Origin of the sequence: Candidatus Litorirhabdus singularis (genome assembly GCF_026262625.1) — a bacterium.
GTDB lineage: Bacteria > Pseudomonadota > Gammaproteobacteria > Pseudomonadales > Halieaceae > Litorirhabdus > Litorirhabdus singularis.
Window position 1 is genome coordinate 805,873 of sequence record NZ_SHNN01000002.1, and the last position, 115,343, is coordinate 921,215.

104 protein-coding genes and 3 tRNA genes (2 of these 107 only partly in view) are annotated in these 115,343 nt (G+C 54.7%); 39 read left to right on the top strand and 68 right to left on the bottom strand.

Annotated features, from left to right (window positions below):
• The 5 genes from EYC98_RS12080 to EYC98_RS12100 all read right to left on the bottom strand — a co-directional run.
• Positions 1 to 854 carry the 5' portion of an AEC family transporter gene (locus EYC98_RS12080; RefSeq protein WP_279245597.1) on the bottom strand. The gene continues 100 nt to the left of window position 1, outside the view, so only the first 854 of its 954 coding nucleotides appear in the window; the start codon lies at positions 852 to 854; its stop codon lies off the left edge, out of view.
• A gap of 169 nt (positions 855 to 1,023) precedes the next feature.
• Entirely contained in the window at positions 1,024 to 4,125 is a 3,102-nt protein-coding gene (locus EYC98_RS12085; RefSeq protein WP_279245598.1) for an efflux RND transporter permease subunit, read from the bottom strand.
• On the bottom strand, positions 4,125 to 5,180 hold the full coding sequence (locus EYC98_RS12090) for an efflux RND transporter periplasmic adaptor subunit (RefSeq protein ID WP_279245599.1): 1,056 nt from the start codon (positions 5,178 to 5,180) through the stop codon (positions 4,125 to 4,127). Before EYC98_RS12090 ends, EYC98_RS12085 begins: the two co-directional genes overlap by 1 nt.
• Positions 5,167 to 6,195 (bottom strand): nuclear transport factor 2 family protein, encoded by a 1,029-nt coding sequence (locus EYC98_RS12095; protein WP_279245600.1) that lies wholly within the window; start codon positions 6,193 to 6,195, stop codon positions 5,167 to 5,169. The genes EYC98_RS12090 and EYC98_RS12095 overlap by 14 nt, the downstream gene beginning before the upstream one ends.
• 23 nt (positions 6,196 to 6,218) lie before the next feature.
• A complete protein-coding gene (locus tag EYC98_RS12100; protein ID WP_279245601.1) occupies positions 6,219 to 6,794 on the bottom strand; it encodes a 3-keto-disaccharide hydrolase in 576 nt (191 codons plus the stop codon).
• Positions 6,795 to 6,937: 143 nt separating this feature from the next.
• Here EYC98_RS12100 and EYC98_RS12105 point away from each other — a divergent pair, with 143 nt between their 5' ends.
• Positions 6,938 to 8,017, top strand: a complete 1,080-nt coding sequence (locus EYC98_RS12105) for a 3-deoxy-7-phosphoheptulonate synthase (RefSeq protein WP_279245602.1) — start codon at positions 6,938 to 6,940, stop codon at positions 8,015 to 8,017.
• Between the two features lie 56 nt (positions 8,018 to 8,073).
• Positions 8,074 to 9,345: a serine hydrolase domain-containing protein gene (locus tag EYC98_RS12110; protein WP_279245603.1), complete on the top strand. Its 1,272-nt coding sequence runs from the start codon at positions 8,074 to 8,076 to the stop codon at positions 9,343 to 9,345.
• An 18-nt stretch (positions 9,346 to 9,363) separates the two neighbouring features.
• Here the strand turns inward: EYC98_RS12110 and EYC98_RS12115 are convergent, their stop codons facing one another.
• The 3 genes from EYC98_RS12115 to EYC98_RS12125 form a co-directional block, all read right to left on the bottom strand.
• On the bottom strand, positions 9,364 to 10,452 hold the full coding sequence (locus EYC98_RS12115) for a 3-ketosteroid-9-alpha-monooxygenase, oxygenase component (RefSeq protein WP_279245604.1): 1,089 nt from the start codon (positions 10,450 to 10,452) through the stop codon (positions 9,364 to 9,366).
• A 161-nt stretch (positions 10,453 to 10,613) separates the two neighbouring features.
• The gene (locus EYC98_RS12120) at positions 10,614 to 11,840 is read right to left on the bottom strand and encodes an acyl-CoA dehydrogenase family protein (protein ID WP_279245605.1); all 1,227 of its coding nucleotides are present in this window, start codon (positions 11,838 to 11,840) and stop codon (positions 10,614 to 10,616) included.
• Between the two features lie 3 nt (positions 11,841 to 11,843).
• On the bottom strand, positions 11,844 to 12,965 hold the full coding sequence (locus EYC98_RS12125) for an acyl-CoA dehydrogenase family protein (protein ID WP_279245606.1): 1,122 nt from the start codon (positions 12,963 to 12,965) through the stop codon (positions 11,844 to 11,846).
• A 152-nt stretch (positions 12,966 to 13,117) separates the two neighbouring features.
• Between EYC98_RS12125 and EYC98_RS12130 the strand changes: the two genes are divergently transcribed.
• From EYC98_RS12130 to EYC98_RS12155, 6 genes are read left to right on the top strand one after another with little or no spacing between them, the layout of a single operon-like run.
• Entirely contained in the window at positions 13,118 to 13,972 is an 855-nt protein-coding gene (locus EYC98_RS12130; RefSeq protein WP_279245607.1) for a hypothetical protein, read from the top strand.
• On the top strand, positions 13,972 to 14,955 hold the full coding sequence (locus tag EYC98_RS12135; protein WP_279245608.1) for a hypothetical protein: 984 nt from the start codon (positions 13,972 to 13,974) through the stop codon (positions 14,953 to 14,955). Before EYC98_RS12130 ends, EYC98_RS12135 begins: the two co-directional genes overlap by 1 nt.
• A 1-nt stretch (position 14,956) precedes the next feature.
• Complete coding sequence (locus EYC98_RS12140; RefSeq protein ID WP_279245609.1) at positions 14,957 to 15,397, top strand: DUF6152 family protein; 441 nt, start codon at positions 14,957 to 14,959, stop codon at positions 15,395 to 15,397.
• A gap of 3 nt (positions 15,398 to 15,400) precedes the next feature.
• The gene (locus EYC98_RS12145; RefSeq protein ID WP_279245610.1) at positions 15,401 to 15,973 is read left to right on the top strand and encodes a DUF6644 family protein; all 573 of its coding nucleotides are present in this window, start codon (positions 15,401 to 15,403) and stop codon (positions 15,971 to 15,973) included.
• A 1-nt stretch (position 15,974) separates the two neighbouring features.
• The gene (locus EYC98_RS12150; protein WP_279245611.1) at positions 15,975 to 16,553 is read left to right on the top strand and encodes a DUF6644 family protein; all 579 of its coding nucleotides are present in this window, start codon (positions 15,975 to 15,977) and stop codon (positions 16,551 to 16,553) included.
• A gap of 11 nt (positions 16,554 to 16,564) precedes the next feature.
• A complete protein-coding gene (locus tag EYC98_RS12155) occupies positions 16,565 to 16,726 on the top strand; it encodes a hypothetical protein (protein WP_279245612.1) in 162 nt (53 codons plus the stop codon).
• 23 nt (positions 16,727 to 16,749) lie between these two features.
• On the opposite strand, the gene EYC98_RS12160 is transcribed toward EYC98_RS12155, so the two are convergent.
• Genes EYC98_RS12160 through EYC98_RS12180 form a run of 5 tightly spaced genes read right to left on the bottom strand, consistent with a single transcriptional unit; the run spans position 16,750 to position 19,404 of the window.
• Positions 16,750 to 17,295: a hypothetical protein gene (locus tag EYC98_RS12160; RefSeq protein ID WP_279245613.1), complete on the bottom strand. Its 546-nt coding sequence runs from the start codon at positions 17,293 to 17,295 to the stop codon at positions 16,750 to 16,752.
• Complete coding sequence (locus EYC98_RS12165) at positions 17,292 to 17,978, bottom strand: HupE/UreJ family protein (protein WP_320415554.1); 687 nt, start codon at positions 17,976 to 17,978, stop codon at positions 17,292 to 17,294. The genes EYC98_RS12160 and EYC98_RS12165 overlap by 4 nt, the downstream gene beginning before the upstream one ends.
• Positions 17,975 to 18,439, bottom strand: coding sequence for a hypothetical protein (locus EYC98_RS12170; RefSeq protein WP_279245614.1), 465 nt, complete (start codon positions 18,437 to 18,439; stop codon positions 17,975 to 17,977). The genes EYC98_RS12165 and EYC98_RS12170 overlap by 4 nt, the downstream gene beginning before the upstream one ends.
• Positions 18,440 to 18,459: 20 nt before the next feature.
• Complete coding sequence (locus EYC98_RS12175; protein WP_279245615.1) at positions 18,460 to 19,098, bottom strand: redoxin domain-containing protein; 639 nt, start codon at positions 19,096 to 19,098, stop codon at positions 18,460 to 18,462.
• Between the two features lie 27 nt (positions 19,099 to 19,125).
• A complete protein-coding gene (locus EYC98_RS12180) occupies positions 19,126 to 19,404 on the bottom strand; it encodes a YkoF family thiamine/hydroxymethylpyrimidine-binding protein (protein WP_279245616.1) in 279 nt (92 codons plus the stop codon).
• 147 nt (positions 19,405 to 19,551) lie between these two features.
• On the opposite strand from EYC98_RS12180, the gene EYC98_RS12185 reads away from it, so the two are divergent.
• Both EYC98_RS12185 and EYC98_RS12190 read left to right on the top strand, forming a co-directional pair.
• Positions 19,552 to 20,328 (top strand): SDR family oxidoreductase, encoded by a 777-nt coding sequence (locus EYC98_RS12185; RefSeq protein WP_279245617.1) that lies wholly within the window; start codon positions 19,552 to 19,554, stop codon positions 20,326 to 20,328.
• Between the two features lie 12 nt (positions 20,329 to 20,340).
• Positions 20,341 to 21,120 carry an SDR family NAD(P)-dependent oxidoreductase gene (locus EYC98_RS12190; RefSeq protein WP_279245618.1) on the top strand — a complete coding sequence of 260 codons (780 nt, stop codon included), beginning with the start codon at positions 20,341 to 20,343 and terminating at the stop codon, positions 21,118 to 21,120.
• A 19-nt stretch (positions 21,121 to 21,139) separates the two neighbouring features.
• On the opposite strand, the gene EYC98_RS12195 is transcribed toward EYC98_RS12190, so the two are convergent.
• The 7 genes from EYC98_RS12195 to EYC98_RS12225 all read right to left on the bottom strand — a co-directional run bounded on the left by EYC98_RS12195 (position 21,140) and on the right by EYC98_RS12225 (position 28,651).
• The gene (locus tag EYC98_RS12195; RefSeq protein ID WP_279245619.1) at positions 21,140 to 21,559 is read right to left on the bottom strand and encodes a MaoC/PaaZ C-terminal domain-containing protein; all 420 of its coding nucleotides are present in this window, start codon (positions 21,557 to 21,559) and stop codon (positions 21,140 to 21,142) included.
• A gap of 11 nt (positions 21,560 to 21,570) precedes the next feature.
• Positions 21,571 to 22,086: an FAS1-like dehydratase domain-containing protein gene (locus EYC98_RS12200; protein WP_279245620.1), complete on the bottom strand. Its 516-nt coding sequence runs from the start codon at positions 22,084 to 22,086 to the stop codon at positions 21,571 to 21,573.
• Between the two features lie 79 nt (positions 22,087 to 22,165).
• Positions 22,166 to 22,900, bottom strand: coding sequence for an NUDIX hydrolase (locus tag EYC98_RS12205; RefSeq protein WP_279245621.1), 735 nt, complete (start codon positions 22,898 to 22,900; stop codon positions 22,166 to 22,168).
• A gap of 13 nt (positions 22,901 to 22,913) precedes the next feature.
• Entirely contained in the window at positions 22,914 to 23,957 is a 1,044-nt protein-coding gene (locus EYC98_RS12210) for a phosphotransferase family protein (RefSeq protein WP_279245622.1), read from the bottom strand.
• A 6-nt stretch (positions 23,958 to 23,963) separates the two neighbouring features.
• Entirely contained in the window at positions 23,964 to 25,211 is a 1,248-nt protein-coding gene (locus tag EYC98_RS12215) for an acyl-CoA dehydrogenase family protein (protein ID WP_279245623.1), read from the bottom strand.
• Positions 25,212 to 25,250: 39 nt separating this feature from the next.
• Positions 25,251 to 27,782, bottom strand: a complete 2,532-nt coding sequence (locus tag EYC98_RS12220; RefSeq protein ID WP_279245624.1) for an AMP-binding protein — start codon at positions 27,780 to 27,782, stop codon at positions 25,251 to 25,253.
• Positions 27,779 to 28,651: an alpha/beta fold hydrolase gene (locus EYC98_RS12225; RefSeq protein WP_279245625.1), complete on the bottom strand. Its 873-nt coding sequence runs from the start codon at positions 28,649 to 28,651 to the stop codon at positions 27,779 to 27,781. The genes EYC98_RS12220 and EYC98_RS12225 overlap by 4 nt, the downstream gene beginning before the upstream one ends.
• Positions 28,652 to 28,850: 199 nt before the next feature.
• Between EYC98_RS12225 and EYC98_RS12230 the strand changes: the two genes are divergently transcribed.
• Both EYC98_RS12230 and EYC98_RS12235 read left to right on the top strand, forming a co-directional pair.
• Complete coding sequence (locus tag EYC98_RS12230; RefSeq protein WP_279245626.1) at positions 28,851 to 30,035, top strand: acetyl-CoA C-acyltransferase; 1,185 nt, start codon at positions 28,851 to 28,853, stop codon at positions 30,033 to 30,035.
• Positions 30,036 to 30,385: 350 nt separating this feature from the next.
• Complete coding sequence (locus tag EYC98_RS12235; protein WP_279245627.1) at positions 30,386 to 31,678, top strand: spinster family MFS transporter; 1,293 nt, start codon at positions 30,386 to 30,388, stop codon at positions 31,676 to 31,678.
• Positions 31,679 to 31,704: 26 nt separating this feature from the next.
• On the opposite strand, the gene EYC98_RS12240 is transcribed toward EYC98_RS12235, so the two are convergent.
• The gene (locus EYC98_RS12240) at positions 31,705 to 32,676 is read right to left on the bottom strand and encodes an SDR family NAD(P)-dependent oxidoreductase (protein ID WP_279245628.1); all 972 of its coding nucleotides are present in this window, start codon (positions 32,674 to 32,676) and stop codon (positions 31,705 to 31,707) included.
• A 129-nt stretch (positions 32,677 to 32,805) separates the two neighbouring features.
• Between EYC98_RS12240 and EYC98_RS12245 the strand changes: the two genes are divergently transcribed.
• The 3 genes from EYC98_RS12245 (at position 32,806) to EYC98_RS12255 (ending at position 36,528) form a co-directional block, all read left to right on the top strand.
• Positions 32,806 to 33,651: a hypothetical protein gene (locus EYC98_RS12245; RefSeq protein WP_279245629.1), complete on the top strand. Its 846-nt coding sequence runs from the start codon at positions 32,806 to 32,808 to the stop codon at positions 33,649 to 33,651.
• Positions 33,652 to 33,821: 170 nt separating this feature from the next.
• Positions 33,822 to 35,033, top strand: coding sequence for a CaiB/BaiF CoA transferase family protein (locus tag EYC98_RS12250; RefSeq protein WP_279245630.1), 1,212 nt, complete (start codon positions 33,822 to 33,824; stop codon positions 35,031 to 35,033).
• A 175-nt stretch (positions 35,034 to 35,208) separates the two neighbouring features.
• Positions 35,209 to 36,528: an NTP/NDP exchange transporter gene (locus EYC98_RS12255; protein ID WP_279245631.1), complete on the top strand. Its 1,320-nt coding sequence runs from the start codon at positions 35,209 to 35,211 to the stop codon at positions 36,526 to 36,528.
• A 24-nt stretch (positions 36,529 to 36,552) separates the two neighbouring features.
• Here EYC98_RS12255 and EYC98_RS12260 read toward each other — a convergent pair whose 3' ends face one another.
• Positions 36,553 to 38,268, bottom strand: a complete 1,716-nt coding sequence (locus EYC98_RS12260; protein ID WP_279245632.1) for an FAD-dependent oxidoreductase — start codon at positions 38,266 to 38,268, stop codon at positions 36,553 to 36,555.
• Positions 38,269 to 38,482: 214 nt separating this feature from the next.
• Between EYC98_RS12260 and EYC98_RS12265 the strand changes: the two genes are divergently transcribed.
• On the top strand, positions 38,483 to 38,950 hold the full coding sequence (locus tag EYC98_RS12265; RefSeq protein ID WP_279245633.1) for a c-type cytochrome: 468 nt from the start codon (positions 38,483 to 38,485) through the stop codon (positions 38,948 to 38,950).
• 314 nt (positions 38,951 to 39,264) lie between these two features.
• Here EYC98_RS12265 and EYC98_RS12270 read toward each other — a convergent pair whose 3' ends face one another.
• The 4 genes from EYC98_RS12270 to EYC98_RS12285 all read right to left on the bottom strand — a co-directional run bounded on the left by EYC98_RS12270 (position 39,265) and on the right by EYC98_RS12285 (position 42,916).
• A complete protein-coding gene (locus EYC98_RS12270) occupies positions 39,265 to 39,879 on the bottom strand; it encodes a VPLPA-CTERM sorting domain-containing protein (RefSeq protein ID WP_279245634.1) in 615 nt (204 codons plus the stop codon).
• A 568-nt stretch (positions 39,880 to 40,447) separates the two neighbouring features.
• Positions 40,448 to 41,080 carry a VPLPA-CTERM sorting domain-containing protein gene (locus EYC98_RS12275; RefSeq protein ID WP_279245635.1) on the bottom strand — a complete coding sequence of 211 codons (633 nt, stop codon included), beginning with the start codon at positions 41,078 to 41,080 and terminating at the stop codon, positions 40,448 to 40,450.
• 606 nt (positions 41,081 to 41,686) lie between these two features.
• Positions 41,687 to 42,094, bottom strand: coding sequence for a GFA family protein (locus tag EYC98_RS12280; protein ID WP_279245636.1), 408 nt, complete (start codon positions 42,092 to 42,094; stop codon positions 41,687 to 41,689).
• A gap of 177 nt (positions 42,095 to 42,271) precedes the next feature.
• Positions 42,272 to 42,916 (bottom strand): cytochrome b/b6 domain-containing protein, encoded by a 645-nt coding sequence (locus EYC98_RS12285; RefSeq protein ID WP_279245637.1) that lies wholly within the window; start codon positions 42,914 to 42,916, stop codon positions 42,272 to 42,274.
• Positions 42,917 to 43,122: 206 nt separating this feature from the next.
• Here EYC98_RS12285 and ppk1 point away from each other — a divergent pair, with 206 nt between their 5' ends.
• Together ppk1 and EYC98_RS12295 are read left to right on the top strand one after the other, a co-directional pair.
• The gene (gene ppk1, locus EYC98_RS12290) at positions 43,123 to 45,279 is read left to right on the top strand and encodes a polyphosphate kinase 1 (protein WP_279245638.1); all 2,157 of its coding nucleotides are present in this window, start codon (positions 43,123 to 43,125) and stop codon (positions 45,277 to 45,279) included.
• A 55-nt stretch (positions 45,280 to 45,334) separates the two neighbouring features.
• Positions 45,335 to 47,284: an NAD(P)-binding domain-containing protein gene (locus EYC98_RS12295; protein ID WP_279245639.1), complete on the top strand. Its 1,950-nt coding sequence runs from the start codon at positions 45,335 to 45,337 to the stop codon at positions 47,282 to 47,284.
• A gap of 51 nt (positions 47,285 to 47,335) precedes the next feature.
• On the opposite strand, the gene EYC98_RS12300 is transcribed toward EYC98_RS12295, so the two are convergent.
• A complete protein-coding gene (locus EYC98_RS12300; protein WP_279245640.1) occupies positions 47,336 to 48,055 on the bottom strand; it encodes an NUDIX hydrolase in 720 nt (239 codons plus the stop codon).
• The gene (locus EYC98_RS12305) at positions 48,052 to 49,155 is read right to left on the bottom strand and encodes a phosphoribosylaminoimidazolesuccinocarboxamide synthase (protein ID WP_279245641.1); all 1,104 of its coding nucleotides are present in this window, start codon (positions 49,153 to 49,155) and stop codon (positions 48,052 to 48,054) included. The genes EYC98_RS12300 and EYC98_RS12305 overlap by 4 nt, the downstream gene beginning before the upstream one ends.
• A 190-nt stretch (positions 49,156 to 49,345) precedes the next feature.
• On the opposite strand from EYC98_RS12305, the gene EYC98_RS12310 reads away from it, so the two are divergent.
• From EYC98_RS12310 to EYC98_RS12320, 3 genes are all read left to right on the top strand, one after another.
• Positions 49,346 to 49,642, top strand: a complete 297-nt coding sequence (locus EYC98_RS12310) for a hypothetical protein (RefSeq protein WP_279245642.1) — start codon at positions 49,346 to 49,348, stop codon at positions 49,640 to 49,642.
• A 129-nt stretch (positions 49,643 to 49,771) separates the two neighbouring features.
• The gene (locus EYC98_RS12315) at positions 49,772 to 50,443 is read left to right on the top strand and encodes a hypothetical protein (RefSeq protein WP_279245643.1); all 672 of its coding nucleotides are present in this window, start codon (positions 49,772 to 49,774) and stop codon (positions 50,441 to 50,443) included.
• Positions 50,443 to 51,510 (top strand): hypothetical protein, encoded by a 1,068-nt coding sequence (locus tag EYC98_RS12320; RefSeq protein WP_279245644.1) that lies wholly within the window; start codon positions 50,443 to 50,445, stop codon positions 51,508 to 51,510. The genes EYC98_RS12315 and EYC98_RS12320 overlap by 1 nt, the downstream gene beginning before the upstream one ends.
• Before the next feature lie 18 nt (positions 51,511 to 51,528).
• Here EYC98_RS12320 and EYC98_RS12325 read toward each other — a convergent pair whose 3' ends face one another.
• On the bottom strand, positions 51,529 to 52,383 hold the full coding sequence (locus tag EYC98_RS12325; protein WP_279245645.1) for an alpha/beta fold hydrolase: 855 nt from the start codon (positions 52,381 to 52,383) through the stop codon (positions 51,529 to 51,531).
• Between the two features lie 174 nt (positions 52,384 to 52,557).
• On the opposite strand from EYC98_RS12325, the gene EYC98_RS12330 reads away from it, so the two are divergent.
• From EYC98_RS12330 to EYC98_RS12340, 3 genes are all read left to right on the top strand, one after another.
• Positions 52,558 to 52,908 (top strand): YchJ family protein, encoded by a 351-nt coding sequence (locus EYC98_RS12330; protein WP_279246079.1) that lies wholly within the window; start codon positions 52,558 to 52,560, stop codon positions 52,906 to 52,908.
• Positions 52,909 to 52,924: 16 nt separating this feature from the next.
• A complete protein-coding gene (locus tag EYC98_RS12335) occupies positions 52,925 to 53,785 on the top strand; it encodes a sulfotransferase domain-containing protein (protein WP_279245646.1) in 861 nt (286 codons plus the stop codon).
• A 63-nt stretch (positions 53,786 to 53,848) separates the two neighbouring features.
• Positions 53,849 to 55,021, top strand: coding sequence for a GGDEF domain-containing protein (locus EYC98_RS12340; RefSeq protein WP_279245647.1), 1,173 nt, complete (start codon positions 53,849 to 53,851; stop codon positions 55,019 to 55,021).
• 5 nt (positions 55,022 to 55,026) lie between these two features.
• On the opposite strand, the gene EYC98_RS12345 is transcribed toward EYC98_RS12340, so the two are convergent.
• Positions 55,027 to 55,800 carry an SDR family NAD(P)-dependent oxidoreductase gene (locus tag EYC98_RS12345; RefSeq protein WP_279245648.1) on the bottom strand — a complete coding sequence of 258 codons (774 nt, stop codon included), beginning with the start codon at positions 55,798 to 55,800 and terminating at the stop codon, positions 55,027 to 55,029.
• A gap of 108 nt (positions 55,801 to 55,908) precedes the next feature.
• Between EYC98_RS12345 and EYC98_RS12350 the strand changes: the two genes are divergently transcribed.
• Both EYC98_RS12350 and EYC98_RS12355 read left to right on the top strand, forming a co-directional pair.
• Positions 55,909 to 56,313, top strand: a complete 405-nt coding sequence (locus tag EYC98_RS12350) for a secondary thiamine-phosphate synthase enzyme YjbQ (protein ID WP_279245649.1) — start codon at positions 55,909 to 55,911, stop codon at positions 56,311 to 56,313.
• Positions 56,314 to 56,389: 76 nt separating this feature from the next.
• Complete coding sequence (locus EYC98_RS12355; RefSeq protein WP_279245650.1) at positions 56,390 to 56,950, top strand: NnrU family protein; 561 nt, start codon at positions 56,390 to 56,392, stop codon at positions 56,948 to 56,950.
• A 1-nt stretch (position 56,951) separates the two neighbouring features.
• Here the strand turns inward: EYC98_RS12355 and EYC98_RS12360 are convergent, their stop codons facing one another.
• The 6 genes from EYC98_RS12360 to EYC98_RS12385 all read right to left on the bottom strand — a co-directional run bounded on the left by EYC98_RS12360 (position 56,952) and on the right by EYC98_RS12385 (position 61,492).
• The gene (locus EYC98_RS12360; protein WP_279245651.1) at positions 56,952 to 57,737 is read right to left on the bottom strand and encodes an SDR family NAD(P)-dependent oxidoreductase; all 786 of its coding nucleotides are present in this window, start codon (positions 57,735 to 57,737) and stop codon (positions 56,952 to 56,954) included.
• Between the two features lie 85 nt (positions 57,738 to 57,822).
• On the bottom strand, positions 57,823 to 59,853 hold the full coding sequence (locus tag EYC98_RS12365; protein ID WP_279245652.1) for a hypothetical protein: 2,031 nt from the start codon (positions 59,851 to 59,853) through the stop codon (positions 57,823 to 57,825).
• 219 nt (positions 59,854 to 60,072) lie between these two features.
• Entirely contained in the window at positions 60,073 to 61,041 is a 969-nt protein-coding gene (locus EYC98_RS12370; protein ID WP_279245653.1) for an NAD(P)H-dependent flavin oxidoreductase, read from the bottom strand.
• Between the two features lie 115 nt (positions 61,042 to 61,156).
• Positions 61,157 to 61,233: transfer RNA gene (locus EYC98_RS12375), tRNA-Arg, on the bottom strand.
• Between the two features lie 96 nt (positions 61,234 to 61,329).
• A tRNA-His gene (locus EYC98_RS12380) sits at positions 61,330 to 61,405 on the bottom strand.
• 10 nt (positions 61,406 to 61,415) lie between these two features.
• Positions 61,416 to 61,492, bottom strand: a tRNA-Pro gene (locus tag EYC98_RS12385).
• A 176-nt stretch (positions 61,493 to 61,668) separates the two neighbouring features.
• Here EYC98_RS12385 and folD point away from each other — a divergent pair.
• Entirely contained in the window at positions 61,669 to 62,514 is an 846-nt protein-coding gene (gene folD / locus EYC98_RS12390) for a bifunctional methylenetetrahydrofolate dehydrogenase/methenyltetrahydrofolate cyclohydrolase FolD (protein WP_279245654.1), read from the top strand.
• A gap of 34 nt (positions 62,515 to 62,548) precedes the next feature.
• Here the strand turns inward: folD and cysS are convergent, their stop codons facing one another.
• Both cysS and EYC98_RS12400 read right to left on the bottom strand, forming a co-directional pair.
• Positions 62,549 to 63,925: a cysteine--tRNA ligase gene (gene cysS / locus EYC98_RS12395; RefSeq protein ID WP_279245655.1), complete on the bottom strand. Its 1,377-nt coding sequence runs from the start codon at positions 63,923 to 63,925 to the stop codon at positions 62,549 to 62,551.
• 4 nt (positions 63,926 to 63,929) lie between these two features.
• Positions 63,930 to 65,600 (bottom strand): glutamine--tRNA ligase/YqeY domain fusion protein, encoded by a 1,671-nt coding sequence (locus EYC98_RS12400; RefSeq protein ID WP_279245656.1) that lies wholly within the window; start codon positions 65,598 to 65,600, stop codon positions 63,930 to 63,932.
• Between the two features lie 125 nt (positions 65,601 to 65,725).
• On the opposite strand from EYC98_RS12400, the gene EYC98_RS12405 reads away from it, so the two are divergent.
• Complete coding sequence (locus EYC98_RS12405) at positions 65,726 to 66,223, top strand: peptidylprolyl isomerase (protein ID WP_279245657.1); 498 nt, start codon at positions 65,726 to 65,728, stop codon at positions 66,221 to 66,223.
• 76 nt (positions 66,224 to 66,299) lie between these two features.
• On the opposite strand, the gene EYC98_RS12410 is transcribed toward EYC98_RS12405, so the two are convergent.
• Together EYC98_RS12410 and EYC98_RS12415 are read right to left on the bottom strand one after the other, a co-directional pair.
• Positions 66,300 to 67,013 carry a MiaE family protein gene (locus EYC98_RS12410; protein WP_279245658.1) on the bottom strand — a complete coding sequence of 238 codons (714 nt, stop codon included), beginning with the start codon at positions 67,011 to 67,013 and terminating at the stop codon, positions 66,300 to 66,302.
• 8 nt (positions 67,014 to 67,021) lie between these two features.
• Positions 67,022 to 67,477, bottom strand: coding sequence for a DUF1289 domain-containing protein (locus EYC98_RS12415; RefSeq protein WP_279245659.1), 456 nt, complete (start codon positions 67,475 to 67,477; stop codon positions 67,022 to 67,024).
• A gap of 119 nt (positions 67,478 to 67,596) precedes the next feature.
• Between EYC98_RS12415 and acnB the strand changes: the two genes are divergently transcribed.
• The gene (acnB, locus tag EYC98_RS12420) at positions 67,597 to 70,212 is read left to right on the top strand and encodes a bifunctional aconitate hydratase 2/2-methylisocitrate dehydratase (protein WP_279245660.1); all 2,616 of its coding nucleotides are present in this window, start codon (positions 67,597 to 67,599) and stop codon (positions 70,210 to 70,212) included.
• Between the two features lie 88 nt (positions 70,213 to 70,300).
• Here the strand turns inward: acnB and EYC98_RS12425 are convergent, their stop codons facing one another.
• From EYC98_RS12425 to leuC, 18 genes are all read right to left on the bottom strand, one after another.
• Positions 70,301 to 72,304 carry a transglutaminase TgpA family protein gene (locus tag EYC98_RS12425; protein ID WP_279245661.1) on the bottom strand — a complete coding sequence of 668 codons (2,004 nt, stop codon included), beginning with the start codon at positions 72,302 to 72,304 and terminating at the stop codon, positions 70,301 to 70,303.
• Positions 72,294 to 73,286 (bottom strand): DUF58 domain-containing protein, encoded by a 993-nt coding sequence (locus EYC98_RS12430; protein WP_279245662.1) that lies wholly within the window; start codon positions 73,284 to 73,286, stop codon positions 72,294 to 72,296. Before EYC98_RS12430 ends, EYC98_RS12425 begins: the two co-directional genes overlap by 11 nt.
• A gap of 19 nt (positions 73,287 to 73,305) precedes the next feature.
• The gene (locus tag EYC98_RS12435) at positions 73,306 to 74,226 is read right to left on the bottom strand and encodes an AAA family ATPase (protein ID WP_279245663.1); all 921 of its coding nucleotides are present in this window, start codon (positions 74,224 to 74,226) and stop codon (positions 73,306 to 73,308) included.
• 11 nt (positions 74,227 to 74,237) lie between these two features.
• On the bottom strand, positions 74,238 to 75,437 hold the full coding sequence (locus EYC98_RS12440) for an O-succinylhomoserine sulfhydrylase (RefSeq protein WP_279245664.1): 1,200 nt from the start codon (positions 75,435 to 75,437) through the stop codon (positions 74,238 to 74,240).
• Positions 75,438 to 76,961: an amidophosphoribosyltransferase gene (purF, locus tag EYC98_RS12445; RefSeq protein ID WP_279245665.1), complete on the bottom strand. Its 1,524-nt coding sequence runs from the start codon at positions 76,959 to 76,961 to the stop codon at positions 75,438 to 75,440.
• Positions 76,962 to 76,987: 26 nt separating this feature from the next.
• A complete protein-coding gene (locus EYC98_RS12450) occupies positions 76,988 to 77,488 on the bottom strand; it encodes a CvpA family protein (RefSeq protein ID WP_279245666.1) in 501 nt (166 codons plus the stop codon).
• 1 nt (position 77,489) lies between these two features.
• Positions 77,490 to 78,095, bottom strand: a complete 606-nt coding sequence (locus tag EYC98_RS12455; protein ID WP_279245667.1) for an SPOR domain-containing protein — start codon at positions 78,093 to 78,095, stop codon at positions 77,490 to 77,492.
• The gene (locus EYC98_RS12460; RefSeq protein WP_279245668.1) at positions 78,092 to 79,309 is read right to left on the bottom strand and encodes a bifunctional folylpolyglutamate synthase/dihydrofolate synthase; all 1,218 of its coding nucleotides are present in this window, start codon (positions 79,307 to 79,309) and stop codon (positions 78,092 to 78,094) included. The genes EYC98_RS12455 and EYC98_RS12460 overlap by 4 nt, the downstream gene beginning before the upstream one ends.
• Before the next feature lie 5 nt (positions 79,310 to 79,314).
• Positions 79,315 to 80,262, bottom strand: coding sequence for an acetyl-CoA carboxylase, carboxyltransferase subunit beta (gene accD, locus EYC98_RS12465; RefSeq protein ID WP_279245669.1), 948 nt, complete (start codon positions 80,260 to 80,262; stop codon positions 79,315 to 79,317).
• A 24-nt stretch (positions 80,263 to 80,286) separates the two neighbouring features.
• Positions 80,287 to 81,111 carry a tryptophan synthase subunit alpha gene (gene trpA / locus EYC98_RS12470; RefSeq protein WP_279245670.1) on the bottom strand — a complete coding sequence of 275 codons (825 nt, stop codon included), beginning with the start codon at positions 81,109 to 81,111 and terminating at the stop codon, positions 80,287 to 80,289.
• Entirely contained in the window at positions 81,108 to 82,337 is a 1,230-nt protein-coding gene (trpB, locus tag EYC98_RS12475) for a tryptophan synthase subunit beta (protein ID WP_420887175.1), read from the bottom strand. Before trpB ends, trpA begins: the two co-directional genes overlap by 4 nt.
• Before the next feature lie 4 nt (positions 82,338 to 82,341).
• Positions 82,342 to 82,980 carry a phosphoribosylanthranilate isomerase gene (locus EYC98_RS12480; protein ID WP_279245671.1) on the bottom strand — a complete coding sequence of 213 codons (639 nt, stop codon included), beginning with the start codon at positions 82,978 to 82,980 and terminating at the stop codon, positions 82,342 to 82,344.
• Between the two features lie 75 nt (positions 82,981 to 83,055).
• Positions 83,056 to 83,931, bottom strand: a complete 876-nt coding sequence (gene truA, locus EYC98_RS12485; protein ID WP_279245672.1) for a tRNA pseudouridine(38-40) synthase TruA — start codon at positions 83,929 to 83,931, stop codon at positions 83,056 to 83,058.
• On the bottom strand, positions 83,924 to 86,515 hold the full coding sequence (locus EYC98_RS12490) for a motility hub landmark protein FimV (protein WP_279245673.1): 2,592 nt from the start codon (positions 86,513 to 86,515) through the stop codon (positions 83,924 to 83,926). The genes truA and EYC98_RS12490 overlap by 8 nt, the downstream gene beginning before the upstream one ends.
• Positions 86,516 to 86,650: 135 nt before the next feature.
• Complete coding sequence (locus EYC98_RS12495) at positions 86,651 to 87,673, bottom strand: aspartate-semialdehyde dehydrogenase (protein WP_279245674.1); 1,023 nt, start codon at positions 87,671 to 87,673, stop codon at positions 86,651 to 86,653.
• Positions 87,666 to 88,757, bottom strand: coding sequence for a 3-isopropylmalate dehydrogenase (gene leuB, locus EYC98_RS12500; protein ID WP_279245675.1), 1,092 nt, complete (start codon positions 88,755 to 88,757; stop codon positions 87,666 to 87,668). The genes EYC98_RS12495 and leuB overlap by 8 nt, the downstream gene beginning before the upstream one ends.
• Before the next feature lie 9 nt (positions 88,758 to 88,766).
• Positions 88,767 to 89,414 carry a 3-isopropylmalate dehydratase small subunit gene (gene leuD, locus EYC98_RS12505; protein WP_279245676.1) on the bottom strand — a complete coding sequence of 216 codons (648 nt, stop codon included), beginning with the start codon at positions 89,412 to 89,414 and terminating at the stop codon, positions 88,767 to 88,769.
• Entirely contained in the window at positions 89,411 to 90,838 is a 1,428-nt protein-coding gene (gene leuC, locus EYC98_RS12510; RefSeq protein WP_279245677.1) for a 3-isopropylmalate dehydratase large subunit, read from the bottom strand. Before leuC ends, leuD begins: the two co-directional genes overlap by 4 nt.
• Positions 90,839 to 90,993: 155 nt before the next feature.
• Between leuC and EYC98_RS12515 the strand changes: the two genes are divergently transcribed.
• Positions 90,994 to 91,854 carry a LysR family transcriptional regulator gene (locus tag EYC98_RS12515; protein ID WP_279245678.1) on the top strand — a complete coding sequence of 287 codons (861 nt, stop codon included), beginning with the start codon at positions 90,994 to 90,996 and terminating at the stop codon, positions 91,852 to 91,854.
• Positions 91,855 to 91,863: 9 nt separating this feature from the next.
• Here EYC98_RS12515 and EYC98_RS12520 read toward each other — a convergent pair whose 3' ends face one another.
• Together EYC98_RS12520 and EYC98_RS12525 are read right to left on the bottom strand one after the other, a co-directional pair.
• Positions 91,864 to 92,334: a PaaI family thioesterase gene (locus EYC98_RS12520; RefSeq protein WP_279245679.1), complete on the bottom strand. Its 471-nt coding sequence runs from the start codon at positions 92,332 to 92,334 to the stop codon at positions 91,864 to 91,866.
• A 14-nt stretch (positions 92,335 to 92,348) separates the two neighbouring features.
• Complete coding sequence (locus EYC98_RS12525; RefSeq protein ID WP_279245680.1) at positions 92,349 to 92,753, bottom strand: NAD(P)H-dependent oxidoreductase; 405 nt, start codon at positions 92,751 to 92,753, stop codon at positions 92,349 to 92,351.
• An 84-nt stretch (positions 92,754 to 92,837) separates the two neighbouring features.
• Between EYC98_RS12525 and EYC98_RS12530 the strand changes: the two genes are divergently transcribed.
• A complete protein-coding gene (locus EYC98_RS12530) occupies positions 92,838 to 93,863 on the top strand; it encodes an NADP-dependent oxidoreductase (RefSeq protein WP_279245681.1) in 1,026 nt (341 codons plus the stop codon).
• 326 nt (positions 93,864 to 94,189) lie between these two features.
• Here EYC98_RS12530 and rlmKL read toward each other — a convergent pair whose 3' ends face one another.
• Positions 94,190 to 96,382 carry a bifunctional 23S rRNA (guanine(2069)-N(7))-methyltransferase RlmK/23S rRNA (guanine(2445)-N(2))-methyltransferase RlmL gene (rlmKL, locus tag EYC98_RS12535; protein WP_279245682.1) on the bottom strand — a complete coding sequence of 731 codons (2,193 nt, stop codon included), beginning with the start codon at positions 96,380 to 96,382 and terminating at the stop codon, positions 94,190 to 94,192.
• A gap of 203 nt (positions 96,383 to 96,585) precedes the next feature.
• Between rlmKL and rmf the strand changes: the two genes are divergently transcribed.
• Positions 96,586 to 96,786 (top strand): ribosome modulation factor, encoded by a 201-nt coding sequence (gene rmf, locus EYC98_RS12540; RefSeq protein WP_279245683.1) that lies wholly within the window; start codon positions 96,586 to 96,588, stop codon positions 96,784 to 96,786.
• Between the two features lie 8 nt (positions 96,787 to 96,794).
• Here rmf and EYC98_RS12545 read toward each other — a convergent pair whose 3' ends face one another.
• A complete protein-coding gene (locus EYC98_RS12545; RefSeq protein WP_279245684.1) occupies positions 96,795 to 101,633 on the bottom strand; it encodes an NAD-glutamate dehydrogenase in 4,839 nt (1,612 codons plus the stop codon).
• Positions 101,634 to 101,740: 107 nt separating this feature from the next.
• Here EYC98_RS12545 and EYC98_RS12550 point away from each other — a divergent pair, with 107 nt between their 5' ends.
• Genes EYC98_RS12550 through EYC98_RS12575 form a run of 6 tightly spaced genes read left to right on the top strand, consistent with a single transcriptional unit; the run spans position 101,741 to position 108,670 of the window.
• Complete coding sequence (locus EYC98_RS12550) at positions 101,741 to 102,697, top strand: AAA family ATPase (RefSeq protein ID WP_279245685.1); 957 nt, start codon at positions 101,741 to 101,743, stop codon at positions 102,695 to 102,697.
• A complete protein-coding gene (locus tag EYC98_RS12555) occupies positions 102,694 to 103,638 on the top strand; it encodes a DUF58 domain-containing protein (RefSeq protein ID WP_279245686.1) in 945 nt (314 codons plus the stop codon). Before EYC98_RS12550 ends, EYC98_RS12555 begins: the two co-directional genes overlap by 4 nt.
• On the top strand, positions 103,635 to 104,126 hold the full coding sequence (locus EYC98_RS12560) for a DUF4381 domain-containing protein (RefSeq protein ID WP_279245687.1): 492 nt from the start codon (positions 103,635 to 103,637) through the stop codon (positions 104,124 to 104,126). The genes EYC98_RS12555 and EYC98_RS12560 overlap by 4 nt, the downstream gene beginning before the upstream one ends.
• Entirely contained in the window at positions 104,123 to 105,136 is a 1,014-nt protein-coding gene (locus tag EYC98_RS12565; protein WP_279245688.1) for a vWA domain-containing protein, read from the top strand. The genes EYC98_RS12560 and EYC98_RS12565 overlap by 4 nt, the downstream gene beginning before the upstream one ends.
• Complete coding sequence (locus EYC98_RS12570; protein ID WP_279245689.1) at positions 105,133 to 107,049, top strand: VWA domain-containing protein; 1,917 nt, start codon at positions 105,133 to 105,135, stop codon at positions 107,047 to 107,049. The genes EYC98_RS12565 and EYC98_RS12570 overlap by 4 nt, the downstream gene beginning before the upstream one ends.
• The gene (locus tag EYC98_RS12575) at positions 106,997 to 108,670 is read left to right on the top strand and encodes a BatD family protein (protein WP_279245690.1); all 1,674 of its coding nucleotides are present in this window, start codon (positions 106,997 to 106,999) and stop codon (positions 108,668 to 108,670) included. The genes EYC98_RS12570 and EYC98_RS12575 overlap by 53 nt, the downstream gene beginning before the upstream one ends.
• Before the next feature lie 21 nt (positions 108,671 to 108,691).
• Here the strand turns inward: EYC98_RS12575 and pepN are convergent, their stop codons facing one another.
• From pepN to EYC98_RS12600, 5 genes are all read right to left on the bottom strand, one after another.
• Positions 108,692 to 111,322: an aminopeptidase N gene (gene pepN, locus EYC98_RS12580; protein ID WP_279245691.1), complete on the bottom strand. Its 2,631-nt coding sequence runs from the start codon at positions 111,320 to 111,322 to the stop codon at positions 108,692 to 108,694.
• Between the two features lie 59 nt (positions 111,323 to 111,381).
• Positions 111,382 to 112,215, bottom strand: a complete 834-nt coding sequence (locus EYC98_RS12585) for a DUF2797 domain-containing protein (RefSeq protein WP_420887176.1) — start codon at positions 112,213 to 112,215, stop codon at positions 111,382 to 111,384.
• The gene (locus tag EYC98_RS12590; RefSeq protein ID WP_279245692.1) at positions 112,212 to 112,487 is read right to left on the bottom strand and encodes a YeaC family protein; all 276 of its coding nucleotides are present in this window, start codon (positions 112,485 to 112,487) and stop codon (positions 112,212 to 112,214) included. The genes EYC98_RS12585 and EYC98_RS12590 overlap by 4 nt, the downstream gene beginning before the upstream one ends.
• 40 nt (positions 112,488 to 112,527) lie before the next feature.
• Positions 112,528 to 113,094 carry a rhomboid family intramembrane serine protease gene (locus EYC98_RS12595; protein WP_279245693.1) on the bottom strand — a complete coding sequence of 189 codons (567 nt, stop codon included), beginning with the start codon at positions 113,092 to 113,094 and terminating at the stop codon, positions 112,528 to 112,530.
• A gap of 68 nt (positions 113,095 to 113,162) precedes the next feature.
• A complete protein-coding gene (locus EYC98_RS12600; RefSeq protein WP_279245694.1) occupies positions 113,163 to 114,047 on the bottom strand; it encodes an NAD(+) kinase in 885 nt (294 codons plus the stop codon).
• Between the two features lie 223 nt (positions 114,048 to 114,270).
• Between EYC98_RS12600 and EYC98_RS12605 the strand changes: the two genes are divergently transcribed.
• Positions 114,271 to 115,191 (top strand): DUF1853 family protein, encoded by a 921-nt coding sequence (locus EYC98_RS12605; RefSeq protein ID WP_279245695.1) that lies wholly within the window; start codon positions 114,271 to 114,273, stop codon positions 115,189 to 115,191.
• On the opposite strand, the gene EYC98_RS12610 is transcribed toward EYC98_RS12605, so the two are convergent.
• Positions 115,188 to 115,343, bottom strand: the 3' end of a protein-coding gene (locus EYC98_RS12610; protein WP_279245696.1) for a PilZ domain-containing protein. The gene runs 225 nt beyond the window's last position; 156 of the gene's 381 nt are visible here — the last part of the coding sequence; its start codon lies beyond the right edge, outside the window; its stop codon occupies positions 115,188 to 115,190. The two genes, EYC98_RS12605 and EYC98_RS12610, sit on opposite strands and share 4 nt — an antisense overlap.

Sequence of the window (115,343 nt, forward strand, 5' to 3'; positions counted from 1 at the left end):
TTGCCACCCACCGCCACCACCATCACAAAACTGGCAGTCGCAACCGGCCCTGCCAGCAGCAGAAACAGCACGCCCAACTCTTCACCGCGCACCCCCCAGGCCAAAGCAATCAATACGGTGATTAACGGCGCCACTACCAATCGCCAGACACTGGCATCCAGCGTTGCGCGGCCCGATTCCCGCAGCGACTTTAAACTCAGCGCGGCGCCGATAACCAGTACCGCTAATGGCAGCACCAGTAACGCATAAGCATTGCCCACCTGATAGGCCCACCCGGGCAGCGTCCAGCCGGCAATAGACACCAGCATACCCACGGCTATACCAACCACCAGTGGGTTGCGTGCTATACCCAACAGAACGCCCAGCGGCGACGCACTCCTGCCATGCGCTCGATTCAGCACGTAAACCGCGAGCACGTTATAAACTACCGTTAGCACCGCCACTGGCAATGCCGCCATCACCAGCCCACGTTCGCCGTAGGCACTGGCGCACAGCGCGATTCCAATAATCCCCAAATTAGAACGGAACACTGCCTGCAGAAATACGCCATGATCAGCTTGCGGAAACCGGCGCCAGCGGCCATAGCAGTGTCCCAGCAGCGTAATGACCAAGACACTGAAGATGCCAGCCTGCAGATAGGTCGAGCCAGTCACTTGCGAATAGTCAACGCGACTGGCACCCAGCCCAAGAATAATCGGCATACCATAGCGGAATACCCACAGCGAAAGGCGTTCCGCCAACACCGGACCGAGCCAACCCAAGCGCCGCGCGATAGCACCCAGCAACACCCAGAGAAAAATCGGCCCGGTGACCTTAATCGCCGCCACCAGCGCCATAATTCCAGCTGAAATCATATATTTTTCAATAGCTTATTTTAATGACTGAAAGCATAGTCTGCTGCGACTACAGGCCCAAAGCGCGCTAATGCTCAGGGCCTGCGCTAGCCTCCAGATTAACATCTATTGACGGTGACAGTTCAATCGCAGTTGTCGCGTTCAAGGTATAGGCGTGCCGAATACCTGACTACCGACCATCGCCTGCAAGCTCTTGCTCCAACTGATTAGCCACCTGTCGCGGCAGCGCCGTATTCCTCGCCAATAACGCATAGGCAACCGGAATCACCAGGAGCGTGATCAGTGTGGCCGTAACCACCCCGCACATAACGACGATACCTATGACCATCCGTGCCTCATGTCCCGGCCCGGCGGCCAGCGCCAGCGGGGCCGCGCCCATCACCGTGGTTATAGCAGTCATAATGATCGGACGCAGACGCAACGCAGCACCGCGCAGAACAGCCTGCTCGAACTCTACACCCTGGCCACGTAATTGGTTTATAAATTCAACAATGAGTATGCCGTTCTTGGTCGCCAGGCCTATCAACATAATTAGGCCCACCTGCGAATAAATATTCAGCGTTTGCTCAAAAAACAGCAGCCCCCCTAGCCCGCCCACCAATGCCAAAGGCACGGTCAACAGAATAACAAAGGGGTGTACGAAAGATTCAAACTGAGCGGCAATGACCATATAAACTACCAACAGCGCCAGCATAAAGACAAACAGCACGGCGCGGTCGGTAGTCTTGTACTCCAGCGATTCGCCCTTGTAGTCAAAGCTCGCTTCCGCCGGCAATTCTTCCTGCACCAGCTGCTCCAGATAAGCCAGCGCCTCTCCCAGAGAATAGTCACCGACGGTATCCGCCGTAATTGTCAGCGCGCGCACGCGGTTATAGCGGTTCAAGGTTCCAGCATCCGCCTGTTCGGTCAGGGTTACCAGATTGGAAAGCGGTATTAACTCGTTGGTGCGGTCAGAACGCACGTAAATATCCTGCAAGTCATTGAGCGAAGATTGTTCGCTGCGCTCACCCTCCAAAATTACGTCATATTCTCGTCCACCCATAATAAACGTGGTCACATTACGCGAGCCCAGCAGTGTCTCCAGGGTGCTGCTGATATTCATCAGGCTGACGCCAAGGTCACCGGCACGATCGCGATCGACACTCACCCGTAGCTGAGGATTAGTCGGGAAAAAATCTGTATTCACTCCGGTCAAACCTGGGTTTTCACGTATCTTTTCGATGAGAATTTCCTGCCAATCCGCGAGGTCGTCGTAAGTATTACCCCCCACCACAAACTGCACGGGGTCGGCATTGCTGCCACCCATAGACCGCGGGCCGCGGGCATAGACAGCCGCCCCAGGGAAATTAGCAGTGCGCTGACGAATTTCAGCCAACACCTCTGCGGTTGGTTTACGCCCGCGCTCCCAATCTGGCAACACCGCCATCACAAAGGCTGAGCTGAAATTGCCGGCGGCACCGAAGGAAGGTGCCCGCACCAGCAGTCGCTTGACGTCACCCGCCTCTACCAATGGTAGCAAGCGTTCCTCCAGCAACAACGCCTGGCGCCGGGTGTACTCATAGGATGATCCTTGCGGCGTCTGTATCACCGACCAGATCATGCCGCGATCCTCCGGCGGCGCATATTCACCCGGCACCTCTTGGAACAAGATATAGGTGGCTGCCAAACTTGCCGCCAGAATGGCAAGCACCACTACAGGCATGCGCAGCAACTTGACCAGCAGGCGCTGATACGCGTCTTCCACGCGACGACTCAGTGCCTCGACAAAATCCGCCATGCCGTTGTGAATTTTGTCGGAGCGCAACAACTGACTGGCGATCACCGGCGCCAGCGTTAAGGCAACCACAGAGGAAAAAAACACGGCCACTGCCATGGTCACGGCAAACTCACTAAAAAGACGCCCGATATCTCCCTGCAGAAACAGGATCGGTACGAACACAGATATCAGCACCAGCGTGGTAGCAACCACGGCGAAGCCGACTTGTCGTGTTCCATTGAATGCTGCCAGCAACGGTGATTCGCCCGCCACCAGGCGCCGATGAATGTTCTCTAACACCACGATGCTATCATCGACCACCAGCCCTATCGACAGCACCAGCGCCAGCAGCGTCAAAAGGTTTATGCTATAGCCAAATACCGACAGCAAAGAGAATGTCGCCACCAGTGAGATCGGTACCGTTATTGCAGGAATCAACAGACTGCGTAGATCACCCAGAAACAAAAATATGACAAAAACTACCAGCAACGCCGCAATCAGCAGCGTTTTGTATACTTCCCGAATCGCTGCCTCAACAAAAATCGAATTGTCGAAGCTCTTCATCAGCCGAATTGTGGGCGGAAACTGCTCATTGAGTCGATCTATCTCCGCATTGATCAGGCGGCTCACCTGCACCGCATTCGCGGTGCTCTGTTTCACGATACCCAAACCCACAATGGGCTCACCATTACCGTTATAGAATGCGCGCGACTCGGCGCTGCCCAGTTCCACTCGCGCAATGTCACCGATCCGAACCAGATGACCATCAGCGCCCTTACGCAGCACCATGTTGCTGAAGTCCTCGGCGTTCAGGTAGGAGCGCTCGATGCGCACCACGAAATCGCGCTCCAAAGACTTCACAGTGCCCGCCGGCAGTTCTACGTTCTGGTTGCGAATCGTATTCTCGACATCGGCGACTGTTATTTGTCGGGCAGCCAGCGCCTGCCGGTCCAGCCAGATGCGCATAGCGTAAACCTGAGCCCCGGATATGCGCACTCGGGAAACTCCGCCCAGCGCAGCAAAGCGATCTTCGAGATAGCGACGCACATAGTCGGTGCGCTCCAGAATGTTCATGCCATCCGCCTCGAGATGGGTCCACACCAACACCTGCTCATCATTTTCGGACTTCATAACCTCTGGAGGATCCGCAGCCTCCGGCAACAACTGCAGCACCCGAGAGACACGATCACGGACGTCGTTGGTAGCAGCGTCTATGTCCCGATCCAGGTGAAACTCCAGACGAATCGTAGACTCGCCATCCCGACTGGTTGAGGTCATAGACTTAACACCGGCCAGGCCAGAAATGCGATCTTCAAGCACTTCGGTTATCCGGTTCTCGACCACCGCCGCAGCCGCACCTGAGTAACGGGTTTCAATGGTCACCACTGCCGGGTCTATGTCAGGGTATTCGCGCAACGGCAGACGCTCGAAAGACAGCAGACCAAAGGCTAGCAATAAACCGCTTAAAACGACTGCCAGTACCGGTCTGCGTACCGCCGTATCAGAAATCCACATCAGGGAGTAATCCGCTCTACCAGAGCCTGCTCACCACGCAAACGTGCCACGCCTTCGTGCACCACTTGCTCTCCAACCTCAAGGCCTGCCGTCACCTCTACCCAGCCGGGAATTCTGGAGCCCAGCTGCACCGCAACGCGGGTTGCTTGATCACCCTCCAATAGCCACACAAAGTGATCTTTGGCGCGCGATACCAGGGCCTGCTCCGGGATGACCAGCGCCTGACGCTCGGGACCCTGTAATATCAATGTCATCAACATACCCGGCCGCAAGCGCCCGTCGCCGTTATCAAACCTGGCTCGCGCCGTCAGTGACCGGTTATCCGGGTTCACCCGGCTGTCAATAGCACTGACTACGCCGCTAAAGGTATCACTATAAGCGGCTGTGTTAGCCATCACTGGCTGGCCAACAATGAGAAAAGCCAGCGAACGTGACGGTACGGTAAAATCGAGTCGCATGCGGGAAAGATCGTCCAGCGTCACAATACCCTCACCGGGACTAATCAGTGCGCCCGCACTGACCTGACGCAAACCAAGCACGCCGTCAAAGGGTGCTGTAATCGTTCGGTCGGCGATGCGTGCATTACTTTGCGCAATTTTACTGCGGGCAATAGCTGCCAGTGTTTTACGTTGATCAACCTCGGTCTCCGCAACCTGATTCCGCCGCGCGAGATCTTCCAGCCGCGCCACCTCCCGCTCCTGTTCTGCCAGCATTGCCTGCTGTTCACGCAAGGCGGCTGCCTCTTCGCTCTGCTGCAACCGCGCGAGTAAGGCACCCCGCAGCACTCGCTGCCCGTCTTCGAAATGCAGAGAATCAATGGTCTCGGTGACACTCGCGGTAATCACCACCGACTCCCAGGCCCGCAACGTACCCAAAGCTGCCACACGATCGCTAAACGGGCGCGTCTGTACTGTCCAGACCGTTACCGGCACCGGCGGTCGTTGCGCCTTGCCAGCAACCGCAGGATCCTGGTCTGCCAACAACAGCCACCCTGCCAGACACACGCCAGCAATCAGTAGCAGCCCCAGAATTCGCACCATACTATTCCATCTCATCCATAAGCGGCCTGGGAAACAGACCGTTCTTGTTGTTCGCGAAGCGTGGTACCGGCTGCACCACTTTCCACTGTTCCACTATCATACCGTTACGCACGCGAAACAGGTCAGCCGCAGCCAGCACGGGGATATCCGCCTCGCGAATTTCCTGCACCCGACTTAATATCCATACCAGATCATGCTGCGCCAGCACCAATTGCACCGTTATCGCGCCCGGACGCCGCTGCGCCCGCTCTAACATAGCCACAAGAGACTCACGCCCAGCGGGTATACCCGGCAGATGTAATTGAAACTCTGGTGCCAGATAACGCTCAACCAACTCCCGCACTGGCTCTGCATTCTGCTGCAAACCATCCAAGTAACTGCGCACCAGCTCACGGTTCAGATTGGTCTCGGCTGCTGTGGTGGTAAAACGAGCAGAATACTCTGTGCGACCCAACCATAGCGGCTGCGGTTGCCGCTCCTGGCTGGGAATCAGGTCCAGCTGGCGCGGCACGACGAAGCTGAACAGCAGATTATCAAGCCAGCCTGCCTCCAAAGGCTGCAGATAACTCAAGTACGCCTGCCACTTGCCGCTATCGGAAAACTGCAGCAAGTCAAAGTTATGTGAGCGCAACGGGCCCAGACGCCCGCCCCGGTGGATCACCAGCCAGGGCGGATCATAAAGCAGCAGCGCGGTGTCCTCCATAATATTGGGAGCCCCGCCACGCGGGTGACCCTCTACGCCAGCCAGTGCCAGTAATCCCTCGCGCCCGGGCGCCAGCATCGGATCATGTTGTTGAAAGTTGCGCGCCAGAACCTTATTCAGCAGCGGCTCATCCAGATTTGCAAAAGCCTGTGCAGTATTCAGCAGCGCTGCAGCAGCCATCTCGGAATGCGGCTCGACACTATGGTCTACCCAAGCCTTGAATTCAGGGTAGTCGTGAACCTCAACTCGATCCGCGGTATTGGAATCTTCAGCGCAGCCAGATACTAACAGCAGCAAGCCAATAAGCAGGGAACGTGCCCCGACCACGAACCATCTGTGCGGCGCAGGCTTCAGATGGGAAGGACCTGAATATTGCGAAAGCGCACGGTACCCTTCTCCCAGTGCTGCAGGGCTATAAAGCCGGGCGCTGTATCCGCTCGATCCATCAGAGCGGTAATTTGACTGTTCACACGCACCACTAATTTCTGCCCTTCGGCGGTAATATCCATAGTATTCCAGCGCCCTACCGTCACAATATTCTGCAGCGGAGGCATGACTTTGAGAACAATCGCACCGGTGCGGGCGTCCTGTTGCGGATGATTGTCCCATATATTCACCTCGAAACAGGTCTCCGGATGGATATTGGCGCGATCCTGACAACGCACAAAGACGCCGCTATTGGTAGTTTCGTCGATCCAGAACTCCAGATTAAGACGAAAGTCCTTGTAGCTCGAGCGGGTCATCAAGAAACCTTCGCCAGCACCGTCTGCTACCAGCTCCGCGTTTTCATAACGCCAGTTCGCCTCCCCCGCCGCTATCCACTGCTGTAACTCAGGGCCATCGATCAGCATGTTGCCGCGCGCACAGCCCATCAGCAGGACTGCAATCAAGCTCAGCACCAACCACTTACCGTTCAAACCCCTCATCCACATATTCTCCACTGATAAACATCGTCGCTAGACAGGAAGGGTAAACCAGATTTGCAAGTGGTAGCAATCCACACACTGCTGCTCTGCCAGCAAAGTGATGGCTGTGTATAATAACGCCGCCTTTTTGCTGGACCCTTACTATGAACACTGAACACACAAGCGCCAAAAATACCGATGATATTCGTATCAGCGCGACCAATGAGCTGAGGTCTCCTGACGATCTCATGGCCTCTATTCCGGTCAGCTCCGCTGCCGCGGCCACTGTTAATGCAGCACGCCAGGGTATTCACGAGGTGCTTGCCGGCAACGATGACCGCCTGGTAGCCGTTGTTGGTCCCTGTTCAATCCACGATCCGGCGGCAGCGCTGGATTATGCCCGTCGACTCAAGGCAGTAGCCGATGAGATATCCGATCAAGTGCTGGTCGTCATGCGCGTCTACTTCGAAAAGCCACGCACGACTGTCGGCTGGAAGGGATTAATCAATGACCCGGACCTGAACGATACCTTTCAAATCAACAAGGGGCTCGGTCTTGCGCGCCAGTTACTGCTGGATGTTGCTGAAATTGGCCTACCCAGCGGCACTGAGTATCTCGACCTGATTAGTCCGCAATACTATGCGGACATTATCGCCTGGGGTGCGATCGGCGCCCGCACCACAGAAAGCCAGACACATCGCGAGCTGGCTTCTGGGCTTTCTTGTCCGGTTGGCTTCAAAAATGCTACCGATGGCGACATTCAGGTGGCTATTGATGCGATCAAATCGGCATCTAATCCGCACCATTTCCTCTCGGTGACCAAGGCCGGTCACTCAGCCATTTTTCAAACTGCCGGTAATGGCGACTGCCATATCATTCTGCGTGGCGGCAAGCACCCCAATTACGATATGTTTTCGGTCGACGATGCCGGAGCTTTGCTCAATGCTGCAGGACTGCCACTGCGCATCATGATTGATGCCAGTCATTCCAACAGTCGCAAAGTACCTGCGCGCCAAATTGACGTTGCCAGAGACATAGCGGCGCAGGTGGCGCGTGGTAGTCAGAGTATTTTTGGCATCATGTTAGAGAGCCATTTGGTTGCAGGTCGTCAGGATGTCATCGACGGTCAGAGCCTGACCTACGGTCAGTCGATTACAGATGCCTGTATAAGTTGGGATGACACTGGCCCACTGCTGCATGAGCTTGCCGATGCAGTAGAAAAGCGCCGCCAAATACAGCGCTAGCCTGAGTGGGGGCCGCGCAGTATCCTTGTTGAAACTATAACGAAGAGCGCCGCCCTGTGAGAACTCTCGCCCTGCTTTGCCTGCTACCCGTGCTATGGGCCTGCAGCTCAGACTCCAAACCCCTACAAGTGCCTCCGGCAAACCCCAACTCCGTCGCTGGTGAAGGCTTGGGATGGCTCAGCCGGGTCGCCATTGACGGAGTCATGCGCGCGTCGGTAGCCAGCGGTTCTCGCTCTGGCTACGTCGCAGTCTTTGCTCGTGATGGCCAGCAAGTTTACGCCAATACAGCGGGCTGGGCCGACATCGAACAGCAGCGACCTATGCAGCTGGACACCCGCATGCGGTTCGCCTCAATGACCAAGCCCATGACCGCCGTGGCCGCCATGATATTGGTGGAACGAGGCCTGATTGGCCTTGATGAACCTGTGGCCACATATATACCCGCCTTTGCCGTCAGTCGCGTCGCTCGTCACCAGAGTGCCGATGGCGAGCATGATTTCGCCAGCGAGCCGCTCGCTACCGAACTCAAAATTCGTCACCTGCTGATGTTTGCGGCAGGCATTGGCCCGGGCCGCGAGCCAGAGCCCACCGACCTGTGGCGCTATTGGCAGAACAACGCGCCACGCCAGCATCCTGGAGGCAGTCTGGCCGCCGGAATCGATAATATTGCAGGACTGCCGCTGTTCGAACAACCCGGTGTGCGCTGGCGATATGGCTGGTCTGCAGACGTCATGGCACGGGTGGTCGAAGTAGCCAGCGGCATGCGTTTCGATGACTTCCTCAGTGCCAACCTGTGGCTGCCATTGGGTATGGAGAATACGCGTTTTCGCTTCGCGGATAAGGCCCCCGAAGAGCTGGCAACCGTTTACACCCAAGCTGAGAATGGCGACCTCGTCGCCGTGCCAACGCCGGACAGTGATACCCCCTGGCCCGAAGGTGGCAGCGGGACCGTATCGACCGCAGAAGATTACCTACGTTTTGCACTGATGCTCTATAACGAGGGTGAGTATCAAGGCGTGCGTATTCTAGAGCAGGAGACAGTGCGAGAGATGCGTCAATTGCATTTACCGTCCGGCGTTTTGGCATCTGAAGGACTGGAAGGCATTGGCTGGGGTCTGGGCATGGCTGTTGTTGCAGACGCCGATGCCACCCCGTTTGGCGACCGTGATGGCGACTTCTGGTGGAGCGGCTATTTTGGCACGACTTTTTTCGTCAGCCCAAGCACCGGACTAGTAGGCGTAGTGCTTTCCCAGAATGAGCCGGGACCCCACAGCGACCTACCAATAGCCCTGTATGCGATTCAGGGCTTGGCGTTTATGGGTCTATAGGCTGGAGTTTACAAATGCTTAGTGCGTCGGCCCTGCAACCGGTACCGGATTAAACGTAATCGGCTGACTCTTGTCATATTCCTTACGTTCCTGCATTGCCGCTGGCACCTCATCCACCGGCACCAGAAACTGGTTGTACCACTGGCGCAGCTTGGTTACCGGGCCGTCACCATCACATAAAATGGGGTTGTCGATAACCACCTTGTCTTTCCAGATCGCCAGGTCGGCGAACACGCCCTGATGGTTGTCTTCCATCAGCTGTCTTACGTAAGCTATCTGTGCCATCGGGTTACCCTGCATTCCCGGCGGTATCGGATACTTGAAACCCGCCAGAAATTCAAAACTCTCCATGCTGGTAGGCACATTCATTACCAATGACATGAACTTCGAGGTTTCACCCGTGACCAGATGGTGAGTCAACCGGTGCAACATATAACCCGGGCCATGATAGGTTGCCTCCGACTCCATATCGCCCATGGGTGAGCTGCCATTCATCAACTGGGTGTAACGATGGCCCTCACTGATATTTTGAAACAGGTTAATCGACTGACTGCCATGCACTGGACCAAAGTGCGCTTTGTCCGCCATGTTATCGATCAACTCGCGGCAATTGGATTCTACGACTACCCGCTGAATAACCCACGGTGTATAGGTATCTTCAAACACCTCTTCATCGCGCGGTATCTCCTGCTCGGGAAGCGGCGGGCCCCCATCCGGATCGTACCAAACGAAAACCAGCTGGTTCTGTTCGACCACCGGCCAGGATTTGATACGGGCGCGGGCGGGAATTTTGTTGGCATAGGGAATGTGGTTGCAAAAACCATCTGCGCCCCAACTCCAGTGATGAAACGGACAAATAACCGATTCACCCACCACCTGCGACCCTTCGCCGGCCAGATTGGCGCCCATGTGCGGACAATAGGCATCGAGAATATGCAGCTGACCCGTTTCCTGACCACGGTAGGCCACTAGCGAGGTACCAAAGTAATCAAGCTTGGTCGGTTGGGTGGTAAATTCGTAGTCGGCTCCGATACAAAACCATCCACGCGGATAGCGGTCGGGCAGGCTGCCTTTAATAACATAAGGATCTGGCACGGCAGTGTTCAAAGTAACCCCCTGAGAAGAATTGGAAACCTATTCACCTAAATATACCCCCGACGTGGCTTCAGTATAACCACTACCAGACAGACACAGGCTAATTAGATGTACCGTCGCCCTTAAAGTACCGCAATCAGCAGCGCAGCGACAATCGCTGCGCTGCGCAGTGGCTAGTTACCCTGCTCTACTTCATTGAAGGGAATACCCTTGTCGACACGGACGTCTTGGGGCAGCCCCAATACTCGCTCAGCAATAATGTTACGGAGAATTTCGTCGGTGCCGCCGGCAATACGCATACCCGGAGCGCCCAGGAAGGAGCCATGGAACAACTTACCGTCCAACTCTTCCTGACCTTCCCGGCCCAACATAACGCCGCCCATATCCATCAGATCAATGGCAAAACTACTGACATCCTGCAACTTGGAGGCGCTCACCACTTTGGTAATGGAGTTTTCTGGACCCGGGGTCTTACCCTGCGACAATGCGCTCATAACCCGATACTTGGTATTGCGCAGGCCCGCTTTCTCGCAGTGCCAGGTCGCAAGTTTTTCGCGCACTGCACGGCTCTTAATGGCAGGTTCCCCATCGATCATGATGCGCTGCGCAAGCTCCAGCAGATGGGGCGCATCCGCACCACCGGCGTCGCCTACCGCCAGACGTTCATTCATCAGTGTGGTCAGCGACACCTTCCAGCCATCACCTACCGCACCCAGACGCTGATGGTCAGGAATACGCACATCGGTAAAATAGACTTCGTTAAAATTGGAGTCCCCGGAGATCTGCTTAATCGGACGTATTTCGACCCCCGGAGATTTCATATCCAGAAAGAAGAATGTCAGCCCTTTGTGCTTGGCCGCGGTGGGATCACTACGCGTTACCAAAATGCCCCAATCGCAAAAATGGGCACCTGAGGTCCATATCTTCTGACCGTTGATGATCCAGTCATCACCGTCACGCTCACACCGTGTGCGCAGGTTGGCTAAATCAGAACCTGCACCCGGCTCACTGAACAGCTGACACCAGATATCGACACCTTCGACCATCCGCGGTATGCGCTCTTTCAGGTGTTCTTCACCGGCATAAGCGATCATGGTTGGGCCGCACATACCCAAGCCGATGGCATAAGGGCCTACCGGCACATCAAACTTGCCTTCTTCCTGCCCCCAGATGATGTTCTCCATGGACGTAGCACCGCGACCACCGTATTCACTGGGATAACTCAGGCAGGCCCAGCCGTGGTCCGCTTTAAGCTTCTGCCAGGCTTTGGCCCGCAGAATATACTCCGCTTCAGTTTCCTGATGCGGCGCAGTATCGGTTTTTGGTTGTGCATTGGCAGACAAGAACGCGCGAGCTTCAGCGCGAAAAGCGGCTTCTTGTGGGGTATCTTCAAAATTCATGATTCAGGCCTCCTTAGCGATACGGGATTCAAGTGCGTTAACCAGTCGATCTTCCCAACTGGAGAGGCTGCCGAGGTTGACACTCAGCGCCTTGGCACGGCGATAGTACATATGACAATCAAACTCCCAGGTGAAGCCCATACCACCGTGAGTCTGAATATTTTCTTTTGAGCATTCATGAAATGCCTTGGTTGCACTCACGCGCGCCGTTGCTGCAGCCAACGCCAGATCTGGGGCGTCCTCTGCCAGTGCCCAGGCACCGTAATAACAGTTAGAGCGGGCCAAAGTGGTGGCAATATACATATCCGCCAGCTTGTGTTTTATCGCTTGAAAAGAGGCGATAGAACGACCGAATGCATAGCGTCCCAGAGCGTACTCTTTGGCCATATCCAATGATGCCTGAGCACCACCGACCTGTTCAAAAGCAAACAAAACCGCGGCGCGGTTGAACAATTCCTGCAACTGCGCCCAACCCGAGCCGCCTGCGCCAAGCACTTCAGCACTGGCACCGGTCATCTCAACACAAGCCTGTGAGCGCGTGGGGTCAAGGTTTGCTACCACGCTGCGCGTTACACCATCGCCCTGTAGTTCCACCAGGCACAGCGAGATGCCAGCGCCATCCTTCGCTACCACAATCGCTATATCGGCGACATCGCCATCAGGCACAGGTAGTTTAGTGCCAGTGATCGTGCCATTTGCGTAAAACGCAGCAAGCGCATCTGCCTGAGGTGCGCCACGGCCTTCCGCAACCGCTACGGTGCCGACCACTTCTCCACTGGCCAGACCCGGCAACCACTTCTGCTTCTGAGCCTCGCTGCCAAACCGAATCAGCGCCTCAGTCGCCAGATAGACCGATGAGGCAAAGGGCGTTGGCGCCAGACTGCGTCCTAACTCTTCTGCCAGCACGCACAGTTCCAAATAACCCATCCCCAGACCACCGTAGGATTCCGGTACGGTCACTCCAGTCCAGCCAAGATCACAAATGGCTTGCCATAGAGCCTTGTCACAAGACACGTCAGCGTCATCCAGCACAGCGCGCACGGTACTGAGAGGGCTCTGTTCGCTCAAAAACCGCTGCGCCTGTTCGCGCAACAAATTTTGCTCATCAGAAAATTCAAAATTCATAGTGTTAAAGCTTCCTTATTAGTTAGGCGGGCGGAAAATCAGGTGCCATATCTTAGCGTGTGTCAGCCTTTGATCAACCTAAATGAGTTGACAGCGTAAACTCTACTGTAGTTTATTTCCTGTTGGCAAAACCAGTGAATAAGAGAAATAACATGCACTTGTCCAGAATATCTGCTGCACTGCGGCGCGTACTCACGATAATAGCCTCAGCCAGCGTCTTGTTGACGACATTGGCAAGCGCCGACGACGCACCGCGGACTGCAGCGGGAAAGCCGGATTTAAACGGCGTCTGGCAAGTCCTCAATCGTGCCAATTTCAATCTGGAACCACACGGGCCGAAAGCGGCGCTGGCCATGCGCGAAGGCCCGGTAGTGCCGGTTCCGGCCAAGGAGCTTGTGGCATTAGGCGCTGTGGGCGCTGTGCCAGCGGGGCTTGGTGTGGTAGATGGTGGAGCTATTCCCTATACCGACGCGGCACGCCAACAGCGTGACGAAAATGCCGCCAACTGGTTAACCCGAGACCCGGAAATTAAATGTTATCTGCCGGGCGTACCGCGCGCCACATACATGCCCTTCCCTTTCCAGATTTACCACAATCAGGATGTGCTGGTATTTTCCTATGAATACGCCGGCGCCGTGCGCAACATCGCCCTCAGTGACCCGGGGCCAGCGCCGATTGATTCCTGGATGGGGCAATCCTGGGCCGAGTGGGATGGGGACACTCTGGTTGTGCATACTGAGGGCCTTAACGGCCAGAGCTGGCTCGATCGTGCGGGAAATTTCGCCAGCGCTGGCGCGAAGATTACCGAGCGCTTCACCCGCACCAGTGCACATACCCTGCACTATGAAGTCACTATCGAAGATTCCAGTGTCTACCAACGCCCCTGGAAGATGAGCATGCCTCTTTATAAGCGCGTCGGTCGCGACGACCAACTGCTGCAGTTTAACTGCGTCGAGTTTGTCGAAGAGTTAATGTACGGGCACCTGCGCAAGGAGCCCTTGGACTGATGACACACGCCATGACTCAGTGGGTACTCTTTTTCATCGCCACATTAGTAGCTAATTCGGCTCATTCCCAACCGTGGCAATTACAGCATCTGCCCTGGGGTGACCCGGACTTTCAGGGCATCTGGACCACGGCTACCGTCACCACTCTGGAGCGGCCAGATGAATTGTCGGAGCTGGTATTAACACCGGAGCAGGCCTTGGCGGTTGAACAGGGCATGGAGGACTTACAGGAGGCCATTGACAACATTGCTGATGGCGACCTTGAAGCGGGTGGCGATGTAGGCGGCTATAACAGCTTCTGGATGGATCCCGGCACTCGAGCTCTGCGCGTTCGAGGAGAGCCCCGCAGCTCTATTATTGTCTACCCGCAAGAAGGAGAAATCCCCTACACACTGAAAAGCCAGCTGCGCTTCTATTGGAACGCCTACAAAATGCTGAGCCGGGAAAACAACCCGGAGGAACGCCCCGAAGGTGAACGCTGCACGGTTGGCTTTGGATCAACCGGCGGGCCACCGATGCTGCCAGTGCTCTACAACAATAACTACCAGTTTATGCAATCCCCCGGCCACGTTGGAATTCTGGTGGAGATGAACCACAACGTGCGTAATATCAGGCTTGGTGGCGAGCCTTTGCCGCCGCAGATAAAACCGTGGCTGGGCGATTCGCTGGGGCACTGGGACGGTGACACCCTCGTTGTGGAGACCACGCAGTTCCATCCGCAGCAATTCATGCGTCTGGCCATCAAACACCAGCTAATGATGGCAACTGATACCCGCGTTATCGAGCGCTTCACCCGCATCAGCGAGAACGAAATCGTCTACGAATTTACGGTTTCTGATCCAGAGCTGTACACTGAAGACTGGCGCGGCGAGCTAACCCTGCGTCGCAGCGCCGGTCCCATTTACGAGTACGCCTGCCATGAGGGCAACTACGCCTTGCCCAATATTCTCGACGGCGCGCGACAAAAAGAACAGGAAGACTGATATGCGTAAAACGACTGCCGTGATTGCTCTGGCGCTGCCGCTGGCACTCATCGTTTCCTGGCGGGCAGTAGCGCATCATGCGTTCTCCGCTGAGTTTGATAAGGAGGCACCGGTTACGCTGAAAGGCAAAGTCACCAAAATCGAGTGGATTAATCCACATGCCTGGATTCATCTCGCCGCTGAACAGCCGGATGGCACCACCGTGGCCTGGATGGTCGAGGGCGGTACGCCCAACACCCTGCTGCGCGCCGGTATCAACCGTAACTCTCTGCCCATCGGCAGTGAAATCAATGTGCGTGGTTATCAGGCCAAAAACAAAAGCTGCGAGCCAGCCTGCAAAGCCAATGGCCGAGATATCACACTGCCTGGCGGCGGCAAGGCCTTTATGGGTTCTTCCGGCACCGGAGCACCCAAGGATGGATCTGACCCCAGAGACCGCTAGAGCGTGCTCAATGAGCTGATTCACCAAGCCGCGCTGTGGCTGGACAACACGGCTGCCAGCACCTCGATGCATGAATCCTTTTATGTCTATAACTGGGTGGAAACCACACACGTTCTGACACTAACCTTGTCACTGGGACTACTGCTGGTGATAGACCTGCGTATGCTCGGCTTGGCGTTTACCAACCTGCCCGCAACCCGGCTGGCGCAACGCCTGCAAACGCCCATGTTCCTCGGCTTTGCCGTCATGTTTATCACGGGCATGGCGTTGTTTTATGCGATACCAGTACGCAGCTCGCAAAGCCTCTGGCTGCGCATCAAATTACTGTTGTTGCTGGCCGCCCTTATTAACGCCCTGGTATTTCACAGACACTTGCGCAACGCCGGCCCCGATTGGAACAACGCCGTTAAGGCGCCGCTAAGCCTCCGCCGTGGCGCGTGGATGTCGATCGGCTGCTGGGTCGGTGTGGTGATCTGCGGACGTTTGATCGCCTATGACTGGTTTGACTGCAGCAAGAATCCAGCGCCATTGATCAGCGCATTTGTTGGCTGCATCAATGGCCAGGAGCAGTTCTAACATGTCCCTCCTCACGGCTTATACTCGCACCCTGATGACTGTCGCAGTCATTGCTATCACCACCGTATTCGCCCTATCCGACTTGCGAATAGCGAGTTGGGAAGCACTGGAGGCAGTTTTTGCGTGGAGTGAAACCACAGTATTTGGCTACATTGGTAAAACCTGGGGCGCTGCCTTTGCTATTGTTGAAGCCCTGCATCTGGTCGGACTTGCCGTGCTCGGCGGCGCGGTCATTATTGGCGATGGCCGTCTTCTGGGGCTCTGGTTTACCGACTATTCCTGTGCAGAGATTCAGCGCGGCGCCCAGCGCGGCTTCTTCTGGGGGCTAATGCTACTGCTCGGCACAGGACTGTTCATGGCCTGCGGCGTTGCCATGAAAATCTATTACATGCCGGTATTCTGGTACAAGATGCTGGCGCTTGGCACTGGCATACTGTTTGCCTATTGCATTCGAAAGCCGCTGTTAACAACGCAGCCCGATCAGCTGAACGCGTGGACTTTGCGACTGACCGGCACTGCCTCACTGATGATCTGGTTCACGGTTGCCGCCGCCGGACGCTGGATCGGCTTTTCAGGCTAAGGAGACAGGGTATGACCACAAATGAAGCCTCTACTAATACGCTACCGCCTGCTAGCCGTGACCTGGAGTTAGCAGCGCTGGTTGCCAGCGCAGCAGTCATTGCTTTTTTTGTTGTCTACTGGCTCGGCGAAATAGCTGAAGTCAGGGCCATGTTGAAGCTGGCCTATGGCTAACACGCCGCAGGCTGCCCGATAGTTTAATCGGCCTCAAATTCGTAGCGGAAGCTATGTCCAGCATTCATCTCCAGCGCATAGTCAAAAAACCCATTCACTTGCAGTTCAATAGTTACCGGGGTCGCACCCCGGTTTTGCCAAAACCAGCCATGAATACCGGTAAACGGTGCGGTGAAGCCACCCTGATCAGAGCGCGCGCGGAAGCGTGCAAAACTTTCAGCGTAACCCTCAGACGCGCCGTCCGGTTGGCTGTGCATGTCTGCCACAACTTCTCCAGTTGCCTGCCAGCGATACAGCAGAGTAGCGCCCTGCTCCAGCCGATACTTGTACTCCACGCTCGCAAACGGCTGCAACTCAAAGCTGATGCTGTCCTCAAGCCACTCGAGCGACTGCGACTGCAGCGGATTGACATCGGTTTGGGCAAAGCCCATGAGCCCCAACCAACGACCGCTGCCCAGCGGATCCCAACCGTACTCGGCCGGCAGCACAACCGCCACCAGAATCAGACCGGCGAAGACCAGCGACGTCAACGAGGCAACTAGAATTTTTTGGGGTGCCACGTTAGTCATGCAAAATACAGCCCGGCAAACTGGTAGCCCGCCAATACCAGACCGGCGCACAGTAGGCCCGCGTTAACGGCAAAAGCCTGAGCCGGAAATCCTGCCCGACCACGCCAGAGTAATAACAGCGATAGCAATAAAGCCAGCGCCAGCATTTGCCCCAACTCCACCCCTAGATTAAAGCTCAACAAATTTACCCACAGCCCGTCGCCGTTACCTACGTAGTCTTGCAGCTTGGTGGCCAGACCCAGGCCGTGACAGAGCCCGAAGACCAATACCGCTACCCGGGGGTTGGGATCAAACCCCAGCAGCCACTTGAAGCCGCCCATATTTTCGAAAGCCTTATACACGATAGACAAGCCGATAATGGCGTCTACCAGATGACTGCTGACGCGCCACCCTGCGGCCACTCCCAGCAGCAAGGTTAGGCTATGCCCGAGAGTGAACAGGGTTACGTACAGCACGATATCGCGCGGACGATAGAGGTAGAACAACACGCCAGTCAAAAACAACAGATGATCGAAGCCAGTGAACATATGCTTGGCACCCAGGTACAAAAAGGGACCGGCAGCTGCGCCCTCAAGCGCCATCACATAGCGCGCATTATCTGCCGAGAGGTCATGTCCCACTGCCAGACACGCAGCCGGTAGTGAAACCAGCCCGACCCAGTACGCCGCTGACCTGGGCTTCATTCCGGAGCGCCTTTCCCCTCGATCCAGTACTGGTCGTGGCAGGCCTTGCACACCAGATAGATGCGTCCGCCAGCATCAAACAAGGCGTCTGAGTCCTGCTGTTGCGCGGCAGCTATCGCCAGTTGACCGGCGCCGATGAGACCCTCGGAATACTCGTTCCAGTCAGCGCCGGCACTGCGCCCCGGCAACATCAAAAGGTTGCCCGCTTCTGCCAATACGGCGGCGGCCTGCACCACTTCCTGCCAGCCCTCATCGGTGGTGGGCGCAAGTTCAGTGCGCCCCTCAGCGGTAATGATGGTGCCGGCTGAGTCCCAGATTTTGTCGGCGGCAGGGTCCAGTATCCACAGCATGGTCTCGTGTATATCGGTAACTGGCTGAAACTTCGCTACCGGCGGTGGCACAGCCGGCTGACCGCAGGCGCTCAAAAGCAACAGCGATAGCAGCGGAACAATTATCTTCATAGGGTTTCCTTCACTGTCGATCAGCGGCTGAGACCATCGCGGTTGGCAAAATTAATCAGGCATCCAGGGGCGTCCACATCCGCTACCGCCACCGTCTCACCCGCCAGCACCGCATCCAGAGCATCGGCTAGATAATGATGCTTGGCAGCGCCTTTCTGTACCTGATAGGTCAGGCGGTCATCGATAGGTCCGTGATACACCACCGTACGCGTAGCTACCTCAATCACATAAACTTCAGCAGTGCGACTCAGGCGTAACGCCTCACCGACACTCTGATCACCATCCACCAGTACTGGCATGGCGTAATCATACTCATCGACTTCAGCGGCAATGCTGGCCGAATTATCCTGCAGGTTAGCGTTAATCAGCAGAAAGGGAATATCAAAGCGCGCGTACTCGTCACGCAGTTGTTTCAGCGCGGGCATCGCGTTACGCACGATGGGACAGCCATTACCCTGGCTCATCAATACCACCGCCGGCCCCGCGTTAGCGGAATAGAGTTCGTGAAGTTTCCCGGTGTGATCCTGTAAGCGAAAATTGTCTACCTGCAGACCGACAATATCTTTATCTCCGGAGGCCACAGAGGTGCCAGAAAAGCCCATCAGCAGCACGGTGGCAGCTATCAACCAGTGCCAAAGCCCGTTCGATCGCTCTCTCATAATCTGTCTCCGCCTAAAAATGGGCTTTCAGCGCTGATTCAGCTCCGGTTTCCAGTGACCAATATCCAGGTCACCAACAATGAACTTGCATACCAGCACCTGCTTACCATGGGTTTCATAGCTGCGCTGCAGACCGGTCTGCACAATCTCAAACACTCGAGCATACTCACCGCACAGCTGAGTGCTCATGGCGTTGGTATAAATCTCAATATCCTCATGCGCACTGATATCAGAGATAAAGTCTTTGATAACCGGTATATACTCGGTATTAAGAGGATACAAGCTAATTTCTACAGTGAGTTTCATGACGCTTTCTCTCGTATCATTTGCAACCTACTTCCCGACCTAATGGCCCACTTAATTGCCGACAACAGGGCAACTTGTGCCAATATAGCGCATCTAACATCGGCAACAAACTAACCCATCCACATTACCGAGAGGCTTTTCAAAAACATGCTGGAACAATTATTTTCGCTGCAGGGCAAGACCTGCGTTATTACTGGCGGCTCTCGCGGGCTCGGCTATGCCATGGCAAAAGCTTTTCTGGCTGCAGGCGCACGACGTGTCTATATTACCGCGCGCAAGGCAGAAGCCTGCGAGCAGGCTGCTGCAGAGTTATCCGCTGACGGCGCCTGTGTCGCACTGCCGGGCGATATCAGCCAGATGGCGGAAATTGAACGGCTGGTAGCTGAACTCAGCGACCGTGAGGAATCGATTGACGTACTGGTGAATAACGCCGGTGTCGGCTGGCTAGCGCCGCTGGACCAGTTTCCTGAAAAAGGCTGGGATAAAGTCATGGACCTCAATGTGAAGACACCCTTCTTCCTGACCAAGGCTCTACTGCCCCTATTAAGTGCCGGCGGCAGCGTCGAGCATACCGCCAGTGTTATTAACATCGGCTCCATAGCCGGTATTAAAGGCGTTACCGATACGTTCAGCTATGCTCCCAGCAAAGCTGCGGTCCACCAGATGACACGTAACCTGGCCACCGAACTGGCAGAACGGAATATTCGAGTCAATGCAATAGCGCCTGGGCGTTTCCACACGGCCATGACTGACTATGCCAAAGCGGACACAGCCTCATATGAGGGAGAGCTCCGCGCTATCCCCCTGCACCGCTGGGGAGAAGACCCGGATATCATGGGCGCCGCCCTATTGCTGGCCAGTAACGCAGGCGCCTTTATTACCGGTCAGATTATCGCCATCGACGGCGGCACCACACTGACTTAGGGGGCAGCAGCCATGCAACAACCAACTACACCTAATTTCTCCATCGACCTCAGCGGTCGTGTGGCTATGGTGACGGGTACTACCTCTGGTCTGGGCGCCCGCTTTGCGCGGGTGCTAGCGGCATGCGGCGCCAGCGTGGCGATTACCGGGCGCAGGGTCGAAAGGCTTGAATTACTGGCACAAGAGATTCGCGAGGCCGGCGGCACCTGTGAGCCAATCCCCATGGATATGACGGATCGCGACTCTATTCGCGCCGGCGTAAGCGTCGCCGAAGCTGCTCTGGGGACCATCGACATTCTGATCAACAATGCGGGCATACCCGACGCCCAACGCGTTATCAAAATGTCCGATGAACTGGTGGACAATGTGTTTGGGACCAACCTGACCGGACCCTGGATTCTGTCGACAGAAATTGCGCGACGACTGATTGAGAAAAAAATGTCGGGCAACATGGTCAATGTGGCTTCTATTGCCGCCTTCGTAACTAGCCCGGACTCCGCCGCTGCGCTCTATTCCACCACCAAGGCGGGGCTGGTACGTATGACTGAAGCGCTGGCCATGGAGTGGGCGCGCTTCCACATCAACGTCAACTGCATCGCGCCCGGTGCATTTGCCACCGAGATGCTAGAGGGCATGATGGAACGCACCGGGGATTTCAGCGATATCTTCCCGCGCAAGCGCATCTGCCAGCCCGAGCAAATGGACAGCACACTGCTGTTCCTGGTCTCACCCTCCTCCGAGTGCGTGACCGGTACCTTTATCAAAATAGACGACGGCCAGAATACGCGCTAGCGATAGCGCTTGTCCCGTCTCAGTCAACCCGGGCTTGAGCGCTGCCCTTTAGCACCACCGCTCCGTCCTGGTTAGTGGTGGTGACTTCAAAGTTTGCCAGCTTGACGCCGTCATGCTCTTCAATTGATTGCAGCACGGCGGTCGCTTCCAGATCATCTCCCGGCCACACCTGATTAGTAAAACGTACGCCAAACTGAGTCAAGCGGCCATCACCCACATAGTCAGTGAGCATCTTTCCTGTCATAGCCATGGTCAGCATACCGTGGGCGAAGACACTGGGATAACCCGCCACTTCAGTGGCGAACACTTCATCAGTATGCAGAGGGTTGTAGTCACCGGAGGCACCGGCGTACTGCACAATTTGAGTACGTTTAAGATCGCTAACCAGGCTCGCATTGTGGCTGCTGCCCGGGGTCAAATTTTCTGCGCGTAAACTCATGGTCTATTCCCCTATTGATCGACGGCGCGTTCAGTAGTCACACCCACGCCGGTAGCAGTCACACACAATTCATTATTCTGATCGAAGTACTCGGTAATAGTTTCAGTGAAACGCAGCTTGCCTGAACGCTTACCCTCTTTCTCCCAGGTTTTGCCGGTACGCACTTTGGCGTGCAAGGTGTCACCGACCTGCGGATGACGGTGGTATTCAAAGCGCTGCTCAGCGTGCAGGATACCGCCACCACCTGACTTTTTATCGTCTGTGTCAGCATCATTACCCGGGATAGATGCCGTGCGCGTGGTGGCCTCTTTACCAGAGCCAAACCATGGTTTGCCCGGTTTAGGACGCAAAAAATAGTTGGGATCGAACTGTGCACTGGCCTGCATAAACGTAGGCGGTGCAATGATGGCTCCGGGCTCAGTGCCGGCGGCGTATTCGCTGTCATGATACAGGGGGTTTTCATCACCCATTGAACGCGCGAACATCATGATGTGGCTGGCTTCAACCGGAAACTTGTCTATCGCCATTAGCGTTAACTCCTATGGTTTTTTAACTGCTTATTTAACTGCTTGCTTAAACGGTTTCTCTGCTTACTGCTGGCATGGACTACACTTGATCCGTCACCGGCTTACCATGCTGAAAATAGACGAACGGACCGGCTGCATCATTGCTGTGCTGCTGATCAAGTCGGCGTTCAACTTCCGTCAGCACCATGCGCGTAATATTGGGTAGCTCCAGTGCCCGAGCATCTTCCAACGTCACCCAGTGAATACCTAATAGCTCACCGGAACCCTCAGGGGCCTCGTGTACATCACCCTGAATCAGATCGGCATCCGCCATAAAAAAACGCGCGTCAAAGCGTTTACTGCGATACGGAGGCGTGATCGCACGAGCGATATACTGCAGGCTATCCAGCCGCGGGTTGATATCAAAGCGCAAAAATTGTCGCCATGATTCGCTGCGACTGCGCAGGGTTGGTGTGTCTGGCTCACCCAATATCAGGCCGGTCTCCTCGTAAGTCTCCCGAATCGCAGCCATTGCCAGAGCACGGGCTCGAGTCGGCGAACAGCCGCGCGTCAAACGCGCCATCACAGCCGGATGCAGGTCATGTGGAGGACGCAGGCGACCATCGCCGACATCGACTTTACCGCCGGGAAAGACAAATTTATTGGGCATGAACTTGTGCCCGGCAGAACGCTTGCCCATCAAGATTCTAGGCTGCTCACCGTCGCGCCGTACTAAAATAAGCGTAGCCGCATCTTTAGGGCGCACAGCTCGCCCCCGCGAGCGAATTTCACTGCCAGCTATATAGCGCGGATCGTAAGGCGTTTTCTTGTTCATCACGGCAGCGTCTCTAAAGACGGCTAATAGCCTCCTCTGCTGCAGCCAGTGAAGCGTCTATGCGCTCGCGCAGTGCCACCAAATCGACCCCGTCAGTGCTCTTATTGCCGGCCATGTAGCGTGCGTAGACGCCGTGAATAATCGCGGCGGTTTTCCAGCAGTTAAATCCAATATAAAAATCCAGCATACCCAGATCACGGCCCGTGCGATCAGCATAGCGCTTCGCCAGCGCACTTTTTGCCGGAAATCCCGGCACGCAGGTTGCTGCATCCGGACTCGCGGCAATATCCGCGGCATCTTCAGGCCAGGGGTTGAGCGCATAGGCGAGGTCGGCCAGTGGGTCACCCAGGGTCGATATTTCCCAATCCACTACCGCGGCGATGGTTGAGTCAGCGCCAATCAATACATTGTGAAAACCGTAGTCACCGTGCACCACCCGCGCCGGCCCCTGCTCTGGCATATTTTCTAAAAAGAAAGTCTGCAGGCTGTGCGCGCGCGGATCATCATGCTGCGCTGCATCGATCGAGGAATTCCACGACCGATACCAGGTTTTGAGTTGTCGGCCGACATAATTTTCCTTTTTGCCCAGCTCGCTCAAACCAATCTCGTCGGGATCCAGTGCGTGCAGTTCAGCTAGCGTATCGATGAAGGAAAAAGCCAAAATCTCGCGGCGTTCTGGAGGCACCCAATCAGCAGTTTGCCGACTGTTGTAAAGCGGCCGGCCGTCGATCAGTCCCATTAGATAAAACCAGGCACCCGTAACCTCAGTATCTTCACAAAAGCCTAAAGCCGCAGGCACTGGAACCGGCGTTGGCCCCAGCGCTGAGATTAAGGCCCACTCACGACTCATATCATGCGCCTTGGGCAACAACTCGCCCTGCGGGGGCCGTCGTACCACAGCAAGTCGCCCTGCAGTATCCTCCAGCTGATAGGTCAGATTAGAGTGCCCGCCCTCTAACCTGGTCCACTTAAACGGCGCTGTTAGCCCGGTCACGTTGGCACTGACCCATGCTTCTACCGCCGGGATATCATAACCTTCAGCCTGCTGAGTGCTCATTAGCGGCTACCACAAGCCGTGCTTGCGCACTTCATTACGACCTACCACCATGTGATGCACTTCATCGGGTCCATCGGCAAAACGCAGGTGCCGTTGATTCGCGTACATGGCAGCCAATGGCGTCCACTGACTCATGCCCGTCGCGCCGTGCATCTGTATTGCCTGATCAATAATGGTACACACCTTCTCGGGGACCATGGCTTTCACCGCGCTGACGTAAACTCGCGCCTCTTTGTTACCCAACACATCCATCGCTTTGGCCGCCTGCAATACCATCAGCCGGCAGGCATCAATCTCAATGCGCGCCCGGGCTACTATTTCCAGGTTTTTGCCAAGTTTGACAATGGGTTTGCCAAAAGCAACGCGGGTACTGGCGCGCTTCACCATAAGGTCCAGGGCTTTCTCAGCTTGACCAATCGAGCGCATACAGTGATGGATGCGGCCAGGACCCAGTCGCAGCTGGGAAATCTCGAAACCACGGCCCTCCCCCCAAAGTACGTTGTCTTTGGGCACACGCACATTATCAAACTTGATGTGCATGTGACCGTGGGGAGCGTGGTCCTCACCAAAAACTTCCATCGCGCCCAGAATCTCAACCCCCGGGGTGTCCTTGGGTATCAGAATCATTGACTGCTGGCGGTAGGTCTCTGCGTCGGGACTGCTCTTGACCATGGTGATCAAGATTGTACAGCGTGGATCGCCCGCGCCAGATATATAGTACTTCTCGCCATTAATGACCCACTCATCACCGTCGAGAACTGCTGAAGTTTGAATATTGGTCGCGTCGGAAGACGCATGATCCGGCTCTGTCATCGCATAGGCAGAACGAATTTCTCCGGCCAGTAGCGGCTTTAGCCACTGTTCCTTTTGTGCTTCGGTACCGACCCGTTCCAGTACTTCCATGTTACCGGTATCGGGAGCGCTGCAATTGAGCGACTGCGACGCCAGCGGGTTCTTGCCCAGCTCTGCGGCAATGTAGGCATAGTCCAGATTTGTCAGTCCATCGCCCAGCTCAGAGTCCGGCAGAAAGAAATTCCAAAGACCGGCCTCGCGGGCCTTTTGCTTCGCCCCTTCGAGTAATTCGGTTTGGCGCGGATGAAAAGTCCAGCGATCTTCTTTGTCCTTATCCAAGGCGAAGTATTCTTCGACGATAGTGTCTACATTTTCTTCAATGTGTTTTTTCACCGCATGGAACAGCGGCTGCGCCTGTTCGGACATGGCAAGATTGAATAGTTCTTTATCGGGTTGAGACATCGGATTACTCCAGGTTAATGTTTAATTTATTAAAATATTTCAGGAAATCTTTTTCTCGCCCTGCCAGAAGGGCTCGCGTAATTCACGTTTGAGAACTTTACCAATCGTCGAGCGTGGCAGTTCCTCTATCAATACTACCTCGGATATGCGCTGCCCCTTGCCCAGCCTGGTATTGGCCCACTCCTGCAATTCCACAGGATCTGGCTGGCATCCCGGTGTTGGTTCAACGATCGCCAATGGCGTTTCCCCCCAGTCTGACGATGGCACCGCAATCACCGCCACGTCGTTAACCTCTTCATGACGCACCAGCACATCCTCAAGATCAGCGGCAAACACGTTAAAGCCACCCGAGATAATCATATCTTTCTTGCGGTCGAGCAACTCCAGAAAGCCGTCGGCGTCCAACCGCCCCATATCACCGCTACGCTGCCAGCGATGACCCGCCTCGTCATACCAGTAGGACTCTTCAGTTTTTGCCTGGGCCTTGAAGTAGCCGTCCATCATATTCCGTGAGCGGCCGTAGATCTCTCCAGCCTCGCCGACCGGCATAGCATTGCCGTCTTCACCGACGATCGTCAACTGATTGCCCGGAATCGCAAAACCGACGGTGTGCAGCTTATGCGGGAACATATGCGCCAGCAAAATGCAGCCGACGCCGCCCTCCGTCATACCGTAGAACTCGATCAGCCCGCCAGGCCACTCAGTTATGACTCTGCGCTTTAAATCTTCGCGCAGCGGTGCGCTGGTGGAGTATTTCATCAAGAAGCTGGACAAGTCGTAGTCGGCAAATTTTTCGAAATCAAACAGGCGCTGATACTGCACGGGCACTAACATCGCATGGGTAATTGCATGCTCTTCCGCTAGCTCCAGAAACCGCTGAGTATCAAATTTCGGCATCAATACCGCGCAGCCGGCGTTGCCCATGGTTGGCAGCAAAGACGCCATCGTCGTATTCGAATACAGCGGCGTGGAGACCAGTGTTCGCGCCCACGGCGAGTATCCGGTTGAGGCGCCCGCAGGAAACTCTCTGGAACGCATGCTACGCGCATGCAAAATGCCTTTGGGAACACCGGTAGTACCGGAGGAATAGATAATATTGAAGCCATGGCTTGGATCTATCTCAATGCCAGGATGATCGCTGGAGTGCCCCGCGATAAAATCGGCGTAGCTTTGCCAGCCATCGCCCTCGAAGTCAAAGCCGACAAAACCGTTATCACCGACACCTGTTAACTGCTCACGAACCGGATCGATCAGTTCCCGGTAACCGGCTTCCAGAAACAGCACCTTGGCATCGGAGTTGTCCATCATCGCCGCCAGCGCTTCGCTAGACGCCATACCTGACAGCGGCACGATGCAAGCTCCTGCGCGCAATGTGCCAAACATAACCACCATGTATTCCAAAGAATTACGCGCCAGCGCTGCGACTTTATCATTGGGCCGGATACCCTCAGCTATCAGGGCATTGGCCATTCGATTCAACTGCTCGTCAAACTGGGCCCAACTCAGCTGGTGTTCACCCTCAATAACCGCCAGATGATGCGGCCAACGTCTGGCGTTTTCCGCCATAGCGTCTGACAAATCAACGAATTCGGAGAAACGCTTCGCCGCTACCTGCTTATAGCTCTCACGCCTAATGAACTCCCCCATACGCCGCAGCGCCAGGTCCGCCTCCGGAACTTCTACATTCACAGAGGTCCAGGCGTGGTAGACGTGTGGCCAGCGCTCAAGTCTACTGATAACGCCTGCCGCGATAGCCTTCTCGTGAAAGCGCACGCTATCATCCCGCAATCGCTCGTTTTCGCCGACCATAATGAGCAGCGGCGGCAGCCCGCCCAAGTCATCCATCAGCGGCGATGCCAGCGACTGCGCTGGGTCGCCGTCACCCATATACAAGTTAATCCAGTCGCGATCAGCACCCGTCAGCGGTCCGCCAGGCTGCAGCGCCGGGTTGCCCAACATCACATCGCTGACGTTATTGGTAATCCAACTATCGCTTGAACAGGTCAGGTCCAGCGCCGCTGACATCAAGATGGCACCCTTTGCCATGCGGGCGCCCTCCTGACGCAGGCGCAGCAGCAAGCTGGCGGCAAGGTTACCCCCAGCGCTATCACCCATGACGTAAGCACTGCTAGCCTCTGAGGCGCCCTGGGGACCGTTATCAAGCAGATAGTCCCAAGCCGCCGCACAATCATCGAGCGCCCCTGGGAACGGTGTTTCGGGCGCCAGCCGGTAATCAATTGCCAGTACAGCGCAGTTGGCGTATTTAGACATCATAACCGAGGTATTACGATGTGAGTTTAGCCCACACATGATAAAGCCGCCGCCATGAATCATTAGCAGACGCGTGCTCTCATCCGCACCCGGCGCCACAATCCATTCGGCGGCACAGCCTGCCACTTGCAGGGGAATAACCCGCACACTCTCATCAACTAAAGGCTGTTCAGCATCGCTAGACTCGCGACGTTGCTGCAAACGCTGCTTGGGATCAATGTCGCCTGCAGCGCCCTGATCTTGGGGTGCTGATAAGACCGCTGTCACCGCTAGCAAACCCTTGGATGGACCTTTCTTCACAAGAATTCTCCCAGCAACCCCATAAATACTTCTAGCTGGTCGTGATGCACCCAATGTCCGGCATCAGCCACGTTTTTTACCTGCGCATTGCGGAAAACGCCAATACGGCCGTCTTCTTGCGGATTAGAAGCGTTACTCTCTGCGCCATAGACCAATAATGTGGGACAAGTAATATTGCCCAGAATGTTCTGAGTTTCTTCATGGCTCATGCCGACGGAGGGAAAGCCATGCGTGTAGTTGTCGAATTTCCAGCTGAAAGTGCCATCTTCATTCTGATTTACGCCATGGAGGGTAAGGTGCCAAGCCTGCTCACTGGAAAGATGCGGGTTGGCATCCTGCATTCGCGCTGCAGCCTCTTGCAACGACGGATAGCGACGTGTCTGGCGACCTGAAAGCTTGCGCATCTGGCCGATCCAGCCACGCATATTCTCCTCGACCTTACGCTTGCGTATTTCCTCAAGCATTTTGGGCGACGGGCCTAGCCCTTCTATAGCGACAATTTTTTCAACCTTGCCGGGGTAAATGCCGGTATAGCGCAGCGCGATATTGCCGCCCATGCTGTGCGCCACTATTTTAAGCGGTGCCAGACCCAGCTGATGCACCAACTGCGCAATATCGTAAACATAGTCAAGTGTTGTGTAGGTACCACCCGTTATCCACTGGCTATCGCCGTGACCGCGCAAGTCCGGTGCAATAACATGGTAATCACGGCGCAGTTCCCGCGCGACCCAGTCCCAATTACGACAGTGGTCACGACCCCCGTGTATCAGTAGCAGCGGCGGCGCCTCGTGATTGCCCCAGTCGACGTAATGCAAACGCAGGCGCTGGCTAAAATAGTTGTGTGAACTGGGACCTGGAACAGCATCCATAGCGGACTCCAATGTGGGTGCGGTGGCTGACACCAAAGCTCTAAACAGCCGCAAAGAATAAACGCTGCGGGCAGCCATTGCTATCCCCGCTGTCGCTGGGTCTGGTCAACAGCGCAGCTCGCGCTTACAATGTGCGCCCTGCGCCCGAGTCGTTACATTCAATCTGGCCTAGTTATTCTGTGGTTACCGAGGAAATAGCATGAGAGAAGCAGTCATAGTATCAACAGCACGCACCGGTTTGGCCAAATCATTCCGCGGCGGTTTCAACAACACCAACGGCGTCAGCATGTCTGCGCCCACGCTGAAGGCCGCCATGGAGCGCGCTGGCGTAGACCCCGCAGAAGTCGATGACGTGATATATGGTTGCGCCAACCCCGAGGGCGCTACCGGCATGAATGTCGCCCGCAACGTTGCGCTGATGGCCGGTTGCCCGGCCTCTACCTCTGGCACCACCGTAAACCGGTTTTGCTCTTCTGGCCTTCAGGCCGTCGCCATGGCTGCTGGCCGTATCATCGCTGAGGGCGTTGACGTGATGGCCGCTGGCGGCGTAGAGAGCATTTCCATGGTTGCGCCTTTCGCTAACAAAAAGCATGTCGTTGACGCCGAGCTGATGGCGACCTGGCCTGGCATTTACATGCCCATGATCGAAACCGCTGATACAGTAGCATCGCGCTACGACGTGGCTCGCGCGTATCAGGACGAATACTCGCTGCAAAGCCAGCAGCGCACAGCCGCTGCCCAAGAGGCTGGCAAGTTCGATGACGAGATTATTCCTGTCAGCACTATCATGAATGTTACCGATAAAGAGTCTGGCGAGGTTTCCCAGCATGAGACTGTTGTCGATCGCGATGATTGCAACCGTCCAGGCACTACTCTGGAAGGTCTTTCTGGCCTTGGCCCAGTGCGCGGTGAAGGGAACTTTATTACTGCCGGTAACGCTTCGCAGCTATCAGACGGCGCCTCCTCGCAAATTCTGATGGAGCGCAAACTGGCAGAACAGCGTGGACTCGACATACTCGGCACGTTCCGCGGTTTTGCGGTAGGCGGTTGTGAGCCTGATGAAATGGGTATCGGTCCTATCTATGCAGTACCTAAGCTGCTGAAGCAGGCCGGCCTCACGGTCGACGACATTGATCTGTGGGAGCTTAACGAAGCTTTTGCCTCACAGGTACTGTACTCACGCGATACTCTGGGCATATCCAATGACAAGCTCAACGTCAATGGTGGCTCTATTTCCATCGGCCACCCTTTTGGCATGTCGGGATCACGTATGCTCGGTCATCTGCTGATAGAAGGTCGCCGCCGCGGCGCACGCTACGGTGTTGTCACTATGTGCATCGGTGGTGGCATGGGTGCTGCTGGCTTGTTCGAGATAAACTCTTAAGCTGACAAACTAGTCGCGGTGGCCTTGAACGGCACCGCGACACGGACTGACTGAGGCGGGTTTCACTCTTTAGGGCTCAACAACGGCCCGAAGCCCGCTAAAGTTTTTCTGCAAGAAACGCGCCTTGCATGCGAGTGCGGCTGCTTTCACCAACTACTGGCCCTGTACTAGTATAAGCGAAGGCTAATCCCTAAACGCTTACCAGCCACACATAATCCCGTAACTTACACTCGATTTTTTCTGCCTGCATGCACCTGCTTAGAGCTGGGCATCACTCACGTTTTGGCTTGCGCTTAACAGCTTCATAGGACATATTGGGGCACATAAAAATAAGCGTTAAGGAATACCTGATGGCTGAAGAAAAGCCTGTCGAATCTGCTCAAGTCTCGAGAAAAACTGCTTACTACACGTTGGGTGTTCTCACCGTAGTCTACAGCTTCAACTTCATTGATCGTCAATTGCTGAGTATTCTGCAGGAGTCTATTAAGCTTGACCTCAGTCTCAGTGATAGCCAGCTCGGTTTGCTAACCGGCTTCGCCTTTGCCCTTTTTTACGTAACCGCTGGTATACCTATTGCGCGCTGGGCGGACCACTCGAATCGGCGCAACATCATTGCCGGAGCGGTTTTTATCTGGAGCTTTATGACGGCGCTTAGCGGCATGGTCCAGAGCTTCGCACAGTTGGTTTTGGCACGCATCGGTGTGGGTATCGGTGAAGCCGGCGGCAGCCCACCCTCACACTCGATAATCTCAGATATCTTCCCAGCGGAAAAGAGAGCCAGTGCTCTGGGCTTTTATTCCACAGGCGTCAACTTCGGCATTCTTTTCGGGTTTCTATTTGGCGGCTGGCTCAACGAGTTTTTTGGCTGGCGCGTGGCATTCATGGTCGTCGGACTGCCCGGTATTTTGCTCGCATTAATCGTCTGGACGACCGTCAAGGAACCGGTGCGCGGGCTCGCAGAAAAGCGCCAAGTCTCCGACGAGAAAGTTCCAGTGAAACGAATATTGGCGCTATTGGCCAGCCGAAAAAGCTTTATACACCTGTCATTGGGCGCGGCCCTAAACGCTTTCTGCGGCTACAGCATCAGTAGCTGGACCGCTTCTTTCATGATTCGAACGCACGAGATGACTACCGGTGAGCTAGGCACCTGGCTAGCGCTCATCATAGGCTTTTGTGGCGCGATTGGCGTGTTCTTCGGTGCTCTGCTCGCAGACAAGCTGGCACCGCGTGATAAACGCTGGTACACCTGGCTACCGGCAATTGCAGGCTTCATCTGCGTACCCTTCATGGCGCTGGTGTATATCGTTGATGACCCCTATGTGGCCTTGGCATGTATGGTCGTGCCGGGGCTGCTGCACAACGTTTACCTGGGTAATACCCTGGCAACCACGCACGGGCTGGTTGGTCTGAGAATGCGTGCCACTGCCTCAGCTATATTGTTCTTCATCCTGAATATCATCGGGCTCGGGGCAGGACCGTTTTTTATCGGCGTGCTCAGCGACGCGTTGCAGCCAAGTCTTGGCGGCGAGTCCCTGCGCTATGCCATGCTCTACGTTATACCAGTGGTAATGTTCTGGTCATCCTGTCACTTTGTACTGGCTGGCAGAAACGTGCGAGAGGACCTGGCTGCTGCGCCAGACTAACGGTCTGGCGCAGCAACAAAGCTCGCTTATAGGTTGGTACGATCAAACATACCCCCCGCCTGCATTCGGGCGAAGAACTCTAACTCGTAGGCGTTCTCAGGATCTTCGCGTACCATCTTGTCCATGCCGACGGCGTCATCACCCACCAGGATACGCCAGCGCTCTTCACGCACACCGTCCAATATTATGCTCGCGGCCTGGGCCGCTGAGGTGGGCGCATTGTCGCGAAAGTTCTCCGGTTGAGCGATCAGTTGCTCGCGTACTTGATCATCAGTCAGGTGCTGCGCCAACTCATTGATCTTGGTCCAACCGCTACGCACCGCATCGACTTCCTCTGCGGTCAGCTCCGCCGGATCACTACCGCCGTGATATTCCTGCGAATTAATCACTATGGAAGTACCAATATGGCCCGGCATAACCACCGATACCTTAACGTGAGGTGCATTCATACGACAGTCGATTCGCAACGCTTCTGAGAAGCCTTTAACGGCAAATTTTGCAGCGCTATATGCAGTGTGAGGAAAGTGTGGCCCCATGCACGCCCAAAAACCGTTGACGCTGCTGACATTAACCACATGACCGTCAGCGCTCGCCACCAGAAGAGGCACAAAAACCCGACAACAGTTGTAGACCCCGCCCCAGCAAACACCAAAGGTATTCTCCCAATGCTCACGATCGTCATTGATGAAACTACCACCACCACCGATACCGGCGTTATTGAACAACAAATTGATATGATCCACGGCGTGCTGTTGCAACACCTCGTCAGCAAAGCGCTTAACAGCAGTTTCGTCAGCAACATCACAGCTGTGCAACGATAACGCAATGTCAGACTCAGCGGCCGCTTCAGCAAGGCGGCGAGTCTCCTGCAAATTCGCAGCATTGATATCACAACTGGCTACGCGACAACCAGCTGCCAACAACTGCAGTACCAGCGCCCTTCCGATACCACTACCGCCGCCGGTCACAACCGCCAGCCGGTTTGCAAAATCTGTCATTATTTTCTTCCTCTATAAAGTCTTGGCTGACGGTAACATAGCTATGAACTGCTGGTCGATCAGTGTGGCGTTGCCGTGCAGCCCAACTTTGGGTATCGTGCATCGCTAAATGTTAGTGTCCTAGTGCTGATGAAAAAACTGTCTACACCCGTAATTTTAGGCGGCATTCTGTTGTTAAGCCCCCTCGCTTGGGGATCACAGCCTGGTGACCGCGATGAAGTGCATCCTTTACTGGAAGACAAATTTACCTTCCGCGCTGGCGCCCTGCGCAATAAGGCTGAAGCTACGTTTATTGCCAGCCGTCCCATTCTGCCCGAGACCGAGCTAACACTGAACACTTTGGGCATTAACCAGACCAAGACGACAGGCTGGCTGGCGTTCAGCTGGCGTTTCAGCGAGCGCTGGGCTCTGAATTTGAGCTACAACGCGTTCGCTGTTGAAGGTGGTCGAATCGTTGACAAAGACTTCAATTTCGACGGTGTGCAATTTGCAGCCGGGGCAGATATCGATACCAGCCTGCGTGCTGATGCCTGGGTCGCTGACGTCAGCTACTCTTTTTATAAGTCTCGGAATCTGGAAATTGGGGCTGGCCTTGGCCTTCATGCTTTTGACTTCAGGACTGATATCGACACCGTGCCCTTCATTAATGAGAACAGTGTTGAAAGAGGCACAAAAAGCAACTACGAAGTCATCGCACCGGTACCCAATCTGCGCCTATATGGTCGGTTGGCTTTAAGCAACCGCACCGCTATCGACATTGAGAGCGGGCTCCTCAGCCTCAGCTACGATGAATGGAGCGGCGAGTTTTTCTATATTTCAAGCAGACTGGAGTATCGCTTCAAGAACAGTATCGGCGTGGGCATTGGTTATCAGTTGACCGACATAGATCTTGAAGAAGCCAGAGATTTCGGTCGGCGCCACGTCTACGATGTGAAATTTAACGGCACGATGCTTTATATGACCTACAGCTACTAAGCGCCGGGAATAGGACGATCCTATCTGGGTGCCAACAGGCAAGGACAACCATCGCGAGATAACTGCACCCGAACATTCGCGCCATGCTTTAGATAATTGCAGCACGACTTGCCAAGGGCGGTCATAGCGGCCATGATTTGCGGCTCTAATAATAACTGCAGGAATTCACCATGGGCGGACCACTCTCGGGCTTTCGTATACTGGAACTCACCTCCACGGTCTCCGGGCCCATGGCTGGCATGGTACTGGCAGATCAGGGCGCAGACATTATCAAGATCGAACCACCAATGATTGGTGACCTTGGCCGCGTTATGGGATCCTCCCGCAACGGTATGGCCGCAATGTACTCGACGTTGAACCGTAACAAACGCTCGCTCGTGCTGGACCTCAAGCAACCAGACGACATGGAAATTTTTCTCAAGCTGGTCCCGGAAACGGATGTGCTGATTGAAAATTATCGCCCGGGCATCGTAGAAAAGCTCGGCATCGACTACGACAGCCTTAAATCCATTAATCCGGGTCTGGTCTACGTCTCTATCACTGGCTACGGAGAATCGGGCCCCTATAGCGATAGACGCGTCTATGATCCGTTGATACAGGCCACCACTGGCACCAGTGTCGAACAGGGTGGGACTGAGCCTAGTAATGTTCGCACCGTTATCTTTGACAAGGTCACCGGTTACACCGCCGCCCAGGCCGCCACTGCCGCGCTGCTGCAGCGCAGCAAAACCGGGCGTGGCCAGTATCTGCCTATTTCTATGCTTAAGTCAGCCCTGTACTACCAGTGGCCGGACTTCATGTGGTCGCGAACGCTGCAGGGGGATGACATCACTCACGCTGGGGAACTAGCAGACTACTTCAAGGTTTACCGTGCCCGTGATGGTCACGTTGCCATTATTCTCGTCGCTGACGACGCACTCAAAAGTCTGTGCGAGTTCACTGGCTCCGAGCTGCACCTGGATCCACGCTTCACGTCTTTCCCCGCACGTCTTATGCACGGCGATGCTCTGCATGCTGAGCTGGAGCAGGCACTGAGCGAATTTGATGTAGCTGATCTATGCGCCTTTCTTGATGAAAAAGGTGTGCCGGTCGCCCGGGCGAATAGTCCAGAGGAAATGTTCGATGATCCACAGATTATCGAACAACAGGCGATTCTTACCGTCGAACACCCCGTCGCTGGAACCATGCGCATTGCCGACACACCTTTTAAATTCGAGGGGCAAGCAGAGCTGCCAGCCATGCATGCCGCCACACTAGGACAGCATTCGACCGAGATACTCCGGGAACTGGGCGTGGATCAATCCCACATTGATCGTATTGAGCAGCGTGAAGCTACCAACCGTGAATTGATGGCAGGATTCTCCTTATCCCAAGCTAGATAATCTGCGTATGGCTGCATCAATACGCACTTGCGAATATCACTTGATGGAGCACGCCGCCGCCAATTCGCCAGTAATCTCATTTTGGCCGCCAGTACCGCGAAGACTTTTGTGAGCGAGGCTTGTGTTAGCAATACCCACACGTGATCATAGGCCACCCGTTCCAGGACAATTCTAAATGACCCAACCAACAAGCTCGAGCACCAGTACTTCTGCGTTAACAAGCCTATTAGGTAAAGCGGTCAAGATTGAACCTCATGAAGTGCGCGCCACGCTAACTTCTTTCGCTTTCGTGTTCGTGCTGATGGCCGCCTATTACATTTTACGGCCGGTGCGTGACGCTATGGCCAGTGATTGGACTGACGCTGAAGTTAGCTGGCTGTGGACTTTCACTTTTTTCTTCAGCGCTATTGCGGTCTCCCTTTACGGTGGCGCCGTCTCGAGGATTAGATTTCAGCGTCTGGTACCTTCGGTGTACGGTTTCTTTACCGCGTCTTTCCTGCTGTTTTATGCTGCGACCCAAATGACCAGCGATCGCGAGTTGATAGACAAGGCGTTCTACGTCTGGATTAGCGTTTTTAGCCTGTTCCACGTCTCGGTCTTCTGGAGCTTCATGGCTGACCTGTTCAGCAAGGCACAAGCGCCACGTCTGTTCGGTTTCATTGGCGCAGGCGCCAGTACTGGCGCACTGGCCGGGCCGGCTATACCCACCTTCTTTGCGGGCAGCATTGGCACCGACAATCTCACTTTAATAGCGAGCGGGCTACTAGTGCTAACCATTCCGCTAATCGGTTTGCTACAAAACCTGAAGCAAACAGATTTGCACAATGAATCCGTGCACGTAGGCACCGATGACCTGGAATTCATTGGCGGCAACCCTTTGTCGGGTTTCACTGACTTCATCAAGAACCCTTACCTACTGGGTATTGGGCTGTTTATCCTGCTCTACACCTCGATTGGCTCTTTCGTGTATTTCGAGTTGAAAAACCTGCTGGCAGATTACAGCCGGGAGGAACGCTCGCAGATCTGGGCGAGCATGGATCTGGTAGTTAATTCGCTAACGCTGCTAATAGCGTTTTTTGTCACCGGGCGAATGGCAACCAGGATGGGGCTGCCTTTCACGCTAGCATCGGTACCGGTATTGATTATGGGTGGGCTGGTTCTCGTGGCCACCATGCCGGTAGTGTCTGTGGTGGTAGCCTTACAAATCGTTCGCCGCGCAGGCAACTACGCAGTCACGCGCCCTGCCCGCGAAATGCTATTCACCGCGGTTGATCGTGAGACTCGCTTCAAAGCCAAACCGGTCATTGATATCGTTGTCTATCGCGGTGGTGACATGCTCAACGCCTGGGCCTTTACCGGACTGACCACTGGACTGGGGCTAGGCTTAGGTGCTGTAGCGTTGGTAGGCGCCGGAATCGCCGGTCTGTGGGCAGCTGTAGGTATTTATCTGGGACGCAGCTGGCGCGATGACATTCGCGATGAAAAAGCCGCATGAACCATTTATAACCAGCCTGACCGGCTATTCCTGCCAGCCGGTGATGTGCTTGGCGGCTTGATAGCCAAAGGTCATAGCTGGACCCAACGTTGAACCGGGCCCAGGGTAATTGGGAAGTACTGGGGCACTGCAATTACCGATAGCATAAAGCCCTGGTATTGTATCTCCTGATTCATGAACCACCTCGGCATTAGCCGTGACCACCATGCCGCCCTGGGTACCAAAATCGCCGGGGTCTACCTTCATGGCATAAAATGGCGCTTGCATAATAGGTGCTAGACAAGGGTTTGGCTCTACCCGCGGATCACCATAATAGCGGTCGTAGACCGTATCACCGCGTTGCAGGTCGAGGTCCTTACCAGTGGCCGCGTAGCCATTGAATTTCTCTATGGTCTTTTCCAGTCCAGCTGCATCCACATCAATTTTCTCAGCCAACTCGCTGATAGTTTCGGCCTTGGCAAAAAATCCTTCTTTTTCAAAACGTTTAGGCAAAGCCCAGTCAGGACGAAACTTGCTGTTATAGAGTGGCCCGACCATGTAGCTGGCGCGAAAACTAGCGTCAAATATTTGCCAGGACGGCACACAGGGGTATTCGTCGCTGTGCTTTTCAAAGGTCTCGATCTGGTAGGCCATGTAGTTCTGCGACTCATTACTAAACCGCTCGCCGGCCGTATTAACCACGATGGTACCGGGGTAGGATTTCTCCATAATACTCAGGCGCGGCGATGGCTCGCCAGGCACCGATATCGTCGTGCACCACCAGGCACTATCGAGCATGTGCATTTTCGCGCCCAAGCGAAGACCTTCGTTGATAGCGTCCCCGACGTTCTCCGGGGCCCCGCCGCTCCAGCGATGATCGGTGGGTTGGGGCAAATATTTCTCACGCATTTCCTGATTGTGTTCAAAGCCACCTGCCGCCAGGATGACCGCTTTGCGCGCCTGCACTCGCACCGTCTTGCCATCTCGCTCCACCACAGCACCCACCACCCGACCGTCTTCTGTAATCAAGGACTGCATCGGTGAGTTGAGCCACAGTGGCATATCGCGGTCGAGCATCGACAAACGCAACCGCGCTACGCCGGCGCAGCCCGTAGCCAAACGCCGAGCATACTTGTCACCAAACAGGCGCCAGGGTATGTCCAGTATATAACCAGCTATCAGTTTAAAGGCCAGCGAAAACCAACCTGGCATTTGCGCCATCAGCAATGCCGCTTCAACCTGGGTAAAGCCAATAAGGCCAAACAGATGCATCATGTGGTGGGTACGACGCAGCCGCTTGTGCTCTCCACGCAGTTCGCTGGCGTTGATTGTCTCTGGTTCCATCGAGCGATGGCCTGGCATAGAACCTTGCTGATCTGAATAGTAGTCAGGGTAATGTTCCAGGGTGACATAGCGCACCTGGGTACGTTCGTGCAGAAAATCGACCATTTTGGGCGCTTGCTCGATATAGGTATCGATCATGTGCTCGGGCACCCGGTCGGCCGGAATACAGTTCATCAGATAAGTCTTGGCGTTCTCCGGTGAGTCATCTGCACCAGCCGCCATCGCATAACGATTGCAAGGCACCCACACACCACCGCCAGAAATCGAACTGGTGCCACCATAAAGATCGGACTTCTCGATCAACAGCACATCCTCGCTGCCCATCTCGTAACAGCATAACGCCGCCGTCATACCGCCGTTGCCCGATCCTACGACCAGTACATCAACACTTTCATCCCAGTTTTCTTGAACAGCCATATGCAACCCACGGTGGTGCTAAAAGTCGTCGCTATAGTACTCGAAACTTGCATCAGACGCTGGCCCTGCCAATGTGGCGCTAGCAGTTTGTTTAACAGGTTCAATAACTTGTGCCCCGCCAGCCCAAAGATCCATAGTCGTCTATCGATTTACTTCAGTTTGGGCTTTGACAAAAACATAGGGTATGCTCTGCCTCAACTATAAGGAGATAACAATGAAAAAACTGTTAATAGCGCTCACTCTGGTTGCCGGCACGGCCGCTACCCCTATCGCTCTATCGCACCTGGATAGCACCGCGTTTCACCAATCATACCGGCAGTCTGTGTTCGCACTGATGGGTGCTAATTTTGGCCCGATGACCTCTATGATCAAGGGCGAGATACCCTGGAACGACGCCATGTTTCAGGGCTGGGCCAATGACCTGGCCAGCGTAACCAAACTGGATATTGGGCGCGGCTTTCCGGCAGGTAGCGAAGGCGGTCAGACTCGAGCGAAGCCAGGCATTTGGAAGAACTGGGACGATTTTGAATCTAAAACAGAAGACCTGCGTACCGAAGCCGAAGCTCTGGCAGTAGTCGCTGCCAGCGGTGACAAAAAGGCAATTCTTCAGCAATTTCAGAAAACCGGCGGCAGCTGCAAAAGCTGTCATGACGACTATAAGTCAAAGGACTACTTGAACTAGTAGAGACCTAGTGCCCTGGCGCCAGTCGCCGGGGCAGCTAACAGAGCTGTCGCTGTCACTAATATCAACACCCTTGGGTAAATTACTCTCAAGGCCCGCGATAGTAGGCTCGAACGCAGACTGCAGTGCGCCAGTAGAAACATAGACAGGATTGGTAGAATCAACACACTGCTATCAATCATGCTTGTTACACCTCAAAAACTCCCAGCTAGGCGCAGCGCTCGCTGCCTGTCAATTTAGCTCGCGCTAAATGCTCAATTTGTAGACAAAAAAAAGCCCGCCAAACGGCAGGCTTTTGAGCGACGCAGGTTAGCTTACTTTCTGCGTCTGGATACACCAGCCAAGCCAAGCAGTGCCGAACCAAACAACCAAGCCGCTGCAGGCAATGGTACTGCCGAAACGTTAGCCTCAAGTCGTGCCCAGTCATCATCATCACTGATTGGAACAGTGAAGTTCAAACCAGAAACCAGCTGCAGGGTGGCCATGTCCGCGAGGTCGAACGCGCCGACTTTAGACAAGGTTATTGACCCGCTCACAGTAGTACCTGCAGTGATGGGCGCAGTGTTGTCAGCAAAACGGAAGAACACATTGTCATTCCAACCTCTGATATCACTATTCTGGGCTGCAGTATCGGGCGCCAGGCCTCCGATCAAGATCGTGTTCGCAGTAATGGTTGGCAGCGAGCTAAACCATTCCGTGTGCACGCCATAGTTGTTAGACCAATCGTTCTTGACCGCCAGATACCCTGGGAAAATACCAATGGTATCTTCGTCAAAGGTGCCGCTGATTGATAATGAAACCTCATCAGTCGTATAGGTATCTATTGAAAGAACCAGGGCAGCATTGGCCGAAGCCCCTGCTACTGCCAGCATAATGCCGGCCAGAGCGCTGGTCAGCGCCGACTTACTCTTTATATTTAATCGTTTCACATTAATAACCTCTGTTCATAATAGTCGCAGTGAAAACTAATGCATAAGTCGTGCCAACACAGTAAATACGTGGCCTACAGAGAATTTGGATCTGGATATGAAACCAAAGTGTAAAAAAAACTGACAACTTAGCTGTACAAATATTGATCAATCTCTATCTTTCGAAGCTAACGCGGTCACGCAGCATGGCAAAGCACTTGCCGCCCTTACCGCCTCTCGTGAGCGGACATTTCTCCAAACAACCAGGGGAAATTGGCCCGACCAGCAGAGGTGGGCTATCCGCTCTCGAAACCTGAAAATTGCTGTACACATGTTTCTAGCATCGTAGCGCCTTTGAAACCCGGGGATGGAAGGCGAGAGCGATCATGACTACTGCTGGCTTGAACGAGCACCATCAATGCCTGTATGTGGCAGAGAAACCCGTCTGAACTAACGCCCCTGCGAAACTCACAGGCGAGACTTACTTGTTTTCGAGCTAGCCAAAATGGCGGCCGGCTGTAGCTTTAGACTGACCAAAATCGTCGGAAGCAGGACCGCTCAGCTGACGGCTCTTCGTCACCAAAAATCTCTACGCCTTTGGTCGCTTCAGCACGCCCAAACCGACAAGTGCTGAGCCGAACAGCCAGACGGCTGCGGGCAATGGGACTTGGCCAACCTCCGCATATGCCACTTGCGGTTGGTCGGGAAGCATAACGATCTTCCCTTGTGGATCACGCAGCTCCCATCTGTTGTCGTATATCTTGGTACGGCTGTTGCCCAGAGAATCTTTGTTGTTTATTTCGTAAAAATCCAAAGTGCCGATAGTCAAACCGGTGCCCGGCATCGCCGAATAGGTGCCACCGAAAGAATGCTCACCTGGCAATTCGGCGACACTCGACAATGTTGGGAAACCCGCAGATACGCTCCAACTTACGACATCTTCGTCACCCCATTGCTGCTCGATCTCGGTGGGCTCTGCAACGTTTAGCTCAATCAAGATTATCCCGCTAGTTTGCGCCTCACTGGATGAGAAACAGTAGCTGTCTCTGCAGTCCGACATCTCCAGAGGTATACGGAACTCGAATGAAAGATTGGCTGCGTAAGTAGTCCCAGACGACACAATTAAAAACGCGGCCCCGAAAAAGGCGAGTGTGCGCCTAAGCCCTGAAGCAAAAGACCCGCGTAGAAATTCCTCTGCATAGCGCAGTGAAAATGCTTTCATGAAATTCTCCAAGAATATAAGCGTGCTTTGATTAGTTTTACAGATCAAATCGTCTTGTGAAACGGACTGTAAGAAGGCTTAAAGCCCACGGACAATCAAAGCAACCAAGTATCGTTATAAGGGATTCTGCAATATGTGTGCCAGATAGCCAAAAACCCTTTGATAGCGCTGCTTCCGGCTATAACGGCAACTGGGCACACCAAGCGATTGTAAAGAATTCTGACAGCATAATGTCCCTGTTTCTCACGGGGTCTCTGTGTCGTTTTGGGCGGAGCCTTGAGTTCGGTAGCCGAAGTCTATGCCTGTTGCATTAAGCTGCAATATGCATTTTTGGAAGTCATTGAGTATCGCGATGCCGTAGAGTCAGAGCAGGTGTGATACTTGTTCTCACACGAAAAATAGGTTGCTACGGCGCCGACGCTTAAGCGCTTTACCAAAGGCAAATCTTCAAGCGAACGGTATAGTGGACTCGCGCATTTTTGACGAAATGCGCTGACTTTATTATCGGATCAGTCAAATTCCCTTATGTATTCTTTGCCATGACATGTACCCGCGTGGCCACTTCTCGCCAAAAGGCCACCCACTGCTCTGCAATTAAAATGAAGACTAGTCGGGAAATCGCTCAAAGGTAACCATACCTTCAGGCAGGTAATGAAATTTCTGCTTCTCGATGCAATAAAACGCCATCTCAGGTTCGCCAAATTCAGCCGGGTCATCCATGGTGCCGACCTTGATGATAACCATGTCAGCCATGCTAGGAGGAGCGCTGGTCAGCGACGTACCACAGTTTTCGCAGAACGCCCTTACCACACCATTTTCCAGGTCGCTGCGCTGGAAGGTCTTGGGTTCACCGCTGGTGTAGTGAAAGCCACTTTTAGGCATGGCAACAATCACATTAGCCGACCCGCCAGAGATATATTGGCATTCACGACAATGACATTGCCCACGCATAAGAGGTTCGCCCTCTGCTTCGTATCGAATCTGTCCGCAATAACATCCACCGGTAAATTTCATGCTCTTCTCCACAGAATTTTTCCACATCATAGCAGCTCATTCGACAAACACGCTTCTATCAGCGGTTCTATTTCCCATCCTGTCAGGCTTTATGTTTTCTCGGATGCTACTCTACCCCATCTGGAGACGAGTCCGCGGTCAAGAGGCCATTATAAAATCGCATGTAGTGCCACTAAACTACCAAAATACTTGCGGCTTTGGCGCGTATTGAATGGCCACATAGAGTCCAAATCCTATAACGATGGCCATCAACAGCGCCAGCCAAATCGGGCGCGGTGAACGAACGCCGTGACTGCCGCCATGCACCATCGGACCAATAAGATCCTCGCGCTTTACCCATTGATGAAATAACACTGCGACGATGTGTAAGCCAATAAAACCGCTCAAAACCCAAAATATCCACTCATGCATGGCGCCGAAACGATCCGTCCAGGAGCTGTCCAAGGCGTGATGAAAAGGTCCGTCAAACATCAAGTCATCGCTATTAAAAAGACCGGTAGTAGCCTGTAGCAGCAGCAATAGTAGCAACACTAATACCGACCAACCCCCCGCGGGGTTGTGCCCTACCTGTGATGCATTGTGTTTGCGACCACGCAAGTAATGGAATACAACGCGAGGAGAGGCTACGAAATCACTGAAGCGACTGTGAATGCTGCCAACAAAACCCCACAGTATGCGTGTGACGACCAGCACCAACACCAGATAGCCACTGTATTGGTGCACTTGCAGGTAATCTTCCTCGTAACTGATCCAGCACAACAATACCGCCAGAACCAAAAGCCAATGCGTTAACCGTGTCCAACTATCCCAGGTTACTGCCACAGCAGCGGTTCTCGCGGCGGCGACTGGCGGCCAAAATTTGGCTCAGGCGGGGTATTTCGAAACGGCCGTATACGGCTCATATAGCGCCTCCAACGGCAATAACTGTGACGCCCGTCAGATTACCACAGGCAGTCCTGCGCTTGTAATTACAGCATCACCCAGCTTTGCTACACTCAATGATTCCTGCACTATTCCGGATAATTCCAGTGATCGACCAAAATACCAGCGAGACCAGTTTCAGTGCAGAGGTAGCACCCGACAAGCTCGTCGAAGACCAGTCTTCATGGAGTCAACCTGAGAATTTACCCAGTCTCACTGCCCCGGAGCTCTACATCAACCACGCCCTCAGTCACTTGCAATTCAACCTGCGTGTATTGGCACAGTCGATGGATGAAGAAACACCGCTGATGGAGCGCTTGCGCTTCTTGCTGATTTTTAGCTCCAACATGGATGAGTTCTACGAAATTCGCGTTGCTGGACTGCGCAGGCAGGTAGAGATGGACCGGGAAATCCCGGGGCGCGATGGAATGCCTGCCCATGAGGTACTGCGCCAGATCAAACTACAGTCGCATGAGGCCTATGCTCGCCAGTACGCTATTCTCAATGACGTACTGCTGCCACAACTGGCCGCAGAGGATGTCAGGTTCCTGCAGCGCGAGGAATGGAGCGAGGAGCAAGCAGCCTGGGTCAGGCGCTACTTCCGCGGCGAAGTCATGCCACTAATCAGCCCGGTGGGGCTAGACCCAGCCCACCCGTTTCCACGTCTGGTCAATAAGAGCCTGAACTTTATCCTGTCACTGGATGGTAAGGATGCGTTCGGCCGCGAGAGCGGACTGGCCGTTATCCCTGCCCCACGCACCATAGCGCGAGTGGTACGGCTACCTGATCATTTATGTGATAAAGGCGATAATTTTGTACTGCTGTCAGAAATGATAGCGGCGCACGCGGGTCTTTTGTTTCAGGGTATGAGCGTCACCGAGTGCCATCAATTTCGGGTCATTCGAAATGCAGACGTTGAAGTCAACGCCGCCGACGTAGAAGATATTGCACTGGCACTGCGCGGCGAGCTGCACTCGCGACGCTTCGGGGCTGCGGTCAAACTGGAAATTTCCAAAGCCTGCCCGGAGCATCTGAGTGAATTTCTGCTAGAGCGTTTTTCTCTCACCGAAGCTGAGCTCTTTCGAGTTGATGGTCCGGTAAACCTGCAGCGCCTCAACAGCTTGTTCGATCTGATAGAACGTCCGGATCTTTGCTATCCCGCGTTTACGCCGGCAATACCTAAGGCACTCAAAGCTGAAACAGGCATCTTTGATGCCCTGCGTCAGGAAGACTACCTACTCTTACACCCCTATCAAAGCTTTGCACCGGTGGTAGATCTATTACGCCAGGCAGCCATGGATGCCAATGTCGTGGCGATCAAGCAGACCCTGTATCGAACCGGGGAATCTTCGGAACTGGTTGAGCTACTCGCTGAGGCCGCACGCAATGGCAAAGAGGTTGCGGTGGTTATCGAACTGCGTGCGCGTTTTGACGAAGAAGAGAACCTGAAACTGGCCAACATACTGCAAGAAGCCGGCGCTCTGGTTATGTATGGTGTGGTCGGTCATAAGACCCACGCCAAGGCAATGCTGATCATTCGCCGCGAGGGCCGCAGGCTGCGTCAATACGCCCACCTGAGCACAGGCAACTACCACCCGCGAAATGCCCGCGTTTATACCGACTACAGTCTGCTAACCGCGAATGAAGAAGTTTGCCAAGACGTTGCTCGCGTGTTTCAGCAGCTAACGGGAATGGGCAAGGCCATGCGACTGAAACAGTTATTGCACGCTCCCTTTACCCTTCATAAGCAGTTAATCACGCTGATTGACGCTGAGGCCGAGGCAGCTCGTGAGGGCAGGAAGGCCCATATCATTCTCAAGGCCAACGGGCTCACCGAAGTCAAAGTGATCAAGGCCTTGTACCGAGCCTCTCAGGCTGGAGTTAAGGTTGAACTGATTATCCGCGGCATGTGCTGTCTGCGCCCGGGAGTTAAAGGCGTCTCGGAAAACATCACTGTAATTTCGGTGGTCGGCCGATTCCTTGAACACTCCAGGGTGTTCTACTTTCAGAACGCCGAACCCGGCATATATTGCTCCAGTGCCGACCTCATGGATCGCAACCTGTTTAATCGCGTCGAAGTCTGCTTCCCCATCCTGGACGATAAGCTGGCCACGCGTCTGCGCCGTGAAATGGATGCCTATTTCACCGACAACTATCAGGCCTGGCGCTTACAGCCCAATGGGCATTACTCGATTAATAAGCCCCGCCAGGGTCAAGAGCGTCGCTCGGTACAATCTGCGCTATTGACCAAGCTCGCCGTCTAGTTTCCAATATCGACTCTTGACCGCAACCGGTGCGGTCGGCTTCTTGGAATCTGGCATGATGGCAGCAACTGATCAAACCCCTGGCAATATACCCAACGATGACGCCGAAATTGCGCACGCATTAGAGGATGCCAGCATTCCCTGTCTGATGATGTCCATGATCCATATGAGCGGCGACTGCAGCCTGATGGATGGACCCATTAGACCGCAGGGTGTGTTTATTAACGAATACCAGGGCTTTCTCGACGAGGACTCCAAGGCCACTATCAGGCGCCAGGCGCTGGAGGTCATCAAGCGTTTCCGCGACAACGGCTGCGTACTACCACCACCCCCTTCCACCGCTACCATCCATCGCATGATGGAGTTTCTGGTAGCTCAGGAGGTACCGGCAGCCTACGTACCCATGCTGCTGGAAGAAATGGAGTTGGATGGGGAGGACCTGCGTACTGATAATTGGAATGAGCAAATTTCCGCCAGCGCCCGCAAGGACTTCAAGGTCATTGTGATTGGTGGTGGTGTCTCTGGTGTACTAGCTGCAATTCGATTAGCAGAGGCCGGCATTCCCTATGTGGTGATTGAAAAGAATGCCAGCGTTGGCGGCACCTGGTTCGAAAATCGCTACCCAGGCGCGCGCGTTGACGTAGCTAACCACCTGTATTGCTATTCCTTTGAGCCCGCACACCATTGGAGCCAGTATTTTTCGCGACAGCCAGAGCTACAACGGTACTTCGAAGACTGCATCGATAAGTATGAGATTCGCGACAACTTTCGCTTTGAAACCGAAGTTGTCGGTGCCAGTTACGATGAGAACTGCGGTCAATGGCAAACCACTATTCGCAACAGCGACGGCAGCGAGGAGACACTCACCAGTAATGCGCTTATCAGCGCCGTGGGTCAGTTAAACCGCCCCAGCATTCCTGATATTAAAGGCGCAGAGTCGTTTTCAGGAGCGGCCTTTCATTCTGCACAGTGGGATAGCAGCGTGTCAGTTGCCGGTAAAAAGGTAGCCGTTATCGGTAGCGGCGCCAGCGCCTTTCAGTTGGTTCCGGAGCTCGCCGCAGAAGCGGCTGAACTTACTGTATTTCAACGCACCGCAAACTGGATGTTTGAAAACCCCATTTATCACGAACAGGTATCAGCCGGCAAAAAATGGTGCCTGCAGCATTTACCGTTCTATACACGCTGGTTCCGCTTTTTGATTTTCTGGCCGGCGATAGATGGTGCCTACGATGTCGCTGTTGTCGACCCCAACTGGCCACATCAAGATCGCTCCATCAATGAGGCCAATGAGTTTACCCGTGAAATGTTTACTGATTATATTCGCGGCCAACTGGGTGAAGATTCTGAACTACTGGACAAAGTAATCCCAGATTATCCGCCCATGGGAAAACGCACGCTACAAGATAACGGTACCTGGCTAAAGGCCTTGCAGCGCGACAATGTCGAGCTGATAAGTGAAGCGGTTATTGAGATTGGGGAACACACCGTGACCAGTGAATCTGGCACTACTTTCGATGCTGATATCATCATCTATGCCACTGGTTTTAAGGCCAACAAGTTCCTCTGGCCCATGAACATCCGCGGCTGCAACGACGTGGCACTGGCAGATCAATGGGGTAACGAACCGGCGGCTTACCTGGGTATTACTGTGCCCAACTTCCCCAACTTTTTCCTCTGCTACGGTCCCGGCACTAATCTGGCCTTCGGCGGCAGTATTATTTTTAATATCGAATGTCAGGTTCGCTATGTGATGGAGGGGATCAAGGCCCTGCTGGAGACTGGTCACACCTCGGTCGCATGCAAACCGGATGTTTTTGAGGACTATCATCGCCGTTTCCGAGCTCAACACGCCCAAATGATCTGGGAACACCCGTCTATCAAGCACAGCTTCTACACCAATGAAGAAGGTAAGTGCACCTTGTTATGGCCGTGGAAAATTCTACAGATGTGGGAGTGGACGCGGGAATTCGACCGGAATGACTATCACTTTACTGATAATGCTTAGTCAGCCCCGCTAAGCGCCCCCGGCTAGGCGCCCCCATCTAGGCGCCCCCGGCTAGGCGCCCCCATCTATACGTGGAACGCCGGGATCACCTTCGTATTGATAGCGCCAAACCCCGTTGTCCATCACCACTCGGTGACGCGGTCCTGGCGCAGCGGCATCACCACTGTCATAACCGGCATCGCCGGCGAACATAATCCCAAAACCCTCATCTGTCCGCGCAACCACCGGGAAGATCACCGGCGGCTGTTGGGCTGCCACCCCGATAACTGCATCTTCAGCGCTGAGGTAACCACGCAGCGCTCGCAGCGTCATAATGGTGGGCGGGAAAAAGCCCATGTCCCCGGCTTCATGCCGCGCTACCGCGGCATCAATACCAATCCATTCATGGTCATGAATTTCACTACCGTCAATCGTTACGTCTGTGGCCGCAGGCGCCAGGGCGACAAAAAACCAGGTGTAAAATCGCTTCTTTTCAGCTTCCGGCGTAGTCCAATGGCTAAGGTGAACCAGCGTATCGGGGTCCAGAGCCATATCGGCCTCTTCCAGCGCTTCGCGCGCAGCCGCTACGCGTGCCGCCTGTTCCTCGTCACCCTCGGCTGCATCCCAATCCTCCTGGTCCAATGAACCGCCGGGGAAAACCCACATGCCGCCGGCAAACTGCACCGCCTTATTCCGCTGCAGTAACAGTACCTCGGGTCCGCCGCCGCTATCGCGTAAAAGGATTACGGTCGCTGCCGTGCGCAGTTGCTTGTCGGCTGGTACTTCCCTCATACCACCACACCAAATTGTGAACTGAGAATATCAATAATCTCGGCGCGCGGATTATCCGACAGCTGCAAAGAAGCGCCGGTAATTTTTTCGGCGATAGACAAATAGGTCGCTGAAGTCTGCATCATAATCTCTACGGGAAGCGCATTGTCACTAGCCAGAGCGGGACGCTCGTTCATGCGATCTTTATTCGTCAGAATATCGGGATCAGGGAAGTAGTTGAGCAACAGCTTGCGAAACTCTTCCTTGGAATTCTCCACAACCTTACCGTCACGGTACGCAGGACCATCCCAAATTCGCGAAGAATCTGGAGTACCCACTTCATCCATATAAATCAGTTTTTCCTGACCTGACTGATCGGTGACGTAACCAAACTCAAACTTGGTATCAACAAATATCTGATCGAGCTTGGCCAGTTCTGCGCTAATAACTTCAAAGCCTTCACTCAAGAGGTTCTCATAACGGTCAATATCCGCCGTATTGGCAAAACTGAATGCCGCATAGTTGTTCTCAATATCGGCGCGGGTCACGTTAACGTCATCAACTTCAGGAACGCCTGGAATGCCCTTCAAAATACCCTTGCTCGAAGGCGTAATCAGCAACTCTGGCAGCTTACTGTCTTTTTCCAGGCCATCGGGTATCTGGATACCACAAAACTCCCGCTCGCCTTTGCCATAAGAGCGCCACATAGAACCGGTAATATACTGACGAGCTATCGCTTCTATCATCACCGGACGCGCTTTCTGTACGATCCATACCAACGGGTGCGGGGTTTCCAGAATGTGACTGTCAGCCAGACCGCGCTCACGAAACAGGCGAAACCAATGATTGGATATAGCATTCAACGCTGCGCCCTTGCCGGGAACACCGTTCATACCGCCCTCGCCATGCCAAATACACTCATAGGCTGATATCCGGTCCGAAATCACCATAATCGCCAGTGGTGCGTCTGCAGCCACATCATAGCCACGCTCACGTATCAAACGTGCACTGTCTGCGTCCGTTAACCAATACACCGAACGCACCTTGCCATTGTGCACCGGTGCATCAGTGCGGATCGGCAGGTCATTATTTACAGCAAGTACTTTGTCAGCCAGGCTCATCATCGGGCTCCCCAGAGAAAACCGAGGATTTTAGCAGATAGCCACGCGTCTGCCAGTGCTAATCGGCGTTTCAAGAGCACAAACACTGGCGGCAATGGTCAGGTGCATGGCGGCTTTGGCCATCCTGTAATCCACTAACCACCAGTAGACTTCACAACATACGATCAATGGAAAACAGGAGACATTAATCATGACCTATCTACTGCTACTGTCAGGATTGGCTGTGATCTGCTGGATAGCTATTCGGACTCGCGAATTGAATGAACATGTCAACGCTGGCCGCGACGTCTACTGGCAGGATATATTCGACCGCGCCGCTACGGGCACGGAGCGAGGAGTGTTGGCATATGACCTGTGTGAGAAAAATCCTGGCCTGGACGCCGACCGCGAACATTTTGCCGACCTTTGTTACCGCAGCCAAGTCACACCGGATATGGCTGCTACCGCGTGGGTCGAGCGGGCACTGGCACACGCACGTAAGGCCTGACGTCGCACCACAATTCTTTACAATGAGGCGCGAAATCAACGATCAAATTAGGGTAAACTTCCGGCAATGATTTTTGCCGTTTTTCCCCCAGTCTTCCGCCCGATAAATAGCTCCTCGCGAGCACTATGCTTGCTACTGTTGGCAGCATTCCTGAGCGCCTGTTCAAATTCACCGACGGTGGATTCCAAGGCGGCGCCCCGCGATACTTCCATCGATCTTACCGGCTCCTGGGAAATGGATTACGGCCGCAGCGACAACGTTGAGCAGCAGCTGCGCAGCATCTATAACGAACTGCGCCGCAATGCCGAGCGTCGAGCTCGCTCAGCCGGTGGCAGTAACGCCAGTAGCATCAACGCCGGCGCAGACCCTTCACGCACTATGTCACGGGTAATAGACCTGGCACGTATGGCAGACTACATCACCGGTTCCCAGGTCGTTACTATCGAGCAGGGGCCCGACGACATCATTGTTGAACGTGAAGATAATTTTGCGCTCAGCTGCACCTTCACTGATGACACGCCAGAACCCATTGTCGATGAACTAGGCTCAGAATTGTGTGGTTGGGATGCCCACCAACTATTATTTGCCATGCAGTTACCTGATGGTCTGCGCATCAATCACCGGCTGACCATATCCCCGGACCGCCAAAGCCTGCAAATTACCACCACACTCAATCAGAGTGGCAGTCCAGCAGGCTTTACGGTCAATCGGGTGTATTATCGCTTTAAGCCTCTACCGGATAACTACGAATGCGAGTACACACTGAGTCGCGGTAATGTCTGCAGCAGGGCGAAACTCTAATGCACCGCGCACACTGGTCCTGCTTGAGTCTATTCCTGCTGCTTTGCCTACCGGTAAGCATGCTCAGCGCAGCTGTGGATACCCGTGAATTGAACATTTCACTGGTGGTATTTGACCCCGGCATTCCTACCGACCCCACCCACAATAAAGAACTGGGCATATTCCCTAAAATACGTAGCGCAGAAGCCCGCTACTTGCCTTTTGTTCTGCGTCAGGTACTGGTCGACAGCAACAGCTGGGGCGCGACTCGCGTCATACCCGATCCCGACCCCGGCACAGAGTTATTGATCACCGGCAGATTATTGCAGTCAGACGGTATCCAGCTCAGTTTTGAGCTTAACGTCAGCGACAGCCGCGGCCAGACCTGGTTCGTCAAAACCTATTCCGGCATAGCACCGGAAAACGCCTATCAGACCGGCCGTCAAAATGGGCCACGGCCGTTTCAGGCAACCTACGATGAAGTTTTGGCAGATCTTTTCCGTTATGCGCAAACGCTAGAACCTAAAGCGCTGGAAGCTATCCGCAACCTGGCCTTTCTGCGCTATGCGGCAACGCTGTCTCCAGCTGCCTTTGGGCCCTACTTTGACCGCGACGAGACCGGCAACTATCAATTACTGCGCCTGCCCGCCTACGGTGACCCCATGGTCGCGCGCATAGAAAAGGTCAGGCAGCAGGAGTATGTATTCGTAGATACGGTCGACGAGCAGTATCGTAAGCTGTTTGCGGCTATGGCACCCACGTATAATCTATGGCGGCGCTATAATCGCGAGCAAGCGATCTATCAAGAGGCCTATGAAGAGCGCCTGGCTGATCGCAGCAAGCCAAAAAGTGGTAGCTACCAAGCCATGAAACGCAGTTACATCAATTTTCGATGGTCAAAGATCCAGCAGCAGGAATCTGCGAAACTGGCTACCGGGTTTAATAATGAGGTCGCCCCTACCGTGATGCAGCTGCAGGGTCGGGTGGTTGAGCTGGAAGGCAGCCTCGAGGAACAATATCGCGAGTGGCGCCGTATCTTGCAGTCCATTTACCAGCTGGAAGCTACCGAGCAGTCTCTGCCCCGGTAACTACTCATCTAGCCGCGGTTATCGTAGCAGAAAGTTCTTCACCAAATTCTCAAACTCGGCTTTACGCTCAATCATCGCCCAATGACCGCAGTTGGGAAAAATGTGCAGCTCCGCATTCGGTATAATGCGCATTGGCACCAACGCTATATCCATCGGACTGACGCGATCATCACGACCCCAGGTAATCAGCGTTGGCGCCTTGATGGAGGCCAAATGTGCTATCCGTTGCACGGTATGCTCACCTCTGAAAAACGCAGCTGTAGCACCGATACTGGCCTTGGAATATAGTTTGCGACTAGTGGCTAGCGTTACCGGCTCAATAGCCTGTTCGTAACGCGTCTCGATCATATCCTCTGTCACCAGTGCAGGATCGAACACCATAGAGTGCAACCACTGAATCAGGCGTTCACGGCTGGGGTTCTCGGTAAACTCGGTCAGCAGGTTCAAGCCCTCGCCAGGAAACGGAGAAAAAATATTCATACCGATGCCACCGATGGTCACAAAACTACCCACGCGGTCTGGGCTGGATGCGGCTATATGAGAGCCCACGATACCACCCAAAGAATTACCGATAAGATGGGCCTTATCGATGTTAAGCCCATCGAGCAATGCGAGACAGGCGACGACACAACCGCCGATCGGGTCGCCCTCAACCGCGTCACTTTTACCATAACCCGGTAAATCGATAATCAGGCAGCGGAAGTGCTCGGAGAAAACTTCCAGATTGCCCTGGAAATTGGCCCAACCGGTGACGCCTGGCCCAGAGCCATGAATCATCAATAAAACCGGCCCCTCTCCTGCCTCATGGTAGTGAATGCTGCCTTGGGCAGTGGCAAGTGTGTTGCTGGTCGCTTCGAAGCTGAATGCAGACATCGGCGTGATCTCCTGGGTGGTTGTAACAGGGGGCTGAACCAGCCGAAATTCATTACCGGCTCGCCAACGCAAGGGCAGACAGTTTAAACTGATCCATCGTCTCAATCACCCCGGAGTGAGGATTTGCCCGCCACGAGTACAGAAGCTCAACCGTGCCACTGTGGTAGCAGAACCTTGTGGGAGACCTGCTGCGCACCCATCATTCGCGGCGATAGGGCTGCCGCCACCGCGGCAGCCCTGATGCGTTCACGATATAGCGCCTATGTGGTGGAGGCGGAAAGCTATTTATTGGCGAGCTGGCATCCGCAAACACGGCCCTCCCGTGTTCGATTTACTAACGGACAGCGATGGCTAGGCCTACAAGTAAAAAATACCGCGTCGGGCGGTGTTGATGACAAGGCCGGCACGGTAGAATTCGTTGCCCGCTACAAAATAGACGGGCGCGGTCATCGCCTGCATGAAGTCAGTCGCTTTGAGCGACTGGAGGGACAGTGGTATTACCTGGATGGACAACACCTGAATTGAAACAGCCCGCACTTACATGAGCCTCATCACAAATACATCGATCAAGCTGGAGCGCTGGTTTCGCGGGCGGCGCGAATTTGCACAGCTGCAAGCCTGTGACAGCGCCGTCGTGTCCTATGGCAAAGCCGGACGCACGTGGCTGCGGGTAATGATTTCACGCTATTGCCAGCTTCAATACGGTATCGCAGATGATCAAATGCTGGAATTTGATAATTTCCACCGCCTGAATCCCGCTGCACCAAAAATATTTTTCAGTCATGACAACTACCTACGCAGCTATACCGGCAATTTGCAGAGCAAGCGTGACTACTATCGCAAGCCAACCCTGCTACTGGCACGACGACCGCAGGATGTAGCCGTATCGCAATACTTTCAGTGGCGCCATCGCATGCGGCCCCGTAAAAAAGTTATCAACGGCTATCCGCCACATGGTGCCGAGCTGTCGATACTGGAATTCGTGCTCCACCAGGGTCAGGGACTGCCCAACATCATCCGCTATATGAATTTGTGGGCACAGGATATCGACAACATGGACGCTTTTGCCATGGTCCGCTACGAGGACCTGCGTGCCTCACCAGAGCAACACATGGCGCGTGTGGTAGAGTTTCTGGGGCTGGAATTTAAACCCGAATGGATCAGCGAATGTGTGCAATTTGCCTCCCTGGAAAACCTGCGCGCGAAAGAGAAAACCAACCACTTCAAAAACAGCGGCAGTCGCATGCAGGCTGGTGACCCCGATAACCCCGACTCCTTCAAGGTCAGACGCGCCAAGGTGGGCGGCTACCGGGACTACTTCAGCGACGAGGAAGTAGCCACACTCGACCAAATGGTCGAAGAACAGCTCAAAAGCGTGTTTGGTTATCAAAACCAGCAATAAGCGTGTGACAAGCCACAAATGGCCGCCTAAAATACGTCAATTATTTATGCTCGGACAGGCACCGTGGCTGACTTTAGACCTGACCTTATACTACCACTAAACGCGTCAGCCGAGGCTGGAGAAGCGTCACCCGCCCGTCGCCTTGAGGGTCTGTTAACAAACCCCCATGACCTCCATATAGAATCACTGGAGCAACACCGCGACCGACTGCTGGTACAGGTGCTGTTCACCCTGCTGCTGAATGTCATAGCGCTACTGGCCATCTTTTACCTGATCATTCCGACCACCGGAGACGGTCGTCTCTTTGGCAGTTATCTCCTGAGCGGCGTGCTGGCCATGGTCGTCTCGGTGCGGCTTCTGTTTATGCTGACCGGGGCACGAGACCTGTGTGCCAATATATTGCTAGCTGCACTGGGCAGTCTTCTGTTCGGGTCCAGTTTCTATCTCGGCGGTGTCCTATCCCCTACTGTTATCTTCATGCTGGTGCTGCCCGTATTGGCTGCAACTTTAATGAAACGGCGCTGGGCCTATATATGGACTTGTCTCGTCATTCTAGCCTGGCTAACTCTGGTAACGCTGGAGTTTCGCGGCCATTCCATGACCGCACTCACCTTCGAAGCTAACATTGCCATCGTCCAGACGATCTCCTTGATGGGTACCCTACTGATCATCATCGGGGTGTTAATGTCCTACCTCGTATCTAACAAGCGCTTACATCGTAGTATGCAACTCAGCGCCCAACACCTGGATCATTTAGCGTCTCACGATGAGCTGACAACTATTCCCAATCGCCGTTCATTCTTTGAGGAGGCTGAGCGCGCCTTGGTGCGCGCACAGCGTCAGGATTCAGTATTCGGACTGCTTATTATTGACCTCAATAACTTCAAGCAGATTAACGATAACCATGGTCACGCCGTTGGCGACGAAATTCTGCGTAACATGGCCGGCCGCATGCGCGCCGGATTTCGTCAGAGTGACTTCATTGCCCGTCTGGGCGGCGACGAGTTCGCGGTAATACTCGGTGCGGTGGATCACCGCAGCGGCATGGAGCAAGCTATAGAGCGCTTTCTGCAAGTTCCCTGCGACGGCGTCAAATCCGGCGATGCAAATCTGGACTATGACTGTGCGATTGGCGGCGCACTTTACCCGGCTCAGGGCGATAGCATACTGGACCTGTATGAAGCGGCCGACGCCAATATGTACGCGGCCAAGAACACTCAGCCCGAAGATGGCTAAGAGTCCTAGAACATCCGCGGATGTTCGCTGACAGTACCTCCCTCCACGGGAAACTGGCCGCCGGTGCAATAACTGGCTTCGTCAGACGCCAAAAACAACGCCATTGCCGCCACCTCTGCCGCACTCCCCATCCGTTTCAGCGGTGACATACGCTCAAGGTTAGGCACAATCTCCGGGGCAGCATCCAGCGCAGGTTGCAATATAGCGGTAGGTGTCGCGCCCGGGTGTATGGAATTGCAGCGAACATTCAGTCCTTCAGTCGCGCAAAAAACCGCCACCGACTTGGTTAGCCCCACAACACCAGCCTTCGATGTCACATAGGCCACATCACCGGGTATCGCCAGATAAGAGGTTGAAGAGGCTGTATTGACTATACTGCCGCCAGCCGTTGGCTTGTTTTCCCCCATCAGCGCAATAGCGGTCTGACAGCCCAGCATCATGCCGGTCAAGTTAATAGCCAACAAGCGGTTCCAGGTCGCCACATCAACGTCGACAATTGACTGACTGCTAACGATACCGGCATTGTTCAGTAACGCATCCAAACGGCCATATTCGCTGCGCACATGCGCCGCCAGAGCCGCCCAGTCACTCTCGCTGGTAACATCCAGGTGATAAAATTCTGCGCCACAGCTGGCCGCTACATCGCGTCCACCGGCCTCGTTAATATCCGCCAGAATAACTCGCGCGCCTTCGGCACAAAACCTGCGTACCATGCCCTCGCCAATGCCCGAAGCACCGCCGGTAATCAAGGTCACTTTGTCCTGCATACGTCCGCTCATTGCTTACCCCTGCCAGTTTTATCATTAGACCGCCAATGTCCCATAAACACAGCAGTGCGGCAACGCTGGAAGTGGTTTAACCTTGACCTGAATAACGTGAGAATTTGCATGATCAAAACGATAGAAATAGCCGTTAGCGGCCAGGGCTTATATCCCATTACCCAAGCCGTACAGCAGGCGCTGCCCTCGAACGCCGCCGAAGGGCTGTGTACGCTGTTTATCCAGCACACCTCTGCCAGTCTGTTGATACAGGAAGACTACGATAGCAGCGCCCGCGTAGACCTGGAGAACTGGCTCAATCGCCTGGTGCCCGAGAATGATCCTTTGTATACCCACACTACGGAAGGTAGCGACGATATGCCGGCCCATATTAAAGCCGCGCTGACCGCTGTGTCGGTGGCGATACCGCTGCAAAACGGAGAACTGTTGCTAGGCACTTGGCAGGGTATATTTCTGTGGGAACATCGGCATGCGCGCGGCAATCGCAGTGTAGTGATTCATCTGAACACTTAGCACAGACATAAACGGCATTGGCTATAGTGCCCGCAAACTTCTAGACTGGACAAAAAAAGGGCCGGAGGGCCACATTATGAGTTTACTGATAGGCGGAATCTGTCTCTGGGCAGCCGTACACTTTATACCCACTCTATTTCCGTCGCTGAAAACCAGTGTGAAAGCAAAGCTCGGTGAAGGCGGTTATATGGGCCTGTTCTCACTGGGCGTACTGTCTGGCCTGGGCCTTATAGTCATGGGCTGGCGCAGCGCTCAGCCCAGTCTGGTCTACTTGCCGCCAGTGGGCCTGCAGATGCTGGCGCTGCCACTGATGTTAGTGGCTTTCCTGTTGTTTATATCTGCCAAACGCAACACTCGCCTGAAGCGGATATTGCCGCACCCACAGTTAAGCAGCCTGGTACTGTGGTCCGTGGCACATTTGCTGGCTAATGGTGATTCGCGCTCGCTGGCCCTGTTTGGCGGCCTGGGGTTGTGGGCTTTGCTAGAAATTGTTTTGATCAGCCGGCGGGATGGACCCGCCGCAAAGGTCGAGCCGCCCTCTTGGGGTAGCGAGATTTTAGGTCTGGTGATAGCGGTGGTCGTCACTGCCGTCGTTTACGTCCTCCACCCCTGGATTGCCGGAGTGCCAGTCGTTTAGCTTATAGCTCGGCGCAGATATGCCCGCCATCGACCACGATGGTGGAGCCGCTCATATACGCAGAAGCATCTGAGCACAGCAACAGCAACGCGCCCTCAAGGTCTTCGAATTCACCGAAACGGCGCATGGGTATGCCCTTCACAATGGACTCCGAGCGCTCACTTTCGAGCAGCACTCGACTCACGTCAGTGAGAATATAGCCGGGCGCGATGGCGTTACAACGCACCCCGTAACGGGCGCCTTCCAGGGCCATAATCTCGGTTGCCTTGATCAATCCGGCCTTGGACACCGCGTAGGGAAACTGACCTTTTATGGTGCGGTAGGCAGTAATCGAGGCAATGTTGACGATATTGCCCTTAGTCTCGCGACCACCGACCCGTTCCGTATACATCTTGCAGAGACGCCACGCGGCCTTCAGATTAGTATCCAGCACATAGTCCCAGTCATCTTCATCCATAGAAACATAGGTGCTGGCACCAGACTCCACACCGGCATTATTCACCAGGACATCCAGCGGTCCAAAGGCGGCTTCAGCTTCTTCCAGAAAACGCGCAGCGCTATCACGGTCGCGAACATCCAGCTCTAATCCCAGAGCCTCGCCGCCGCCGGCATTTATTTCTTCCACTCTTGCAGCGATTTTATCAATGCGTCGCGCACCCAAAACAACACGCGCACCAGCGGCGGCTAGAGCACCGGCAAAATGAGAACCAAAACCCGACGAAGCGCCGGTGATAGCGACAGTCTTGCCCGCCATCGAAAATATATCTACACCTGCTCCCAAACTCATACCCTACCCCTGATAATCCTCATCAGGCCGCCGAAGTTGGCCGCCATCGCTGATTGTTCTACTCTAAATCCGCAACTGCACAGGCTCAGGGAGCGACATATTCCCCCGGCGTACCATCGTAGCCATCACCGAAGCAAGCGCTGGCACCGCACACATTGAGCACCTCACCGGTACGCCAAAAGTGCCCTTTTTGCTGCCAGGCCGGCTCCTGACTAAACGGCATGCCATGGGTATTGTACCCCTCAGACTGCGGCGTGTTTGCCACTGGCTGTAATTGTGTACCATCATGTCCGGCTATCGGAAAAGGGCCCGAATCGAAGATTATCAGCGCGCTTCCCGCAAATGGATAGGCATCTATGCTGTCTATACCCACGTAAGGCTCCACAGCAATATGGCGACCCGCCACCACCGTTGGTACGTGTCTATGCAACTGCAAACTACGAGCCAGCACCTCAGCCGCGGTCTCAGTTACAGTAGCATCGCCTACAGCCGCCTGCACCAGCACTCGGCTTGCACTGGAGCCCGGCAATGGATTGCGGGTGATATGACCTGAATAACCGTTATTTTCACCGCGGTCCCAGAGCATCTGCAACAGCGCAAGGCCCATCGCCTTGTCTACTGGTTCTGGATAGGCTGGATCGAAGCCAATCGAAAACCCTGCCCAGGCATTGCTGCGCCGCATCAATAAACTGAAACGCAAGCCCGGCACCATCAATACCGAGCGCTCAAAATGCGGATTCAGGGCCGTCAGCGCACCACCCAGTATCCCGCCCTGACTCAAGCCATCGTAGTGCACCTCGCCGGCTTTGAACAACGGTGTACCGTTGGGGTGCTGAAAGGCTGGCTCACTCGCAAAACCGTCGCTTTTAACCAACGCTTCAGACAGTAATATTTTGTTAACAAATGCCTGTTGCAGTCGATCTACCAGGGTTGGAAACAAACTGATATTACTCAATACCCCGAAGGTCACACCCAAGTCCTGATTCGACATACCCCACCAATCCATGCCGCAGTAAATCAGATTCTGATCATTGGCAAGCGCAGCCAGGCCCAACACAGAGTCCCGATCACCGAACAGACCGTGCCCGGCAATCACCGCGCGCGTGTCAGTACTGAAATCGGCCGCGTCAGCAAATGCCGCCGGAGGAATGGCGCAAACAAAAGGCACTGCAACCGTGGCATTACCATTTAGCTGCACCGGCAGAGCATCGGGCGCTAGACTGTCGTAGTTGAGAACGGAGCCTGGATCTCCTGACGCTGAGGAAAGAAAATTGGAGACCTCGACCGTACCGCGCACAGTTCGCGCCAGATCAGCTCCGCCAGGATCTGTTGGTGCCAGCTCAATCACTTCAGTAATCACCACCGATGGTGCCGCGCCCGCAAGATTTGCCAATGCGGTATCGCGCATATGAACTGCCCTGCCAGTAATATTATCGCTGGAGGCCACGGTAAAGTCCCAGGTCAAAAACAGCGACTCGCGTTCGATTCCAAAGCCCGACAGCGCACTGAACAGGGATTCCATATGCTCGCGTCGAGATTCGAAAGCCTCAATATCGGATGGAATCTGTTCTTGGAATACTTTAAAGGCATCGCTGGGCTCCATTGTTGCACCGTCTGCGTCGCGCAAATTACGCAGCACTACAATATAACGCTCACCGGGAGTCAGATTCTTTGCCACCCTGATCATGAGTAGCCCTGATTCTGGCGGGGCATAGCTATCCAATTCCGTCCAGATCAACTGTGGCTCACCGGTGGTCGCATTTAGCACCTGAATCGGCGCGTCAGTTGCCAACGACAGACCAATATCGGTCAGCGGCGCGGCACCGGTCTCACTCAAACTCACTCCGGGAATCTGCGCCAGTATCAGTGGGCCTGGAGAAAAACCGTCATTGCGATTGTGCTCGGTAACGTCAAACGGATCCGCGTCCAGGTTAAGCGGCATAACAGCAGCGTCGAAGCTGACTCTGCGCCCCGTATTCGCGCTGACATCTTCAGTCGTAAAGAAATCATTGGGAAACGGAAACAGACAGTAGTCGGGCTGCGTGATATCGCAGCTAGCAGCTGTACTCACATCAATCGTCGCAGGATCAACCGAATACACTGGCTCGGGCAGCATCGATTGCGGCGCGCCTGAGTTATCCCCAGAGCAGGCAGAAAGGAAAAGAAAACTACAGAGTAACGAGGCGAAAATATATTTAGCAGACATAGAAACGGACAAAAACCTTATATAAGAAATCAAAACGCGGCAGATGCTAGCAATCTCGGGGAAGGCACGCAAGTTTGTGCCGCGGCGCCAGGTGACGCCGCGCTGATTCCAGCGTCTGCGCGTGGAAAATTAGTCCAGCATAGAGGTGAGCCGCTGACGGATAATTGCTTCAGCATCAGCCATGATATTTTTCACCAACTGATCGCAGCTGGGAATATCGTTGATCAGACCGCCACTCATACCGACCGTAACCATGCCGGCTTCGATATCCCCGGTGCTCCAGGCCTTTTCCTGATTCTGGCCAGACACCAGATGATGGACCTCGCCAAACTCGCCGCCTGCGGCTTCTATATCGGCGACGCTATCAGCAATCCCATTGCGGTAAACCCGCGCGGTATTCTTGTAGCTTCTAAAAATCAATCGGGTCTGGTTTTCGTCCATCTCCACGACTTTTTGCTTGATACCTTCATGGATGGGCGCCTCTTCGGTAACCAGAAACCGGGTCCCCATATTGATACCTTCGCAACCCAATGCCAGTGCTGCAGCCAGACCGCGGCCGTCGGCGATACCGCCAGAAGCGACGACAGGGATCTTCAGCGCCTGAGTGGTGGCCGGGAACAGTACTAGTCCGCCCACATCCTGCTCGCCCGGGTGACCGGCGCATTCAAAACCATCGATGCTGACGATATCAACCCCAATGCGCTCAGCCTTGAGCGCGTGACGCACCGCCACACACTTATGAATAACTTTTACACCGGCCGCTTTGAAGCGCTCCATAAAAGGTTCGGGGCTGCGCCCCGCGGTCTCAATGATCTTCACACCACAGTCAAGAATGACCGAGATGTACTCGTCATAATCAACCGGCGTTGCGACTACTCCCACCGTCAGGTTTACACCAAAAGGTTTGTCGGTCAGGGAGCGGCATTTTTCTATTTCTGCGCGTAATAGTTCTGGTGTGGGTTGGGACAAGGCTGTCATCACGCCCAGTGCCCCGGCATTCGAGGCTGCGGCGGCCAGCTCTGCCGTCCCTACTCGCATCATGCCGCCGCAAATAATCGGCGTTTCTATACCCAACATCTCAGTGACTCTGGTTTTCATACCCGCTATATCCCCGCTCAGTTAAAGATGACAGCAGCGCTGACTGCGCCACACAAAGTGGGACACTATAGGTGGCTTGTTTTGTGATGTATAGGGTATTGGGCGATGCTGAAAATGGTGCGCCCGACAGGATTCGAACCTGTGACCGTCCGCTTAGAAGGCGGATGCTCTATCCAGCTGAGCTACGGGCGCATAACTCAAACAGTTGCCATTATAGGACAACTCCAACCGCGGTGGCTGCAGAACTAACGGGCTTCCAAGGGGGTGTGGTCAGCTCGATTAGTGTAATGGGGTGGCCGACGGGTCTTGAACCCGCTACCTCCGGAGTCACAATCCGGTGCTCTACCTGGTGAGCTACGGCCACCACTAAAAAGTGGTCGGGGTAGAGAGATTCGAACTCCCGACATCCTGCTCCCAAAGCAGGCGCGCTACCAGACTGCGCTATACCCCGACAAGGTATTGAAACTTGCGATTTTCAAGAGCGCGCATCATACCCGCCACCCTCCCCAGCGTCAACGCGAAAAGCAGGTAGTTAACAGGTTCTTAACCGGTACGGTGCTTCCCCCCGCTGCGGTGCTCATGCGATAATCCGCGACTTTTAGACTACCCCCAAAAGGAACAGCTGTTATGTCGGCAATGGTATTGGATGGAAAGGCCCTGGCGGCAGCCACTGAAGCGGAATTACTGCAGCGAGTTGAGCAGTTAAAGGAGCAATCAGGCGGCAAAACACCCATTCTGGCGACAATTCTGGTGGGCGATGACCCCGCTTCAGCGACCTACGTGAAAATGAAGGGCAATGCCTGCCGTCGCGTTGGCATGGACTCCCTGGCAGTAGAGCTGCCCTCCACCACTACCACAGAGCAGCTTCTCAACAAAATTGAGGAACTGAACGCAGACCCCGATGTACATGGCATATTGCTCCAACACCCGGTACCGGAGCAGGTGGACGAGCGCGCCTGCTTTGATGCTATCGCCTTACACAAGGACGTTGATGGCGTAACTTGTCTGGGCTTTGGTCGCATGGCGATGGGCGAAGAGGCTTACGGTTGCGCTACCCCTCAGGGCATTATGCGCACTCTGGAACACTACCAGATAGAAATAGAAGGTAAGCACGCCGTCGTTGTCGGCCGCTCACCGATTTTAGGTAAGCCGATGGCAATGATGCTGCTGCAGAAAAATGCCACGGTAACCATCTGCCATTCACGCACCCAAAATCTGGCTGAGTTGGTCAAACAGGCCGATATTATTGTCGGCGCGGTTGGCAAGCCCGAGTTTATCAAGGGCGACTGGATCAAGGATGGCGCGGTTGTTGTTGACGCTGGCTATCACCCCGGTGGCGTCGGTGACATCGAACTATCGGCGATTACCGAACGTGCTGCGGCTTACACACCAGTACCGGGCGGCGTCGGCCCCATGACAATCAATACGCTCATTTATCAGAGCGTAGCTTCTGCTGAACGCAGTCTGGGCTAGTCAGCCTGCGTCACCAGTAACCGGTAAAGCGCCGCTAACCGCGGCGCCAGCTGGTTCCTTCACGCGAATCTTCCAGCACTACCCCACTCGCAGCGAGCTCATCGCGAATCTGATCAGAGCGAGCATAGTCTTTATCCAGCTTGGCCTGCTGTCGTTCGGCAATTAGCGCTTCAATTTCCGGCGCTGCAATAGCCTCATCATCAAGGCTGCTCTGAAACCACTCTTCAGGATTGACCTGCAGTAGCCCCAATAGATCCCCCGCCGCTAGCAAACGACCCTTTAACAAGATGCGGTCATCACCTTCAGCCTTATTCAAGCCGTGTGCTAACACATGTAGCTCCGCTATCGCCTCTGGTGTATTGAGGTCATCCTTAAGCGCCGCGTAAAAGGCCTCGCCCTCCAGCACGATGTCCATCTCAACACCGACGTCGCTGGCATCACGCAGCGCGCCATAAATACCGTCCAGCGCCGCCTGTGCCTGCTGCAACAGATCGGCAGAGAAATTGAGCGGGCTGCGATAGTGCGCCGACAGCAAGGCAAAGCGCAGGACTTCACCCGGATAGTGCGTCAACAGGTCACGCACCATGCGGAAATTGCCCAACGACTTGGACATCTTCTCACCATCGATATCCAGATAAGCATTGTGCATCCAATAGCGCACATATTGACCGCCATGAGCACACTGGCTCTGAGCCAGTTCGTTTTCATGATGCGGAAATATAAGGTCGCGACCGCCACCGTGAATATCAATAGTATCGCCCAAGTGCGCGTGAATCATGGCGGTGCACTCCAAGTGCCAACCCGGCCGACCACGCCCCCAGGGGCTGTCCCAACCCGGCTCATCTGCTGCGGCTGGTTTCCAGAGCACAAAATCGCCCGGGTAGCGCTTGTAGCTAGCGACTTCGACCCGCGCCCCGGCCTGCATATCATCCAGCGAACGGTGCGAAAGCTGGCCGTAGTCTGGCATTGATTGCACTGCAAACAGTACATGACCTTCGGACTCGTAGGCGTTACCTTTTTCTATCAGGGTCCGCGCCAGCTCGGTCATCTCTTCAATATGAGCGGTAGCGCGCGGCTCCATAGAGGGCGCCAGAGCATTCAGCGAACCCATGTCGGCGCGATACTTCTCCGTGAACTCGTCAGTAAACTCGCCCATATCACGGCCCGACTCAGCGATGGCCTGAATAATCTTGTCATCGATATCGGTGATGTTGCGTGCGTAAACAACCTCGTCATATTGGGTCTGCAACAACCGGAACAAGGTATCAAACACCACCACCGGCCGCGCATTGCCTATATGCGCCAGGTTGTAGACCGTGGGTCCGCACACATACATGGTGACTTTTTCAGGCTCAAGCGACTCAAATTCTTCCTTGCGACCGCTCAGCGTATTGTAAATTTGTATGCTCATCCGCTCAGGACCCCGCGCTCGCCCAGGTATCACGTAACCCGATAGTCAAATTGAATACCGGTGTGTCGCTGCTGTGATCATAGCGATCGGCGACAAAATAGCCCTCACGCTCAAACTGAAAATGACTTTCCGGGGCCGCATCCACCAACCCCGGCTCTATCCAACAGCCCTGCTTAACAAGCAGCGACTCAGGGTTAATATAGGACATGAGGTCATCGCTGCCCTTGTCAGGCGCCTCATGGTTGAAAAGGCGATCATAGATACGCAGTTCCGCACGCTGTCCGCCGTGCGCAGCGACCCAATGAATAACGCCTTTGGCCTTCACACCATCGGCGGGGTCCTTGCCAAAGGTGTCCTCAATCATCCGGCAATGCACTTTTACTATATTCCCCTCACTGTCCTTAATCGCCTCTACTGCCTCAATAATGCAGGCGTTGCGCAAACGCACGCGTTTGCCAATAACCAGACGCTTGTACTTTTTGTTGGCCTCTTCTCTAAAGTCATCCCGGTCTATCATCAACTCACGGCCGAAGGGTAGTTCGCGCTCACCGAGGTCATCCCGGTTAGGGTGACTGGGCACGGTCAGCGTCTGCTGCTGATCCTCAGGGTAGTTGACCAGCACCACTTTCAGCGGGTCCAGTACGCACATAGCGCGCGGCGCATTCGTGTTCAGGTCATCGCGTATAGCATGCTCCAGCATGGCAACATCGACGATGCCGTCGCCGCGGGTAGTTCCCACCATTTCACAGAACTTGCGCAATGCCGCCGGCGTATAGCCGCGGCGACGCATTCCAGCAATGGTAGGCATACGCGGGTCATCCCAACCAGCGACGACATTGTCATCCACCAACTGCTTGAGCTTGCGTTTACTGGTAATCGTATAACTGGTATTTAAACGACCAAATTCATACTGACGCGGTGCTGCCTCTACCGGCAAATGCTCAAGAAACCACTCATACAAGGGCCGATGATCCTCAAACTCGAGGGTGCAGATGGAATGTGTGACACCTTCAATCGCGTCACCCTGCCCATGGGCAAAGTCATAGGTCGGGTAGATGCACCAGTCATCTCCCGTCTGATGATGTCGAACCTTGCGAATGCGGTAAATGATGGGGTCGCGCAGGTTCATATTAGGGGCGGCCATGTCGATCTTGGCGCGCAGCACTTTAGCGCCGTCATCGAATTCTCCGGCCTTCATAGCCGCCAGCAACTCCAGATTTTCAGCCACACTGCGCTCACGATAGGGGCTATTACGGCCCGCTTCAGTCAGCGTACCGCGATATTCTCGCGCCTCATCAGCAGAAAGATCACAGACGTAGGCGTGCCCCTGCTCTACCAGATGCACCGCCCAATCATACAATTGTTGAAAGTAGCTGGAGGCATAATGCACTTCTCCGGCCCACTGATACCCAAGCCAGCGGATATCCTGCTGGATAGAATCGATGAATTCCTGATCTTCTTTTTCAGGGTTAGTGTCATCAAAACGCAAATTGCAGACGCCACCGAAGGCCTCCGCCAGGCCGAAATTAACGCTAATCGACTTGGCATGGCCGATATGCAGATAGCCATTGGGCTCTGGCGGAAAGCGCGTAACCACCTGCTGGCGCCGCCCGGAAGCAAGGTCATCTGCAATTATCGTGTGCAGGAAATTGGCGGGGGGCGCAGCTTCTGTCATATCAGCGGTAACCGGTCACAAAAAGGGGGCACATTATAGGAGACATTTGGGTTCACTGCACCGGCAAAAGTCCGTATCATTGCATCCTTTTGAAACCAGCAGCCAGCCCTGACAAGGAACACAGAATGATTATAATGCGAACCACCTTCGGCGACATTACTATCGAGCTCGACGCAGACAAGGCCCCGCAGACCTGCGCCAATTTTATCGCTTATGCCAAAGACGGGTTTTACGACGGCACGGTTTTTCACCGCGTTATAGACAACTTTATGATCCAGGGTGGCGGATTTGAAGTCGGCATGGAACAGAAGTCCACCGGCGAAAATATCGAAAACGAAGCCGATAACGGCCTCAAGAACGACAATGGCACTATTGCCATGGCGCGTACTATGGACCCCCACTCGGCAACGGCTCAATTCTTCTTTAACGTGAAGGACAATGACTTCCTGAACCACACCGGTAAAAACAGCCAGGGCTGGGGTTATGCGGTATTTGGCAAAGTCACTGACGGCATGGACGTGATTGAGAAAATTAAGGCAGTGCCAACCGGCAGCAAGGGCGGCCATCAGGACGTACCGTTGGACGATGTCATTATAGAGTCAGTCAAAGTCGTCGAAGACTGAAGCTACCCCGCCAATACTCGCACCCTATGCCCCTTAATGTCGCGCAGCCCCTGCGCGACCGGGGCAACAAACAAAGTTAATTCTGGCTAGTAGCTCCTGCTGCCGGCACGCCACTATGGAATCTAAACTCGGTATCTGGAGACTCGATTAATTCCTGCTCTCGGTGTTTAATCAGCAACAGTCGCCCCGCTATTTCCTCAGGTCCCGCCAGCGCCTCGGCCAAGGCCAGATAATCCAGAAAATGTCGACTCTCGGACTTTAGCAGCGAGCCATAAAATTCGCTCAGCTCGCTATCCAGACGCGGCGCCAGTCTGGCGAACCGCTCACAAGAGCGCGCTTCAATAACGGCGCCGACCAACAGGGTGTCTACCAGACGCGCAGGCTCTGGGCTGCGCACCAATTGGCGCAACTCAGCGGCATAACGACCGGCTGATAAAGCTTTATAGGTAATACTTCGCTGCTGCATCAGGGCTGCCACCTGCTCAAAATGGCGCAGTTCCTCCCGCGCCAGTCGCGACATTTTTTGCAACAACCGCGGTTGATCTATCCTGCGATACTGCAGGTGGGCCGGACTTTTTTGATCCGAGTCTGCATGGGAGCGCACCGTATCTGCAATGCCGGGGATCCCTGAACGGTATCGCTTCATAATAGTCAGAGCCGATTGCGCCGCCGCATGCTCGCAATTGGCATGGTCAATTAACAGCCATTCGGGGTGCTCAAGCGCCCACTCAACCCACGCCTGAGGCGTCACACAGGGCAAAAAGGCTTCTATATCGGCAATAGCACTCATAGCCGGGCTCAGGCGGTGCGGGTGGCGTCAACGTAACGCTCGTAATAAGCGTCAGACAGAATAAAAAATTCGTCATCTATAATCAGGCGCAGCTGTTTCAGCGAGACATTGCGAAATTCGGCGTCAATCAGCAGTCCATAGTCCAAAGGCTTTTCAATCTGACCCCCACCGGCCTTGAGTAAAGCATAGGCCCAGCAGAAATGATCTTTGTGGCGCGGAAAGTCTATCATTTGCGCCTGCAGTTGCCGTTCCAGCAATAGTGGATCGACCACCTGTAGCTTATTCGCCACACAGCGGCTCAGAAAATCTGTCAGGCGCTGATCGATCAGGGTTTTTTGCTGGTTATCGTAGCTGTTCCAGTCGATGACCTCGTGCGCAAAACGTTTGCACCCACGGCAGACTCGATCGCCAATGCCGGTCGAGCAGACTCCGATACAGGGGGTTTTGACGCGGATCTCGTTCATCGCGAGAAGTGTAAGGTATCACTCGAATGAATGCACGGTATTCGCCTCTGAGACTCCAAATTACGTGGCCTTTAAGCTATAATCCAGCGCCAAATTTAAACCAATTCAGGAGATCTATCGTGTTAGACGCATACCGAGAGCACGTTGCCGAGCGCGCCAGCCTTGGCATCCCACCCAAACCCCTCAATGCCGAGCAAGTAGCGGGTCTGATTGAGCTTCTGAAAGCACCACCGGCGGGTGAAGACGCCTTTTTGCTCGATCTGATCAGTAATCGCGTGCCCCCGGGCGTTGACGAAGCCGCCTACGTTAAAGCCGGTTTTCTCTCAGCCATTGCCAAAAGTGAAGAGAGCTGTGACTTGATCTCTGCCCAGCACGCCGTAGAGCTATTGGGCAAAATGCTGGGTGGCTACAATATAGAAGCCATGGTGGGCTTGCTTACCGATGATGCGCTAGGCGCAACGGCGGCCCAGCAACTGAAGCACACGCTACTCATGTTCGATGCTTTTCATGACGTTGAGCAACTGGCTCGCTCTGGTAACAGCAACGCCGAAGCCGTTATGCAGTCCTGGGCCGACGGCGAGTGGTTCACCGATAGCCCCGCAGTGGCTGAGTCGATCAAAGTTGCTGTTTTCAAGGTAACTGGCGAGACCAATACCGATGATCTGTCGCCCGCCCCTGACGCCTGGTCACGCCCAGACATACCCCTGCATGCGCAGGCTATGTACAAAATGACCCGCGACGGTCTGGAACCTGAAGAGCACGGTGTGCGCGGCCCTATGGCGCAGGTTGCAAAAGTTCAAGCACAAGGCCTACCCGTTGCGTTTGTCGGTGACGTCGTAGGCACCGGCTCCTCGCGTAAGTCTGCTACCAACTCAGTACTGTGGTTCTTTGGTGATGATTTGGAAGGCGTACCCAACAAGAAAGGCGGCGGCATCTGTATCGGTGGCAAGGTCGCTCCCATCTTTTATAACACCATGGAAGATGCAGGCGCGCTGGTTTTTGAAGCCCCGGTAGACGACCTGGGTATGGGGGATGTCATAGAAATCCGCCCCTATGATGGCAAAATTCTGTCTGAGTCCGGCGACGTCATATCCGAGTTTGAGCTGAAATCTGATGTTCTCCTGGACGAAGTACGCGCCGGCGGGCGCATCAATTTGATTATCGGCCGCGGCCTTACTACGCGTGCCCGCGAATCACTGGGTCTGCCAGCATCTGAGCTCTTCCGTAAGCCCGACGTGCCAGCTGCCAGCGACAAAGGCTTCACCCTGGCACAGAAGATGGTCGGCAGAGCCTGCGGTATTGACGGCGTGCGTGCCGGCACGTACTGCGAGCCACGCATGACCACGGTTGGCTCCCAGGATACCACCGGCCCGATGACCCGCGACGAACTCAAGGATCTCGCTTGCCTTGGCTTCTCCGCTGACCTGACTATGCAGTCTTTCTGCCATACTGCGGCGTACCCCAAGCCGGTCGATATTGACACCCAGCACAGTCTGCCTGATTTCATTATGACCCGCGGCGGGGTTTCTCTGCGCCCGGGCGATGGCATTATCCACTCCTGGCTTAACCGCATGTTACTGCCCGATACCGTGGGTACCGGCGGCGACTCTCATACCCGTTTCCCAATGGGCATTTCCTTCCCCGCCGGTTCTGGCCTGGTAGCATTTGCTGCGGCTACCGGCGTCATGCCGCTGGACATGCCAGAGTCTGTACTAGTGCGCTTTAAGGGCACCATGCAGCCTGGCATTACCCTGCGCGATTTAGTCCATGCTATCCCCTACTACGCTATTCAAGAAGGCCTGCTGACGGTCGACAAGAAGGGCAAGAAGAACATCTTCTCTGGCCGGGTACTGGAAATTGAAGGCCTCAGCGACCTGACAGCAGAGCAGGCATTTGAGCTGTCTGATGCTTCAGCGGAGCGTTCCGCTGCTGGCTGTACCATTGCCCTGAGCGAAGATTCGGTAACCGAATACCTGCGTTCAAACGTGGTCTTACTCCGCTCCATGATTGCAGACGGCTACGGTGACTCACGTACACTGGAACGCCGAGCTCGCAAGATGGAAGAATGGTTGGCCGATCCGCAGCTCATGAAAGCCGATGCCGATGCCGAGTACGCTGCGGTCATTGAAATCGATCTGGCTGAAGTGACTGAACCGATTGTGTGTGCGCCCAACGACCCCGACGACGCCCGCTTACTGTCGGAAGTCGCCGGCGACAAAGTGGATGAGGTTTTCATTGGCAGCTGCATGACCAATATTGGCCACTTTCGCGCTGCAGGTAAACTGCTGGAACAGCACAAGGGTGGAATCTCCACTCGTATGTGGATTGTTCCGCCGACCAAGATGGACGAGCATCAACTGATGGAGGAAGGCTATTACAATATCTTTGGTGCCGCCGGTGCGCGTACCGAAATGCCTGGCTGCTCGCTGTGCATGGGAAATCAGGCGCGGGTCGCGCCTAACTCTACGGTATTGTCGACATCAACGCGTAACTTCCCGAATCGGCTTGGCGATGGCGCTAACGTTTATCTTACGTCTGCTGAACTGGCTTCAGTCGGGGCGATTCTAGGGCGTCTACCCACTCCTGAAGAATATCAATCGTATGCAGAAAACCTGCAATCAATGTCGGCGGAAATCTACCGCTATCTGAACTTTGATCAGATCGCGGAATTCCAGAAGAGTGCCGAAGATGGCGCCCGCATTGCAGCTATTGAGATTCAGGAAGTGTCTGCCTGAGTCAGACACTGAGCGGTATCAGGCCGGGGCACTGCCCCGGCTTTTTTTTGCCCGGCGCACACGTTGTAAGGGCTGCGACTAACCCGGCTTACTGTTTGCGGGGCCTAAACCCGCGCACCAGATTGCGCAGCTTTTGCAATTGTGCCTCTTGGTCCTGCAGCGGCGGCAAATAGCTGAGTGTTTCATACGCACCGGTGATCGCCATGACCTGTTCGCCCCATTCAGGACGCTGCTCGATAGCGCGACGCGCGTAGTCCGCCGGTGTCTCTCGCGGCTCCCGGACGCAACCCTGCGCCGCCATACGGTCGCAGAAATCAAGATAGCTCAAGGTTGCCGGATCCAGTTTGGCTCTAGCCGGACGACGCAGCAGCGTATACAAAACCGGACCTAAAACCAGCATCCAGATCACGCCCACCAGGGTAGCAATACGCGCCGGACTTATTTCGCCAATCAGTCCACTTAACAGGTTGTACTGTTTGGCGCTATCAAACTCCATCACCAAGCGCTGCCAACTATAGTTCATCGCATCCAGGCGCAAACGCAGCAGGTTCACCCAGGCAACATTGCGATAGCGCAGCGGCGACAGCGGTGAGCCCGATAAAAAGCCTTCATCATCACCCATTGAGTATTGAAGACCCCGCTCAATGCGCTCCGGCGCAATGGCCGCTGTAGGGTCTGCCCGCACCCAGCCCTCCCCCGGCAACCAAACCTCGGCCCAGGCATGAGCATCAAACTGATGTACGATCAGAGTGCCATTGATAGGACTTAATTCGCCACCCTGATAACCGGCTACCACTCGCGCCGGCACGCCTGCCGCTCGCATCATGTAAACAAATACAGCCGCGTAGTGTTCACAAAAACCGCGCCGTGACTCAAACAGAAACTCATCCATGCTATTGCCTCCCAGTCTCGGCGGCCGCAGCGTGTAATGAAAATCCTGCTCTGTAAACATAGCCATGGTGGCACGCACGAAACTGCGCGAATCTTCACCAGCTTCTGAGTACATTTGCTGTGCCAGCTCGCGGGTTCTTGAATTCCCAGACAACGGCAGCTGTGTCTCTACCTCTCGTCGCCAATCACTGAGCTCAAGTTCGATGGGTATATCAGTCCAGGAGCTGACTCGGTATTCCTTTTGATCCTCCAGCTCAATCGGCGACTGCAATCGAAAGTCGTTGGTCGACATCACTCCCAGGTCACTGGGACGCGCATAGCGCAGAGAGTAAAGCCAGTTTTGCTGGGTTGCCTCCAGCAACACACTGTAATCGAACCGTTGTCCCACCAAGTTTTGTACCACCAAAGGACGTCTCTCGTTGGCCGGCACCTCACTCCAGGTCAATGCTCGCCAAGTGCTGTCTTCAAGTTTTGAAAACACTAATCCACGCCAGTAGAGTTGGCTGCGCGCTGGCACAAAGTCGTCGAACTGAACACGGAAAGCCACGTCGCCGGATAAGCTCAGATTAGAGATATCTCCAGGAGACATAAAATTGCTGACACCGGACTTGGCCGCCTGCCGCTGCAACGGCACACTCCACAGTGGATCAATACGCGGGAATACCAGAAACAATATCAGCATCAGCGGAAATGCCTGTAGCAGCATTACGCCGGCGCGACGCAGCGGTAGCAGGCTGAATTCCAGTTTCTCCGGCTGTTGCAATGCCACCAAGGCTGCAGTTATCACGGTAACCACAGCCAGCAGATACAGTGTGACCTGCAGTTCCTGACTAAACAAAAACTCGGTTACACAGACGAAGTAAGCCAGAAACAACAGCAAGTAAGCATCCTTCTTCTGGGCCAACTCCAGCAGCTTCAGTGAAAAGGCCACCAATAGCAGTGCCACCGTAGGCTCCAGACCAATCAAACTGTCGTAGCTTAACCAGATGCCTCCCAGACAGGTTGCCGCGCATACCACCTTCACACCGCGGCTGGGGAAGGACCAACGCCCTTGATACACCAAGACGCGTGTACCCGCTGCCGCTACGTAGACCAGCACCAACCACATCGGCACCCGACCAAGATGGGGCAATAATAGCGAGAACTGCGCCAATACTATCCAGATCAGAGCATTACGTGGAATCTGCTGTTCAAGCTTCATCGTCAACTCCAAACAATGCCAGCTCACGTAAAACCCTTTGACGATGCGCTTCGCTCAAGGCTGGGCTTACTGACACCCCGGGCAAGCGCAGCCCGTATTCGTCTTTACTCTGATCATATTCCAGCGCCCAATAACATAAATGACTGAGACGCTGTTCAGCGGGCAAGCCCTCGAACATATTCCAGTCCAACCACACGCTGGTATCCGCATAGGCGGTGAACTGCTTGGTCTGCAGCGGCTGGCCCTTAGCCAAACTGCGCCAGTAAACCTGACGCAGCGAGTCACGGGTTTGATAATCGCGCAGGCCGTAGAAATCGTCCTGACCCGGCACCGGCACCGAGGTACCTTCCGGGCGGTCACTGGCAATACCCGGTAACGGCCCACTGGCGACCGGGCGCGGATAAACCAGAGCGCGAATATCTAAATCGATCCAGGTCCAGGCGCGCAATATTCCCAGCGGATAGCGCGTTTCAATCAACAGCCGACCGGGAGTATGCCAGCCTCTCTCACTGGTGCGCAGATAGAGCTTGACGGAAAGCTCCTGCGCTTCATCCAGACTGACGGTAACCGTATCACTGTCACTCCACTTAAGCGTCAGCGCTCGATGCCGCCGTTTAGCACCGCGCGACAACTGAATTTCAAATTCCGCCTTCTGCCCGGCGAAGACCGGGTTGGCCCGAACCGCCTTTATAGTCAGCCCACTGAGATTGGCAAACGTATGCAGCACCGCGATCACGAACAGATTGGCCAACAGAAAGGTCAGAGCAAAAGTCATATTGTTCTGGTAATTGATGGCCGCAACGAGCATCACCAATAACGTTAGCAAAAAGAAAATCCCCACCCGCGACGGAAAAATAAAGATTCGCTTCTGGTCCAGGGTAAGCGATCTGGCCGGCGGTATACGCCGGTTTATCCAGCGCTTCCAGCGCCGTCGAGCGCTGGTCTGCAGTTGCTGCAAGGGACCCGGGGCTGACACATTCATCACCAAGAATGATCTCCCCTCAGGGTTTTATCACATCCACTGTGGCCAGAGTTTCGCGAATCAGCGCATGGTTATCGCCGGCAAAGTCGCTATTGGCAACCAAGCGATGACTGGCCACCGATGGCAGTATGGCCTGCAGATCTTCAGGGACGATATGGCTGCGACCGTGCATCAGCGCCCAGGTTCGAGCACTTTGCAGTAAAGCCATCGAGCCTCGAGGTGACAAGCCACAGGCAAAACCAGAAGCCACACGAGTATGACCCACCAGCCGTTGCAGATAATCCATTACATTGTCAGAGGCATGCACCTTGCCGGCAGCCTCACGAAATGCGATCAGCTGGCTAACTTCAAGACACTCTTCCAATACTATAGAAGCGGTCCCGGAGTGATCACCCAACAGCATACTGCGCTCTGCGGCAGGGTCAGGATATCCCAGTTCAATGCGCATCAGAAAGCGGTCCAGCTGCGACTCGGGTAACGGATAAGTACCAGACTGATGCAAGGGGTTCTGAGTCGCTATCACGAAGAATGGCCGCGGCAATTGACGGGTTTCGCCGTCGACGGTCACCTGTCCTTCGGCCATGGCTTCCAACAGCGCACTTTGAGTTCTAGGCGTGGTGCGATTAATTTCATCGGCCAGCAACAGTTGAGTGAAAATTGGGCCATGATGAAAACTAAATGATGTAGACGCCTGATCAAACACTGACACGCCTAGAATATCCGCGGGCAGTAAGTCACTGGTAAACTGCACACGCTTGTAGGACAGGCCTAAAACCTGAGCCAGCGCATGCGAGAGTGTGGTTTTACCCATACCCGGCAAGTCTTCAATCAAGAGATGGCCGCGCGACAGCAGGCAGCATAGCGCCAGCCTGATTTGTGGCTCCTTGCCCAACAACGCCTTGCCAACTTCCGCTACTGTCTTGTCAATTATCTCTCGCATAATTCGCTGCGCTACAGCGCCTCCAAGCCTCTTTGGGCATCTGCCAAAAGATCGTCTATATGTTCCAGACCCACGGCAATACGTATCAAGTTACCGGTAATGCCAGCCTCTGCTCGCTCGGCATCAGTGAGCCGGCCATGTGTCGTTGTGGCGGGATGCACGATAGTAGATTTTGCATCCCCCAAGTTTGCCGTCAGCGAAAATATCCTGGTTGCGTCAATAAAGCGCCAAGCCTCAGCTTGCCCGCCCCGAACCTTGAAGGACAATACCCCGCCAAAAGCCGATTGCTGGCTACACGCCAACTCATAACCGGGGTGATCAGGTAAACCCGCATAAAAAACCTGTTCTACCTGGGCTTGCTGCTGTAACCACAGCGCCATCGTCAGTGCACTGCGACTGTGCGCCTCCATTCTCAGCCGCAAGGTCTCCAGGCCTTTGAGAAATACCCAGGCGTTAAACGCACTCATAGTCGGACCAGCAGTACGCAAAAATATCACCAGCTCTTGCATCAGTTCGCCACGTCCTAATACCGCCCCGCCGACACAGCGGCCCTGTCCATCAAGATATTTAGTGGCCGAATGGATCACAATATCAGCGCCCATTTCTAACGGTTTCTGTAAAGCCGGCGTGCAGAAACAGTTATCGACGACCAGTAAAGCATTGGACGCGCTCGCCAGCGCCGCCAGTGCTGCCATATCGGCAACCTCGCAGAGCGGATTAGAAGGGGTTTCCAGAAACAGCATCTTCGTCTCGGGACGCACGGCTTGCTGCCACTGGGACAGATCGGTCAGACTGACAAAACTGACTTCGACGCCAAACTTGAGCATATACCTATTGAACAGGCCTGTAGTGGTGCCGAATACACTGCGTGAGCAGATGACATGATCACCTGACTTCAGCAGCGCCATGCAGGTGCTCAGTATGGCCGACATTCCCGATGCAGTAGCAACGCACTGCTCCGCCCCCTCCAGCGCCGCCAGCCGCTCTTCAAAATTACGTACCGTCGGGTTGGTGTACCGGCTGTAAACGTTACCGGGTGAATCGCCAGCAAAGCGCGCGGCAGCGTCAGCCGCGCTATCAAACACATAGCTGGAGGTCAGAAACAGGGCTTCACTGTGCTCCCCTTCATCACTGCGCCGCTGACCGGCACGTACCGCCAAAGTATCCAGATGTAGATCCGCCGGCAGGCTGTTATCGCTATCTTTATTCATTCAGGAAGCTTCGTTATGCAGGCCGATAACTGCACCTTCTTCACCATTGCCCTGATGGCGCTGGGTTTGCGCATCGTCATTGCGCAGTTCATGGATGCGGTCCAGATAGGTCTGATCCACATCTCCGGTAATATAATCACCATTGAAGACAGAGCAGTCGAACTTTTCTATATCGGGGTTGCCTTCATGGCAACTGGCGATCAGGTCTTCAAGATCCTGGAACACCAACCAGTCGGCGCCGATTTTGGTACAGATTTCGTCCACTGAATGGCCGTGAGCAATCAGTTCATCGGCCGATGGCATGTCAATACCATACACGTTGGGATAGCGCACTGGTGGCGCAGCCGAGGCGAAATAGACCTTGTTGGCACCAGCTTCCCTGGCCATTTCAATAATCTGGCGGCAGGTAGTACCGCGGACAATAGAGTCATCGACCAACATGACATTCTTACCTTTAAACTCCAGTGGAATCGTATTCAGCTTTTGCTTGACCGATTTTTTACGCTGACTTTGACCGGGCATAATAAACGTTCTGCCTATATAGCGATTCTTCATCAGGCCTTCGCGAAACTTGATACCCAACACATGCGCCATGGACTGCGCCGCAATTCGACTGGTATCAGGGATGGGAATGATCACGTCGATATCGTGGTCAGGGCGTTCCTTCAAAACTTTGCGGGCCAAGTACTCACCCTGACGCAGTCGCGTCTTATAGACGGATATTCCATCCATAATGGAATCAGGTCGGGCAAAATAGACGTACTCAAAAATGCAGGGCGCAAGCTGCGCTGCCGGTGCACACTGATGGAAGAATATCTCTCCAGCGGCGGTTACATACACCGCTTCGCCGGGTGCGACATCCCGTATCAGTTCAAAGCCGAGTACGTCCAACGCCACGCTCTCCGAGGCAAGCATAAACTCCTCTCCAGACGCCACGCTGCGCTTACCAACCACCAAAGGGCGAATGCCATAGGGATCGCGGAATCCAACGACACCGTAGTCGGCCACCATAGCTACCGCGGTATAGCCGCCGCGGGCACGCTGGTGAACACCGCTGACAGCGCTGAATATATCATCTGCATTAGGATTCAATTTCCCCAGTCGCTGCAGTTCATGAGCGAATATATTCAGCAACAGCTCTGAGTCAGAATCGGTATTAAGATGCCGCAGATCGGTCTGAAACAGCTCCTGAGTCAAGGCTTCTGAATTCGTCAGGTTACCATTGTGCGCCAGCCCTATGCCGTAGGGGGAGTTAACGTAAAACGGTTGCGCCAACGCGGCGCCGGAGCTACCCGCTGTGGGGTATCTCACATGTCCGATACCAATATTCCCCTGCAACCGTTGCATATGTTCCTGACGAAACACATCGCGGACCAGACCAACGCTTTTGCGCTGATGAAAGTTGCCCTCGGCAAACGTCATTATGCCCGCGGCATCCTGACCCCGATGCTGCAGCACGGTCAGTGCGTCGTAGATAGATTGGTTGACATTAGATTTGCCAACTATCCCGATCAATCCACACATTTTTCAGACTCCATTAATGCCCTGACTCAAACCCTGACGGGTAACTTGTAATCACCCAGAAGGGTGGAAAAATTGTCCTGCGCCCATTGTGCCACCAGCAGCACATGTGGCAATAGCTTGGACTCCTGCTCCAGCGTCTGACTGGGCGCCAGCCCCCGGAGCACCAACACCGCTACCGTGACGATCAGCACGCCTCTTGCGAAGCCGAAAACCATGCCCAGCAATCGGTCCATCAGCGTCAACCCGGTCATCTGAATCACTCTGGACAGAAGCCGGTTAATAAAGGCGCCTAGTATCAATGTGGCAAGAAAAAGTAGCACGTAGGCGACGGCGTAACGTAACGCATCCGCCGCAATAACTTCTTCCAATAGTGCAGCAAGGCGCGGCGCGAAAGTAGTGGATAGAACAAATGCCACCACCCATGCCACCAGCGACAGCGCTTCCTTCACAAAGCCGCGCAGCAGGCTGAAAAAAATGGACAGCCCAATGACTCCCATGATCAGCCAATCTATCCAGTGAAAATCCATGTCAGGGCAAGTAACGCGTAATCATTGATGTCACGCGCAGCTCCCTGTCAATGACCTGTTTCGCCTCGAGCATGTCTGCTTGCGCAAACTTGGGGCCCACATAAACCCTATATAATGTTCCAGAGTCGCGCCGCAGGGATTTGATATAGGCTTTATAACCCATACCAATCAGTCGTACAGTTAACTTCTCTGCCTTCTCCTGACTACCCACTGTGACCACCTGTAGCGTCCACGCTACGGGTATACCCTCAGCATCCAGGCTGGGGCTGGCTTTCTCTGCTGGCTTTGCAACGGGCTTATCGACTCTAGCGGGCTTAACTGTCGTCTTGGGCTTATCTATAGGCTTACCTACCACTGCAGGTTTCTCTTTGGGAGCGGCGGGCTTAACCGAGACCGCAACCTCTTCTGAGTAACGTGCCTTCGGCAAACCCTGCAACGGCTTGGGCGCAGGCAAATCGCGCCGCGCCAAAGCAGGTATAGCGGGCACCTGGCTGCTGCGGTCCACGGGTTCCAGCTCCGGGGTCACAAAGATCACCGGCCAGAAGATAACCCCAAGCACAATAATTACCAGGGCTCCGACCAAGCGCTGCTTCAGAACATCGTTCACGTACTGCTCCGGTCTTTGACCAACACAGCCTGTATCTCCGCCACGGTGTAAAACGATCCGAACACCACCAGCCGATCCCCTGCTTGCAATATACTCATGGCCCGCCGATAGGCCTGACGGGGATTCTTGCTACTACTGATCATGGGTAACCCCTGCTGACCCAGCGTGATGGCTAGCTGTTGCGGTTCGCAACTGCGCTCTACCTTGGGTAAACCCGCTACAAACCATGCATCAAAGGCTTCCAGACAAGGTTGAATCATACCATGTATGTCTTTGTCTGACAGTGCTGCAAAGAGCGCAATCTGCCGACCTGTGACAGGATTCTCACGTAAATAAGTCTCTAAATTACCGACCGCCTGCGGATTGTGTGCCACATCCATGAGCACCTCAACTGGCCCTACCGCCACTGACTGCAGGCGTCCGGGCGGCGCCGAATTCGCCGCAATTTGGGGTACCGTAGACATCGGCACCTCAACACCCAGCCTGCATGCAGCGTGCCAGGCCGCAGCCACATTTTCAGGGCGTAGCCGGTGACCTGGCGCAAAACGCTCAGCCTCCGTCACATCCAGATACAGGCAATCACATTGCTGCCGCTGTATCTCCTCGCGCAGGCGAGTTGGCGGGTCCAGGTCCGCGCAGATAACGGGAATACCGGGCCGTAATATGCCTGCCTTCTCCACAGCAATCAGGTCACGGGTATCTCCCAGCCAATCCTGATGGTCAAGATCTATCGCAGTCACTATCGCCACATTGGGATCGACAATATTGACCGCATCCAGACGTCCACCCAAACCCACTTCCAGCAAGATATAGTCCAGTGCCGGATCGCGGAACACCAGCAGTGCCGCCAACAGGCTGAACTCAAAATAGGTCAGGGAGACGGCGCCCCGATGCGCCTCGATCTGTTCAAATGCCGATACAATAACGGCATCTGCAACCGGTTCTCCGTCAATACAAATACGTTCGTTATAGCGCAATAAGTGCGGCGAGGTATAACGCCCGGTGCGGTGGCCGCCACTGCGCAGCAATCCGTCGAGCACACATATAGTAGAGCCTTTACCATTGGTGCCCGCCACGGTAACCACCGGACAGTGAGGGTGTAACAAGTCAAGACGGCCAGCGACCTCTGCAACCCGATCCAGCCCCAGCTCAATCTCACGGGGGTGCAGCGCCTGCAGTTTCTCTAACCACTCCGGAAGGGAGTTGCCGGTCATATCGGTTATTGCGATTGCTCGTCCACGTTGGTATCAAGACCAAATTCCTCTACGGACTCTGGTTGGCTATCACCACTGGTAGGGGGCTGATTATCGGGCGCCTTGCCGCTGAGCTTGGACAGCAGACGATACAGCGTCGGGCGCATTTCGTTGCGGTGCACGATCATGTCGATAGCGCCGTGCTCAAGCAAAAACTCGCTGCGCTGAAAGCCCTTGGGCAACTTCTGGCGAATGGTCTGCTCAATAATATTGGGGCCGGCAAAACCAGCACGGGCATCAGGCTCAGCGATATTAATATCACCCAGCAGCGCCAGACTGGCTGACACGCCACCGTAAATTGGGTCAGTCATCACTGAAATATAAGGTACCCGGCCCTGTTTCAGGCGCTCCAGTACGGCACTGGTCTTGGCCATCTGCATCAGTGAAATCAAAGCCTCTTGCATGCGGGCGCCACCGGAGGCTGAAAAACATACCAGCGGCCAACCATTCTCAAGTGCCAGTTGCGCTGCGCGGGTAAACTTCTCACCCACCGCATAACCCATAGAACCGCCGTGAAAGTTAAACTCAAAAGCTACCGCCACTATGGGTAAGCCGTTAAGCTCGCCGCGCATCGCTATCAGAGCGTCTTTTTCGCCAGTCGATTTTTGGGCTGCTGTAAGCCGGTCTTTATAGCGCTTTACATCTTTAAATTTAAGCCTATCGACGGGTACCACGTCGCTGAAAATCTCTTCACGCGGGTCTTCATCGAGAAAATAATTAAGCCGCTTACGCGCGCCAATGCGCATATGGTGATCGCATTTTGGGCACACTTCACCGTTGCGCTCCAAATCGGGCCGGTACAGCACCGCCTCGCATTTAACGCACTTCTTCCACAGCCCCTCGGGAACCGTGGTGCGTCTGGCCGCGCTCTCGCGACGAACACCGGAGGGTAGAATCTTGTCGTACCAGCTCATAGTAAATCCCGTTCAGCTAACTATTCAGCTGCTAACAGCAGCATCAACTCCCGCTCTTATCTCTGCGACCAGTGCTGCCGCCGCGGCTGCTACTGCCGCATCATCACCGCCCTGTGCCGCCGTATCGGCCGCTTTTTGTACCAGAGCACTGCCTACTACCACACCATCGGCTACCACCGCGATTGACGCTGCCGTCGCAGCGTCCTTAATGCCAAAGCCAACGGCTACCGGCAACTGACACAACTCACGTATTTCACGCACTCTGACCGCAACTTCCACGGGGTCAAGCGTTGCCGCACCGGTCACGCCTTTCAGTGACACATAGTAAACGAAGCCACTTGCGAGTTCAGCGATTTTTTCCACTCGCTGTATGGAAGTGGTCGGCGACACCAAAAGGATATTATCAATATCAAAACGCTTGAGTTGGGCGTTCAAATCGGCCACCTCTTCCGGCGGCATATCTACAGTAAGCAGGGCATCCAGGCCCGCCTCTGCTGCAGCTTCGGCAAACTCAGAGTAACCCATCCGTTCGACCGGGTTGGCATAGCCCATCAACAATATGGGGGTCTCCTGGTCCTGCTGCCGGAACTCACCAACCATTCCCAGCACCTGACGCAGACTAACGTGGTTGGCAAGGGCGCGCTCATGGGCGACCTGAATCACCAGCCCCTCCGCCATTGGGTCCGAAAACGGCACACCCAGTTCGATAATATCGGCACCGGCCCCAACCAGGGCATGCATTAATGGCACAGTCGTGGCCACACGGGGATCACCGGCCACCACATAGGGTATGACCGCCCGTTTGCCGCTGGCGGCCAGTTCGGCAAAACGTCCGCTAATTCTGCTCACTGACTAACACCCTCTATATCGAATCCGGTCACTTCCGCAACGGTATGAATATCCTTATCCCCACGCCCTGAAAGATTGACCACGATGAACTGGTCCGGTGTCATGGTAGCGGCCAACTTGCCTGCATAGGCCAGCGCATGGCTGGACTCAAGCGCAGGCATGATGCCCTCGGTCCTATTCAAGTCAGAGAAAGCCGCTAACGCCTCCTTATCATTTGCAGACACGTAATTGACTCTGCCAATGTCCTTGAGCCAGGAATGTTCTGGACCCACTCCGGGGTAATCAAGACCCGCTGAAACCGAGTGGGTGTGCATAATTTGACCGTTTTCATCCTGCATAAGGTAGGTACGATTACCGTGCAGAATACCCGGGCGTCCGGCCGCCAATGGCGCCGCATGCTCAGTGGTATCCAGACCCAGCCCTGCCGCCTCTACCCCGTACATCGCAACCTCTGTGTCCGCAAGGAAAGGGTAAAAAAGGCCAATCGCGTTGGAGCCGCCACCCACACAGGCTACCAGTGCATCGGGTAAACGTCCGCACATTTGCTGACACTGCGCACGGGCCTCACGCCCGATCACACTCTGAAAGTCTCGCACCAGTTTCGGGTAGGGGTGCGGCCCTGCCACAGTGCCAATGATGTAAAACGTGTCGTCTACATTAGTCACCCAGTCTCGCATAGCCTCATTCATGGCATCTTTTAGTGTCCGCGAGCCGGATGTCACCGGTATCACCTCGGCGCCCAACAGCCGCATACGGTAGACGTTCTGCGCCTGACGCCGCACGTCCTCCTCTCCCATAAACACCTGACATTCCATGCCCAGACGCGCGGCTACTGTCGCAGTAGCAACACCATGCTGACCCGCACCGGTTTCCGCAATGACGCGCTTCTTACCCATGTGCCTGGCGAGTAACGCCTGCCCAACCGTGTTGTTTACCTTGTGCGCCCCCGTGTGGTTCAGGTCTTCGCGTTTCAAAAAGATCCGCGCACCGCCCACTCTATCGCTCCAACGCTTGGCTTCATACAGCGGTGAAGGTCGCCCCACAAAGTGTGCAAGGTCCTCGTCCAACTCGCGTTGAAACTCGGGATCCTTGGACAACTTGTCGTATACCTGCTCCAGTTCATCCAGCGCAAACATCAGGGTTTCTGACACAAAGCGCCCACCGTATTGACCAAAACGGCCTTGTTCATCAGGTGTGTTTGCCAGTAATTTCTCGGTTATGTCCACTATTTCACTTCCATATAGATTGATCTGCCTGCTGCACAGCAGCAACAAAGGCCTGCATTTTCTCCCGGCTCTTATGGCCGGGGGATTGCTCAACGCCGCCACTCACATCTACCGCAAACGGCGCACTGGTGGCAATCGCCTCACTCACATTGTCGGCATCGAGCCCGCCGGCAACAATTAACTTCCTGTCGTGACCATGGGGAATACACGACCAGTCGAAACTCTCTCCGGTACCACCCACCACGCCTTTCCTATAGGTATCCAGCAGTAACCCCTGAGCACTCGTGTACGCGCCCATTAATGCCTCAAGGTCAGTGTCGGGAGCAACCCTCACCGCCTTAATATAGGGCATACCGAAGCTGGCACAGCGTGCCTCACTCTCAGCTCCATGAAACTGCAGTAGCGACACGGGTAACTCGTTACATACGCGTTCCACTTCTGCGTCTGCTGCATCTACAAACAGCGCCGTCAATGTCACAAACGGCGGCAGCTGAGCTATGGCAAGACGGGCACCCTCGATGTCGACTGCCCGCGGGCTAGGCGCGTAAAACACCAGTCCGAGCGCGTCGGCACCGGCTGCAACTGCTGCGTGGGCATCAACCTGGCGGGTGATCCCACAAATCTTTATACGAGTACGTGTCAAAACAGACTGGTCGAAGGCTTAAAAAAGGATGGGTATATTAACAGATACTACTGATGTCGGCAGCGTTTGGCTCAACTATTGACCAGCTATAAACCACGGGCCCGGGGCCAGCACTGGCAAACCAAAGCGTTCAGGGTAATTTACGCCAACCAGATACAAACCATTGGGGGGAGCGGTCTCCGGCGCCTGAGTACGATCTCGCAACAACAATAACTGCGCCAACTCAGTCGCACTCATCCGGCCACGGCCGACCAGAATCAAAGCCCCGACAATATTCCGCACCATATGATGTAAAAATGCGTTGGCCTGAATATCAACAATGACCAAATCACCCAACCGCTGTACACGGATAAAATCGATATGTCGCATTGGCGTCGATGACTGACAGGAAGCGGCACGAAACGAACTGAAATCACACTCACCCAATAATTCCTGAGCAGCCACATCCATAAGCTCCGCCTGCAATGGGTAACGCACACGGGTTAATTGAGCGGGAGAAAGCGCGGAGCGAACCTGCGTGTTTAAAATACAATAGCGATAACGCCTGGAGGTAGCACTAAACCGGGCGTGGAAATCATCCTCTACCGCCTGCGCCGAGCGCACTGCCACAGAATCGGGCAAATTGGCATTGACGCCCATTACCCAGGCCTTGGCGCTCCGTGACGCCGGTGACTCAAAATGAACGACTTGAGCGGTGGCGTGAACACCAGTATCGGTGCGCCCGGCACAGGCTACCCGAATCGGGGCTGCTGCTATCGACCCCAGGGCCGCTTCCAGCACCTCCTGAACAGTAGACACGCCGGACTGCTGCAGCTGCCAGCCACAATAATGGCTGCCATCATACTCCACGGTCAACGCTACACGTCGACCAGCGGCAATATCCTCGTTGGAGAGTGGACTAAACAGTGGAGTAATGGACGTAGTAGAGGATGGAGCAGATCGTCTATTCAATGCTCGCTAACAGAGCACGCGCTTCCTGCTGCTGATCCGCATCGCCATCGACAACAACTTCGTTGAGGATATCCCGCGCACCATCCGCATCACCCATATCAATATAGGCCCGGGCCAGATCCATACGGGTGGCCATTTCTTCACCTTCCGCTGAAAAGCCAAGACCCTCATCGGCGGTATACTCAGGCACGCTATCACCAGCATCGGCCTCTTCTATCTCCAAAGCGCCAAATTCGGTCATCAGGTCATCATCGTCGATGCCAATATCCAGTTCGTCGTCATCGCTCATCAGATCCACAGCAGAGGACTCAACATCCCCGTCGCCGTCTAACTGCTGGGCGGCAGCTAGTAAATCAAGCTCATCGCCTGAAGTCTCTTCACGTTCCGGCGCAGCACCTGACCCAGCTTCCTTGAGCCCGGCCGCCATAGTGGCCAGATCAAAATCGTCACCTTCGCCTGCGGCAGCAGGGGTCTCAACGGGTGCATCAAGCTCTATCTCATCATCACCAAAATCGAGATTATTGCTTTCTGCGAACGTGTCATCGTCGAGATCAAGGTCTTCAAAATCCAGCCCGTCATCCAGATCCAGGTTCAGGCTGTCATCTGTATCAGCGTTGCTGTCAGCAGCGCTGAAGTCTATATCAAGGTCTTCACTATTGTCTTCAAAGGGGCTTTCAGCCGCTGCCACAGGCTCACTCACCTTGGCATCCGGCAACCCACTCAGCCAACTATCGCCACCGTCGACTGCTTCTAGCAGGTCACGGGCACGTTGCAATGCAGCCGTATCACCCATCGCTTCGAGATCAGAGTACTGCTGCTGATACGCCTCGCGATCTACCATTTCAACTGACGCTTCCATCAACTTCAGGCGATATTCAATATTGCCAGGGTCCGCAGTAATAGCATTCTTGAGCAGCTCAACGGCCTGCGGGTAACGACCATAAGCAATATAGATATCGGCTTCTGCCAGCGCATCACCCGATTCAAACTGGGCCGCATAAGCTCCGTCATCGCCGCCGCCAAAGGCGCCACCGCGCTGACCCGATTCCTTAGCGCTCTCTTCCGCCAAATCATCAACAATCAGGCCATCATCGCCCAACTCCACATTGGCAAACTCATCGTCATCATCAGCCTTACGTGTTTTTGCACCGCCGCCGCTGACGCGATTCTTCACGTTATAGGCAATACCGAACAATAAGATGACTAAAGCGATTCCTGCATACAGCAGGTTGTTCATAATCCAGCCCAACACACCACCGTCGTCAGACTGAGCAGCGCTGCTACTAGCAGTACTTGAACTGGCTGCAACTGGCGCGCTAGCTTGCGTATCAGTGTCACTGGCCTCTGCGCCCGTCATACCGGTTTCTGAGCCAGCCTCTGTAGCCGCCACGGCAGCTTCTGCCATGGCCGATTCTGCATCACTTGCAGTAGTACTATCAGTACTATCGACCACGCCTTCAAGCTCGGTCAGCTCATCAATAGGGGCCTGCCGCTGCTCTGCCAAGCGGGTCTGCAGAGCAGCAATCTGATCATCTTTCAATGTGACCAGAGATTGCAATGTTTGTAACTGCTGTTGCATGGAAGCTATTTGATTGCGGATATCGGCGTTATCCCGCGAAGCGCGGTCAGCATCTTCCATTCGCGCACTAACACCCCCAGCCGATGAACTCGCGGTAGAACCATCACCTACATCGATCTGCAGACGACCCTGCTCATCCGGTTCACTGGTCCAGCCGGATCGCTCTGCGGCTGCCTGCTCCCCGCGTGAGGCGCGGTTCTCGAGCCAGCTTTGCTCCTGCTGAGTTATAGCCGCGGTTACTTCTTCCGGAGCCCGCTCGGAAATTTGATCACGTTCCGGCAGCACCAGTACGTAACCAGCTTTCAATTGGTTAATGTTATTGCCGATAAAAGCATTCGGATTGAGGCGCTGGATATCCAACATTGTGTCTTGTACGGAAGCGCCATTTGGGCGCGCTCGGCTGGCGATAGCCCAAAGCGTTTCATTGCGTTTAACCAAATACTCGGCACCAGACTGCGGCATATCACCAGCGTCCGACCCGTAGTCAGGTTGAGCTGATGACTCGCGCGGTTCCGGCTCGGGTTCAACCACTTCGTCAACCCCACCATCAACTCCTGAGCGCACGCCTGAAGTTCGCTTGGCAACCAGCATATCGCTGCCTTCACCAGACAAAACCGGGAGATCCAGAAGCACGGTGTACTCGCGCAATAGACGGCCGTTGGGCCAGCGCGCTTCAACCAAAAAATCCAGAAAGGGTTCTCGTACAGGGTCACGCGAGGTAATGACCAGACGCCCTTCATCACGGCCATCCAACTTAATTTCAAATTTGAGACCGGTGAGAAAGTAGGCGCGTTCAACGCCGGCGCGCTCGAAGTCTTCGCTGGCGGCAAGGCGTATTCTGACCTGACCTTCATCAAGGCCACCGATTTCAAGCAAGTCGACTTCCGCTCGCAGCGGTTCGTTCAGGTAGGATTGCAGCGTCAGTTCACCCAGGCCCAGCGCCGATGCGGTTGCCGGTGACAGACTCAATAGGCCTGCCAGCCACAAATTTCCCTTACGCCCCATAAAACTGCCTTATTATACTCATGCCCTGCGTTCCCACTCCCTTAGCAAATGCGGCCTCGAGCCGGCTCACTACTGCGTGGACTCTGCAAAGAAAAGACCTAGGTATTTCCTTTAACTAGTCTACGTAAGTATCTTTTATAAATACTCTTTTAGCAAGCACTCAGCTATCTGGATGCTGTTAAGTGCGGCACCTTTACGGACATTATCGGAAACAACCCACAGGTCAATACCCCTAGGGTGGGAAATATCCTCACGAATTCTGCCAACAAATACCGGATCTTCGCCTGTAGACTCCTCTACCGCGGTTGGATAGCCGCCATCGCAGCGCTCATCCACCACCTCGACCCCGGCCGCAGATTGCAGCAATTCACGCACCTCAGCGGCGCTAATTTTGTCGCGCGTTTCAATGTGCACGGCTTCTGAATGCCCATAAAACACCGGCACACGGACACAGGTTGGGTTTACCTGAATACGGGGATCAGCGAATATTTTCTGGGTTTCCCAGACCATCTTCATTTCTTCCCGGGTATAACCATTATCTTGAAACACATCAATGTGTGGCAGCACGTTAAAGGCAATCTGACGCGGGTATACTTCTTTTTCTACCGAGCGCCCGTTAAGAAGTGCCGCGGTCTGCCCTGCCAACTCGGCAATCGCCTCTTTACCGGTGCCCGAGACTGCTTGATAAGTCGCTACATTAATACGCTCAATACCCACCGCGTCGTAGATCGGCTTCAAGGCAACTACCATCTGGATGGTGGAGCAATTCGGGTTGGCAATAATGTTGTGCTTGGCGTATCCGGCCAGCGCCTCCGGGTTTACCTCAGGCACTACCAGCGGGATATCTTCCTGCTGCCGGAAATGTGAAGTGTTATCGATCACCACACAGCCGGCAGCACCGGCGCGCGGCGCAAACTCCTCGGAAATGCTGCCACCGGCGGAAAACAGTCCAATCTGCGCCTGGCTGAAGTCAAATTCGGCCAGATCACCGATAATATAGTTACGCCCCTTGAAGCTGACCGACTTGCCCGCTGAACGAGCACTCGCCAAGGGGTAAAAATTACGCACCGGAAAATCGCGCTGTTCCAGAATCGAGATCATGGTCTCACCCACGGCACCGGTTGCGCCAACCACGGCTACATCTACTTGCTTACTCATTAACAGTTACTCCCAGTTGCGCCAGCACTGCAGCACCCATGGCCCGGGTATCCACCAATTGCTGGCCGTCGGTAAATATGTCAGGGGTACGTAAACCTGCATCCAGTACGCTGCTAACAGCAGCTTCAATGGCCTCTGCGGCAGCCGGGCAATCCAGCGTGTGACGCAACATCATTGCCACCGACAAAATGGTAGCCAGTGGGTTGGCCTTGCCCTGACCAGCAATATCGGGCGCCGACCCATGACATGGCTCGTACATACCCCTGCCCTGTTGATTCAATGAAGCGGACGGCAACATACCAATAGACCCGGTCAGCATTGCCGCCGCATCTGACAAAATGTCGCCAAACATATTCCCTGTCACCAGGACATCGAACTGCTTGGGTGCGCGCACCAGTTGCATAGCCGCGTTATCCACATACATGTGAGACAACTCAACATCGGGATATTCCGGAGCCAAGCGGTCCATCACCTCACGCCACAGGATCGTCACCTCCAGCACATTGGATTTGTCGACCGAGCAGAGTCGTCCGTCACGCTTGCGCGCAGACTCAAACGCCAGACGGCCAATACGCTCTATCTCCGACTCCCGGTAGATATAGGTGTTGTAACCCTCGCGCTCGCCGTTTTCCAGGGTGCGAATGCCACGTGGCTCGCCGAAGTAGATACCACCGGTCAGTTCCCTGACGATAAGAATATCCAGTCCAGATACCACTTCCGGCTTCAAACTGGAGGCGGCAGCCAACTGCGGGTACAGCAATGCTGGGCGCAAATTACCAAACAGCTCCAGCTTCGAACGAATCCCTAATAGGCCTTTTTCCGGTCGCAGAGCCCGGTCCACAGTATCCCACTTGGGGCCGCCTACCGCGCCCAACAAAATGGCATCGGCCTCGCGGGCACGGGCCAGTGTGTCTTCAGGCAGGGGCACACCATGAACATCCAGCGCAGCACCTCCCAGCAGACCATCTTCGAGTTCAATCGGCAATTGATACAGTTCAATCACCCGCTCCAGCACCAGACGCGCTTCGGCCACAATCTCAGGGCCAATATAATCGCCCGGTAATATCAGTACTTTCTGGCTCACAAACAGCTCCTATTGAATAACATCAAACAGCCATGGTGACTGCTGGCGCCACCCGGTCTCGTAGGTACGGATCGCATCTGCCTGCTCCAGCGTCAGACCAATCTCATCCAAACCGTGCAACAAGCAGTGCTTGCGAAACGCATCCACCTCAAACGCCATTTCATCGCCAGCGCTGGTAATCACCACTTGCCGCTCCAGATCTATGGTCAGTTGATAACCTTCGTTGGCATACATCTGCTGAAACAGTTGCTCAACGATGGCGGCATCCAGGACTATCGGCAGCAGACCATTCTTAAAGCAATTATTGTAGAAAATGTCCGCATAGCTGGGCGCAATAACGCAACGAAAGCCATAATCATCCAACGCCCAGGGCGCGTGCTCACGACTGGAACCACAACCAAAGTTATCCCGCGCCAGCAACACAGACGCGCCCTGATAGCGCGCTGCATTCAGTGGAAAATCAGGATTTAGCGGCCGCTGACTATTGTCACGTCCGGGCTGCCCCTCATCCAGGTAGCGCTGCTCGTCAAACAAATTAGGGCCAAAGCCACTACGCTTGATCGATTTCAGGAATTGCTTGGGTATGATCATGTCAGTATCGACGTTGGCACGGTCCATCGGCGCCACCAAACCGGTTTCTACAGTGAATGCCCTCACGACTTCATCTCCCATTCGCGTACATCAACAAAATGTCCGGCAATCGCCGCTGCCGCAGCCATCGCCGGACTCACCAGGTGAGTGCGCCCGCCGAAACCCTGACGCCCTTCAAAATTTCTGTTGGAGGTTGACGCACAGTGCTCGCCGGGCTCCAATTTATCGGCGTTCATGGCCAGACACATAGAGCAACCCGGCTCACGCCACTCCAGTCCGGCTTCAATAAATATTTTATCCAGACCCTCGGCTTCCGCCTGCTCCTTAACAATGCCCGAACCTGGCACTACCAGCGCCTGATTGATGCCAGCATCGACTTTATAGCCCTTAACCACTGCCGCAGCAGCGCGTAAATCCTCGATACGCGAATTGGTGCAGGAGCCAATAAAAACTTTCTGAGGACGGATATCGGTAATTGCCATGCCCCCCTGCAAACCCATGTACTTCAGCGCGCGCTCTACGGCATCCCGCTGGCCGGCATCGCTAATGGCAGCCGGGTCAGGCACAGTGCCGTCCACCGGCAATACCATTTCCGGGGACGTACCCCAAGTCACCTGGGGGAAGATATCCTCACCCCGCAACTCAATTACCGCATCAAAGTGGGCGTCGCTATCACTGTGCAGTTCGCGCCACGCCGACTCAGCTAATTCCCACTGCTCGCCCGTCGGTGCATAGGGACGTCCGCGCACATAATCTATAGTGCTCTGATCAACCGCGACCATACCGACACGAGCACCCGCTTCAATGGCCATATTGCAGACCGTCATGCGGCCTTCCATCGACAGCCCGCGAATCACTTCGCCGCCAAACTCGATGGCGAAGCCATTACCGCCGGCGGTGCCTATATGGCCGATGACCGCTAACACAACATCTTTCGCGGTAACGCCAGGTAATAAAGTGCCGTCAACGCGCACCAGCATATTCTTCATCTTTTGCTGAATCAGGCACTGCGTGGCAAGTACGTGTTCAACCTCAGAGGTGCCAATGCCGTGTGCCAAGGCACCCAGGGCACCGTGGGTTGCGGTGTGTGAATCTCCGCAAACGACCGTCATGCCAGGCAAAGTCGCACCCAATTCCGGCCCGATCACATGCACAATACCCTGACGGCGATCATTGATTTCGAACTCAACAATATCGAAGGCCTTGCAGTTGTCATCCAGAGTCTGCACCTGTATTTGCGACACTGGATCCTGAATAGCTGCCACGCCACCGCTACGCTCAGCATAATCAGTGGGAACGTTATGGTCCGGTGTGGCCAGATTGGCGTCCAGACGCCACGGTTGACGGCCAGCCATACGCAAGCCCTCGAAAGCCTGCGGCGATGTCACCTCATGCAATAGATGCCGGTCGATATAAATCAGCGCACTGCCGTCATCACGCTGTTGCACCAGGTGAGAATCCCAGAGTTTGTCGTATAAGGTCTTGGCCATGTTCGCTCCACTTGCCGCCATTATTCATGGCGAGTCTGCTATATTCACTGAAAACGGGGAGATTCTAGCGCCCAGCAATTGATAAGACAAATTCATATTTTTTATCTATCGAATTCCCTCTAGGAATACATGGGCGATTCTCCTACACTGGATTGATGGACACACAAAACCTTCAAGCATTTCTCATGGTCGCCGAACTCGGCTCGTTCTCGCGCGCGGCAGAAGCATTGTATTTGACCCAGCCAGCGGTCAGTAAAAGGGTCGCGGCACTGGAGTCCCAATTGGAATGCAGCCTGTTCGACCGTATCGGACGACGCGTATTTCTCACGGAGGCGGGACGCGCACTATTGCCTTTTGCCAACAGTATTCGAAGCAGTCTGACCCAGGCCCGTCAATCTATCCGCGATCTCTCCGGTGAAGTTGGCGGTACTTTACTGCTAGGTACCAGCCACCACATCGGCTTACATCGATTGCCACCGGTATTGCGCCGCTTTAGCAGCACCTATGGTGGCGTCAAACTCGACATTGATTTCATGGATTCCGAACAGGCCTACGAGCAAATCAGTCGCGGCAATATCGAGCTCGCACTGGTGACACTGGCCCCGGAAGCAGACCCCACCATGTTGGCAACTCCGGTTTGGTCGGACCCGCTGGATTTCATGGTCGCACAAGACCACGAACTCGGTCAGGCCAAGACAATTACTCTGGAGATGCTGAGCGCCTACCCCGTGATTCTGCCGGGGCTGAATACCTATACCGGACAGATTGCCAAGCGCCTGTTCGACGAACGCGGCCTTAAACTTAACATAGCTATGTCGACTAACTACCTTGAAACCATCGGTATGATGGCATCCATCGGCCTTGGCTGGACTGTGCTACCGCGCTCTATGCTTAGTGAGGGATTGCAGGCACTCACTATAAAGGGCATTAGTCCGCAACGTGAGCTAGGCTATATCTATCACCGCGGTCGCACTCTCTCCAATGCAGCCCAGGCCTTTATTCAGGAACTTTACTAACGTCAGGAATCAGTCCTTGCCATGCATTGCAGCCAGCTTATCCAGCTGCCCTTTGAAACCGTCATGGTCAGGCTGGTAAAACGAACCGCTATAGCGACACACCAATTTTTCACCACTAATAATCACACCGCTAGCAAAGCCAAAACTGCGTTTCAAGGTCACCTGCTCGCTGCGCGTTTGCAGCCAGTCTCCCTCGCGGGCGGCGTTAATAAAGTCAAAACTCAAGTTCAGTGTAGGTGCCGGGCCTATTTTCTCCCGCGCAAAATTGATGGCTGAAGCCGCACCAATGTCCGCCAGTGTCATCAGCGCGCCGCCATGACAGATACCTATCATATTGCAGTGTGACAGCTGCACATACATGCCCAAACTGACCTCACTATTGTGTTCACGTCGGTACACCGGGCGCAATACATCGGTAAAGCCCAGCCCTTCGGGCAAAGGTTTATAGCCAGCTGGCGCAGGCAGGGTCTCAGTTTCCATTCGTCATCCTTAAATCAAAAAATACCCAATTCCAGGCCGGCAGCAAGGGTCAGGCCTAACTCGCCGCTGCGCTGAAGATAATCTGCGTTGACTTCGCCGCGGCATATCACCGGTAAGGCGACTTCCTTCATCGGAAACCCGCGCAAAATTCTTTGCACCTGCTGCACCGCCCCACGGCCATCATTACCAGCGCTGAGCAGCAGCGCATAGGGCAAATTCAGTTGCAGTGGTTGCGCTGGGTAAAAGGTGCGGTCGAGAAAATCTTTCATCGCCCCCGACGCCGCCGCTGAATTTTCCGCCAACGCCAACAACAATCCGTCGGCCGTCGCCAGATCGCGGATACCGGCGTCAACAGCGCGCACAGTCCTGACGTTAATATCACTCCCGGCGGTCGCAGCTGCGGCTGCTTCTCGTGCCAACAGAGCCGTTGCCCCGCTTTGTGAGTGATATACAATAAGTAGCGTTTTTCCCATCGGCTTATCATAGCAACAAGGAACCCCGAAATGACCAGTAACAGACAGTGGCTACTCAAAGAACGACCCAGCGGTATGGTTGGGCCCGAGCATTTTTCCCTACAGGAGTCCGCGTTGCCTGAACCCGACCTGGATCGCGGGGAGGTACTGATAAAAACCTTGTACCTGGGTTTCGATCCCGCCATGCGCGGCTGGCTCATAGATGAGCCGAGCTACCTACCACCGGTGCAGATTGGCGAGGTCATGCGCGCCAGCTCGGTGGGAGAAGTTGTCAGCTCGTCTAACCCTGACCTGCCGCCGGGCACACTGATACAAGGCATGGCAGGCTGGCAGGAGTATTCGATTGCCGGCCCCGACAGTTTTATCCCGCCACAGCCGCTCCCCGCAGGTTTGACCCCGGCTATGGCATTGTCGGTTTTCGGCACTACCACACTGACTGCTTATTTTGGTCTGCTGGATATTTGCGAGCCCCAGCCAGGCGACACAGTACTAGTTTCCGGTGCTGCAGGCGCTACCGGCTCAGCCGTCGCACAGATTGCCAGAATCAAGGGATGCCGCGTCATCGGCATTGCCGGCGGGGCAGAAAAATGCGCATGGCTGCTAGACACCTGCCGACTTGATGCAGTCATCGACTATAAATCTGAGAATATTGATCAACGTCTTGCTGAACTCTGTCCTGATGGAATCAATGTGTTCTTCGACAATGTCGGTGGCGACACGCTGGAAGCGGCGATTACCCATATGGCCGATTTTGGTCGCATCGCACTCTGTGGCGGCATTTCCGGGTACAACGATGTAGAGCCAGCACCGGGGCCCCGCAACCTAATGATATTGGTACAGCGACGCATCAAAATGCAGGGCTTCATTGTCATCGACTACATGGACCGATTCGAAGCGGCCATGGGCGAAATTGCCGAGTGGGTAATGGCTGGTGAGATAGCCTGGCGTGAAGATATTCAGCATGGATTTGACAATATTCCGGCGACATTTCAACGCCTGTTCAGTGGCCAAAATACCGGCAAGCAGTTACTGGCCCTGGCTGAGCCTGGCGCCTGAAAACAGCCTGTTCGCACCTTTTTGGTGCGCATACATCTGTGGATAACTCTGGGGATAGAGCGCGGAAAAAAAGTGCCCGAACTAAAGACTTTTCGCTTGGGCGGGCCAGCTCGAATCCACCTTAACTACGCCATTAGATATACATATCAATAACTTACACTATTTTTATAGTCTATTATCGATATCCAAATCTGCAAGCCCTTTAAATTCAGTGGGTTAAGGCATCCGTGTGCATAAAAAATCGAGGCGCCAGTTAGTAGACACTGACCTCGCAAGTGCCATCAATACAGCATATTCACTGGTTAGTCGGCTCTGACGTCACGGTTCTAGTCTCTGTGTTGCAGCTTCCAGCATTGATGCCCACTGCGACCGCGCTGGTAGTCAAGGTCCAGGGTCTGCCGGGTAATGTTTTCCACAACACAGAATTCTGCCACCTCGTCGTCTAGCGAAAAACTGCGTAAATTATTGGAAAAATACAGCACACCCTGGGGACGCAATAGAGCCATCGCATCACGCAAAATTTGCAACTGATCGCGCTGTATATCGAGCGTCTGTTGCATCCTCCGCGAATTGGAAAAGGACGGTGGATCCAGCAGTATTAAATCATACCGTTCCTGATGCTCGGTCATCCAAAGCAGACAATCGGCCTGCACCAGGCTGTTGTCGGTTTCAGAGTAGCCATTAACTGCCAAGTTCTTGCGCGCCCAGTCCAGATAGGTTTTGGACATGTCGACGCTGGTAGTGGAACGAGCACCACCGGCACAGGCATGTACCGATGCAGTAGCGGTATAGCAGAACAGGTTCAGAAAATCCTTGCCCCGGGATTCCGCTGCCAAGCGCTGCCGCAGCGGCCTATGATCAAGGAATAGACCCGTATCCAGATAGTCGACAAAATTCACCAACAGTTTCACGCGCCCTTCCAGCACCGTGTGTAACTCACCCTGTGCTGCTGCCTTCTGGTATTGCTGGGCGCCGCGCTGGCGCTGCCGTTCCTTATAGAAGATTCGCTCCGGTGCTATGCCTGTAGCCACTGGCAGCGCTCGCACCACTTCCTGTAAACGCCGTTCCGCTGCATCTGGCTCAATGCCTGCGGGTGCCTTGTATTCTGCTACATGCAGAAAGTCACCGTAACGATCGACAGCCACCGCGTATTCCGGCATATCTGCATCATACAAACGATAGCAACTAATACCCTCACGGCGCAGCCACTTGTCCAGCCGGCGCTGGTTTTTGCGCAGGCGATTGGCGAACATTTGCGCGTTGTCGCTCAATTCTTCGCTACTGGCCTCGCTACTGGCCTCGCCCGCAGACACTGCCTTACCCACGGCGCCTGGCAGCGGTGGTCGCCGACTTTCCGCGCCCAGTTTGAACAGCAAGAGTTGGCTGGGCAAAGTGCCATTATAGAGTGCATAGCGTTTGTGGCTGCGCAGCCCGGTGGCAAGCCCTAACTCTTTATCACTGGTGAAGATCGCCGCCTGCCAACCTTCAAATTCGCTGCTCAGCACGTTACCCAACTCACGGTACAGGTAGCGCAAGCTCTCTTTCTCACCCAGGCGCTCACCATAAGGAGGATTCACTATAACCAGACCTCTATCGAGTTGCAGCTGAGCCGGCTTGCGCAGCTCCCCCAGAGGTTGATGGGTGACTTTCACCACGTTCTCAAGGCCGGCACGCTGGATATTCGCCTGCGCTCTGTGCAAGGTCCCTGCGTCTGCATCATAACCCTGAATTTCTGGCAGTTGGCGTGAGCGACCAAGCTCGGAGCGCGCACGCGCATCAGCCATTAACGCCTCCCAACCAGAAACGTCATGAGCCGGCAGTTTTTCAAAGCCCCAGCGCTGGCGTTTCAGTCCCGGAGCAATATCAGCGACCATCAGTGCCGCTTCCAGCAACAGGGTTCCTGAGCCGCACATTGGGTCAACCAAAGCACCTCCTGCGGCTGCGATTCCAGGCCAATCAGCGCGCAGCAGTAAGGCAGCTGCGAGATTTTCCTTCAAGGGCGCCTGGCCGCCTTCCAAACGATAGCCGCGCTGATGCAGGCTACCACCCGAAAAATCTATCGCTACCACCACTTTGGTTTTGGACAGACGCACATTCAGACGTAGATCAGGGTCCTGCATGGACACTTCAGGGCGCGGCCAACCTTTGCTCTGTAGTTGATCTACTATAGCGTCCTTGCATACCTGAGCACCGTAGCGAGTATTGCGAATCTCATCACTGCTGCCACTGAAATCAACTCGCAGTGAGCCGCCCTGGGCGAGGTAAAGCGTCCAGTCCACTTCCATTAGCCCCCGGTAGAGGCTGTCACTATCGCCGCTTTCAAAATCGGCCAGAGGCTGCAGAATACGATTTGCCAAACGGCTCCATAAACAGGCTCGGTAGGCCACTTGTGCGGGCGCGGTGAAATGCACCCCGCCTACCGTCTCCCGTGTCGTCGCGGCGCCAAGGCTTTGTATTTCTTCCAGCAGCAAACCTTCCAGACCACGCGGGCAAGAGGCATACCACTTCAAATCGTCCATGTCATAACCCTGTATAAGCCCGGAGCTGAAGCCGCGAACTATACCGACTTTGCCAGTCGCCCACCACGACCTATCTACAGCAAGCCGTTAACCACAGTTTGCAACATCAATTTCGCATAAAAACTGTGTCGCTTAATTCTAAATGATGTTTGCGAGCCGCGGCGGAGTCTGGTTATATAAAGACGTAACTCACAGGAGATAACATGCGCAGACAAAAACGAGATATGAGTGATCGGGCTTTCCAGCGTGGATATCAAGCAGGCGTCAGTGGCCGGTCTAACGAAACATGTCCTCATTCCAATGACGACCAGAGACTGTGCTGGTTATCCGGCTGGCGCGAAGGCCGCAGTGATCAATGGGACGGCCTCACCGGAGTCTCGGGAGTGCACAAAGCGGTGGTCTGAAACCACCGTTAGTTCAAACTACTCTGTGCCAGGTCCAGTAGCTCTCTATTAGCGACTGCGAACATGGCAAAGTCTGGCGTTTTTGCAGCATGTAATTCGCCCAGCATTGTTTTCCAACGTTCTATGAGCGCGGCTTCTTGTTGTGTCCAACGTTGTAAACAGAGCTCTGTATCGCGTTCTTCACACACATGCTTGAGCGCACCTACGGCCAGCGAACGCTGCTGCCACTGCAGGTCTTCCAGGTATGTGTCACGCGCCTGCGCCTGCCACTCATTTTCTACGGTTATACCGGTCACAAGGCGCGCAAACCAATCTAACTCCAGAGTTTCTCCCAATCGATAAAACAACGACCCTACCTCGAGATTTGTTGCCTCATGCTCCGCCGCTGCAGAAATAATACCCAGCGCGGAATAAAGATGATCAGCGCCTGCCACAAACTGTGCCAACTGCTTTGGCACGCCGCTGTCCTGCAATTTCTGAAACCGTTCCTGCACCGCGTGTGCACTTTCTCCACATAACAGCTCGGGCAGTGCTGACGCGATTTCCGCTACTCCGTTCTTGAATTCGCCGATGGCTGCTCCAGCATCCAGACCATTACGGCGATTTCGCAGCAGCCAACGACAGGCGTTTCGAATAAGCCTGATAAGCTCCCGCATCATTTCTACCTGCAGTTCTGCATCGACGGCAAAATCCAGCGCCTCTATAGCTTCCCAATAATCATCTAATTGAAAAATTTCTCTACTGGCGCTGTAGGCGATCGCTATTTCAGGTACTGATGCGCCGGTCGAGCTGATCAAGCGTCCGATAAAACTGACACCCATACGATTAACCAGATCATTGGCAATCTGTGTCGCCACAATCTCTCGAGCCAACCTATGCTCACCGACTTCCTTGCGGTAACTTTCCACCACCGCCGCAGGGAAACCGCCCGTAACCGCCGCCGCAAGATAGCTGTCATCGGTGAGAGCGGAAACCGCCAGTGCTTCTTTCAGAATGCCTTTGCTATAGCTAATAAGAACTGACAACTCCGGCCTTGTTAAACCCTGATTCTGCAAGCGCCTTTCTGCCAGTTGCTCATCGCTGGGCAGGAACTCCAACTCTCTGTCCAGCAGTCCGAGCTGCTCCAGCCGGTTGAGCACGCGGCGATACTCGCCACTGCGTTGCACCGCCTCACTCTCAGCAATACTGATCGCCTGCGTCTGACGATAGTTGTTACGTAGCACAAGCTCTGCGACGCTATCCGTCATCTCCTGTAAAAACTTGTCACGGTGCTTGAGCGTGAGGTCACCTCTGGCGACAACCGCATTGAGCAGAATCTTGATATTTACCTCATGATCTGAACAATCCACGCCGCCGGCGTTATCGATAAAATCTGTGTTGGAGCGACCACCTGTCAGGCTGTATTCAACACGGCCTAACTGTGTCAAACCAAGGTTGCCGCCTTCACCCACAACGCGACAACGCAGCTCACTACCATCCACGCGCACCGCATCGTTGGCCTTGTCACCTACCTCAGCATGCTGTTCCTCGCTTGATTTTACGTAAGTACCAATACCGCCATTCCACAGTAGGTCGCAGGGCGACTTGAGCAGGGCGTTAATCAACTCCGCCGGAGTCATTGCTGATACCGGAATATCAAATCGCTGCTGCATCTCTGGAGATATACTGATCGACTTAGCTGCGCGCGAAAAAATGCCGCCGCCGGCGGAGATCAGGTCCGCTTCATAATCCTCCCAGCTCGAGCGCGGTAGTTGAAACAAGCGCTGTCGTTCAGCGAATGACGCAGCTGGATCGGGATTCGGGTCGATGAAGACGTGCTGGTGATTAAACGCCGCTACTAACTGGATCTGCTCTGACAACAACATGCCGTTGCCAAAGACATCGCCGGCCATGTCACCCACCCCAACCACGCTGAACGTTGTGTTCTGGATATCCAGTCCCAACTCTCGAAAATGCCGCTGCACGGAGACCCACGCCCCACGCGCAGTAATGCCCATTTTCTTGTGGTCATAGCCGGCACTGCCACCGGAAGCAAAAGCGTCATCCAGCCAGAAGTCGTATTCTCGGGCTATTGCATTAGCGATATCGGAAAAAGTAGCCGTACCTTTATCTGCGGCAACAACCAAATAGGTATCGTCACGATCTTTGCGCACCACACGTGGCGGAGGCACAACTTCTCCCTCTATCAGATTGTCAGTAATATCCAGCAGTCCGCGGATAAAGGTCTGGTAGCAGGCCACCGCTTCCTGCTGCAATGCATCACGACTGGTGTCAGCCAAATGCCGCTTACAGACAAATCCACCTTTCGCACCCACCGGAACAATGACCGCATTTTTGACTTGTTGAGCCTTGACCAATCCAAGCACCTCGGTGCGATAGTCTTCATGCCGGTCTGACCAGCGCAGCCCGCCGCGGGCCACCTTACCGCCACGCAGATGCACGCCCTCTACGGCAGGTGAATAAACGAATATCTCGTGCTTGGGTACCGGGGCGGGAACGCCGGGAATGAGACTGGGCCGAAACTTGAAAGAAATATAACTCTTCTCGGCACCACTCGCATCGGTTTGGAAATAGTTGGTGCGCTGTATCGCCTGGATAAGCGCCAGATACTGCCGGATGATGCGGTCCTGACCCAGGTTCTCTACCTGCTCCAAAGCATCAATGATGCGCTGACTGAGCAGTAATTCTCGCTCTCCGCGCCAATCTCCATCGCCCTCGAAATCTGGATCAAAACGGGTCAGGAAGAGCTCGACCAGTGCACCGGCCACATGCACATGCTCAGCCAGTGTCTCTGCAATATATTCCGGGCTAAAATTGAAGAGTATCTGACGGAGGTATTTTGCAAAGGCGCGCAACAGGGATATTTCCCGCCAGTCGAGCCTTGAGCCTAACAGCATTTTGTTAAACCCGTCGCTCTCAGCCTCGCCGCTCCAGATTCTACCAAATGCATCGGTGAAGTCTTGCTTCACCTGTGCCAGCTCGAAGGCGCCGCTGAGCGCGTAACTAAGACTGAAGTCCTGTATCCAGAGCTGCGCACCGCCCTTCTCTCTTACCGGATAGGCGTTCTCAGCCAGCACACGCAGACCCAGGTTTTCAAGAATAGGCAAGACATCAGACAAAGGTAACGATGTGTCTCGATGATAAAGTCGAAATCTCAACCGCTCGGCCGGCTCATCGACAAGGCGGTAGAGGCTCATTTCAAGCTGTTTACCGTCGCATATCTGCAACAAACGGCCAACATCCATCGTCGCAATGCGAGTATCAAAGTCCTCCCGATAACCCGCAGGAAAGCTGCTACCGTAGCGCGCTACCAGTTCCATTCCTTGCTCTTCACCATACTGCTCAAGCAGCCGATTGTGCAGACGATCTTGCCAGGATTGTGTGAGTGCTATTACCTGTTCTTCCAGTGAGTCCAAATCCAACTCAATCGGCTCATCCGGATCCAGCAAGAACACGAAATAAATACGCACCAGAATGGATTCGGAAAAATAGGTGTTAAATTCGCTGCGATGACTGCCCATGGCATCGCCGAGCATTGCCTGAATCGATTCCCTCACAGCTGTGGTGTAGCGATCTCGCGGCATGTAGACCATGCAATAACAAAACTTCTCATGCGACTCCAGGCGGGTAATCAATCGCACCTGACGCCGCTCCTGAATCTGGTTAACCGCGGTACTCATCCGAGAGAGTTCTTGAACATCTGCCTGCAACAATTCGTCACGGGGGAACATCTGCAACACCCGGGTCAGCTCACGCCCCTCATGATTGCTATCATTGAAACCCGAGGCCTCCATCACCCGGGCAATCTTCTTTCGAACAATGGGTATATGAGCCGGACTCATCGAGTAAACCGCCGCCGTAAACAAACCCAGGAAGCGATGATGGGTTTTTACCCTGCCCTGGGGGTCGTACTCGTTTATTTCTACGTAATCCGGGTACGCCAATCGGTGCACACGGGATCGACGCCGCGATTTGCTGAAAGACAGCTGTCTTTCCAGCAGCACTTCAGGTGCCGCCGCTGCGTCTGCCAAATCCTGCACCAAATAGGCCTTGCCGCGAGATTCTCGTAAACGCAGCATGCCGAGTCTGGTGTGCTCCTGCTCCATCACTTGGGCATGCTCTTGTTCGTAACGTATTGCCAGCGACTCATAACCTAGCAGCGTTATGTTATTGCGGTCCAGCCACTGCAGAAAAGCCACATGTTCGTTGCGTATTTCCTCGTCTATTTGCTCTTCCTCCGCTACCGCAACTGACACTTCGGCCAGGCGATCACGCATTGAAGAGAAATCGGTAACCACATAGGCCACTTCTTCAAGAATCTCGGCTATTGTGGCTCTCATTTCAGCAATTTCGTCGGCGTCGGTACAACGATCAATGCTGAAAAAAAACAGACTGACTACTTCACGCTCCTGGCCATTACGAGGTTCAATAGCAATGATCTCACCGCTGGCAGCGCGTTCGACGGCAAAATTCTGCCCATGCAGGTTATGGATAGTAGTATTGCGGCGGTTCAGCTCGCCGCGAACTGAATCAAGCAAGAACGGCATATCAGGCGCAATGACCGTAACGACAGTATGACTACTTTCCCAGCCCGACTGTTCTACATCCGGATTTCCAATGTCGATACAGGCAGCGCCACCCGGCCAGGTTCGTAATAAGCCGAAACTGCTATAAATAAACCCGAATAGATCAGCTACATCCAGCCCCCGCAGGTCATCCGCAGGAAATGAACGGAAAAACAACTGCGCGAGGCTATCCACTATGGCGGCCTCACCACTATCAGCACGCTTGGCTATCATTGCTGACAGGTCATTCAGCATTTTTTGTCGAATACTATTATCTTTCATGGGCGGCACCGGGGAACTCAATATGGAAAGGATAGTCTATTTGGGTACAATGCTGCACCAATATAGCCACACCTATACAAAGACACCAACCTGGGAGAGCGACACAAGTGCACAGGGAACAAATCGGACTACTCCAGCAATGGCTCAGCGAGCAGATCATCGGCCAAGAGCATCTGGTTCAGCGCCTGCTGATTGCGGTGCTGTCTGACGGCCATTTACTGGTAGAAGGGGCACCCGGCCTGGCTAAAACCAGAGCTATCAAGAGCCTTGCTGACGGTGTCGAGGGCGATTTTCACCGTATACAGTTTACCCCTGACCTGTTGCCAGGCGACGTTACAGGCACCGAAATCTATCGCCCCCAGGAAGGCGGATTTCACTTTCAGCGCGGCCCCATATTCAATAGTTTGATACTGGCTGATGAAATCAACCGTGCGCCGGCGAAAGTACAGTCTGCTTTGCTCGAGGCTATGGCAGAACGGCAGGTTAGTGTTGGTAGCCAGACGTATGAACTGCCAAGACTGTTTCTGGTGATGGCCACTCAAAACCCCATAGAGCAGGAAGGCACCTATCCGCTGCCCGAGGCGCAGCTGGACCGGTTCCTGATGCATGTCAATGTCGGCTATCCTGATCGCGACGCCGAGCGACGGATACTGCGCCTGACCCGCGACGAAGCGATCCCTGGGCACAGTACCAAGCCCGCTATGCTCGCACAGCAGGCTATTTTCGCAGCCCGCGAAGACGTATTGAATCTCCACATGGCAGAGCCTGTTGAGCAATACATCGTAGAATTGATCATCGCTACGCGGCAGCCTGCAGAATATTCAAGCCTGCTCAGTGGCTGGATCGAATTTGGTGGTAGTCCACGCGCGACTATTGCCCTTGATCGTTGCGCCCGTGCCCATGCCTGGCTGCGCGGGGCCGAATTTGTCACACCGGACGACGTTCAGGCGGTGATTGCGGACGTGCTGCGACACCGACTTATCCTGAGTTTCGAAGCCGAAGCCAACGGTATATCCAAAGATCAGGCAATTGCAGAATTGGTACAAAACGTTCCTGTCGCATGACTTCTGGCAGCGGCCCCTACACTGAACTGGAAGCGCTGATTCAGGAGCGCCATAACGGCAAACAGCTGAAATTGGCGCTGCGAACGCGAGCGCTGAGCGCGCTGTCGGGCGGTAACCGTTCTAACTTCCGTGGCCGCGGCATCGACTTCGAAGAAGTCCGAGAATACCAACCCGGTGACGATATTCGCACCATTGATTGGCGGGTAACTGCGCGCACCGGTGCAGCCCACACCAAGATATTTCGCGAAGAGCGGGAGCGACCAGTGCTGGTGGTAACCGACCAGCGCAACAGCATGTTCTTTGGCAGCCGCAACTGCTGTAAATCAGTACTTGCCGCACACACCGCAGCGCTACTTGCCTGGGCCGCATTAGAACAGGGAGATCGCGTCGGCGGCTTGGTATTCAATGACCGCGAACACCGAGAGGTGAGACCCCGGCGCAGCCGCGGCGCGGTGCTAAACTACTTGCACCAGCTCAATGAGCTCAATCGCCAGCTACCCGACCTGGAGCGAACCGAGACTGCCGCTCAGCCGTTTGCAGACACCGCTGCGGAAGTCAGACGTATCGCCCGACCGGGTAGCGCAGTACTCATTATCAGCGATTTCAGAGGCGCGTTAGGAGCGCGGGCCATGGAACATCTGCATCAGCTTTCCCGACATACTGAAATAACCGCTCTGCACTGCTCTGATCCTCTCGAACAAAATCTGCCCGAGCAAGGCCGATACCGGGTCACCGACGGCAAGCTAAAAATTGATTTGAATACCGGAGACGGTGCCGTGCGGACGGCTTTTAGCCAGCGCTACAGAGATTCACTAGACGAACTGCAGGACAATTTCGGAAAACTAGGCATCCCCCTGCTACAGCTTTCGACCGCTGAACCAGCGCTGGATTCTTTACTACCCTACTTCAGTAGCATGCGGCGCGGGGTAACCACCGCATGAACCCGCAGGATCCACTCGCCCAACTGCGCGACATCCAGTTACCGAATGAGATTAGCTGGTGGCCACCAGCACCTGGCTGGTGGATAGTGGCTGCGTTATTGCTATTGGCACTGCTGGGCCTCGCGGCATGGCTGTGGCGACAGCGGCAGCGCCGCGCCTATCGGCGCTTTGCGGTGGCAGAACTGCTGACTGCTAGAGACGCCTTCGAAGAGTCAGGCGATGCACTGCACTACGCGCAGCAACTTAACCTGATCCTGAAACGGGCGGCCCTCACCGCTTGGCCCCATGATGAGGTTGCGAACCTCAGTGGCGCCCAGTGGATGAGCTTTCTTGACCAACAATGGCCGACCCGGTACCAGGGCACTCGTTTCGTCGACAGCGGACTGGATACGCTACCCTATGCGGGTCATGCTCAGGCCGAGCTTGCCGAAAGCAGCGCTGAAATCGCCGCCAGCTGGCTAAACCTGCACTCGGCGGGTCGCTCATGATCGAGTTTATCTGGCCCACGGTATTCCTGTTGCTGCCATTGCCCTGGCTAAGCTGGCGCCTACTGCGACCGGCTCAGACAGAACAGGCCGCGTTGCGGGCGCCCTTTTTTGATAGCTGGGCAGAACTCAACGAGCAGCAATCACGCGGTCACGGCGGCGGCCGCGCGGCCAGCGCGCTGGTATTGACTCTTATATGGTGTCTGCTGCTGATAGCGGCCGCGCGCCCGACATGGATAGGCGATAGCATTACGTTGCCGCGCGAAGGTCGCGACCTGCTGCTGGCGGTAGATATTTCGGGCAGCATGCAAATTGAGGATATGCGCTCAGGGCAAAATCTGGTGCCACGCCTGAACGCCGTCAAAGCGGTGATCGGTGAATTCGTACAACGCCGTCGCGGCGACCGACTTGGCCTGATACTGTTTGGTACTCAAGCTTATCTGCAGGCACCGCTGACTTTTGACAGCGCCACGGTCAAACGCTTCCTGCTGGAGGCCCAGATTGGTTTCGCCGGTAAAGAGACTGCTATTGGTGACGCCATTGGTCTCGCTGTTAAACGCCTGCGTCAGCGCCCGGCCCAGAGTCGCATTCTGATACTACTCACCGATGGCGCCAATACGGCTGGAGAGGTCAGCCCCATGGGCGCTGCCGCGCTAGCAGCAGAAAACGATATCCGCATTTACACCGTAGGGGTGGGTGCCGATGAAATGCGCGTGCCGGGAATATTTGGCTCCAGCTTTGGCAGTCGCGTTACCAATCCCTCGCGCGACCTTGACGAGGCCACGCTGCAACGTATTGCCGATACCACCGGCGGCCGCTACTTCCGTGCCCGCGATCCAGCCCAACTTGCGGAGATTTATCGACTACTGGATCAACTGGAACCAGTAGACCAGACAGCCGCAACGTACCGCCCCCGACAAAGCCTGTTTCAATGGCCACTGGCCATCGCTATGGGACTCAGCCTGTTGCTCGCTGCTGCTCGACTGACTGGCGGCAAAGGGGCGCACCGATGATGGAATTGCTGGCGGACCTTCACTTTATCCGGCCATGGTGGCTACTATCGCTGCTACCTGCCCTGTTTCTGCTTCTATTATTGTGGCGGAACGTGCGCGGCGGCCAGGGCTGGCAGCAGGTCATTGATCCGGCGCTGTTACCGCACCTGCTGGATCATCACACCATGGCCAGCAGCCGCTCGCCTTTGCCCGCATTGCTTCTAACGTGGATCATTGCTGCACTGGCGCTTGCGGGCCCCAGCTGGGAGAAGATACCGCAACCGATACTGCAGAAACAAGATGCACTAGTGCTGGTGCTCGATCTTAGTTTTTCGATGTACGTAGAGGACTTGCAACCCAATCGCTTGCAGCGCGCTGAGCGAAAATTACTGGACTTACTCGACACCCGGGTCGAAGGCACCACTGCCCTGCTCGCCTACGCTGGTGATAGTCACGTGGTCAGCCCACTGACCGACGACACCAGTACCATTGCCAACCTCTTGCCGGCACTTAGTCCTCGCATCATGCCGCTAAAGGGCAACAACCCACAGCTGGCAATTGCTCAGGCTATAACACTGCTACAGGCAGCCGCTGCCCCGGACGGACATATTGTGCTGGTTACCGATGGTATTCGCCAACGTGATGTTGGCGCTATTACCGAGCTGCTGCAGCCGCATCGTATCAGCCTCAGCGTACTTGGCGTGGGCACCAGCGATGGTGGCCCAATTCCAACCGGCAGCGCCGGTCTATTGAAAGATGCTGATGGCAGTATCGTCATCGCTAATCTTGAACGCGGCCCCCTGCGTCAACTCGCCAGTGCCAATCAGGGGCGCTATGCCGATATATCGCTAGGCGACAGTGATTTGGAGCAGGTATTGGCGCGCCCACTTAGCGCCAACTCAGATCAGGGCCTGCTATTGGATCGTAGTGCCGACACCTGGAATGACCTGGGTTACTGGCTGGCGCTGGCACTGTTGCCAGCGGCGCTACTCGCCTTTCGTCGCGGCTGGGTTCTCGGTATCGCCCTACTCTTGATTATTCCATCGGAGCGCGCGCTGGCTGTTGAGTGGGAAGAACTTTGGCAAACCCCGGATCAACGTGCTGCCGCATTATTAAAGGCGGGTGAGCCCGATGCGGCCGCACGCCTGTTTGACAATCAGGACTGGCGTGCAGCGGCCGCCTATCGCGCGGAAGATTACAAAGCAGCACTGGAACATTACAGCGCCAGTGACGATGCCGGTAGCTGGTACAACCGCGGCAACACGCTGGCGCGCAGCGGCAAACTGGGGCCGGCCATCGAAGCCTATACTCAATCGCTCGAACGCGATCCAGACTTTGAGGATGCGGCCTTTAACAAGCAGCTACTTGAGCAAATTCAGCAACAACAACAGCAACAACAGCAAGATCAGGACCAGGACCAGGACCAGGATCAAGATCAAGATCAAGAGCAGCAGCAGAGCTCCGATCAGCAACAGCAAAATTCGGACCAGCAAGAAGATCGGAATCAGGATCAAGAACAGCAAGATCAGCAGCAAGATCAACAACAGGACTCGAAACAGGAGCAAAAAAATTCCGGTCAGGATGAGCAGCAACCCTCAGATCAACAACCGGGTCAGCAGGACGAACCGGACGATCAATCTGAAGCGCAGCAACCTGAACAGCAGCCTGGCGAGCAGCCAGAGCCAGAACAACAACCGGAACAGCCCGAAGCTGGTGAGCCAGATCCCGCAGAGGAATCAGCAGAATCTGAGCAAGAGCGCGCACGCGCTGAAGCCCAGGCCGAACAGGATGAAGCCGAACGACAAAAGGAACTGGCAACAGAGCAATGGCTGCGCCGTGTACCCGATGATCCAGGCGGCCTATTGGAACGAAAATTCAGGTATGAAAGTCAACAAAATCAACAACAGCGAGAGAGTGATGAGACTATTTGGTAGTACCCTGGTGGTCTTATTGTGCCTGCTGAGCGCTGCAGTCACGCAGGCGGCGGTTATTGCCAGTGTTGACCGTGGCAGCCTGAGCATGGGCGACTCCTTCACCTTTACTCTGACGGCGACGGCCGGCGAGGATCTCAACAGGACCAATTTTTCCGCTCTGATACGGGATTTCGAGGTGCGGAGCAGCTCCCGCGAAAGCAGTTTTAGCTATAGCGGAGGCAAGCAACAGGCCAGTAACAAATTGCGCATCGTACTAGCTCCTAAAAGAACCGGTAGATTGGTTATTCCGGCCCTCAGTGTGGGCGGCTCCAATACCACTGCTATCACAGTCATGGTGCGTGAGGGTCGCGCCGACCTGAATGCCCTCGATGAGATATTTGTGGAGGCTGAAGTCAGCAGCACAACCGTCTATGTGCAGTCACAACTCTTGTATACCTTCAGACTGTACCGTTCCATTGGGCTGCGCGACGCTGACTACACTTGGGCGCCGATGGACAATGCCTCCAAGGAGCAGCTGGAAGGCAGCACTTACATGAAGCGTATTGATGGTGTCGACTATCAGGTATCGGAGTTGCGTTTTGCCATTTTTCCGCAGGAAAGCGGCACTCTGGAAATCCCGCCATTAGAGTTTGTCGGGCAGCTGGGTCGCGGCATGTTTGAACGCGGCCCAACACTGCGGCGACAAAGCGATGCAATCAAGGTCAAAGTCCTCCCGATTCCAGACGCCTATCCGGGCGCTGCCTGGATACCGACTACCCAACTCACGCTGACCGAGGACTGGTCGGTGGACCCGGCCACGCTGGGCATTGGCGACTCCAGCACGCGCACCATCACGCTGCGCGCAGGTGGTCTACCTGGCAGCCAGCTGCCGCCGGTGAACGCTCCGGAGCTGCCAGGGGTGAAGGTTTATCCAGACATGGCCAAATCGGAAGATATAACCGGCAGCAAGGGTATTGATGCACTAGGTATTAACAGTGCAGCCTGGGTAGTGATACGCGATGGGGAGTACGTTATTCCTGAGGTGCGTATTCCATGGTGGGACGTGAAGGCTCGCAAGGTACGCTACGCCACCCTGCCCTCGCGTACGATTTCGGTGGCAGCCAGCGCCGAACCTCAAAGCACTGCACCAACGCCGGTGGCCACAGAGCCGTCCTCTTCAATGACGGCCGCGGCTGCGCACCACAACTACTGGCGCACGGCAGCAATGATTATTCTGTGCTGCTGGCTGGCCACTACACTCTGGCTGCTGCGCAGACGTGCGGCACCAGTAGAACAGGCTGAGGTCAGCGCCAAAGCCGACACTGAGTCAAAAATATTCAAGCAGCTAGTGGCCAGCTGTAAGCAGGGCAATGCCAACCAAAGCCGTCAATTGCTGCAGGATTGGCTACGGATGGTGTATCCGGAAGTCGCCAACCCGGGCTTAGACTGGCTGCAAAAAAATGCGACAGATAATGCATTAGCCGACTCACTGGCAGAACTGGAGTCAAGCCTATACGCTGTAAAAACAGATACATGGAGCGGCAAAGCGCTGGCCACCGCGCTTAAACAATGGCGCAAACAACAGCGCGCACGACGTGCCAATGCCAAGACACCGGAGCTACCGCCGCTTTATCCAGTCTAAGCCGCCTGTAACAGCGTGACCCTACAAGCTCTTGGCAACAACCTCGTAAACGTCACGCGATAGGTCTGGCAGTGCAGCGATCGTCTGCAACTCGCTGTGCATTAGCTGCTGCCGCTTATCATAGCGCCGCCATTTGGTCAGCGGCGTCAACAAGCGCGAGGCGATCTGCGGATTACTACTATTGAGTTCTACCACTGTTTCCCGCAGCAATTCATAGCCACTGCCGTCCAGTGCATGGAAGTTAGTCGGGTTGGCATTGCAAAAAGTACCCACCAATGCGCGGATCTTATTGGGGTTTCTGGCATCGTAGGCTGGGTGCTCAAGCAACTGTCTGACGCGCTCGATAGCGTTTTTAACGGGCGCGCTGGCTTGAACCTGCAACCACATGTTGACCACCAGCGGTTCGTCTTTGAACTGCGCATAAAACGTATCCAGCGCCGCTTCGCTTACTGACTGCTCACCGTGGTGCACCAAAGTCACCAGGGCAGCATGGCGATCGGTCATATTCTCTGCGCCTTCAAATTGCTGCTGCGCCAACGCTACCCCGCGTTCAGGGTCAGCCACGGCGATATAACTCAGACAAGTATTGCGCAAAGCGCGAGCTGCCATTTGAGCGGCAGTGGGCGCGTAAGCGGCGCTTGCGGCAAGCGCGTGATAACGTTCCAGCAAGGCGTCTTGCAGGTGGCGTGCTACCGCTTCGCGCACTTTACCGCGCGCACTATGAATCCCGTCTACGTCGATCGTATCCACCAACTCAGCGAGTGTATTCTCGGCTGGCAAGCGCAAAATTTCCGCGACCATAGCCGCGTCTGCGTGGACATCTGCCAATACATTTGACAGACCATTGAGTAACGCCTGATCTACTTCAACGGCCTCAAGCTGCACCGCGTGCACAGCATTAACAGCAAGCCGTTGCGCAGCCTCCCAGCGATTAAAGCCGTCATCGTCATGACTCAGTAAAAACGCAAGCTGATCGGGTCTATAGTCGAACGACATTTTTACAGGCGCTGAAAACCCCCTCAACAGCGAAGGCACAGGACGTTCCGGCAACGGGCCGAAGCGGAAGCTTTGCTGTGGTTGAGTTAACTCCAACACACAGTTGGTATTGTCTGAGGTTTCTGCGTCTTCAGGCATATCAGGTGATTGCAGGCGTAATGCACCAGCCTCACCTAGCAAGCCCAATGCTACCGGAATCATAAACGGCTGTTTCAGTTCCTGCCCCGGAGTCGGCGGACAGCTCTGTTCGAAATTCAAAGTATACATACCTGACTCTGCGTCCCATTCCTCACTGACCGCCAGACGGGGCGTGCCGGCCTGAGAGTACCAGCGCCGAAACTGGGACAGGTCACGGCCGCTTACCGCTTCCATCGCGAGCACAAAATCCTCACAGGTAACGGCTTCTCCGTCGTGTCGTTCAAAGTACAAATCACAGGCCGCGCGAAACTTTTCTTCGCCCAGGAGAGTACGCAGCATCCGCACTACCTCTGCACCTTTTTCGTAAATGGTGACGGTGTAAAAATTGGAAATTTCCATGAACGAATCAGGACGCACCGGATGCGCCAACGGTCCAGCATCCTCAGCGAACTGCACCGTGCGCAGCATGCTGACTTCTTCAATCCGTTTTACAGTACGCGAGCCCATATCCGCGGAAAACTCGGCGTCGCGATAGACGGTGAAGCCTTCCTTGAGACTCAGCTGAAACCAGTCACGACAAGTCACCCGGTTACCCGACCAGTTATGAAAATACTCGTGTGCGACCACGGCTTCTACCCGTTGAAAACCTGCATCGGTAGTCGTTTGCGGATGCGCCAGCACGCAAGAGGTGTTGAATATATTCAGGCTCTTGTTTTCCATCGCGCCCATATTGAAGTCGTCGACCGCAACAATATTGAAAATGTCCAAGTCATACTCACGCCCGAATTTTTCCTCATCCCAGCGCATGGAGCGCTGCAGGGAATCCATCGCGTGCGCGCACTTGTCGAGGTCCTTGGGTTCCACGAATATTCGCAGTTGCACCTGGCGACCACTATGGGTAACAAAACTATCGTCGAGACTCTCAAGGTCGCCTGCGACCAATGCAAACAGATACGCCGGCTTGGGAAATGGATCATGCCAGCTTGCCCAATGCCTATCGCCACTGACGCCACCGTCGGTCTGGTTTCCATTACTGAGTAATACTGGATACTTTGCAGTTTCCGCTTCCAGACGCACGGTAAATCTGGACATCACATCTGGACGATCAAGATAGTAGGTAATTTTGCGGAAACCTTCGGCCTCACATTGCGTACAAAACATGGTCCGCGACTTGTAAAGACCCTCCAGTGAGGTGTTGTCCTGAGGCGTAATACGAGTACGGCATGTCACGATAAAGGCATCACCCGGAGCCGTCAGCAACAGACTCTCCTCGGTGAGATGGAATTGCCCAGGTGCCTGCACCACGCCATCAATAGCGACCTCCAGCAGCTCCAACTCTTGCCCGTGCAGGACCAGCTGAGCTGCCGCGGCCACGTCAGGATTGCGGCGCACTGTGAGCGCCGACTGCACCAGCGCATGATCCTCATAGAGCTGGAAATCCAGCTCTGTATGATCGATCAGAAACGCGGGGGCCTGATAGTCCTTCAGGTAGATGGTAACTGCTTGTGCGTCCTTCATGGGTAACTACTCTCAATAAGTACCTACGACCGCCTGAGGTCGCAGCGGGAAAAAATAAACTAAAGCTGGCGTAACTCCAGTTGGTAGCCGCCGTATTTACGCAGATTAATCACACCGCCATCAAAGATCAGATACTGGCCCTTGATCCCCATCAGCTTGCCCGTTACCAGCGGTTGCTTATCCAGATTAAAAGACGTGACTTTAACCGGGTGCTCGATAACGGGGTAAGCAATCTCTATCTGGCTCTCATCTGTGAGTGCAGTGATAGACTGCAAGCCATGTGTGTCCTGTAAGCCGGCCAACTCCGCTGCGCACTGCTCAGCTAAAGTATCGCGCACTGCAGTCAGGTCCAGGTCCTCCACGTCGCCCTTGAGCATCGCCCGCCAATTGGTTTTATCGGCAATATGCTGCTTATAAACGGTTTCAACCAAGCCGGAAAGCAGACGGGTAGCCACCCGGAACACCGGCAGCGCCTGAACCGCTCCCTGATCCATCCAGCGGGTAGGAATCTGGTTACCACGGGTAATCCCGACCTTAACGCCTGAAGAATTGGCCAGATAGACGAAATGGTCAGTCATGCAGTTGCGTTCACCCCACTCCGGCTCGCGGCAGGTACCGGCCGCATAATGGCATTTCTCCGGGCTCATAATACAGCTGTCACAGCTGGCCAAACGCGTGAAGCAGGGATAGCAATAACCCTGATTAAAGCTCTTTTTGGTAAGCCGGTCGCAGCTCACGCAGTTGATAGCGCCCAGGTGCTCAAGCTCCAGTTGCTCTCCGAGTAAAGCGTTCATGTCTACTTCCTGCTCACCCAACTGCAGAGCATACTGGACGGGTGACTCCAGCTTGGTGAGCATTTTTCTGGCGGCACCGCTGGCGAGTATCTGACTCACTGTTGTTCTCCTGAAGGTTCATCTTCAAATTTTAGCGGCTGAGTTTCAGGCGCCGCACGAGAAGCTCGCGCCTTGGCACCTTTGTCTATATAGCCAGTTCTTTCTTGAGCGGACACATGCAGTGATTCATAAGCGATTATCGCCGCCATGCAATCCTCCCGCTGTTGTGGCGTTACGCTCCTGCCATCAGGCCAGCGTCCCAGCTCCACAGCCGTTTTAAATCTGGCTACCAAGTCCGGGGTCAGGTTCGCAACCATCTCCTGATAATTCACAATGTTTTAGTCCTGTTATGCATGCCTGTACCGCAAGAGTTTATCCGCGTGATCTGCCAGGCGTATTGCCACCGGCAATACGTGAAACCAGCGCTGCGATCATGCCAAATATCAAACCACCCAGATGCGCGCCATTCGCCACGCTGCCAAAGCCCAGAACCTGAGTTGGCGCCACAATACCAAACACTAGCCAGCCAAGCATGAACCAGACCACAGCCGGCGGCAGCGCCAGATCAAAATTCTTAAACAACCGCTGTCCCAGTATAAAATAGCCCAACAGCCCGTAGATCACTCCGGACATTCCGCCGAAAGGTATCGGGCCAGACCACAGAAACTGACAAATATTTGACCCCATGCCGATGACAAGAACCAGCAACCCCAACATCGGTGCACCCATGCGCCGCTCCAGCTTACCGCCCAGCTCCCACATCCACAGACAGTTGAAAGCGATATGGAGCCAGCCAAAATGCAGGAAAATTGGCGTAATCAGCCGCCAGTACTGACCACCGCTGGCCATAAAATGGACTTTATCACCACGCACTTCAAACGCCGTAAAAGTTAAAAAGCCAGTAGCGCCCGGTAACAGGTACACCAGCAAGAAGCCCAAGCAGCTCAATCCAATCAAGGTCACGGTCAGGGGCACTGACCGCCAATTCGCAATCGTTAAGGGCTCCATCAGTTGACCAACGAGTGGCCCCAACGCAGTTTATCCCGACAACTGGCGTAAAAGCTGTGACCCGGCGGGTGTATCAAAATTAACTCTTCGGGCTTTTTGTGAATGTGCACACTATCTCCCGGATGAGCGGACAAATTGACCTGTCCATCACAGGTCACTGGCGGGTGAATCCGCGTATCCTGCGGTATGTCCATGCGGATGCGGCTATTGCCGTCAATGACAATAGGACGGCTGCTCAGGGTCTGCGGAAACATCGGCACGAGAACGATGGCATCCAATGCCGGATGCATAATAGGCCCGCCGCCTGACAGCGCATAGGCCGTCGAGCCAGTCGGTGTCGATATAATCAAACCATCGGCACGCTGCCGATAAACAAAAGTGTCGTCGATATACAGATCAAACTCTATCATACGAGCCGACGTACCCGAATTGACCACCACATCGTTAAGCGCATCGGCGCGCCCTATGCTCTGGCCGCCGCGTGTCACTTCGACGTCCAGCAGAAAACGCCGCTCACGGGTGTAATCCCCGTCCAGCACAGCGCCCACTCGGACCTCAATATCTTCCGGCGAGATATCCGTGAGGAAACCCAGCCGACCGCGATTCACACCTAACACCGGAACTTTGTGCATCGACATAGCACGCGCAGCGCTCAGCATACTGCCATCCCCCCCGACCACAATCACGAGATCGCAATCGGCTCCTATATCGTCACGCGTAATAATATGCGCTGTCGCCTCGCCCAGCAGCTTGGAGAGCCCCTTTTCAATAGAGATGTCCAACCCGCGCGCCTCCATTAACTGCACCAGACTCTGCACTGTTTCGAGAGCGTTGTGATGACGGCTACGGCCTATCAAACCGATCTTTTTAAATTTGTCTGGCACCCTGAGGCATCCCCGCGAAAGAGCACATAGTATACCCACAGCGACGCGCCGGAGCACACCCTAGAAGGAGTTAACGTAATTTTGCGCCGAGCACAGTCTTAAAGCCTGTACACTCTGAGCTTACGCAAGCTGTGCGGCCACCGGTCACGACACTTTGTCTTGTAAATCGTCTCTCTGGCGGCTGCAGTCTGCGCCGCCCTCAGCGCCATAGGAGGGTGTTTTATTGCTGCATCTCTGGGACAAATTGCATCATCAACAGGTGCGGGACTTGGCTTGGGCCTGTTTTAGTCCACCGCTGCTCAACAGCAAACAGCTAGGCGACCCGGAGGTTGGCAACTGTGCACTGGAGCTGACACCTGCCAGAGAACAGCTATTGCTGCAGTTGGACGCCTCCCCCGGTGCGCTGGAACAACACCTGGCTGCGCGCGTCAGCACACGACTCGGCCTGTATTTTGAGGCGCTATGGCACTTCTTTCTGGCTGCGGATGAGAGCGTAGAGTTGGTTGCACACAACCTGCCCGTGCGCGACGGCGGCAGAACTCTGGGTGAATTTGACGTTATCTACTGGTGCTTACAGCGGCAACAGCACGTGCACCTGGAATTGGCATTGAAGTATTATCTGGGCCTACCTGGACAAGACATCTGGCTTGGACCCAACCAGCGCGATCGACTGAGCAACAAGGTGCAACACCTAGTCCAGCGACAAATTCGCCTGAGTGAACAGACTGCAAGCACCGCTCCCCTACTGGAACTGGGTGTCAAAAAACTACGGCGGGAAATAGAAGTTAAAGGGTACCTGTTTGACGCTCCGCACGAGCGGGCACTGCCTCCCGCGGGGCTCCATGCCGGCAATCCGCTGCGGCGTTGGCTTGAAGTCGATGAATTCGCCAGTCATAACAATGACACAGCACGCTGGCTAATATTGACGCGTCAGCAATGGTTGGCACCGGTTTCTGTCAATCCCCAGTGCTTGCTGACTACCGAGCGCGCAACAACCCTTGCCAACGAACAATTCAGCCAGGGACGTGGTCCCTTGATGGTGGCAGAGTGCGACAGCCAAGGTCTCGAATACAACCGCTGTTTCGTAACCCCCCCCTCATGGCCTATAGGGGACGACCTCCCGCCTCAGGTTGCACCCTGCTAATCCTGCAGCGACGCCAGTAACGTCAGTTCATGATCGATAACGTCACGACCCAGACCACCGGCCAGAGTTGCAGCTAGATCATTCAGAGGCTCGGGGTCGAGATGAGCAAGTTCAAAACCTATATGGCCGGGGTCCATGTGCACTAGATGGGC

What these genes read in the sequence shown, in the direction of transcription:
- EYC98_RS12085 (WP_279245598.1), bottom strand. Translation starts at nt 4,125, where the DNA reads ATGTGGATTTCTGATACGGCGGTACGCAGACCGGTACTGGCAGTCGTT.
- EYC98_RS12090 (WP_279245599.1), bottom strand. Translation starts at nt 5,180, where the DNA reads ATGAGATGGAATAGTATGGTGCGAATTCTGGGGCTGCTACTGATTGCT.
- EYC98_RS12100 (WP_279245601.1), bottom strand. Translation starts at nt 6,794, where the DNA reads ATGAGGGGTTTGAACGGTAAGTGGTTGGTGCTGAGCTTGATTGCAGTC.
- EYC98_RS12105 (WP_279245602.1), top strand. Translation starts at nt 6,938, where the DNA reads ATGAACACTGAACACACAAGCGCCAAAAATACCGATGATATTCGTATC.
- EYC98_RS12120 (WP_279245605.1), bottom strand. Translation starts at nt 11,840, where the DNA reads ATGAATTTTGAAGATACCCCACAAGAAGCCGCTTTTCGCGCTGAAGCT.
- EYC98_RS12125 (WP_279245606.1), bottom strand. Translation starts at nt 12,965, where the DNA reads ATGAATTTTGAATTTTCTGATGAGCAAAATTTGTTGCGCGAACAGGCG.
- EYC98_RS12130 (WP_279245607.1), top strand. Translation starts at nt 13,118, where the DNA reads ATGCACTTGTCCAGAATATCTGCTGCACTGCGGCGCGTACTCACGATA.
- EYC98_RS12135 (WP_279245608.1), top strand. Translation starts at nt 13,972, where the DNA reads ATGACACACGCCATGACTCAGTGGGTACTCTTTTTCATCGCCACATTA.
- EYC98_RS12140 (WP_279245609.1), top strand. Translation starts at nt 14,957, where the DNA reads ATGCGTAAAACGACTGCCGTGATTGCTCTGGCGCTGCCGCTGGCACTC.
- EYC98_RS12150 (WP_279245611.1), top strand. Translation starts at nt 15,975, where the DNA reads ATGTCCCTCCTCACGGCTTATACTCGCACCCTGATGACTGTCGCAGTC.
- EYC98_RS12155 (WP_279245612.1), top strand. Translation starts at nt 16,565, where the DNA reads ATGACCACAAATGAAGCCTCTACTAATACGCTACCGCCTGCTAGCCGT.
- EYC98_RS12160 (WP_279245613.1), bottom strand. Translation starts at nt 17,295, where the DNA reads ATGACTAACGTGGCACCCCAAAAAATTCTAGTTGCCTCGTTGACGTCG.
- EYC98_RS12165 (WP_320415554.1), bottom strand. Translation starts at nt 17,978, where the DNA reads ATGAAGCCCAGGTCAGCGGCGTACTGGGTCGGGCTGGTTTCACTACCG.
- EYC98_RS12170 (WP_279245614.1), bottom strand. Translation starts at nt 18,439, where the DNA reads ATGAAGATAATTGTTCCGCTGCTATCGCTGTTGCTTTTGAGCGCCTGC.
- EYC98_RS12175 (WP_279245615.1), bottom strand. Translation starts at nt 19,098, where the DNA reads ATGAGAGAGCGATCGAACGGGCTTTGGCACTGGTTGATAGCTGCCACC.
- EYC98_RS12180 (WP_279245616.1), bottom strand. Translation starts at nt 19,404, where the DNA reads ATGAAACTCACTGTAGAAATTAGCTTGTATCCTCTTAATACCGAGTAT.
- EYC98_RS12185 (WP_279245617.1), top strand. Translation starts at nt 19,552, where the DNA reads ATGCTGGAACAATTATTTTCGCTGCAGGGCAAGACCTGCGTTATTACT.
- EYC98_RS12190 (WP_279245618.1), top strand. Translation starts at nt 20,341, where the DNA reads ATGCAACAACCAACTACACCTAATTTCTCCATCGACCTCAGCGGTCGT.
- EYC98_RS12195 (WP_279245619.1), bottom strand. Translation starts at nt 21,559, where the DNA reads ATGAGTTTACGCGCAGAAAATTTGACCCCGGGCAGCAGCCACAATGCG.
- EYC98_RS12200 (WP_279245620.1), bottom strand. Translation starts at nt 22,086, where the DNA reads ATGGCGATAGACAAGTTTCCGGTTGAAGCCAGCCACATCATGATGTTC.
- EYC98_RS12205 (WP_279245621.1), bottom strand. Translation starts at nt 22,900, where the DNA reads ATGAACAAGAAAACGCCTTACGATCCGCGCTATATAGCTGGCAGTGAA.
- EYC98_RS12210 (WP_279245622.1), bottom strand. Translation starts at nt 23,957, where the DNA reads ATGAGCACTCAGCAGGCTGAAGGTTATGATATCCCGGCGGTAGAAGCA.
- EYC98_RS12215 (WP_279245623.1), bottom strand. Translation starts at nt 25,211, where the DNA reads ATGTCTCAACCCGATAAAGAACTATTCAATCTTGCCATGTCCGAACAG.
- EYC98_RS12225 (WP_279245625.1), bottom strand. Translation starts at nt 28,651, where the DNA reads ATGGATGCTGTTCCAGGTCCCAGTTCACACAACTATTTTAGCCAGCGC.
- EYC98_RS12230 (WP_279245626.1), top strand. Translation starts at nt 28,851, where the DNA reads ATGAGAGAAGCAGTCATAGTATCAACAGCACGCACCGGTTTGGCCAAA.
- EYC98_RS12235 (WP_279245627.1), top strand. Translation starts at nt 30,386, where the DNA reads ATGGCTGAAGAAAAGCCTGTCGAATCTGCTCAAGTCTCGAGAAAAACT.
- EYC98_RS12240 (WP_279245628.1), bottom strand. Translation starts at nt 32,676, where the DNA reads ATGACAGATTTTGCAAACCGGCTGGCGGTTGTGACCGGCGGCGGTAGT.
- EYC98_RS12245 (WP_279245629.1), top strand. Translation starts at nt 32,806, where the DNA reads ATGAAAAAACTGTCTACACCCGTAATTTTAGGCGGCATTCTGTTGTTA.
- EYC98_RS12250 (WP_279245630.1), top strand. Translation starts at nt 33,822, where the DNA reads ATGGGCGGACCACTCTCGGGCTTTCGTATACTGGAACTCACCTCCACG.
- EYC98_RS12255 (WP_279245631.1), top strand. Translation starts at nt 35,209, where the DNA reads ATGACCCAACCAACAAGCTCGAGCACCAGTACTTCTGCGTTAACAAGC.
- EYC98_RS12260 (WP_279245632.1), bottom strand. Translation starts at nt 38,268, where the DNA reads ATGGCTGTTCAAGAAAACTGGGATGAAAGTGTTGATGTACTGGTCGTA.
- EYC98_RS12265 (WP_279245633.1), top strand. Translation starts at nt 38,483, where the DNA reads ATGAAAAAACTGTTAATAGCGCTCACTCTGGTTGCCGGCACGGCCGCT.
- EYC98_RS12275 (WP_279245635.1), bottom strand. Translation starts at nt 41,080, where the DNA reads ATGAAAGCATTTTCACTGCGCTATGCAGAGGAATTTCTACGCGGGTCT.
- EYC98_RS12280 (WP_279245636.1), bottom strand. Translation starts at nt 42,094, where the DNA reads ATGAAATTTACCGGTGGATGTTATTGCGGACAGATTCGATACGAAGCA.
- EYC98_RS12295 (WP_279245639.1), top strand. Translation starts at nt 45,335, where the DNA reads ATGATGGCAGCAACTGATCAAACCCCTGGCAATATACCCAACGATGAC.
- EYC98_RS12300 (WP_279245640.1), bottom strand. Translation starts at nt 48,055, where the DNA reads ATGAGGGAAGTACCAGCCGACAAGCAACTGCGCACGGCAGCGACCGTA.
- EYC98_RS12305 (WP_279245641.1), bottom strand. Translation starts at nt 49,155, where the DNA reads ATGAGCCTGGCTGACAAAGTACTTGCTGTAAATAATGACCTGCCGATC.
- EYC98_RS12310 (WP_279245642.1), top strand. Translation starts at nt 49,346, where the DNA reads ATGACCTATCTACTGCTACTGTCAGGATTGGCTGTGATCTGCTGGATA.
- EYC98_RS12320 (WP_279245644.1), top strand. Translation starts at nt 50,443, where the DNA reads ATGCACCGCGCACACTGGTCCTGCTTGAGTCTATTCCTGCTGCTTTGC.
- EYC98_RS12325 (WP_279245645.1), bottom strand. Translation starts at nt 52,383, where the DNA reads ATGTCTGCATTCAGCTTCGAAGCGACCAGCAACACACTTGCCACTGCC.
- EYC98_RS12335 (WP_279245646.1), top strand. Translation starts at nt 52,925, where the DNA reads ATGAGCCTCATCACAAATACATCGATCAAGCTGGAGCGCTGGTTTCGC.
- EYC98_RS12345 (WP_279245648.1), bottom strand. Translation starts at nt 55,800, where the DNA reads ATGAGCGGACGTATGCAGGACAAAGTGACCTTGATTACCGGCGGTGCT.
- EYC98_RS12350 (WP_279245649.1), top strand. Translation starts at nt 55,909, where the DNA reads ATGATCAAAACGATAGAAATAGCCGTTAGCGGCCAGGGCTTATATCCC.
- EYC98_RS12355 (WP_279245650.1), top strand. Translation starts at nt 56,390, where the DNA reads ATGAGTTTACTGATAGGCGGAATCTGTCTCTGGGCAGCCGTACACTTT.
- EYC98_RS12360 (WP_279245651.1), bottom strand. Translation starts at nt 57,737, where the DNA reads ATGAGTTTGGGAGCAGGTGTAGATATATTTTCGATGGCGGGCAAGACT.
- EYC98_RS12365 (WP_279245652.1), bottom strand. Translation starts at nt 59,853, where the DNA reads ATGCTGCCCGAGCCAGTGTATTCGGTTGATCCTGCGACGATTGATGTG.
- EYC98_RS12370 (WP_279245653.1), bottom strand. Translation starts at nt 61,041, where the DNA reads ATGAAAACCAGAGTCACTGAGATGTTGGGTATAGAAACGCCGATTATT.
- folD (WP_279245654.1), top strand. Translation starts at nt 61,669, where the DNA reads ATGTCGGCAATGGTATTGGATGGAAAGGCCCTGGCGGCAGCCACTGAA.
- cysS (WP_279245655.1), bottom strand. Translation starts at nt 63,925, where the DNA reads ATGAGCATACAAATTTACAATACGCTGAGCGGTCGCAAGGAAGAATTT.
- EYC98_RS12400 (WP_279245656.1), bottom strand. Translation starts at nt 65,600, where the DNA reads ATGACAGAAGCTGCGCCCCCCGCCAATTTCCTGCACACGATAATTGCA.
- EYC98_RS12405 (WP_279245657.1), top strand. Translation starts at nt 65,726, where the DNA reads ATGATTATAATGCGAACCACCTTCGGCGACATTACTATCGAGCTCGAC.
- EYC98_RS12410 (WP_279245658.1), bottom strand. Translation starts at nt 67,013, where the DNA reads ATGAGTGCTATTGCCGATATAGAAGCCTTTTTGCCCTGTGTGACGCCT.
- EYC98_RS12415 (WP_279245659.1), bottom strand. Translation starts at nt 67,477, where the DNA reads ATGAACGAGATCCGCGTCAAAACCCCCTGTATCGGAGTCTGCTCGACC.
- EYC98_RS12425 (WP_279245661.1), bottom strand. Translation starts at nt 72,304, where the DNA reads ATGAAGCTTGAACAGCAGATTCCACGTAATGCTCTGATCTGGATAGTA.
- EYC98_RS12430 (WP_279245662.1), bottom strand. Translation starts at nt 73,286, where the DNA reads ATGAATGTGTCAGCCCCGGGTCCCTTGCAGCAACTGCAGACCAGCGCT.
- EYC98_RS12435 (WP_279245663.1), bottom strand. Translation starts at nt 74,226, where the DNA reads ATGCGAGAGATAATTGACAAGACAGTAGCGGAAGTTGGCAAGGCGTTG.
- EYC98_RS12440 (WP_279245664.1), bottom strand. Translation starts at nt 75,437, where the DNA reads ATGAATAAAGATAGCGATAACAGCCTGCCGGCGGATCTACATCTGGAT.
- purF (WP_279245665.1), bottom strand. Translation starts at nt 76,961, where the DNA reads ATGTGTGGATTGATCGGGATAGTTGGCAAATCTAATGTCAACCAATCT.
- EYC98_RS12450 (WP_279245666.1), bottom strand. Translation starts at nt 77,488, where the DNA reads ATGGATTTTCACTGGATAGATTGGCTGATCATGGGAGTCATTGGGCTG.
- EYC98_RS12460 (WP_279245668.1), bottom strand. Translation starts at nt 79,309, where the DNA reads ATGACCGGCAACTCCCTTCCGGAGTGGTTAGAGAAACTGCAGGCGCTG.
- accD (WP_279245669.1), bottom strand. Translation starts at nt 80,262, where the DNA reads ATGAGCTGGTACGACAAGATTCTACCCTCCGGTGTTCGTCGCGAGAGC.
- EYC98_RS12490 (WP_279245673.1), bottom strand. Translation starts at nt 86,515, where the DNA reads ATGGGGCGTAAGGGAAATTTGTGGCTGGCAGGCCTATTGAGTCTGTCA.
- EYC98_RS12495 (WP_279245674.1), bottom strand. Translation starts at nt 87,673, where the DNA reads ATGAGTAAGCAAGTAGATGTAGCCGTGGTTGGCGCAACCGGTGCCGTG.
- leuC (WP_279245677.1), bottom strand. Translation starts at nt 90,838, where the DNA reads ATGGCCAAGACCTTATACGACAAACTCTGGGATTCTCACCTGGTGCAA.
- EYC98_RS12515 (WP_279245678.1), top strand. Translation starts at nt 90,994, where the DNA reads ATGGACACACAAAACCTTCAAGCATTTCTCATGGTCGCCGAACTCGGC.
- EYC98_RS12520 (WP_279245679.1), bottom strand. Translation starts at nt 92,334, where the DNA reads ATGGAAACTGAGACCCTGCCTGCGCCAGCTGGCTATAAACCTTTGCCC.
- EYC98_RS12530 (WP_279245681.1), top strand. Translation starts at nt 92,838, where the DNA reads ATGACCAGTAACAGACAGTGGCTACTCAAAGAACGACCCAGCGGTATG.
- rlmKL (WP_279245682.1), bottom strand. Translation starts at nt 96,382, where the DNA reads ATGGACGATTTGAAGTGGTATGCCTCTTGCCCGCGTGGTCTGGAAGGT.
- rmf (WP_279245683.1), top strand. Translation starts at nt 96,586, where the DNA reads ATGCGCAGACAAAAACGAGATATGAGTGATCGGGCTTTCCAGCGTGGA.
- EYC98_RS12545 (WP_279245684.1), bottom strand. Translation starts at nt 101,633, where the DNA reads ATGAAAGATAATAGTATTCGACAAAAAATGCTGAATGACCTGTCAGCA.
- EYC98_RS12555 (WP_279245686.1), top strand. Translation starts at nt 102,694, where the DNA reads ATGACTTCTGGCAGCGGCCCCTACACTGAACTGGAAGCGCTGATTCAG.
- EYC98_RS12560 (WP_279245687.1), top strand. Translation starts at nt 103,635, where the DNA reads ATGAACCCGCAGGATCCACTCGCCCAACTGCGCGACATCCAGTTACCG.
- EYC98_RS12565 (WP_279245688.1), top strand. Translation starts at nt 104,123, where the DNA reads ATGATCGAGTTTATCTGGCCCACGGTATTCCTGTTGCTGCCATTGCCC.
- EYC98_RS12570 (WP_279245689.1), top strand. Translation starts at nt 105,133, where the DNA reads ATGATGGAATTGCTGGCGGACCTTCACTTTATCCGGCCATGGTGGCTA.
- EYC98_RS12575 (WP_279245690.1), top strand. Translation starts at nt 106,997, where the DNA reads ATGAAAGTCAACAAAATCAACAACAGCGAGAGAGTGATGAGACTATTT.
- pepN (WP_279245691.1), bottom strand. Translation starts at nt 111,322, where the DNA reads ATGAAGGACGCACAAGCAGTTACCATCTACCTGAAGGACTATCAGGCC.